The organism is Bacillus ndiopicus (assembly GCF_000612805.1).
In the GTDB taxonomy this organism is placed as follows: Bacteria; Bacillota; Bacilli; order Bacillales_A; family Planococcaceae; genus Metasolibacillus; species Metasolibacillus ndiopicus.
In genome coordinates, this window is sequence record NZ_HG964403.1 from 346,029 (window position 1) to 461,371 (window position 115,343).

Sequence of the window (115,343 nt, forward strand, 5' to 3'; positions counted from 1 at the left end):
AACCGATAGATGTGAAGTCTCCTTTACTCAAATTAGACCAGTTTATTTGCACACCGCATATGGCTTGGTATTCAGAGCAATCTGCCCAAGAATTAAAAAGAAAAGTTGCGGAAGAGGCTGTAAGATACTGTAAAGGTGAAAAACTTCATTATCCTGTTAATCATATTTAAAACATTAGGGGGAAGTAACATGAAAAAATCGTACAAACAACTATTTTTATTCACGATGATTATTTTTGGTTTGTCAATTTTAGCAGCATGTGGCAATAAAGATGGAGGGGCATCTAATAGCTCAGAAAAATCTAAGGATACTCAATTACTCAAAGTAGCATTTAATCAACCAGAAAGTCATCCTCAATATAAGGCGATGGTTGAATTTGGAGAAAAAATAAAAGAGCGTACAAATGGCGCATATGAAATAGAAGTATCACCTAATGAACTGTTAGGTGCACAACGCGAAACGATTGAATTAGTACAGACAGGTACAATTGCAATGTCTTTAGTCGCAGGTGGGTTATTAGAAAACTTTAATCAAGATTTTGCTGTTTTCAATTTACCATATGTATTTGAATCAGCTGAACACCAAATGTCCGTGTTAAATGACCAAAAAGTAGTAGGCGATTTATATTCCTCATTAAAGGATCAAGGAATCTATGTTGCAGGTGCATTCCATTCAGGTGTACGTAATGTTTATAACAGTAAGCATCCAATTAATACACCAGAAGACTTAAAAGGTTTAAAAATTCGTATTATCGAATCTGATACGAATGTACAAATGATGAAAAACATGGGGGGAACAGGTACTCCTATGGGACAAGGTGAAGTATACACAGCAATTCAATCTGGTGTCATTGATGGTGGAGAAAATAATGAATTAATCTACTCTAGCCTGAAGCATGCTGAGATTGCACCTTACTATTCTTATACAAAGCACTTAATGTTCCCAGACTACTTAATTGTAAACTCAAAGTTATTTGATGGTATGAGTGAAGAACATCAACAAATTTTCCAAGAGGAATTATTAGCAGCAATTAATCATGAAGTTAAAATGTGGGACGAGGATGTCAATAAGGCAATTGAAGAAGCAAAAGCAGCAGGTGCAAAATTTAACGAGGTAGATACTGAAGTGTTCCGTAAAGCAACTGAGTCTTTAATTCAAGAAAAATTGACTTCTGATAATGCACGAAAATTATATGATCAAGTACGTGAAGCAGCGAAATAAGTGGCGGTGAGTTTAAATTGGAAACTTTAAAAAAAACACTAGACAAGATTTTATCAACTATATGCGTCGGGTTATTCGGCGCATTAGTTGTACTCGTAACTTGGCAAGTTTTCACTCGTTTTATACTAAATAACCCAAGCACTATCACGGAAGAGCTAGCAAAATATTGTTTTGTTTGGTTAGTACTCTTTGGGGCAGCCTTTGTTTTTGGCGAAAATGGTCATATGCGTATTGAATTTATTCAAGAGGCATTTCCGATGAAGTTGAAAATAATAGCTCAAATTTTCATAGAACTAAGCATTATCATGTTTTCAGTATTAGTAATAGTGATAGGTGGTTTAACGATTACAAAGCTAGCTTGGACACAAATGTCGGCAGCATTAATGATACCAGTGGGTTATTTATATGCAGTCGTACCTATAAGTGGCTTATTTATTGTTTTCTATTGTATTTATAACATCTATACGATTATTAAAACGAAAAAGCCTTTAGAAATTGTATAAAGTTTGAAAAGAGGTGATATAAAAATGGTATCAGCAGGAGTAGCTGGATTAATTTTATTAGCAGGGATTGTATTTTTTCTAGTAATTGGTGCACCTATTAGTATTAGTGTAGGCATAGCGTCTATGCTTGCAATGTTTTCAATTTTAGATTTTGGCAATGCACTTCAAGCGTCTGCACAGCGAATGTTTACTGGGATGAATTCGTTTACGTTATTAGCGATTCCATTCTTTATTCTAGCTGGGGTAATTATGAATAACGGTGGAATTGCTAGACGTTTAGTTAATTGTGCAAAGGTTTTAGCAGGAAGAATGCCTGGCTCATTAGCGCAAACGAATGTATTAGCAAATATGATGTTTGGATCAATTTCTGGATCAGCAGTTGCAGCTGCTGCGGCAGTAGGTTCAACGATGGCCCCAATGCAAGAAAAAGAGGGCTATAATCGCAATTTTAGTGCAGCAGTTAATATTGCCTCTGCGCCAACAGGAATGCTTATTCCACCAAGTAATACACTTATTGTGTTTTCATTAGTAAGCGGTGGAACATCTATTGCAGCATTGTTTATGGCTGGATATATTCCAGGAGTTTTATGGGGTATTGGTTGTATGATTATGGCCTTTATTATTGCTAAACGAAAAGGATATAAAAGTGATGAACGCGTACCTTTTAAATTAGCTGTAAAAGTATTTATCGATGCAATTCCAAGCTTGCTATTAATTGTTATTGTAATTGGTGGGATTATTAAAGGCGTCTTTACACCTACAGAAGGCTCAGCTATTGCAGTAGTTTATGCGCTGCTACTTTCATTTTTATATCGAACGATTAAAATACGTGATTTACCAAAAATCTTTATGGAATCTACACGTACAACAGCGATTGTAATTTTTTTAATAGGTGTTTCCACAATCATGTCTTGGGTAATGTCCTTTACAGGTATTCCAAAATTAATTGCTAATAGTTTACTAGGATTTACAGATAATTTAATAGTAATATTACTTATTATTAATATCGTTCTTTTAATTGTTGGGACTTTTATGGACCCAACACCAGCTATCTTAATTTTCACACCTATTTTCTTACCAATTGTTATGGCATTTGGTATGGATCCAGTTCACTTTGGAATTATCGTTGTATTTAATTTAAGTTTAGGCACAATTACGCCTCCAGTAGGACCAGTATTGTTTGTTGGAGCACGTGTTGCTAAGCTGAAAATTGAACAAGTTGTTAAACCTTTAATACCGTTTTTTGTAATAACAGTTGGCATACTTTTATTAGTAACATATATTCCTGAACTATCATTATGGCTACCAAAGTTACTAGGCCTAGTTAAATAAGTAAGAGCAGGGCGCCTAAAAGTATGAGTAAAAGTACTTTTAGCTGCCTTTTAATATTCTATTGAACAGTACATTAAATTAAAAGAGAGCGTGGAATAAATATGAAAGCAATTGTCTATACAGCCCCTAACACTGTTGAGTGCAGAGAAATAGAGAAGCCTAGTGTACCAGAAGGTTATGTTTTATTGAAAAATGCATATGCAGGCATCTGTGGAACAGATTTAAATATATTTGCAGGGACACATCCTAGAGCCCAAGCTCCTCTTGTATTAGGCCATGAATTTTCAGCAACTATAGAAAGTGAACATCCTCTTTATCCAGTTGGCACAAGGGTAACAGTGAATCCCTTACTTAGCTGTGGAACTTGTATTCCGTGCCGTACAGGTCAATCACATGTATGCAATAATTTAAAATTAGTCGGCATTGATACTGACGGAGGAATGGCACAATTTGTAGCTGTGGCAGCAGATAAAATTATTCCATTACCTGAAGGAGTGTCACTAGAGCAAGGGGCACTTGCAGAGCCGATTGCAGTAGCCGTACATGCGATTAGAAAGGCGCGATTTTTAGTAGGAGATCGAGCGGTTGTTTATGGTGCAGGTACAATTGGTTTATGTGTTGCCTTGGCACTACGAGCATATGGGGCATCTGAGGTTATTGTGATAGAGGCCAATGAATTACGACTTGAAAAGGCCCGTAAGCTAGGGTTTATAACATACAATTCTATGCAAGATGATATAGTTGGAGAATTAAATATTTTGACAGGAAATTCAGGAGTTGATTATGTATTTGACTGCGCTGGGCATCCAGCAGTAATGGCTCAAGTAACTGAGATTGTTAAGGTGCAAGGTACGATTGTTACTGTTGCAGCATATAAAAAGCCTGCAGAGGTCAATTTGATTCAAGGAATGTTTAAGGAATTAACAATTCAATTTGTTCGTGTTTATACAAATAAAGATATTGAATTGGCGTTAGATTTATTAACTAAAGAGCCTAAATTTGCTGAAATCATTACACATGTTTTGCAGCCCGAGCAAGCAATGGAGGGGTTTGAGCTACTAACAACACCAACAGATGCAATTAAAGTACTTTATGCATTTTAGGAGGAATTTTTATGCATTCACTATTTGATTTAACAAATAAAAATGCCGTAGTAACAGGCGGAAGCCGAGGATTAGGAAAAGAAATTGCGCTAGGCTTAGCACAGGTTGGAGCAAATATCGCAATTATTTCAAGGCAGGAAAGCCCAGAAGTAGTGGAGGAATTAGAAAAATTCGGCGTTAAAGCGGTGTCAATTGCCTTTGATATTGGAGAAATTTCCGAGCATAAGCAGCTACTTAAAATGGTTGAAGAAAAGCTAGGTCATGTGGATATTTTAGTTAATAATGCTGGTGTCCAAAAAAGACATCCTGCTGTGGAATTTCCTCAGCAAGATTGGGATTATGTCATGAATATAAATGCTAATGCTGTTTTTAGTTTATGCCAAGTTTTTGGGCAGCAAATGTTACAGCGTGGTTATGGAAAAATTATTAATCTCGCATCGTTACTATCGTTTCAAGGTGGTTTAACAGTGCCTGCATATGCAGCGAGCAAAGGTGCTGTAATGCAATTTACAAAATCATTAGCAAATGAATGGGCAGCTAAAGGTGTAAATGTAAACTGCGTAGCTCCAGGTTATATGGCCACAGATATGAACGAAGCGTTAATGAATGATGATGTAAGAAGTAAACAGATTTTGGAGCGTATTCCAGCGGGGCGTTGGGGTACAGGACAAGATATGCAAGGAGCAGTTATTTTCTTAGCTTCACAAGCATCTGATTATGTACATGGCTTTACAATTGCTATTGATGGAGGATGGCTAGGAAGATAGTGGTGATTGAAAGAATTTTTTAAAGTAGAAACATTGAACGATGTCTTAGCAGCATATTGAATTTAAAGAAGTGAGGGTTGAGGTATGGATATTATTACAATTGGAGATGGCATGATTACATTCGATCCATCAGTTAAAGGACCACTTCGATATGTTGGAGAGTTTAAGCGTAAAATCGGTGGGGCAGAGTTGAATGTGATGATAGGTTGTGCACGCTTAGGATTACAAGCTGGCTGGATTAGTCGACTTGGAAAGGATGAATTTGGGAGACATATTGTTAATACCGTTCGTGGAGAAGGAATTGATGTGTCTGAAGTTAAATTAATAGAAAATTACCCAACATCGTTAAATTTTAAAGAGGTACAAGCTTCAGGAGATGGAAAAACATTTTATTATCGACATAAATCACCTACTGAAACATTTACAGTGGATCAATTGCCTGTTGAATATATTAAAAAAGCAAAAATATTACATGTAACAGGAGTGTTTCCGTCTATACTTAAACAAAATCGCCAACTTATTTTGCAAGCAATAAAAATTGCTAAACAACATGGCGTAAAAGTATCCTTAGATCCGAATATACGCTTAAAGCTTTGGAGTAAGGAAGAAGCGCGAGAAACATTATTAGCGTTTTTACCGTATGTTGATTATTTACTAACAGGTCGAGAAGAATTGGAGCTACTATTTGAAACAGCAGATGAGGTAGAGCTTATTAAAATACTGCAAACATATCAATTTGAATATGTTGTCGTGAAGAACGGATCTGAAGGAGCAGCTTATTTAGAAAATAATAAATTTGTACATGTACCAGGATTTCCAGTAAAAAAAGTAGTTGATACTGTTGGAGCTGGAGATGGATTTGATGCTGCTTTCCTGTATGGTATTATTCAAAATTGGTCTATAGAAAAGATGATTACACTAGCCAATGCGGTAGGGGCAATGGTTGTACAAGTTCAAGGTGATAATGAAGGGTTACCTTATTTGGAGGAAGTTGAAGTATTTTTAGGAGCTCGTGAAAATATAGAAAGATAAGAGGGTGAAAAAGTGTACGATAAACTTCAACAATTCAAATTGATTCCTGTTTTAAGAAAAGTCCCATATTCTGTTTGCGAAGAACTAGTGAAGTCTTTAAAAAAGGGCGGGATACAAGCAGTTGAAATTACAATGGATTCTGATAGAGCGGCAGATATGATAAAGATAGTTAAGAAACAAAATGAAGGGCAGCTATTAGTTGGAGCAGGCACCGTATTGACGCTAGAATCATGTGAAGAGGCTATAGCAGCAGGAGCAGAATTTATAGTTTCTCCCTCATTAAATCTAGATGTTGTGAGAAAGTGTTTGGAAAAAAATATTCCTGTTATACCAGGAGTATTTACACCGACAGAAATGCAGTTGGCGTATAGTGAAGGAGCGGAGATAGTTAAGCTTTTTCCAGCATCCTCTTTAGGACCAAAATTTATTAAAGATGTAAAGGGCCCGTTATCGCATATACGAATTATGACGACGGGTGGTATTTCTTTAAATACCGCAAAATCCTATATTGAAGCAGGGGCAGAAATTATTGGTGTAGGCAGTGAACTAATAAGAAAAGAATGGCTGCTATCAAAAGATTGGGAAGCAATTATGAATGAGGCAATCAAGTGGAACAATAGCTTAACGTAGTTTACATAGAAGCATAAGTTAAGTGTCTTTATATTGTAAAAAGAGGTTATCAGAAAAGCAGGCTAGCTCGCCGCTTTCTGACAACCTCTTTTATTTTGTCTACAAGTAAACTTCTAGAATAAATTTCATCCAAAAGGAGACTGCATTTCATCCTCTTCCTCATCATCCACTGCAAGCATTTCATCATAAGAAAGCTTGATGGCTTCGTAGATGAAAAGTGCAGCTAATAAATGCGGCGTCACAATGCGTGCACCAAGCTTTGTAGGATGTGGTAAAATTGCGCCACGTAAATTTAGCGATACATATGTGTAAGCAAGCTCGCTTAGCTTATTATCATCATCCGCACGTTCACTAGCAACTGCTGCAAAAGGAATAAACTCATCGTAAAGCTGCTCAGCTAATGCAAGTGCTTCTGAATCGCTTGCATGGCGAGTAAAAATGCATACTCGGTCGCTTTCAGTGAGGATAGTGTCAGCCGTCCATAGAGCAACTTTAGTCATTGGCTCGGCTGAGAGAATGGCATTTTGAGCGACTCCTTGCATTTCACCAAAGCATGCAAAATAGACAATACCTTGCCCAACAGCAGCTTGTGCTAATAAACGAGCAGTTTCCTCAATTGCATCTTCTTCGTTTTGTTGAATCTTTTGTAGTACACCAGTTAATTGTGTTAATAATATTTTTGACATAAATACACCTCGTTAATATTAAAATATAATATAATACAAACATATTTGTTATAATAATATGAAAAATAGATAGATTAGGGGAATATGATGATATTTACAATTTCAAAAAACATTAAATTCTACAGAAAAAAAATGGGCTATACGCAAGCTGAATTAGCAAAAGGAATATGTACGCAAGCAATGATTAGTAACTTTGAAAAAGGTGGTAGCTCACCATCAAGTGTTGTCATGCACCAAATTGCTGAAAAATTAGGCGTACCAATCGAAAATTTCTTTCGTGATGTATATTCTACACCAGTTCAACAAAATACAGAAGTTGAAAAGCTTATTAGAAAACTGATACATCAACTAGACTATGAATCTGTATCTTACATTATTATGAGTGAGTTAAAGAAAAGAAATGCTCATTCACCGAAAGAGAAAAAATTTTTAAAATGGAATGAAGGTATTTGTGTATATCATTTAGAAAAGGATAGCGTAAAATCCATAGAAATTTTAAAATCTCTTTTACCACCAGAGGATAAAGTGGAAGAGGCATTAGATATTGAAATTTTAAGTAGCTTAGCCATTATTTATTTTGAAACGAAAGATTACGATACTTCGCTATATTATTATGAACTTTGTACTACAAATTTTGAGTATAATCATGTAGATGATCGTTTAAAAATAAAAATTTTATATGGAAAATCAAGGACGCTAGCATACAAAGAGGATTTCAAAGACGCGCTACTATACTGTAAACAGGCGATTAAGCTTTGTTTAGAAAATGAAACATTGTATTTATTAGGAGAATTGTTATTTCAAGCAGCTCGTTTATCTATTTTTGAAAAAGCATTTACTAATGCGGAAATTTATATTGGACAAGCGACAAGCATTTTTGAACTTCAAAGTGAAATTGATTTTCTAAGAATTGTAGAGCAATTGAAAGAGGAATTACAATAATGTTTATAAAATAAATTATGAATTTTAAAAAAATATTGATTTATTGTTCGATATGTAATAAATTACTAATAAAAGGGGGTGCTACCATGAAAAAGTTTTTCGCTAACTTATTTGTATGTTTTGCAATTTTAGTATCTGTTAGTGGTTACCAAGTGCCGACAGAAACAGCAGCAAATGATGTATTACCAAAAGGTGAATTCCAAATTTTCTCAAAGAGTCTTCCTGATTTACCAAGCAGACATTAAAAAGCAAGTAACTATTAATAATAATTATTTTAAATGCTACTGGTGATTCATCTATTTTTATTTAGCAACTGTTTTGCGAATAAGATGGTAGTATAAATAATAACTGGCAGTATTCAATCGCTCATTGAAAGAACAAGCCTTTGAATCTAAATTTATCCCAATACAATGAATATTTATAAAATTATTTATAAATTTTCTAATTGATTAATAGCTGGGATTAATTGGTGTGAGCCAGTAGCAGCCAAAATAAGCCGTATTTAAAAGGGGGAGGACTACAATGAAAAAGTTTTTCGCTAGTTTACTGGTGTGTTTTGCAGTTTTAGTATCTGTTAGTGGTTACCAAGCGCCGACAGAAACAGCAGCAAATGATATATTACTAAAAGTTGAATTCCAAGCTTTCTCGAAAGAACTTCCTGATTTACCAAGTATACATTAAGAAAAGTATGTAACTATTTATAATTATTTTTAAAAATGCTACTGGAGATTCATCTATCTATATTTAGCAACTGCTTGTATATGATAGCTAGTATTTCAGCATTCATTGAATAGAGACAAGGCCTATCTACTTAATTTTATGGAGATTACCATAAAAAAGTTTTTTGCTAGCTTATTTGTATATTTTGCAATTTTAATACCTGTTAGTGGTTACCAAGCGCCGACAGAAACAGCAGCAAATGATATATTAACAAAAGGGGAATTCCAAACTTTCTCAAAAATGCTTTCTGATTTGCCAAGCTCACATGATTGACCACTGTGCTATTGGTGCAGGTTTTATAAACGAGCTATAATATGGGAGTGTTCCTTAAAGGTTTATAAAAATATTAATGAAAATTAATTTAGCAATGAGAATTTTACCGTAATAAAGTAGCCAGCAGCCCAAATAAGCTTCGTCTCCTTATATCAGGCGAGTTTTTTTATTTACATACATCATGAATCAATATTCATAAGTTTCTTTTTCACTTAATTCAAAGAATGTAGGAGATGTCCAAAGATGATAAAAATATTAATTGTCGATGATCAACAGGGTATTCGATTATTATTAAATGAAGTTTTTAAAAAAGAGGGCTATGAAACATATTTGGCGTCAAATGGAATAGAAGCATTAGGTATATTTAAAAATGAAGAAATCGATTGCATTTTGCTCGATATGAAAATTCCAGGAATGAATGGTATTGAAATATTGCGCGAATTACGCAAGCTGAGCGACAAAATAAATGTTGTGATGATGACAGCCTATGGTGAGCAGGCGCTTATTGATGAAGCGTTTCAGCTAGGGGCAACAAAGTATTTTACAAAACCGTTTAATATTTTTGAAGTGCGAGATGCAGTCAATGAAATACTTAGTATCAGTAAAAATGAAGGTGTTTGAAATAACTTTTCAGACCCCTTCATTTTTGTTATGATAAAGGTATGCGTTTATCTTGATTCAATGGATGTCACGGGATGTGACGCTTTAAAGTTCACTTCCACTCATCAGCTCGGAAAATCTGGACACAATTTAATTAATCTGGATATAGCGAAGACGCATTCAGAGTCAAAATAAAGGTTTTTAATGTAGGTCATACATTTTTTGAATGAACTAAAAAAATATGGACATAGTAGCAGAGCCATATTTTGATAAACAATAACCGATCAACTATCCGAGGAGGATCTAAATCATGGCATTAGTTTCAATGAAAGAGATGTTAATTAAAGCAAAAGCGGAAGGTTACGCAGTAGGACAGTTTAATATTAATAACTTGGAGTTTACACAAGCAATTTTGCAAGCTGCACAAGAAGAAAATTCACCTGTAATTTTAGGTGTATCAGAAGGTGCAGGTAAATACATGGGTGGCTTTATTGCAGTTGTTCATATGGTAAAAGGTTTAATCGAATCATATAAAATTACAGTACCTGTAGCGATTCATTTAGACCACGGCTCAAGCTTTGAAAAATGTAAAGAAGCAATCGATGCAGGCTTTACATCTGTTATGATTGATGCTTCTCACCACCCGTTCGATGAAAACGTAAGCACAACAAAAGCAGTTGTGGAATATGCGCATGCAAAAGGCGTGTCTGTTGAAGCGGAGTTAGGTACAGTTGGTGGAGAAGAAGATGGTGTAATCGGTGGTATTATGTATGCAGACCCAGCGGAATGCAAACGCTTAGTAGAAGCGACGAATATTGACTGCTTAGCGCCAGCATTAGGATCAGTACATGGTCCATATCAAGGCGAACCAAACTTAGGCTTTGCTGAAATGGAGGAAATCTCTAAATTAGCAGATCTTCCATTAGTGTTACATGGTGGAACTGGTATTCCAACGAAGGATATTCAACGCTCTATTTCATTAGGTACAGCGAAAATTAACGTTAATACAGAAAATCAAATTGCTGCAACAAAAGTAATTCGTGAAGTATTAGCAAACGATACAAAAGTATATGATCCACGTAAATATTTAACACCTGCACGTGAAGCAATTAAAGAAACTGTTATTGGGAAAATGCGCGAATTTGGCAGCTCTCAAAAAGCATAGGATGAAATATCGATCAGTGGGTGGGTCCTCACCCTCCACTGATTATTAGTTTTTATCAATCATTCATTTAAACTTCATGGTTTTGAAAAAGGGGCGCATTACACCAACCGTTTTTTGGTACAGGTGAATTGCCACTGTATAGACGAGATAAGTCATTCAATAAAAATTTTGATGCAAGAAATTATTTGTAGGGGAAGTGTCAGATTGTCGAGATTGGCCTCCTCTTTATTTTTTGATTAAAGTGAAATCGCAATTTAGGAGGATATATTAACATGAAATTTTTTATCGATACAGCAAACTTTACAGAAATTAAAGAAGCATACTCTTGGGGAATTTTATCTGGAGTTACAACAAACCCATCGCTAGTAGCAAAAGAACCAGGTGTAAACTTCCATGATCGCTTAAAGGAAATCGCGGAGCTAGTTGATGGCTCAGTTTCTGGTGAGGTTATTTCTTTAGATGCGGAAGGCATGATTAAAGAAGGCGAAGAGTTAGCTGCAATTCATCCAAATATTACAGTGAAGCTACCAATGACACCAGAAGGTTTAAAAGCATGTAAGCATTTCTCTGAAAAAGGTATTAAAACAAACGTTACACTTATCTTCAGTGCCAACCAAGCTTTAATGGCAGCTCGTGCAGGTGCAACTTACGTTTCTCCATTCCTTGGTCGTTTAGATGATATCGGACATAATGGTATAGAGCTAATTTCTACAATTGCTGATATTTTCACAATTCATGATATTAAAACAGAAATTATTGCTGCATCAATCCGTCACCCACAACATATTACAGACGCAGCTCTAGCTGGTGCTCATATTTCAACAACACCATTTAAAGTATTACAACAATTATTTAATCATCCATTAACAGATAAAGGAATTGAAGGGTTTTTAGCGGACTGGTCAAAGCGCCAAGGACAATAAAAAACACTTTCACTTTGAGGGAGAATCGTTATGGATGTTTATAAAATCACAGGACAACGACGTTTAAAAGGTACAGTGAAAGTTAGTGGAGCCAAAAATAGTGCGGTTGCTTTAATTCCGGCATCAATCCTGGCGAATTCTTCCGTCACAATTGAAGGAATCCCTGCAATTTCAGATGCATGGACATTAAAAGCTTTATTAGAGGAAATCGGTGGAGACGTGTCGTTTGAAGATGGACAAATGACAATTGACCCAAGCAAAATGACAGCGATGCCGCTACCTAATGGCAATGTGAAAAAGTTACGTGCCTCATATTATATGATGGGGGCAATGCTAGGTCGCTTTAAAAAAGCAGTTATCGGTTTACCTGGAGGCTGTTTTTTAGGACCGCGCCCAATTGACCAGCATATTAAAGGTTTTGAAGCGTTGGGGGCGACTGTGACAAACGAACATGGTGCAATTTATTTACGTGCTGATGAACTAATTGGTGCGAAAATTTATTTAGATGTAGCAAGCGTCGGTGCGACAATTAATATTATGCTGGCTGCAGTTCGAGCAAAAGGACGCACAGTCATTGAAAATGCAGCAAAAGAGCCAGAAATTATTGATGTTGCGACATTATTAACAAATATGGGTGCAAAAATTAAAGGTGCAGGTACGAGCGTTATTCGTATTGATGGTGTTGAGGAATTACATGGTACAAATCACACGATTATTCCCGACCGTATTGAGGCATCTACATTTATGATTATGGCCGCTGCAATCGGAGAGGGTGTTACAATTGACAATGTAATACCGTTGCATTTAGAGTCATTAGTAGCTAAATTAAGAGAAATGGGCGTTAAAATAGAAACAGGAGAAGAAAGCATTTTTATACCTAAGCAAACAACAGACCTTACAGCTGTCGATATAAAAACGCTTGTTTATCCTGGTATCGCTACGGATATTCAGCAGCCCTTGTCAGTCTTGTTAACTCAAGCAAATGGTTCTTCGAAAGTAACGGATACGATTTATTCAGCAAGATTTAAGCATATTGACGAGCTTCGTAGAATGAATGCGAATGCGAGAGTAGAAGGTAATACAGCTATTATTCAAGGTCCTACACAATTGCAAGGTTCGACTGTAACTGCTACAGATTTACGTGCAGGTGCAGCATTAGTATTAGCTGGCTTACTTGCCGAAGGTGAAACAGAAATTCACGAAATTTATCATATTGAGCGCGGTTACGGTGGATTGATTGAAAAACTTTGTGCACTTGGAGCGGAAATTCGCCGTGAAACAATTGTACATACAAGCAAATAATTGAATGTTTACAATCGATGACAAAAAGCCATAAAGGTATGATAGCAGGAGGAAAAGGAAACATGGAACGCAGTTTATCAATGGAAGTAGTACGAGTAACAGAAGCAGCAGCGATTGCATCTGCAAAATGGATGGGACGAGGCGAAAAAATTGCGGCAGATGATGCAGCTACAACGGCGATGCGTACAATGTTCGATACGATTCCAATGCATGCAACAGTAGTAATTGGGGAAGGTGAAATGGACGAAGCTCCAATGCTTTATATTGGTGAAGAGCTTGGATTACGCAATGGCGGTCCGGAAGTTGATATCGCCGTAGACCCATTAGAAGGTACGAATATTGTTGCTAAAGGTGCAAACGGTGCAATGACGGTATTAGCGATTGCAGACCGTGGCAATTTACTAAACGCGCCAGATATGTATATGGATAAAATTGCTGTTGGTCCAGAGGCAGCAGGTAAAATTGATATTAATGCTTCTGTAACATATAACTTATTACAGGTTGCAAAAGCAAAAAATAAGGATGTTTCAGATGTTGTTGCAACATTATTAGATCGACCACGCCATCAAGCGATTATAGATGAAATTCGTGAAGCAGGTGCACGAATTAAATTTATTCAAGATGGAGATGTGGGTGCAGCAATTAATACAGCGTTTGATGAGACGGGTATCGATATTATGTTTGGTATCGGCGGTGCACCTGAAGGTGTAATCTCAGCGGTTGCTTTAAAATGCTTAGGTGGCGATTTCCAAGCGAAGCTCGTACCTGAAAATGAAGAACAGCTAGAACGTTGTAATAAAATGGGGATTGACGTGAATAAAGTATTGTATATGGACGATTTAGTAAAAGGTGATGATGCTATTTTTGCAGCAACTGCTGTAACAGATTGCGAGCTTTTACGAGGTGTTCAATACAAAGGTGCATACGCACTAACGCATTCAGTTGTAATGCGTGCTAAATCGGGAACTGTACGATTTATTGAAGGTCGCCATAGCATCGAGAAAAAACCAACGTATTAAACTTCTATACAGTAGGGCTGAAACGATTGCTCAGTCCTACTCTTCTTAAGAAAATGAACTAATCAAAAATGAAACGATGATTAGCTTCAACAATTCTCCGACAAGTAAAATTTAAAAAGACTGGGGTCATCATATGACAGCTTTTACAATTGCGCAATTAGAAAACATGACACTAAAAGAGCTTTATGCTCTCGCGCGAGATTACAAAATTTCGTATTACAGTAAATTAACAAAAAAAGAATTGATTTTTGCGATTTTAAAATCACGTTCTGAACAAGAAGGCTTCTTCTTTATGGAAGGAGTGCTTGAAATTGTGTCGCAAGAAGGCTTTGGTTTTTTACGTCCAATCAACTATTCTCCTTCTAAAGAAGACATTTATATTTCTGCCTCTCAAATTCGCCGTTTTGATTTACGTAATGGCGACAAAGTTTCAGGTAAGGTACGTCCTCCAAAAGAAAATGAACGCTACTATGGTTTATTACAAGTTGATGCAGTAAACGGAGAGGATCCTGAAGTTGCAAAAGAGCGAGTGCATTTCCCTGCACTAACACCACTTTATCCAGATCGCCATATTAAACTTGAAACAACTTCTAAAAAATTATCTACACGTATTATGGATTTAATCGCACCAGTAGGGTTTGGTCAACGCGGTTTAATTGTAGCACCACCTAAAGCAGGGAAAACATCTTTGCTGAAGGAAATCGCCAATGCCATTACGACAAATTATCCAGAGGCAGAGTTAATCGTCTTATTGATTGATGAGCGCCCAGAAGAAGTAACGGATATTGAGCGTTCTGTAAATGCAGATGTTGTTTCTTCAACATTCGATGAAGTGCCTGAAAACCATGTAAAGGTAGCAGAAATTGTGCTAGAGCGTGCACGTCGCTTAGTTGAGCATAAACGCGATGTCATTATTTTAATGGACTCTATTACTCGTTTAGCGCGCGCTTATAACTTAGTTATCCCACCAAGCGGTCGTACGCTATCAGGTGGTATTGATCCAGCTGCGTTCCATCGTCCTAAACGTTTCTTCGGTTCAGCACGTAACATTGAAGAAGGCGGTAGTTTAACAATTTTAGCAACAGCTTTAGTTGACACAGGAAGCCGTATGGATGAAGTAATTTATGAAGAATTTAAAGGAACAGGGAATTTAGAGCTGCATTTAGACCGCGGTTTAGCAGAGCGACGAGTTTTCCCTGCATTGGATATTCGCCGTTCAGGTACGCGTAAGGAAGAGTTGCTAATTCCAAAAGAGCAGCTAGATAAGCTGTGGGCAATCCGCAAAACATTCAGCGACGCACCAGACTTCGCTGAAAAGTTTTTACGCAAGATACGCACAACAGAATCAAACGAAGAATTTTTCGATAAACTAAATGAGGATATGAAAAAAGCAACGAATGGTAAAGGCTTATTGTAAATTATCTAATAGGGTTGATTTACCAAAAATATGTTGTTTAGCCACTCTCTGATAGATAGCTGAAAACACCTGGGTTCTTAGCTTTTTATAGAAAATCCAAACACACTAAAATATTTTCGCTTGAAAACTCTAAAATGATTATGTTATAATCTCAAAGTATGCAACGTGTACATATGTAGCCGACATATTCGGGCTATGTAAGGTGCAGTTCGATAATACTCTGTTCCAGATGGTTCAGGGCGAGAGGAGAAAACGAATATGAAACAAGGAATTCACCCAGATTACAAAACTGCAACAGTAACTTGCTCTTGCGGTAACTCATTCCAAACTGGTTCTGTAAAAGAATCAATCGTTGTCGAGTTCTGTAACGAATGTCACCCATTCTACACAGGTCGTCAAAAATTCGCGTCTGCTGATGGACGTGTGGATCGTTTCAACAAAAAATACGGTCTTAATAAATAATAACTTTAAAGTGCCTGCCAGGTTTCCGACTGGCAGGCATTTTTTGAGAGATAAAGTATTTCATATACGGAGGACAAAATGGCGCAATTATTTTTTAAACATGGTGCGATGAACAGCGGTAAATCAATTGAAATTTTAAAAGTAGCCCACAACTATGAAGAGCAAAAAAAGCCAGTCCTTATTTTTACTTCTGGCATTGATACGCGCGATGAAGTAGGTATTGTATCAAGTCGTATCGGTCTCCGTCGCCCAGCAATAGCTGTGTTTGATGATACAAATATTTTTGAATGCGTAAAAAATCAAGATGAAAAGCCATATTGTATATTAATTGACGAAGTACAGTTTTTATCAAAGGAGCATGTACTACAGTTAACTAAAATTGTTGATGAATTAAATATACCTGTTATGGGCTTTGGCTTAAAAAATGATTTCCAAAATGAGTTGTTTGAAGGTAGTCGTTATATGTTGATTTACGCAGATAAAATCGAAGAAATGAAAACGATTTGTTGGTTCTGCCATAAAAAAGCGACGATGAACTTACGTGTTGATGATAACGGCAAACCTGTTTATACAGGTGACCAAATTCAAATCGGTGGCAACGATTCATACTATCCAGTATGTAGAAAGTGTCATAGCAACCCACCACTTTAAAGTGTAGCAACCGTTTAAGAATTTCTTTATACTAATAAGAATAAGTAATCGCATTAGAATTAATTTTATACAGAGGTGAAAGTATTATGTTTGATCGTTTACAAGCTGTTGAAGATCGTTACGAAAGATTAAATGAATTATTAAGTGATCCAGATGTAGTAAGTGATAGTAAGAAATTACGTGAATACTCGAAGGAACAATCAGATATTCAAGAGATGGTTGAAGTATATCGCGAATATAAAGCTGTTAAGGAACAGCTTGCAGATACTCGTGAAATGCTGGAAATGGAAAAAGACCCTGATATGTTAGAAATGGTGAAGGAAGAGTTCCATGAATTAAATGATCAAATTCCTGATTTAGAAGAGCGACTCCGCATCTTATTAATCCCGAAAGATCCGAACGATTCGAAAAACGTTATTATGGAAATTCGTGGAGCTGCTGGTGGAGACGAAGCGAATATTTTTGCGGGTGATTTATTCCGTATGTATTCCCGTTACGCGGAGGTACAAGGCTGGAAAATTGATATTATGGAAGCGACACCAAACGCAATGGGTGGTTATAAAGAAGTAATCTTTATGATTAACGGTCAAGGCGCATACTCTAAATTTAAGTTTGAAAACGGTGCACACCGTGTTCAACGTGTACCTGCTACAGAATCGCAAGGGCGTATTCATACATCGACTGCAACTGTTGCATGTTTACCAGAAGTAGAAGAGGTAGATGTAGAAATCCATGAAAAAGATATTCGTGTTGATACATTCGCATCATCTGGTGCTGGTGGGCAATCAGTTAACACGACAATGTCTGCTGTTCGTATGACCCATCTTCCAACAGGTGTTGTTGTATCGATGCAGGATGAGCGTTCACAAATTAAAAACCGCGAAAAGGCGATGAAAATTTTACGTGCTCGTGTAGCTGATATGTATATGCAAGAAGCGCAAGCGGAAGTAGATGCAACACGTAAATCGGCAGTAGGTACAGGGGATCGCTCAGAGCGCATTCGTACTTATAACTATCCACAAAACCGCGTGACAGACCACCGCATCGGTCTAACAATTCAAAAACTCGACCAAATCATTGAAGGAAAATTAGACGAAGTGATTGACGCGCTTATTTTAGAAGAGCAAGCATCGAAATTAGCAAGATTAAATGAAGATGCCTAATACAGTATTTGAAGTCCTGCAACGGGCTTCTTCTTTTTTAAGCGCAAATGGTCGAGAGGAAACGGCAGCACGTTTGCTAATACAAAATGTGCTGCAAACAAATTATTCAGGTTTAATGATGCGAATGCAGGAGCAAATGCCCAATGAACAAATTGCTGTACTTGAAGAGATGCTACAAATGCATGCTAGAGGAGTACCCGTTCAATATATTATAGGTGTAGAGGAATTTTATGGGCGTGAGTTTCAAGTAGATCAATCTGTTCTTATCCCACGTCCAGAGACCGAGGAATTAATTGTTGGTGCAATGGAGCGTATGAAAAAGCTATTTGGCAAAGAGTCCTCTCTTAAATTAGCAGATATCGGTACTGGAAGTGGTGCTATTGCTGTAACGATGAAGCTTGAATGGCCTGATGCGGCTGTTACTGCCACAGATATTTCGCAAGCAGCACTAGCAACGGCTGGCAAGAATGCAGAGCAACTGCAGGCGACAATTGACTTTCGTTTAGGGGATTTAACTGAGCCAATTGCGCAGCAAAAATGGGATGTTGTTTTAAGTAATCCTCCATATATTGCATTTCAAGAGGCAGCAGAAATGTCTGATGTTGTTCTTGAACATGAACCGCACACAGCACTTTTTGCAGAAGAAGATGGACTTATTTTATATCGCAAGCTAGCGGAGCAGTTGCCAGCTTTAATGAATCGACCAGCGTTAATTGGCGTAGAAATTGGCTATACACAAGGGCGAGCTGTAGCTGGTTTTTTTCAACAGTATTTCCCGAACGCGTTGATTGAAATAGTGAAAGATATTAATGGAAAAGATAGAATAGTTTTTTGTGAAATTAGTGAATAAAAAAAGTCTCCGTTGTCCATGATGATAGACAAGGAGGGATTTTCATGTTAGAAGATTATAATATTGCTAGAAAGCCATTTTCCATTTTTGTTATTTTTCGTTATGTTTGTTACGCCTTAATTAGTTATATGCTGCTATTAGCAGTACCTCATTTCGTAGAGTTTGGTGAAAGCTGGCATGAACAAAAAGAGGCGAGTCCAGTATTATTTAGAGTTGTAGCAAATAGTAACTTACAGCAGGATCAATTATTGAAACAGGAAATTGTCCAAGCAGTGCAACCAATGTTTGAACAAATTGCTAGCACTCAAGAAACAGAAGTAGCGCTAGCCGATGTAAAACGAGTTCTTGCGAAAAATTATCAACAGTATGATGTGAATATCGTAGTTGGGGATAACTTGATCCCACCTAAATATGAATTTAATACTTTTTATCCACAAAATTTCTATCAGTCTGTTGTATTAACAATCGGACAGGCACGAGGTGACAACTGGTTTTGCTCTGCTTTTCCAAAAACATGTGAAAAACCTCAGGAGCAAAAGGACGAAAAGCGTAAATTTGTTATTTATGAATGGTTAAAAAGAAAATTTTCATAGATTTACCCACAGTTTTTTAATAACTTATGCACAATAACGTGATAAGTTATCAACAGTATGTGAATAACTGTGGAAAAATAGCGAAATAAAAGGCGATGATTATGTGGAAACTAAATATTTGATTGTGGATAATGGTGTGAATAGTAATAAAAATTATGCACAAGCTGTGGATTTTTTAAATAAAAGCGAAGTGGTCGCATTTCCGACAGAAACGGTATATGGGCTTGGAGCTGTTGCGACAGATGAAGTAGCGGTGCAAAAAATATTTGCTGCAAAAGGCCGCCCGTCAGATAATCCGCTTATTGTCCATATTAGTAGTAAAGAGCAAGCGAAAGATTATGCCCAGCATATAACTGAAGTAGCACAAAAATGTATGGATGCATTTTGGCCAGGTCCGCTGACGCTTATTTTACAAACGAAGCCTAATGTCTTTGCATCCGGTGTGACTGCGGGCTTACCTACAGTTGGCTTACGAATGCCAGATCACCCTGTTGCATTACGTTTATTAAGAGAAATCAATAAACCATTAGCAGCTCCAAGTGCTAATCGAAGTGGTAAGCCATCACCAACGAAGGCAGAGCATGTGGCGGAAGATATGACAAATGTGATTTCGTGTATTTTAGATGGCGGGGTAACAGGCGTTGGTTTAGAATCGACGGTGCTAGATGTTACAGTAACTCCTCCAGTTATATTACGTCCAGGTGGTGTAACAAAGGAGATGTTAGAGGAAGTAATTGGCACGGTTATTCAGCCAACTGAGAAAGAGCAAGAAAGCTCAGATACACCAAAAGCACCAGGCATGAAATATACTCATTATGCACCTGAGGCTCCTGTCTTATTAATTGAGCCAGAAATGGAAAGTGTGCAACGAGCAATTGAGCAACTACAAGCTACTGGGCAACGTGTTGCATTATTGGCATCAGAAAGCTTTGTAAGTAGCAAGGCTAATTATTTCTTTACATATGGTAAGGATGGCGACGTTGATGATATGAGTAGCAGGCTTTATGATGCGCTACGTGCATGTGATAAAACGGACGCGACGCTTATTTTAGCGACAACGACTGCGCGAATTGGTGTAGGAGTTGCGATTATGAATCGCCTAGAAAAAGCGGCTGGAGGACGATGGTATAAATAAGGATGGGCTGTTGGGAAAGCAGGTTAACACCTGTTTTTCTCGACAGCTTTTTCTATTTGCCGTTTAGAAAAATCGAATGCCTTAAAAAAGCCCTAATTACTTCTAAGCAACACTTCTAAAAAAGCAAGTGGCTATCTGCGGCGAGTAACCTCCAAACAGCCTCTACTAACTAAGGTTTTCAATAGTTTCTGCTAGCATTTTTTTCTTTAAGTTCTCTCTGCCCATGTACCCACATAAAATAAAAGCAATGCTTAGGAGGTATGTTCTTGCAGGAAGTGATACTTGGAATTATTTTAGCGTTAGATGTAGTCGCATTATATATACTTTTACCTAGTGTTTCACAACGCTTTTTATTATCAATTTGGACCGCTTTTTGGCATATGCTTTTTCCGTTGCTCGGGTTCAAATTAGGGAACTGGGTTAGCATATTTATGGAGGACTGGGCGTCATATCTCTCTGCAATTTTATTATTTGGCATTGCGCTTCAATTACTTTTATCATCAAAAAATCAGCACGTTCCACAAAAAGCTTTGCCAATTTTAGCGATTATGGTGAGCATTGATAGCTTTTCAGCAAGCGTTTCTTTTGGTATGCTAAATCTACAAAAGTATTTATTTATACTTAGTGTTGGAGTTGGTACCTTTTTACTATCTTATACGGCGTTAATCATAGCTAAAACATCAATTTTCAACAGTCAAATTTTTAAAGTAATAGCGGGAGTATTACTGTTAGCTATTAGCATCGCTATACTTTTCAATTAAGCATTTTTGGAAGAGTGGGAGAAAAAATGAATATTTATTTTGTTTGTACGGGAAATACTTGTAGAAGCCCAATGGCAGAGGCGATTTTGAAGGCTAAGCAGCTTCCGAATGTTGCAGTTCGCTCAGCAGGTATTTATGCTCTTGAAGGAGGAGAAATGTCTGAAAATGCTCAGCGTGTTTTAGACAGTGAAAATATTCCACATAGCCATGTTTCTCGTCAAGTAACAGTGGAGGATATTGAATGGGCAGATTTAATTTTAACGATGACGACAGCACATAAAGAGCTGTTAGTTCGTAGCTCGGAACTTGCTGCGCCCAAGACCTTCACATTGAAAGAATATGTAACTCCATATACAGCACTAGACGTATCAGATCCATATGGAGGAGATTTGCATACGTATAAGCAAACATTTTATGAATTGCAGCATTTGATTGAAGAATTAGCGCAAAAACAAGGGGGAGGAACGAATAGTGAATAATAATCAAAAACGATTTAATCTGCGCAAAAAGCTAGTATTATTTGTAGGTGTTTTAGCTCTTGTTACATATTCTACCAGCTTTGTATTTATCGAATTTATACATCCGATGTTTTTTGAGACAATAGACAGCAAAGTCTTTCAAATAAGTACATACATAGCGGGAATTACTTGGTCCTGTATTTTAGCTGCGGTGTTCAGTATCATTTTAGTTCGCCCACTACAAGCTTTGGAGCAGGCTGCTTCACGTGTAGCGGAAGGGAAAATTGGACAAGACTTAATAATGCCTAAAACAAATGATGAAATTCGCTCTGTGGCAGAGGCATTTCAGCATATGTTAGTCAATTTGCGTGGCATGGTTGATGGTATCGAAAATAATTATCGCATTACAAATTCAACAATTAACGAATTATCGGATTTAACAAAAGCATCCTCGCACAAAGCGCATGATGTCGCAAAAACAGTAGGACATATTTCAGATGGCGCACAAACTTCGGCTGTTTCTGTTCAAGAAATGGCGGAGGCACTTGTTGATATTCGTCAATTGGCGCTAGATGTCAACGTGAACGCAACAAATTCTGCTGATGGGTCAAAGCAAATGCTTAATCATTTAGAAGCGACAAAAGGGGCAATTCAAAGCCTTGTAATGAGCATTCAGCAAATTGCTCAAAGCAATGAGGAAGCTTTAGCAAACATTCAAGGGTTAGAAAAAAATGCGGAGCAAATTGAGCAAATAATCGGACTAGTTGGGGATATCGCAGCGCAAACAAACTTGCTTGCGTTAAATGCTTCAATTGAAGCGGCACGAGCAGGAGAACATGGTAAAGGATTTGCCGTTGTGGCTGAAGAAGTTCGTATTTTAGCTGATGAAAGCGCGAAAGCAGTACAAGGCATTACAACAATTATTCAATCAATGCAACAAAATGTAGAGCTTGTTGTAAAGCAAATGAACGGTCAAGTTGCATTTGCCACACAAGAATCTGCTCGTGTATCTGAAACGACAGCAACAGTTGACGGCATGGTACGCAATGTGGAAGAAGTAGCGCATGCAGTTGTGGATATTTCTTCTTTAACTAAGCAACAACTTGGGGGTATCGAGTTAACGGCACATCAATCTCAGGAAGTCGCTGCGATTGCAGAGGAAACTTCTGCAGGTGCACAGGAAGTACGTGTTATTACTGAAGAGCAAGCATTTGAAATTGAACAAGCACAAAATCTATGTGAAAGCCTTCAACAGCAATCTAATGAGCTATATAATGTGATTGCCCAATTTGATCGTTCAAAATAAAAGAAATGTATAAAAGGCTTGGTCAATAAATTTGAATTACGTTGGAAAAGAAGAAAATCGGATATGTTGGCAAGAAGAGAGAATATTTTAAGCCTTTCCATTAAACAACTATAGCTGTCTAGAAAGTAAGTAAGTGCACTGCTTTCTAGATAGTTTTTATTTTACTTTGACACTGTGTTGTCGTTCTTTAGTAAGCACCCTATTTCTCTAATTAAATTAGTTGGTAGTAAAATGGAATATTATATCGATAAAAGTATTTGTTGTTGAAAAAAACTCACAACATTCATTACATATATTCAAGAAGATTCTGTAAATAAAACGAAAGACGAATATAAATTGGTGAATTGCTTGAAAAAGTAAAGGAAAGATGAACTTTAATTTAGAATTAATCTGTAATATTCGTGTTTTCATTTGAAAGTTTTTTTGTTATGCTTGAAAGGAATGTTTTTCTCATTCAATAAATGGTACACTATTTATGAATATATCGTGAAAAGAGGGAGCTTCGTTGAAAATTGCAATTTCTTCTGACCATGGTGGAAATAATCTACGCCGTGAGATTATGTCTTTGTTAGGTGACTTAGGTATTAGCTATGAAGACTTCGGTCCGCAATCTGACGAATCGGTTGATTATCCAGACTACGCGAAACCTGTATCTGAAGGTGTTGCCTCTGGAGAATTTGATCGAGGTATTTTAATTTGTGGTACGGGGATTGGCATGTCGATTGCAGCAAACAAAGTAAAAGGAATCAGATGCGCTTTAGTGCATGATGTATTTTCAGCAAAAGCAACACGCTGTCATAATGATTCCAATGTATTAGCAATGGGCGAGCGTGTTATTGGGCCAGGGCTAGCACGTGAAATCGTATCAACTTGGTTAAGTACTGAATTTGAAGGTGGACGCCATACGCGCCGCGTAGAAAAGATTTCAGAGTTGGAAGTGTAATAAATGACAAATTTAAATCATTTGCATAAATCTCTATCAACATTGTTAAGTGAATTAGAGCAGCAGGCAGTGTTCCAACCGCAGCAATTATTTGTTGTGGGATGCTCGACATCTGAAGTTATAGGTGAGCGCATTGGAACAGCGGGAGCAATAGATGTAGCAACAGTTATTTATGAAGAGCTACAAAAATTTGCTGAACGCCATAATTTATATTTAGCTTTTCAAGGCTGTGAACATATTAACCGTGCTTTAACAATGGAGTACACAGCCGCTGAAAAATATCGTTTAGAACCTGTACATGTCGTTCCAGTAAAAACAGCAGGTGGCTCTATGTCAGCCTATGCGTATACACAAATGGAACAGCCAGTTGTTGTGGAAAATGTACAAGCACATGCAGGCATTGATATCGGTCAAACATTGATTGGTATGCATTTAAAAGCAGTAGCAGTTCCAATACGTACATCAGTGAAAACACTTGGTGAAGCTGTAGTGACGGTAGCAACGACGCGCCCAAAATTAATTGGTGGCGTGCGTGCACAATATGAATAATTTACTTTTGGGAGGAAAATTACATGGCATTTGAAAAATTAGCAGCACAAGATAAAGCAGTATTAGATGGTATTTTAGCAGAGAAAAAGCGTCAGCAAGCCAATATCGAGTTAATCGCATCTGAAAACTTTGTATCTGAAGCAGTAATGGAAGCACAAGGTTCTGTATTAACGAACAAATATGCAGAAGGCTACCCAGGCAAGCGTTATTATGGTGGCTGTGAGCATGTTGACGTAGTAGAAGATATTGCTCGCGATCGTGTAAAAGAAATTTTTGGTGCTGAATACGCAAACGTACAGCCACACTCTGGTGCGCAAGCAAATATGGCTGTGTATCATACAATTTTAGAACCAGGCGATACAGTACTTGGTATGAATCTTTCTCATGGTGGTCATTTAACACACGGTTCACCAGTTAACTTCTCTGGTATTTTATATAATTTCGTAGAGTATGGTGTAACAAAAGATACACATGTAATCGACTACGAGGATGTTCGTCAAAAAGCATTGGAGCACAAGCCAAAACTAATCGTTGCTGGTGCATCTGCATACCCACGCGAAATTGACTTCAAGAAATTTCGTGAAATTGCAGATGAGGTTGGCGCATACTTCATGGTAGATATGGCACATATCGCCGGTTTAGTAGCAGCAGGTGAGCATCAGTCGCCAGTGCCATATGCTGATTTTGTAACATCAACAACACATAAAACTTTACGCGGTCCACGTGGTGGGATAATTTTAGCCTCTAAAGAATGGGAGCAAAAATTAAATAAATCTGTATTCCCAGGTATCCAAGGTGGTCCATTAATGCATGTAATTGCTGCTAAAGCTGTTGCATTTGGTGAAGCTTTACAACCAGAATTTAAAGAATATGCGAAGCAAGTGAAAGCAAACGCACGTGTATTAGCAGAAACTTTAATGGCTGAAGGTGTGGAAATCGTATCTGGTGGTACAGACAACCATATCGTATTATTAAATGTAAAATCTTTAGATTTAACAGGTAAAGTGGCTGAGCATGCGTTAGATGCAGTTGGAATTACAACAAACAAAAACACAATCCCTTATGATACTGAGTCACCATTCGTGACTTCAGGTATTCGTATCGGTACACCAGCTGTTACATCTCGTGGCTTCAAAGAAGAAGACATGAAAGAAGTTGGCTCAATTATCGCAACTGTATTAAAAAATATCGATGATGAAGCAGTAAAAGAGCAAGCAAGCGCACGTGTAAAAGCTCTAACAGATAAATTCCCATTATATGCATAAATAAAAAAGAGTAGTGGTTTCCATGCCACTACTCTTTTTTTATTTTGAAAACCGCTGATATATTGTTTACTAAAGTTTTTAAGATAAAATCTAGCTCATCAGACTATGTTGTACAACACAGCTTGGACTTTTTTTGATATACTTATTCAGATAAACAACAGTTAGGAGAGAGCCGCATGAGCAAAGTATATGTATTCGACCATCCATTAATTCAACACAAGTTAACTTATATTCGTGACAAGAACACTGGAACTAAAGAATTTCGTGAGCTTGTAGATGAAGTCGCAACATTAATGGCATTTGAAATTACAAGAGATATGCCTTTAGAAGAAATCGAGGTTGAAACACCTGTAACGACTGCAAAATCAAAAGTGTTATCAGGTAAAAAGCTTGCAATCGTTCCAATTTTACGAGCGGGAATCGGCATGGTAGATGGTGTTTTAAATTTAATTCCGGCTGCAAAAGTGGGGCATATCGGTTTATATCGTGATCCAGAAACATTAAAGCCTGTTGAATACTATGCAAAATTACCAGCTGATGTAGAAGAGCGTGATTTTATTATTGTAGACCCAATGTTAGCAACAGGAGGTTCAGCTGTTGAGGCGATAAACTCTTTGAAAAAGCGCGGGGCTAAACATATTAAATTTATGTGCTTAATTGCTGCGCCAGAAGGTGTCGAGGCAATCCAAAAAGAACATGATGATGTAGATATTTATATTGCAGCATTAGATGAAAAATTAAATGATCATGGCTATATTATACCTGGTTTGGGAGATGCAGGCGATCGTTTATTCGGTACGAAGTAATATAGTGAAAAAATGAAATAGTATATTTAGAAAGGAGATTTCTAAATATACTATTTTACTATACCAATTATATTTTGTAGACTGGAGAGTTCATGATGACGAAGTTTAAAGTAATGACGATTTTCGGTACGCGTCCAGAGGCAATTAAAATGGCGCCGCTTGTATTGGAGCTGGAGAAACATCCACAAATTGAGTCGATTGTGACAGTGACAGCTCAGCATCGTCAAATGCTTGATCAAGTACTTGAAACTTTTAAAATTAACCCGAATTATGACTTGAATATTATGAAGGATCGCCAAACGCTTGTGGATGTTGCAACAAATGCACTACAAGGGTTAGATGCAGTAATGAAAGAAGCGAAGCCTGATATTGTGCTTGTACATGGTGATACAGCAACTACATTTATCGGTAGTTTAGCGGCATTTTATAATCAAATTGCAATTGGGCATGTTGAAGCAGGGCTTCGTACAGGCCAAAAATATTCTCCTTACCCAGAGGAAATGAACCGTCAGTTAACAGGTGTTATGGCGGATTTACATTTTGCACCAACAAGGCAGTCAGAAGAAAATTTACTGCGCGAAAATAAACCGGCTGAAGCAATTTTCGTTACAGGGAATACAGCAATTGACGCATTGAAAACGACTGTAAATGAAACATATAGCCACCCTGTACTAGAAAAAATGGGCACGGACCGTATGATTTTGTTAACAGCGCATCGCCGTGAAAACTTAGGTGAGCCAATGCGTAATATGTTCCGTGCAATCAAGCGCTTATTAGCAGAACATAATGACATCCAGGTTGTTTATCCTGTACATATGAATCCTGTTGTGCGGGAAATTGCTAATGATGTGTTAGGTAACGATGAGCGTATTCACTTAATTGAACCATTAGAAGTTTTTGATTTCCATAATATCGCAGCACGTTCATATATGATTTTAACGGATTCTGGTGGTGTGCAGGAGGAGGCTCCTTCACTTGGTAAGCCAGTGCTTGTGTTGCGTGATACAACAGAGAGACCAGAAGGCATTGCAGCAGGAACACTGAAGCTTGCTGGCACAGATGAGGACGTAATTTATCAATTAGCAAACGAGCTATTAGTTGATCAGGCAGCATATGAAGCAATGGCACAGGCATCTAATCCTTATGGCGATGGTTATGCTTCAGAGCGAATTGTAAAGGCGCTAGTAGAATTTTTAGAAAAGCATTAAAAATGAGCATATATAATTTTGTAAAATAGTATAGGAAGAAAAAGATTTTTTGGAACAAGGAATTTTGACAAACTTCACAATTTAAAAATCCCTCTTCACAAATTTGTCGACAATTTGACAACATTGGGGGGATTGTGAAGTTTTTCACCAATACTAATTGACATCAAATATCGCCTATTGTATGCTAACAAAGGGTAAGAATGATAGGGGTTTCATAGTGTATACATACTTTGGAGCACTTATTTATATCAAGTTTCTACTGAATTGACAGTTGAGTTCCAATTGTCGATTATGCTCCTGCGATTATTCGTCGCAGAAGAAAACTTTGCAACGGTTTGATGCGTCTGGATACATGTCCATAAAGGTTAAAGCTTTCGTATGTAGAAATTTACTCCAAGTCAAATCTTGCTACATATTTTTTAACCTCTTACTGTAGTGCATTCACTACGCTTTGAATTCACTTGCTGGTCAGCATCAATTCTTTACTCGAAAAAAATTCAGGAGACTTATTGCCAATGGAAGATTTGCATTACATTTTCGCTAAGCAAAAGAAAGTGTTATTTTTTTTGCTTGCTCTCTGTGTACTAGGATGGGCTTTTACGCCATATGCTAGCATCTTCGCAGGAATTGGTTTAGGTGCATTCTTCGGTACATACAACTTTTGGATTTTAGTTCGACGAATGGACAAGTTTGACCACTCTATTAGTGAAGGAAGAAAGGCATCATCTTTAGGCACAGCCTTACGCTTTGGCTCGGGTGTTGCGGCAGTCGCAATCGCCATGTCGTTGCCAGAACATTTTCATCTGATTAGCACAGTTATTGGGCTAATGCTTCCGTACATTTTTCTCGTAATTGAGCGAATTGTACATCTTGCTAAACAACACTAAAGTGTACTTAATGAAAGAGAGGTGAATGCAAAAATGGGTCATAAAAATCCAGAATTCGATCTACCACTATTTGGAGATTATGTATTAACATTTAACAAGTCAACTGTTTTAATGCTAGTGATTACAGCTTTAGTCGTATTTTTGATTGCGTTTATTTCAACACGCAGCCTAAAATTAAAGCCAACTGGTATGCAAAATTTCATGGAGTGGGTTATGGACTTCGTGAAAGGTATCATTAAGAGCAATATGGATTGGAAAACAGGTGGTCGCTTCCACATATTAGGGCTTACTCTAATTATGTTTATTGCTGTAGCGAACTTACTAGGTTTACCATTCTCTATCGTCTATAAAGACTATTTATGGTGGAAATCACCGACAGCCGATCCAACTGTAACATTAACATTAGCTGTTATGGTTACGCTTTTAGCTCACTATTATGGTATCAAAATGCATGGAACTGGCGGTTATGCGAAAACAACTTATTTAAAGCCAATGTGGTGGATGTTCCCATTAAAAGTTATTGAGGAGTTTGCCAATACGTTAACACTTGGTTTGCGTCTTTACGGTAACATTTATGCAGGGGAAATTTTAATCGGCTTAATTGCTGGTATCGCAGGTACAGGCTTGTTAGGTTGGGTAAGTATGGTTATTCCAGCTCTAGCATGGCAAGGGTTCTCGATTTTCATCGGGTTTATCCAAGCTTTCATTTTCACTATGTTAACAATGGTTTATTTGGCACACAAAGTGAGTCACGACCATTAATTATAAATTCCGTGAATTTCACGGTATTTGAACCACAATAAAAAACACATATTCCAAGGAGGAAATTTAACAATGACAGGTTCAATTGGTTTATTAGCAGCAGCAATCGCAATCGGTTTAGGTGCACTAGGTGCAGGTATTGGTAACGGTCTTATCGTATCAAAAACAGTAGAAGGTATCGCTCGTCAACCAGAATTACGTGGTGCTCTTCAAACAACAATGTTCATCGGGGTTGCATTAGTTGAGGCCCTTCCAATCATCGGTGTAGTAGTAGCATTCATCGTAATGAATCAATAATTACTACTTACGACGTCAATGGCGAAGAAAAGTTCTCCAGACTTACAACTTCGCCATTCCTTTTATGTAATATATGAAATTCACATGTAATGATGTGAAGCAAGCAACAATGAATTTGAAATTAAAGATTTACATGTTATAGATTTTGAACAAGCTCTTGAAGGGAGTGAACCAATCGTGTTAGTAAATGATCTTGTATTAGGTGCATCTGGCAATTTTAACGGTGGAGATGCTGTTGCAACATTAGCAACATTCATTATTTTAATGCTTCTTCTTAAAAAGTTTGCATGGGGTCCATTAATGGGCATTATGCAACAACGTGAGGAGTTAGTTGCAAGTGAAATCGAAGCGGCTGAAAAAGCTCGTAAAGAGACGCACCAATTATTAGAAGAACAAAAAAGCCTTCTTAAAGAAGCTCGTACAGAAGCACAAGCTATTGTAGAAGGTGCAAAAAAACAAGGCGATGTACAGCGTGATGAAATTATTTCAGCAGCTCGTGCAGAAGCAGCTCGTTTAAAAGAAGCTGCAGTGCGTGAAATCGAAAACGAAAAAGAAAAAGCAATCGCAGCTGTGCGTGAAGAAGTTGTATCATTATCAGTTCTGGCAGCATCTAAAGTTCTTGGTAAAGAGATTTCTGAAGAGGACAACAGTGCATTAATTAAAGAAACGATTGCGAAGGCAGGCGAAGCGAAATGAGTCAAGTAGCGAAGCGTTATGCTGAAGCATTGTTTCAATTAGCTAACAAGAATCAAAGTATTGCAGAAGTAAGTGCAGATTTAAAGGAATTAACAGCTGCAATCGAAAATACACCAGCTTTACTAGAGTTATTAAAAGCTCCAAAAATTTCTTCTGCAAAGAAAAAAGCAATGCTATCTGAAATTTTAGCGAACGCTAATTCAGCAGTATTAAACATAGTTCAATTATTAGTTGATAAACAACGCATTAGCGATATCGTTGCTGTAGCTGAAGCATTCCAAGTTCTTGCAACTGCAGCCGCGGGCGCAGCAGAAGCAACAGTTTATTCAACACGCTCTTTAACTGAAGCAGAAAATGCAGAGATTTCAGCAGCATTTGCAAAGCTAGTAGGTAAAAGCAAACTAGAAATTAAAAACATTATTGAGCCATCAATTCTTGGTGGAGTTCGTGTACAAATCGGCAACTATATTTATGACAGCACAATCGCTTCTAAGCTAGAAGGTTTAAAGCGTACATTAGTTGTTTAATTTTAAGAAATGTGAGAGGTGAACATACATGGGCATCAAAGCTGAAGAAATCAGCAGTCTGATTAAACAACAGATTGAAAACTACCAATCTGAATTACAAGTAAGCGAAGTAGGTACAGTTATCCGCGTTGGTGACGGTATCGCTCTTGCTCATGGCCTCGACAACGTCATGGCTGGAGAGCTTTTAGAGTTCTCTAACGGTGTTATGGGTATGGCACAAAACCTAGAAGAAGGTAACGTAGGTATTATTATTTTAGGTGAGTACCTTGACATTAAAGAAGGCGATGAAGTTCGTCGTACAGGTCGTATTATGAGCGTTCCAGTTGGTGAAGAACTGATTGGTCGTGTTGTAAACCCATTAGGTCAACCAGTGGATGGCTTAGGTCCAATCAACACAACAAAAACTCGTCCAATCGAAAGCCCAGCTTTCGGTGTAATGGCACGTAAATCAGTACATGAGCCATTACAAACAGGTATTAAAGCGATTGACGCATTAGTACCAATCGGTCGTGGTCAACGTGAGTTAATTATCGGTGACCGTCAAACAGGTAAAACAACTGTAGCAATTGATACAATCTTAAACCAAGCTGGTGAAAACATGATTTGTATCTATGTTGCAATCGGTCAAAAAGAATCAACAGTACGTGGCGTAGTTGAAACACTTCGTAAAAACGGTGCTTTAGATTACACAATCGTAGTAACAGCTTCTTCTTCTCAACCATCACCATTACTATTCTTAGCACCATTTGCGGGTGTATCGATGGCAGAAGAATTCATGTTACAAGGTAAACACGTATTAGTAGTATATGATGACTTATCTAAGCAAGCTTCTGCTTACCGTGAGCTGTCATTATTATTACGTCGTCCTCCAGGTCGTGAAGCTTACCCTGGTGACGTGTTCTACTTACACAGCCGTCTATTAGAGCGTGCTGCGAAATTAAACGAAACTTACCAAAATGGTTCAATCACTGCATTACCATTCGTAGAAACACAAGCAGGGGATATCTCAGCTTACATTCCTACAAACGTAATTTCGATTACAGACGGTCAAATTTTCTTACAATCTGACCTATTCAACTCAGGTGTACGTCCAGCGATCAACGCAGGTTTATCTGTATCACGTGTAGGTGGTTCAGCTCAAATTAAAGCGATGAAAAAAGTAGCTGGTACATTACGTCTTGACTTAGCTGCTTTCCGTGAGCTAGAGTCATTTGCACAGTTCGGTTCTGATTTAGATAAAATTACTTTAGCTAAATTAGAGCGTGGTAAACGTACAGTTGAAGTTTTAAAACAAGATTTAAACAAACCACTAAAAGTTGAAAAGCAAGTTGTTGCTTTATATGCACTAACTCGCGGCTTCTTAGATGATATTCCAGTAGCAGACATCACTCGTTTCGAGGGTGAGTTACTAAGCTGGTTAGATACAAACCACACAAATGTATTAGATCATATCCGTACAACAAAAGATCTTCCAGCTGATGCTGATCTTGCTGAAGCTATCAATGCTTTCAAAAAGACTTTTGCTAAATCAGAGTAATCTTAGTTGAACCATTCGTCACGGACTCCGCAGGCAGCAGCTTGCGGATGCTGTGAGAATAATGGATTGTGATTAAATAACAGAAGGTGGTGAAATACCAGTGGTAAACTTACGCGAAATTAAAGGTCGTATTAACTCTACAAAGAGCACGCAAAAAATAACAAAGGCGATGCAAATGGTTTCGTCTTCTAAATTACGTCGTGCAGAACAAAACGCAAAAGCATACGTTCCTTACATGGAAAAAATCCAAGACGTAGTAGGCGCTATCGCAGCAGGTACAAAAGACAGTGGACATCCAATGCTAACTGCTCGTCCTGTTAAGAAAACAGCTTATTTAGTCATCGGTTCTGACCGTGGTTTAGCAGGTGCTTATAACTCAAGCATCCTACGCCAAGTTCAACGTACAATTAATGAGCGTCATAAATCAAAAGACGAATACGTTATTCTTGCGCTAGGTCGTGTTGCGCGTGATTACTTTGTTAAACGTGATCATAATGTTATCAGTAGTGTTGTTGCTCTTCCTGACCAACCGACATTTGCTGATATTAAAGAAATCGCTCGTAATGCTGTTGGTATGTTCATTGATGGCGCATATGATGAACTTTATATGTACTATAACCACTTCGAAAGTGCTATTTCTCAAGTAGTAACGGAGAAAAAGGTTCTTCCGTTAACTGATATTGCAACTTCAACAACAAGCGCTGCATATGAATTCGAGCCATCTGGTGAAGCAATTCTAGAAGTATTACTTCCACAATATGCAGAAAGCTTAATTTATGGTGCTCTATTAGACGGAAAAGCAAGTGAACATGCTTCACGTATGACGGCAATGCGTAATGCAACAGATAATGCATCTGAATTAATTGATGGTCTATCATTGCAATACAACCGTGCGCGTCAAGCAGCTATTACACAAGAAATTACAGAAATCGTTGGTGGAGCTGCAGCCCTAGAGTAGGCTGCAATTTCACTGACTTCGTATAAGAATACGATAGGAGGGTACACAACATGAACAAAGGACAAGTTCTACAAGTAATGGGTCCGGTAGTAGACGTTAAATTCGAAAACGGCCATTTACCAGCAATCTATAACAACATAACTGTTAAGATTGAACGTCCAAATGAAGAGCCAACTACTTTAGCTCTTGAAGTTGCAATCCACTTAGGTGATGATGTTGTTCGTACAATTGCGATGTCATCTACTGACGGTTTACAACGTGGAGCAGAAGTAACTGACTCAGGAAAAGCTATTTCAGTACCAGTTGGTGAAGTTACACTAGGTCGTGTATTCAACGTACTTGGTGAAGTAATCGACTTAGGTGAAGAAATTCCAGAATCAGCTCGCCGTGACTCAATCCACCGCGAAGCGCCAAAATTTGATGAATTATCTACAACAGTTGAAATCCTTGAAACAGGTATCAAAGTAGTAGATTTACTAGCACCATATATTAAAGGTGGTAAAATCGGTTTATTCGGTGGTGCCGGTGTAGGTAAAACTGTATTAATCCAAGAATTAATCAACAACATCGCACAAGAGCATAGCGGTATTTCTGTATTCGCGGGTGTAGGTGAGCGTACACGTGAAGGTAATGACTTATTCCACGAGATGACAGACTCTGGCGTTATTAAGCAAACTGCGATGGTATTTGGTCAAATGAACGAGCCACCTGGTGCACGTATGCGTGTAGCATTAACTGGTTTAACAATGGCTGAATACTTCCGTGATGAACAAGGTCAAGACGTACTTTTATTCATCGATAATATCTTCCGTTTCACACAAGCAGGTTCTGAGGTTTCTGCCCTATTAGGTCGTATGCCTTCTGCGGTAGGTTACCAACCAACGCTTGCTACAGAAATGGGTAAATTACAAGAGCGTATTACATCGACTACAAAAGGTTCTGTAACTTCGATTCAAGCGATTTATGTACCAGCCGATGACTATACTGACCCAGCACCAGCAACAACTTTCGCTCACTTAGATGCAACAACTAACTTAGAGCGTAAATTATCTGAAATGGGTATTTACCCAGCCGTTGACCCATTAGCATCAACATCTCGTGCATTATCACCAGATATCGTTGGTGAAGAGCACTATACAGTGGCTACTAAAGTTCAACGTACAATCCAACGTTACCGTGAGTTACAAGATATCATCGCCATCTTAGGTATGGACGAGTTATCTGATGAAGATAAGCAAACAGTAGAGCGCGCTCGCCGCATTCAATTCTTCTTATCTCAAAACTTCCACGTAGCGGAACAATTCACTGGTCAAGCAGGTTCTTATGTACCTGTTAAAGAAACTGTTCGCTCATTCAAGGAAATTCTTGATGGCAAATGGGATCACTTACCAGAAGATGCTTTCCGTTTAGTTGGTAGTATTGACGAAGTAGTAGAAAAAGCAAAAGGCATGGGCGTAGAGGTTTAATTCTAACGGCGAGGAGGAAAATAATATGAAGACAGTAACAGTCAGTATTGTCACTCCCGACGGCCCAGTATACGATTCTGAAGTAACAATGGTAGTCGCTAAAACAGTTTCAGGGGAAATGGGTGTACTTCCAGGCCATATTCCTATGGTTGCACCTCTTGCGATTAGTGCTGTAAAGCTTAAAAAACAAGATGGTTCAACTGATTATGTAGCTGTTAGCGGCGGCTTCATCGAAATTCGTCCTGAAAAAGTATCAATTTTAGCTCCTTCAGCTGAGGCTGCAGCTTCAATTGATTTAGCTCGTGCAAAAGAAGCATTAAAACGAGCAGAAGGTCGTTTAGAAGGTAAAAAAGATGACATTGATTTCAAACGTGCTGAGTTAGCGCTAAAACGTGCGTTGAATCGTATCAACGTTCAAGAGGGTAATATCTAAATCAAGTGAGAACTGTTTGAAAAGCATGCTAATGCATCTCTTTTCAAACAGTTCTTTTAATGACCTAAATGATGACAGAAAAAAGCGCCAATAAAATTTTGGAAATGCCAATAAATAGAAGAAATCCACCGATAAACAAAAATTTTTCTGTCAATTAGCGCAAAACAACAACTTTTTTCATAAAGGAGCGTAATGAAAGATGGATTTTTATACGGAAATAGGACAACAGGCACTTTTCGGTCTAGCCTCGCATATTTTCTTCATTGCTGTGGCATTCTATGCATTACAAGCATTTCGTTTTGATCAACTATTTAAAAAAGGTAAAACATTCCAAATCCAACTCGTTTATATTTTATTCAGCATCGTAATCGGTTCATCAGTTTCCAACTTTTTCATTACTTTTTCGCAATGGTCAAGGAGCTTAGTTTATATTTTCCAATAAAATGCATTATATAGCTTGTAGGGGAAAGCAAATGGTTGTTTTTCGCTACAAAGTATATATTTCCTGGGCAATCGACTGAAAAAATGTTTAATACATTGACTTTTGGTGTATAGTTTTTCAACTTTTTAAAAAATACTTACATGTTTCTAAATGGCTAAAATTTCATTAAAACAGTAACTAAGAGGTGCATCAGTTTGCTTTTTGGACAACCCAATTAGCGTAAAAAGTATCCATGAACTGATTCACCAACTGTACATACAATGCGTAATATGTAGTATGAACAATAAAGTCAAAATTCGACACAAAATAGTGAATTAGATGCTTGATAAAGTTGGGTTATAGCTGTATTATTAGCAGTGTTTGGATAAAAGAGATTAATGAACTTTTAAATAAAATAGCAAGTTTATGAGAATGGGATTCGGAGGGACGAATTGTGGAGAAAATTATCGTTATGGGTGGTCAGACTTTACAAGGTAGCGTAAAAGTTGAAGGCGCAAAAAACGCTGTATTACCTATTTTAGCAGCATCTTTATTAGCTTCTGAAGGAAAAAATATCATTAGAGACGTTCCAGCTTTAGCTGATGTATATACAATTGGTGAAGTATTAAAAAGCTTAAATGCAGATGTACAGTATGATGTGCATAACAATGAATTTGTAATTGATGCTGCTCAGGAGTTGTCTAGTGAAGCACAATTTGAATTTGTTAGTAAAATGCGTGCATCTATTTTAGTAATGGGCTCTTTGCTTGCGCGTAATCGCTTTGCACGTGTTGCATTACCAGGCGGCTGTGCAATTGGCTCTCGTCCAATTGAGTTACACTTAAAGGGCTTTGAGGCAATGGGTGCAGAGATTTCTTTTGGACATGGCTATGTTGAGGCACGTGCTGAAAAATTAAAGGGTGCCGAAATTTATTTAGATTTCCCAAGTGTTGGTGCGACAGAAAACATTATGACAGCAGCAGCTTTAGCAGAAGGCACGACAATTATCGAAAATGCTGCAAAAGAGCCTGAGATTGTCGATTTAGCTAATTTTATAAATGCGATGGGTGGTCGTGTGACGGGCGCAGGAACAGCGACAATCCGCATTGAAGGTGTAGAGAAGCTAAAAGGTATTACACACTATGTAATTCCTGATCGTATCGAAGCAGGTACATTTATGGTAGCAGCAGCTATTACACGTGGTGATGTAATTATTGAAAATGCGATTCCAGAGCATATGACAGCTTTAATTGCAAAAATGCGTGAAATGGGCGTAGAAATTATAGAGCAGGAAAATGGGCTACGTATACGTGCAACTGGTGAATTAAAAGCAGTAGATATTAAAACAATGCCGCATCCTGGGTTCCCAACAGATATGCAGTCACAAATGATGGCATTAATGTTATCAGCGGAAGGCACAAGCATTATTACAGAAACAGTATTTGAGAACCGCTTTATGCATGTTGAAGAATTCCGTCGAATGAATGCGATTGCTAAAATTGAGGGGCGTTCTGTCTTTATCGAAGGAAATAATGCACTACAAGGTGCAGAAGTAGCGGCAACTGATTTGCGCGCTGCGGCATCACTTATTTTAGCAGGTTTAGTATCAGAAGGTGTAACACGTGTAACAGCTTTACACCATTTAGATCGCGGCTATGTAAAATTCCATGAAAAACTAGCAGCATTAGGTGCAAATATTGAGCGCGTAACAGAAGGCGAAGTAATCGCGGTACAACAAGACAGCACTGAACAAGTAACAGCATAATATAAAAGCATTGCCATTCTGAACTGCCCCGTAAAAGTTAGACACCAATCTAATTTTTATGAGGCAGATCATTCTCGGCAATGCTTTTTTTGTAAATCAAATTTGCCTCTGTTAACTGACCGTATTTTTTCCGAGTTAATTGTGTCAGTAGGTTGTTGGCTATTTAAATGTATTATATACAGTGTCATTAGATTAAATCTGGAATGGGAGTTAACCTAAGGAAGATACCTACTATGTTGTCGTCGATGCTTCATTTTCGTACATACCCTTCAGCTCCGTTTTCATGTAAAAAAACATTTGCTAGTTGTAGATAAATTATCTATAAGCTACATACAATGGCGTATGAAAAAAAACATTATAATTATTACTTTCATCATCTGTTTCCTTTTTACTGTGCCACTCCTATATTACAAAAAACAAAAGCAAGCACCAGAGCCTTGTGAAATTTTCATTACAATTGAAGGTGAGGCACAAAGTGTCTCATTAGAGCAATATTTAATAGGTGTTGTTGCTGCAGAAATGCCTGCTAGCTTTCACTCTACTGCGCTACAGGCTCAAGCTATTGCTGCACGCACGTATGTCATACGTAACACCAATTACGGTCAAAAACCAATTAAGCCAACAACAATGCATCAGGTTTTTATCAATGAAAAAGCACGAAAGCAAAAGTGGCTAACTGCTTTTGCACAGTACGAACAAAAGATAACCGATGCCGTACAAGCAACAGCAGGTCAAATGATACTATATGATGGAGAACCGATTTCTGCGATGTTCCATGCTTCATCAAACGGTGTTACAGAATCAGCGAAAAATTATAGTGGACATGACCTACCTTATTTACAGTCCGTTACATCCCCAGAGGAAAGTAGCCAAACAATTACAATGACTGTTGCAGAACTTAATAACAAGCTACAAACAAATTGGACACAAGGGGATTTTTTAGCGCTCAAACTTGAGCGAAATAGCTCAGGTCGTGTTCAAACTGTGATTGGGAAAAAACAATTTAGCGGTCGTGATTTCAGAGAGCAACTGCAATTGCGCTCAACAGATTTTACCTTAATGAAAGATGGCAATGATATCGCTATTATAACGAAAGGCTATGGGCATGGTGTAGGAATGAGTCAATATGGGGCAAATGAATTAGCGCAAAGTAGTGCAACAACAGAGCAAATAATCACTCATTACTATCCACAAACAACAATTGGCAATGTTTGTACAAAAAAGTAATCAGGAGTGTTTAAAATTTGTATAGTTTGTTCACACTAGCTTCAGAGGTGATGAACATGCGAGAGGAAAAAAATTTAAAACCTTCTCCGAAAAACTTACAAAAAAAGCCATGGTTTTGGCCAGCTATTTATGCAGGTATTGCACTTGCGGTATTAGCACTTATGTTTAGCTATAATGCGCTTGTTACAAAACAGGAAGAGCGCCTACTAACAGAAAGCGTTGCGAAGGAAGAATCTCCACAACAGCAGCCAGTTATTGAAACAAATGCAGTGCAAGAAAATTTGAAATATCCATTTGATGAAGCGTTAATAAATCAACTGACAGTACTTCAGGATTTTTATGATTTATCTGCAGATGCAAAAACGCGCGAAAATGCCTTGCTTGTATTTAAGCAAACATTTTCAACATCATCTGGTATGTCACTCGCTATTAATAGTGAGCCTTTTGAAGTGCTTGCTGCGATGAGTGGTGTTGTGACAAAAGTAAAGATGGATGCATTTACAGGAAATAGCATAACTGTAGAGCATGCAAATGGTTTAGAAACACGCTATAGCTCAATTACTGATATCGTTGTTAAAGAAGGCGATGAAGTTATACAAGGGCAAGCATTAGCAACAACAACAGAAAATGATTGGAATCCGTCAGCAGGTATTCATTTACATTTTGAGGTGCTGGAAAACGGTGAAGCAATCAATCCGCGAAAATTGCTTGCATTCTAAGTTCTAAATAGTGGCGGACGACTCATAAGGTGAAGAAACATACTACTAAGCTATGGCACATTCTTACATCCTAAGTAGAAAGGAAGGGAACGTGCACGAACATATTAGGCGTCGCTGTGTTCAGCTGGGTGAGTTGCTAATCGAAACCAAAGAAACAGTCCGCACTTTAGCTAAAATGACAGGTTATTCTAAAAGTACTGTGCACAAGGATTTAACAGAAAGGCTTATACTTATTAACGAGCCTCTTGCACAGGAAGTAAAAAAAATTTTAGCCTATCATAAATCCATCCGTCACTTGCGCGGTGGAGAAGCAACGAAGAAAAAATGGCAATCGAAGCAACACGAACAAAGCACCTAGATGATACTAATGTTCATCTAAGTGCTTTTTCTCTATTTTGATTACATTTTTAGGGAATACATTACCATAAAAGAGGATGTAATTACTTGCTTATTGTGATAAAATAGTCTAGATAACTAAATATAAAATAGGGACTGTTAGAAAGTAAAATATTCATTAACATTTTCTAATAACTGTCTGTAATTCTTAGGGTCATTCATTATTTGTGATTAGTTACCTAGTAATTGAAAAAATCGAGAGTACTGAGATTGGCTTAAGAATAACAATAAAAAATTTTTTTGGCTTTTAGAGCTAATGGAATTGCTTCAATAGCTCCTAAAAATATAATGGCGTACGTAAAGATTTGAATTGGCGGAAGGAGAAACTAAGGGAATGTTTTCGAAAGATATTGGTATTGATTTAGGAACGGCAAATGTTCTAATCCATGTAAAAGGCAAAGGTATTGTATTAAATGAGCCATCTGTTGTAGCGATGGACAAAAAGACGGGTAAAGTATTAGCAGTCGGTGAAGAGGCTAGACAAATGGTTGGGCGTACGCCAGGCAATATTGTAGCAATTCGTCCTTTAAAAGATGGAGTTATTGCAGATTTTGATGTGACAGAGGCAATGCTACGACATTTCATCAATAAATTAAATGTACGAGGATTTTTATCAAAGCCACGTATTTTAATTTGCTGTCCTACAAACATTACAAGTGTAGAGCAAAAAGCAATTCGTGAGGCCGCTGAAAAATCTGGTGGTAAGAAAATATATTTAGAAGAAGAGCCGAAAGTGGCGGCAATTGGCGCAGGAATGGATATTTTCCAACCGAGTGGTAATATGGTAGTTGACATCGGTGGAGGCACGACAGACGTTGCTGTATTATCAATGGGTGACATCGTAACAAGCGAATCCATAAAAGTAGCAGGCGATGTATTTGACAATGACATTTTGCAATACATAAAAAAAGAATATAAACTACTAATTGGAGAGCGTACAGCAGAAGCTGTAAAAATGACAATCGGTACAGTATTTCCAGGTAACCGTGATGAATCAATGGAAATCCGCGGGCGTGACATGGTAACAGGTTTACCACAAACAATTACAATTCATTCTTCAGAGATAGAACGAGCATTACATGAATCAGTATCAATGATTGTACAATCAGCTAAAAATGTATTAGAAAAAACACCACCAGAGTTATCTGCAGATATTATTGATCGAGGAGTTATTTTAACGGGTGGTGGTGCATTGCTTCATGGTATAGATCAGTTATTAATTGAAGAGCTAAAAGTACCTGTATTTATAGCAGAAAACCCGATGGATTGTGTTGCAATCGGTACAGGTATTATGTTAAATAACATTGACCGTTCAGCAGGTGCAACAACGGAATAACGAATAGCAAATGAGGTGTGCTTTATGTTTAAAGGATTTTATACGGTAGCTTCAGGCATGCTTGCACAGCAACGCCGCACAGAAATATTGACAAACAATATGGCAAATGCAAATACGCCAGGCTTCAAAGCAGATCAATCAACAATTCGCTCATTCCCAGATATGCTATTATCAGCAAAGGGAGCAACAAATATACCAACAGAAAAAGGTTTAGCTTTAAAGCAACTAAACCCGATTGGCGCATTAACAACGGGAGTATACTTGCAGGAAACAATTGCTAACAATGCACAAGGCTCTTTATTAGCAACAGACATACCAACAGACGTAGCGTTAGTAGATATTACGTTACCGATTGACGAAGCATCTGGCAATCAAGGGGCTATTTACTTCCGTCTTCAGCATCCGACAGGTGGAGAAGCTTATACACGTAATGGCAACTTTACATTAGATGGACAAGGTAACCTGGTAAACGGACAAGGACTTTATGTGCTATCTGATACTGGCGAGCGTATTCAGCTAGCAAATGATAATATTACAATTACAAATACAGGTGCGATTTTAGATGAGAACGGCACACAAGTTGCAATAATTGGTGTTGCGTTTTCTGAAAATCCAGATGTTTTAATGAAACAGGATAATGGCTTATATCGAATGCTTGATGAAGGTGTATTACCATCAGCATATGGACAAGCAGGTGTATCATTTACAACAAGCCATAAATTTTTAGAAGCATCTAACGTAGATTCTGCACGTTCAATGACAGATTTATTAACGGCATATCGTGCATTTGAAGCAAATCAAAAAGTTCTTCAAGCATATGATCGCAGCATGGAAAAAGCAGTTAATGAAATTGGGAAAGTGTAATGGAGGGATGATTGTATGCTACGTACAATGGTAACAGCAACAAACACATTAACACAGCTACAAACGAAGTTAGATACAATTAGTAACAACCTTGCCAACAGTAACACACATGGCTATAAAGCAAAAGATGCGCAATTTTCAGAGCTACTTTACCAGCAATACAATAACGATAAATTGGATAAAACATTACGCCAATCTCCAGTAGGTATTCGCTACGGTGTTGGAGCACATGTTTCATTAATCCAATCAAATCAAAAGCAAGGCTCATTACAGCAAACTGGACGCGATCTTGACTTTGCATTTACAGAGGAAAATCAATATTTCAACATTATAATGCCTGATGGCAACGGTCAGCGTACAGTATATACACGTCAAGGAGATTTTTATGTAACGCCGATGGAAAACGGGCAGATGATGTTAGTGAATGGTGATGGACATGCGGTCGCAGATAGCGATGGGAATGCTATCTACTTCCCAGATTTCGCAACAGGCTTTACGTTATCTCCAAATGGTCGTTTAAATGTGAACTATCCAGATGGTGATGTAATGACAGTAGATTTAGCAGTAACAAGATTACAAAAGCCTCAAGTAATGGAGCAGATTAGTGGTACATATATCGGTTTACCTACTAATGTAGCAGCACTTGGCTATACGCAAGCAGATATTTTAACGGATTTACAAGGAGCAGATCGCGCAAGAATAGGTTTGAACATCCAAGCATTAGAAATGTCAAATGTGGATATTTCAAAGGAAATGACAGACTTAATTGCAACACAGCGCTCATATCAATTCAATTCACGTGCAGTAACACTTGCAGACCAAATGCTAGGGCTCATTAACGGTATTCGATAAGCATAAGGGAGAGCAATAAATGACGAACGAATTCAATGAACAAGATGTAGCCCCCAAAAAAAGAAGTAGACGTAATGGAGAAGTGGAGAAAAAAGAAACTTCTAGAAGAATACGTTGGGTACAAATACGCTTAATTCCAATTTGGTTGCGAATTGTACTGATATTAGCACTATTAGCTGGTGCGGCAATAGGCGGTGTTATGATTGGCTATGGCTTACTTGGAGGCGGCGAAGCAAGCGATGCATTAAAGTGGAGCACTTGGCAACATATACTTGACATTATTGAAGGAAAAGAATAGGGCATTGCGCATACTACGCGCATGCCGCTTTCTTTTATAGAATATAGCACAAGCCTTATGAAAATAGAGGAACAGCATTAGACAGGTTTGTTAAGGGTTAGCTGAAGTGTAATAAATACATAATAGTAAAGACGAGTGGAGGAATTTTTTATGTTAAATGCAGAACAAATTCAAGCAATTTTACCGCACCGTTACCCATTTTTATTAGTTGACCGCATTTTAGAAGTCGAAGTTGGAAAGAGTGCGGTAGGTATTAAAAACGTAACGGTTAATGAAGACTTTTTTAACGGTCATTTCCCAGGCTACCCAGTAATGCCAGGCGTTCTTATTGTAGAGGCACTTGCGCAAGTAGGTGGCGTTGCGCTTTTAAGCTCAGATGAGTTTAAGGGGCGTATTGTCTTTTTAACAGGCATAGATAATTGTCGCTTTAAACGCCAAGTAGTGCCAGGAGATCAATTAAAAATGGAAGTTGAATTTGTTAAACTTCGCGGTCAAATGGGCAAAGGTCATGCTGTTGCCACTGTGGATGGCGAGCTAGTTTGTGAGACTGACATTTTATTCGCAATCGGGCCAGTACAGCCTAAATAATTAGGCAAATGCAGATAATCTAGTACTATTTGCATTTATAACGAAAACGTTATAAGATGTATAAGTTGATTTATTTTAGTTCAGTAATATTTTTTGCTGTGAAAACGAAGCATCAATAACATATCTTTTTGTATAAAAGCGAAGTTATAGGCGGAATACAAATATTTATATTGCATTTTCTTAGGTAGGTGTTCAAACTCCTGCTGAATCAAGATGAAGCCTCTGGCAGAGGTTATGGTTTTTTAGAGTTTTCATGCACAAGCTCTAAAAAAATCTGGACTTGGGTTAGCTGGAGTGTAATTGATTGAAAGGGTTGGCTTTTAGACGTAGGAGGTTTAAATTTTTATGTATAAGGAACTGTCTTCAGGTGTAAAAATAAGTATTACACGATCAATTTCCACATCATTTGAGCTTTATTTAGCGAGCATTGATTGGGATGAAGATAAATTTTCAATGGAAGATTTCATGGCAAGCTGGCAACAATATTTCACAGAAAACGCTGCTTGGTTCGATAAAGTACCTCACGAAGTATTAGTAAGCGAAGAATTTCATAATGAAATTGCAAAAAAAGTGGATGAAGTAATTACAAAAATTTTAGGAGAAGAGCCAACAAAGAAGCAAATCGACTCCATTGACAAAATGCAAAAAAAATTAGGCACAAATTACACATACGACTGTAAAGCAGAGGCGGCGTATGTTGAGCAATTATTAAAAGAAAAATTAAAATAGAACTATAAAATTTTCGGATAGTTCCCTCCATTCTCGGGTACTCTAATAAACGATCAAGTATTGATCAGATGAGTCCATGGAAAGGAGGGAATTTTTTATGTGGAAGGGTTTGTTTGTAGCATCTTTACTTGCAACAGCATTATTAGCTGGGTGTAACACAGGTGATCGTAATGCGATGAATTACGATACACCAGCCAAGGAAATTCGTCGTGGGGTGAACGATGTTATCGATAATAATCATGTACCTCGCTACAATAATGACATCAATAATGCAACACCGAACACTACAGTGCCTCCAGCACTACGCAACGATCGAAATGGCGTAGAGGTTGATCGTGTTGCACCAAATGATGGTGTAATCAATGACGACCGTGTAATTGAACGTCGTGTAGATGAGGAAGAAGTCATCGAAGAACCAACACGTCGAAACGTTCGCTAAATGAAAAACCAAAAGTGTTTCTGACACTTTTGGTTTTTTTCTGTTGCTAATATCTGTGACAGATGTTGAAGGGAGGCCTGCACGACATAGGTCAGTTAACTGTTGTCACATGACGTGACGGTTTTAGGTTAGCTTTCACTTGGCTCGAAAAAATCTGGACAAGAGTTAGGCGAGGCGTTATTAATTATTACTCCACGATTACTGTTGTCTACTTAGTTTAGGCCGTTCCTTCATACCATGCTGAAAACGTTGCAACAACTCGTCATTGGACAAGTTTTCTTCTAATAATTGTTGCAATAATAGTTCAGCATACTTTTGGCGTCGTGCCTTAATCGTCCCCTTTAATAATACAGATAATCGATCGCCAATTTCAGAAATCGCGCTGACAATTAAAGAAAAAGGCGCTGGTTCATTATCTGGAAAGGAGATAACAGCATGTGCGTCAAACACGGTATTATTTTCTTGCAGTGTTTTAAAAATTGAATAGTACTCATTGGGGATAAACAGCTCAAGTACCCATGATTGATGGCTATCCTCTAAGTTAATCGTCAATCCATCAATTATATGAATCGGTTGTATAGTGTCTTCATTTAGTAAATTAAATGCCATTAATTTAAAAGTTTTCAAACGCACATCCTCCTTCAAAAAAGTAAATCCTGTCTTAACAGGTAGTAATGTAAGATACAAAAGAAAAGCCCTGCTTCAAAGCATAAGGGGAATTTTTATATGGGACAAATTGTTAGTATAAATTTGATGGGGACAACTAACAATCAGTATGGTTTCACTTGATTTTAGTATAACATACAAAAAATGCGAAACTTATTATTTGTGCATATTTCTTCAAATGCTTGTACAGGCAAGGGTCGGCACATGTAAAAATAGCCAAAACAATTGAAAAAAAGAGTCAAAAAATTAAATTTGGATGCCAAAACTACAATAAATATCAATTTTCAGATTTTGCCAAATTAAATGACGATAGAGTATATTAGTGCTAACAAAGGAGGTGAACAAATGAATCAAATCGGACTTGTTGGACGTTTAACAAAAGATCCACAGCTACGGCAGCTATCTGATACAAAAGCTCAAACAAGCTTTGTTTTAGCAATTAATCGCAATTACCGCAATAACGAAGGCAGTGTAGATGCAGATTATGTTTTGTGTGTCGCATGGGGAAGGCTAGCAGAACATATTGTGAAATATTGCGGTAAAGGTTCTTTAATTGGTATTAATGGGCGCTTACATACACGCTCTTACATTAACAAAGAAAATAACCGTGTCTTTGCGATGAATGTTGTTGCTGAAAACGTCCGATTTTATGCTTTAAAACAAAGCGTGCCAGCAACAGATGTGACTGAGGAGTCCACAAATAAAATGCAGCACGTGACAGAGCATTTCGTGTTACCAGAAGACTCACTGCCAATAAATATTTAGAAACAACTTCCACAAAACTAACTTCTATCTTAAAACAAATGTAAAGGAGTGAAAAATTACCTCTTATCCGCATAGCAATTTCTTTGGAAAATACAACTGAATAATGTAGAGAACTTAAAAAGCGTCCTATCTTTTGGCGCAAAGATAGGACGCTATTAAAAATTATTTCACTACATCCAGAGAGAAAAGTTCGCGCAAGTCCTCATCTTGGAGCTCAGTAAGCCACTTGCTCGATTGAATTAGCTCCTCTGATAAGGCTAATTTTACAGTTAGCATTTTATCGATTTTTTCTTCAATTGTACCAATGGTTATAAATTTATGAACTTGTACAAATTGAGTTTGCCCGATTCGATATGCGCGGTCTGTCGCTTGGTTTTCCACTGCTGGATTCCACCAGCGATCGGCATGTAGTACATGGCTGGCAGCTGTTAAATTTAACCCTGTTCCCCCTGCTTTTAACGACAAAATAAAAATTGGAAATTCCCTCGCTTGAAAAGCTTCAACTAAACGATCGCGCTGTTGCTTTGGCATGCTGCCAGTTAAAAATGGCACATCAATATCGTACAGTTCAGCAAAGCAATGTTGTAAAATATTACCCATGCCAATATACTGCGTGAAGATTAGGCATTGTTCTCCGTTGCCAACAATTTTAGCTGTTAAATCTACAATGCGTTTTAGCTTTACAGAACGGCTAAGCATTGTCTCAGCATCATCAAAAGGCTCCTTTAAATAAAGAGCAGGGTGATTACATAGCTGCTTTAATTTATTTAGCATTTTTAAAATGCGACCTCTTTTTTCAAAGCCCGTTAACTGCTCAAGCTGTGCTGCAGTATCCTCAATATAGCTTTCATATAATGCGGCCTGCTCAGCTGTTAATGGGCAAAATTCTTGCATTTCCTGTTTATCAGGTAAATTTAGCATTAAATCTGAATCGCGTTTTGTGCGACGTAGTAAAAATGGTTGAATTTTCGCACGTAGTTGCTCCTTATGTTGCTCAGAGTCATCACGCTCAATTGGCAAAATAAACTGCTCCTGGAATTTCGTAAAGCTACCGAGATAGCCTTTATGAATAAAGTCAAAAATTGCCCATAGCTCAGATAAACGATTTTCTACGGGAGTTCCTGTCAATGCAATGTGATGCTCACCACGTAGCTTACGAATAGCACGTGATTGCATTGTTTGCATATTTTTAATATTTTGTGCTTCATCTAATATGATGCTTGACCAGTTTAAGTATTGTAGGAATTCTGCATCCTGCGAAATAGTTCCATAGGTTGACAGCACAATTTGTGGTTTCGAGCGCTTAATCTCATCACGGAGTGAGCTATCTTTTAAACGATTTACTCCGTAATGAGTATAGATGCTTAAAGAAGGGGCAAAACGCGCAAGTTCTTTTTGCCAATTACCTAGTACAGAAGTAGGGCAAATAATAATGGCAGGTTCATTAGCGTCTAATGTATTCATTGTATATAAAAGATAACTAATTGTTTGAATCGTTTTACCAAGCCCCATATCATCAGCTAAGCAGGCACCAAATTTTTGTTCACGCATAAAGACAAGCCATTCAAAGCCTTGCTGCTGATATGGACGTAGCTCGGCCTCTAACTGCATAGGGACAGGGACACTAGGTAGGCCCTGTTTTTCCTGTAGTTGCTGCAAATATTGCTGTAATGAATTTTGTATTTCGAATGCAAGTATTGGGTCATCGCGCTCTGCATCATCTTCATCAAGCTCCTCTAATGGTGCTGTTAAAGTTTCAGGTAACTCTCTAAACAATAGCTCCTTAACTGTCCATTGCTCATGGGTAGCTTTATCCATGAGTTCACGCATTTCCTGCATCCAATTTGCATCGATGCGGAACCATTCTGTACCAATGCGCATAAATTCGCGCTTTTCTTCTACAAGTTTTTGAAACTGCTCAGCAGAAATATTTTCACCATTCATTGAAAACTGCCATTTGAACGTTAGAATATCATCAAGGCTTGCAACAGAACGTGTAGATATTTGATTTGCGCTCACTTGCACACGCATTTTCGATTGCTTTAGCTCTTTTAGCCAAGCAGGTAAAACAACTTCGTAGCCGAGCGTCTGTAAAATTGCAATATCATTACGTAAAAAAAGCTTTACTTGTGTATCTGTTAATTCACGATAAATAAAACTTTCATGTGTTAAATTTTCCAATGACAGCAATGAAGCAATTTGCTGTTGGATTGTGGCGATATCAGTTGAAGAAGCTCTCCATTTATCAGGTAAAGCATCCTCAATTGGCAGCCAACGTTTCCGTATGGCAGGTGTCCAATGCTTTTCTGTTGGTGTAATTAAAATGGACTCTAAAAGCCAATGCTCGTTTATTTCATTTGGCTCACTTAATCGTAAGGCGACCTTTAAGCCATTTACATCATGCTCACTTTGTAGCGGCCAGCCACCATTCGCAAAAAATGGAGCAAGCTCTTGTACTTGCTCAAGTTGCAGTCCACTATTTAGAAGCTTCTGCGTAGCAGCAGTAGCTAAAATTTGTTCTTTATCCTGCTCAAACTGTAACGTTTGTTCACCGAAGGACGCAGTTTGCCAAAGTTCATTACTCGTCCATTGTGGAACAAGCTTTTGGAAAGTTTCAAGCAAAGCTTTAGATGAAGCATCCGCCCCAATAATGTTGAGTAAAGGGTGTTTGAAGGAAGGGGATAACACATCTAATAGCTCAGCTGCTGAGAGTGTAATATCGCGTTCATCTAGCGGTACAGCAAGCCCATAAAAATTCGCTTCATATTTATAAAATATTTGTGATACCCAACTTGCAGGAGGGGAAATTAAACCATCCTCATGTAAAGCCATTACAGAATAATAGCCATTTTGAAGCTGGCTAATTTTTAGGCGTAGTGACTTTACAAAAGGTGATGTAAGAGTGTAGGTCATATAAAAACTCCTTAAATGAGATTGCTTTTATCCAGTTCTTCCTGTAATGCGCGTAAACGTTTATATTGTTTTTGCACAGTTTGCATGTAATTGGTCCAATACGTCATTTTACCAGCTTTTTTAGCAACAGTTTTCATTGATTTCCAAATACGAATAGCTTGTTTATAGTTCAGACGTGATTTTTGGCGCAGTTCCTCTAACGCATAGTAATGATAAAGCGGTAGTGCGTCTGCGGGTGATTCATTAACAACGGTTTTTAAGCCGCGTGCTTCCAAATAGCTAATTGAAGAAGGAAATAATTGTTGAAGAGCTACCCATTCGTCATAACGCTCCTGTCTCAGTAAAAAGTCTGCATAAGGTTGTATACCGTAGCGACCAAACGCTTGGTAAAGAACAACGGCCTCCTGCTCAGAAATGGCAATACTTGAATATAGAGCATTAACCTCTTTGATAAATGATGGGCGATGTTGGGGTGCGAGTACATGGTGAATAAAGTCCTCCAAATATGGTAGCATCGCCTTTAATAATGATTGCAGCCCTTCCATATAATGCTTCGATGCTAACTGTGCAATAAGCATATAAAAATGAAGGTGTTGTGTATCTAAGTCAGACAGCTGTTCATCAAGCTTTTCACTATTTCTTAGAAGAACATAAAAAAGTGTCGGGCTAATAGCTATTGGGAAATCGCTATCCGTACGGAGTTTCTCTAATAGAAACAATTCTTTCTCATAGCGGTTTTTTTCATTAAAAACATCAGTCCAAATTATTAGATAAAGTTGAAAGCGTATTTGTGGCTGTCCACTTCTTTCAAAAAGAAGCTCTCGTACGCTATCCTGTATTGCATCATAAAATGGGTCTGTTGCAAATAGACGTGATTTTGCCCCTAGTTCAGACACTATTGTTTGTACAGTTTCAAGTCGACTGTTTATAGCTACTTCAAAATAGTGGTTATTGATTGACGAGTCTGTGCGATTCAAATGAGACCAAAGTTTATTTAAAACAGATAGCTCCATAAATAATTTGAATAGCGGCTGCCATTCCCGTTCAAGCGGTGTGTAGCGCTGTAATTTTGAATGTGTAGTTGTTAACAATGCAGAAATGGAATAGCTTTCAATTGCTTTAGCCCCATGCAACAAATGCTGCATTACTTCGTCCACCATACGTTGCCAGCTTTCAGGGCTACGCTCAGTAGCTAAAGATTTCAAGTGAACATTTTTTTGTGCTCGCCATTTACTAGTCCATTCTTGCACAGAGCCTAAATATTGATAAAGTCCAAGTATAACGCCAAGTTTATGGCGACAGCAATTTTGTTGAGGGCAGGTACATATAATAAGTTGTTGTTCAAAATCAACGGTCACTTCAGCAGGACGCACATCCTGTACAACAGTAAATAGCACATCTTTTTGTGGAAGAAAACGCTCAAAAAGCACAGATTTATTTCGTACAGAAAAGACAGCGCGGCGCACTAGCTCCTCATCTTCTACCGATGAAGGTTGCAATAAACGCTCCATTTCCTCCAATTGTTGACGAATAAACACCGAATGTCGACGTGCTACATCGGATATTGATAAAGCCATAATAGTATCTCCCCTAAAAAAGTCGTTCCTTCCATTATACCCCGAAAAATGAGTAAACGTAAGCCGTATGCCTCAATGTAAGTATGTTAAAATAACAGAAAGGTGAAACAAGTGAATAAAAAAGCGTTACGTCGTATTCCATTAGAAAAACTACTCGATTTAAAAATTGATTTCGCCTTTAAACAATTGTTTGGCAGCAAGCGTAATAAACAAATAACGGTTGTCTTTTTGAACGCTATTTTACAAAGGACAGGGCGAAATAATGTGCAAGAAATTCTCTTCATCAATAAAGAATTTGGTGGAGAATATGAGGAAGACAAACAATTACGAAGGCAGTGTCAATAAAAAATGTTTGAAATCGTTAATGGATGGAGAAAATAGACTGTAATGAAAGCGGAAAGATTTAAGGAGGTCGACTGTGATTCGCATCCAGTTTATGAAGCCATTGTATACGAGGGTGGCTGGAGCAAAGCTATGTCTTGTTTTTGCTTATCAACACCTTTCGATTATAAAGGAGGATGAATTGTTTCATTTTATTCCTCTAGATGGAAAGGAAATGGTAGTCAATTTAAAAACGTATAAGATAGAAAATGTTTCAGATGTTTTCGTATTTCAAAATGGTAGCCGTTTTATACGTATACCCCTTTATCAGCTTTTACTTATATCTAATATGTATGATTATTTATTACCAATTATTGAAGAAAAATTAGCAGGTACAGCAACGGAGGATATATCGCAGTCCGATAATGAAACTTCTTCTATTATTCGTGAACTAGAAGGGAAAAATGCGGAGCGCTTAATTGATTATGCATTATCTGAGCGCAATGAGGCAATGTTTTACAATTTAGTTTGGCATTTAGAGCAACGAGGTATGTTATAGCATCTTTCCGAGAAGTACGGAAAGATGCTTTTTACTTCTAAGTAGAAGTAAATTTAATTTCAACACCACCCCACATTTTCCCTTCCTAGTAAACATTCCGGAAAACAACCCGATATAAATAAAAACTAAGGAGGAGGGCGACGGATGTTAGGTCAATGGAGTTCACTCGGGTACTCAATTTTAAATAATATGAATCGTCACTATGCAGCTTCGAGCAAAGCGTTATTGCGTATTTCGTCAGGATACAGGATTAATAGTGCCGCAGATGATGCAGCAGGCTTAGCCATTTCTGAAAAAATGCGTGCCCAAATTCGCGGTTTAAATATGGCTGGTAAAAATATTCAAGATGGTATTTCACTCGTGCAAACTGCAGAGGGAGCTCTTAACGAGACACATGCAATGGTTCAGCGCATGCGTGAGCTAGCTGTGCAAGCGGCAAGCGATACGCTGACAGATAAAGATAGAGAGTTAATTAATCAAGAATTCCAACAGCTGAAAGAGGAAATTACTCGCTCAGCACAACAAACGGAATTCAATACAAAAAAATTGTTAAATGGTGATCATGAAGATAAGCCAATTAAAATTCAAGCAGGTGCTAATTCGGGACAAACAATTGATTTATATATAGGTGGCATGAGCTCAACAAAACTTGGTCTTGATGACTCTGACATTCTAACTCGTGAAAATGCAGATAAAGCGATTGGGGAGCTTGATGATGCATTGCATAAAGTATCGATGGAGCGTTCACGTATGGGAGCGTATCAAAATCGAATGGAGCATGCATACAATAATGTGATGAATACGGCAGAAAATTTAACAGACGCGGAGTCACGTATCCGTGATGCCGATATTGCCAAAGAGATGATGAACTTTGTGAAGGCGAATATTTTGCTGCAGGCGAGCCAATATGTGTTGCGTTTACATATGCAGCAAGCACAATCAGTTTTAATGTTGTTAGATACGAGACGTAAATAATAAGAGGATCGACTAAAATCTTAAGATTTTAGTCGGTTTTCTTTTTTGCCATTTTTACATGCGCATCTACACAATTTATGTAATAATATTTCACAAGATGAGCTAAAAAGTTGTATACTGTTAAACAGTAGGTTTTCGAACCATTTTGCTAGCAAAAGCGTCTATTATAATATATATACTCGCTCTTTGATAATGAAAGGAAGTAACGAGCATGACAAAATCAATTTGTGTTGTTGGTTTAGGATATATTGGTTTGCCAACAGCAGTAATGTTTGCAAACCATGGAGTAAAAGTACATGGAGTAGATTTAAATCCAGCTGCGGTAAAAAGCATACAGGAAAAGCAGCTACATATTGAGGAAGAAGGCTTACAAGAGCGCCTAAATAAAGCTGTAGATAACGGGCTATTGACAGCATCAACTATGCCACAAGAGGCGGATGTGTTTATTGTTGCAGTACCTTCTCCAATTAACCCAGATAATACAGCAAACTTAGAATATGTGCGCCAAGCAACTGCTTCTATTGTACCTTATATTAAGGAAGGTAATTTAGTTATTTTAGAATCAACGGTACCTCCAAAAACAGTGGAACACATCATGTTGCCAGAACTAGTGAAATCAGGATTAGAAATCGGTACACAAATTTATGTAGCGCATTCACCAGAGCGAGTAATTCCTGGTCGCATTTTTGAGGAGCTTGTGAACAATGATCGCATTGTTGGTGGTATTAATGAAAAGTCAGCAGAACTAACGAAGGAATTGTATGAAACATTTGTTGAAGGAACAATCCATTTAACAGATGCGACGACAGCAGAACTTGTAAAAGTAATGGAAAACACGTACCGTGATGTTAATATTGCGTTTGCTAACGAACTGGCGAAAATGGCAGAAAAGTTAGATGTGAATATTTGGGAAGCAATCAAATTTGCCAACTACCACCCACGTGTCAATGTTCACTTCCCTGGACCTGGTGTTGGTGGCCACTGTATCGCAGTAGACCCATGGTTTTTAGTGGAAATCGGTGGTGGACAAGCAGAAATTATTCATTTATCACGTAATACGAACGATAGCATGCCAAGCTATACAGCGCAAAAAACGCAGGCGATTTTAAATCAAAACAAAATTGCAGGCGCAACTGTTGGTGTGTTAGGCTTAGCATTTAAAGGAAATGTAGACGATATGCGCGAAAGCCCATCAACAATTGTGATTGATGAATTGCAAAGCTTAGGCTTAAACGTCGTATCATTTGACCCACATATTAAAGAAAACAAACATGCAACACAGACGCAAAATTTTGAGGAAGTTGTAGCTGCTGCGGATATTTTATTATGTCTAACGGATCACAATGAATTCAAAGCATTAGATCCACAAACATTTGCGTCACGTAATAAAATTGTATTCGATACGAAAAACTGTTTAAACCGTGCAAATTGGGAGCAAGCAGGTTACCAATTCCATTTACTTGGGGATGCAAAAAACTAACAGTGTGCTAAATGCACACTGTTTTTTCAATGTAACACAAATGTTATAATTGCTAAAAATGAAAGGACGAAATGCAATGAAAGAAACAGTACTTGGCATACAGGTCAATACAGAAGGCTACGATGAGTTGTTGCCAATTGTATTTGAACAAATCGAATTAAAGAAAAAATCTTTAATCGTAGCGATTAACCCAGAGAAGATTATTAAAGCAAAGGAAGATCCAGCATTAAAAGAGTTGCTTAACAATGCAGAGTTCCAAATTCCAGATGGCATCGGCGTTATTCTTGCCTCAAAAATTCAAAAAGGGCAAATTACATCACGTGTGACAGGTGTCGATATGATGATGCGTCTATGTGAGGAAGCAGCAAAGCGCAGCAAGCCAATCTTCTTATATGGTGGAAAACCAGGAGTTGCAGATAAAGCAGCAGAAAAGCTTCAACAAATGTATTCGAACATTAATATAGTAGGAACTCAAGATGGCTACGAAAAGGACAACGCTAAAGTGTTAGCAAAAATAAATGAAGCAAAGCCGGATTTATTGTTTGTCGCAATGGGTTCGCCAAAGCAAGAAAATTGGATTAATGCTAATCGTGACCAGCTCCATCCAACGATTTATCAAGGAGTTGGTGGCTCTTTCGATGTACTAGCAGGCAATGTCAAGCGTGCTCCTGAAGTATTCCAAAAAGTGGGGATGGAGTGGTTTTATCGCCTAATGAAGGAACCTCACCGCATAAAACGACAAATTTCGCTACCGCTCTTTTTACTAGAAGTAGCAAGGGGTAAAAAGAAAAAATAAGCACGCTCTAAAAAAATATTGTGTAATCTTTGTAATAATAGATTGTTAAATTGTAATGTTAGTGTTACACTGTATCCATAGTAAGATTTCCTCTTATGATAATAAAGAGTTTAAAATTTTCCCTGCAAGGAAAAAAACGGTTGGTAGCCCAAGAAGAAGGTTTAAGCAGCAAATGCTTAAACCTTCTTCTTTGTTGTGCCGTAAAAATTTTTGGAAAATACATTGCATAAATTCCAACACAGGAAAATATATTATCACTGTACGTTAAAAAATCCACTTGGAAAATAAAATTCATAAACACTTCAATTATGCCTTAGTGATATTTTTGTGTCGATTTTATAAAAAATACCCCCTTGAAGTCATAAAAATACTAAAAATTCGAATATTCTAATAGGCGAATATAGCATTCTAAATATATTTAACAAGAAAATGTTGTTTTCTGTGGTAGTTTTATGTCATAATATAAGGAATTCTAAGTTACCTTTTTAACTAGTCACATATAACGCTATTAGGCATGCAAAGAATGTTTAAAAACTTTTGTTTGAAAAAAGGATTGACATTGTAATTGTATACTACTAGAATTTATGTGTAGTTAGTTTATCCGTGCTATTTTTTAAAATAGTTGGTAACTAAGAGATTACTTGAAATATGAGGAGGAAATTTTTCAATGGCTAACCAACCAAAGAAATACAAAAAATTCGTAGCAACAGCTGCGACAGCTACATTAGTAGCATCTGCAATCGTACCAGTTGCTTCTGCTGCAGGCTTAAGCGATATCGCTGGTAACACACACGAAAAGGCTATCAACGCATTAGTTGATGCTAAAGTTATCTCTGGATACCCAGACGGTACATTCAAACCTAACAAAGAATTAACTCGTTCTGACGTAGTTAAATTATTAGGTAAATACTTAGAAACTCAAGGTTTTGAAATTCCAGCTGATGCTGTTTCAAACCCACGTTTTGCAGATTTAAACTCTAAATCTAACGAAGAATTATTAAAATATGCAGCAGTAGTTGCTGACGCTGGTGTATTCTCTGGCTCTAACGGTAAATTATTAGCTGGTGATCCAATCACTCGTGAAAACATGGCTATCGTACTTGTGCGTATGGTAAACACTTTAAATGATGTAAATCTTGAAGCTTATGTTGCTTCTCAAGATTTCGCTCGTGAAGTAAAAGACATCAACGCTGCTAAAGCAGAAGCTCGTTCAGCTATCGATGTATTAGACTTCTACGACATCACTACAGTTGCTAACTTCTTACCAAAGAACACAGTAACTCGTGGTCAATTCGCAACATTCTTAAACAACGTAATCAACGCTGACTTCACAGGTGCTGAAGCTACAACTGGCGCAATCAAAGTAATCAACAACACAACTGTTGAAGTTACTTTAGATGAAACAATCGGCAACATTGAAGACTACAAATTCACAATTGCTGGTTTAGACGTGAAAAACGTTGTTAAAAAGCAAGCTTCTGACAAAACAGTTGTATTAACAACTGCTGCTCAAGAAGGCGGTAAAGAATACGTAGTATCTTTAAACGGTAAAGAAATCGGTAAATTCACTGGTGTTTCTGCTGTATTACCAACTAAAGTTGAATTAGTATCATCTTCAGTACAAGGTAAACTTGGTCAACAAGTAGCTGTACAAGCAAAAGTAACAGTAGCTGATGGTCAATCAAAAGCTGGTATCCCTGTAACTTTCTCTGTACCAAACCAAAACAATGACGGTGTATACCCAACTGTAACTGGTGAAGCAGTAACTAACGAAGAAGGTATTGCAACATTCACTTATACTCGTTACGGTCATGTAAATGATACAGTAACTGCTTATGCAACAGGTGACCGTTCTAAATTCGCTATCGGTTATGTATTCTGGGGTGTAGATACAATTCTTGCTATCACAGAAGTAACTGAAGGCGCAACAATTAACAATGGTGCTAACAAAACTTACAAAATCACTTACAAACACCCAGAAACAGGTTTACCTGTATCAAATCAAACATTCAATGTTGGCTTCTTAGAAAACATGAATGTTACATCTGATAAAGTAGCAAACGCTACAGTTAACGGTGTTAAAGCATTACAATTAAGCAACGGTACTTCTTTATCTGCTGCACAAATTACTACAGATTCAAAAGGTGAAGCAACATTCACAGTTTCTGGCGTAAACGCAGCTGTAACTCCAGTTGTATATGCTTTAAACAACGCTACTGGCGAATCAAACCAAAAATATAAAGCATCTGCTTTACAAGCTTCTACAGCTAAAGTAACATTTGGCGCAGTTCAAGCTGAATACAAAATCGAGTTAACTCGTGAAGGTGGCGAAGTTGCTGCACGTTATGCTGCAAACGGTCGCGAATATAAAATCGTTGTAAAAGACAAAGACGGTAAAGTAGCGAAAAACGAAATCGTTAACGTTGCATTCAACGAAGATTTAGATCGCGTAATCTCAACAAATACTCAAGCTAAATTTGTTGATGCAGATAATGATGCATATTACCCAACTACACCTGTAAATGGTATGTCAAGCAAACAAATTTCAGTTAAAACAAACGATAAAGGTGAAGCAACATTTGTTATTTCTTCTGACTTAGTAAATGATTACGCAACACCAATCGCTTGGATTGATATTAATACTTCTGATGCTAAACAAGGTAGCTTAGATGAAGGTGAACCAAAAGCAATCGCACCAATTTCTTACTTCCAAGATGCATACCTTGATGGTTCAGCAATTAAAGCTTACAAATCTACAGATACTACTTTCTCTAAAGCAGTAACTAAGTTTGATGGTACTGACGTTGCAGTATTCGCTGCTGAATTAGTAAACCAAAGTGGTAAAAAAATCGCTGGTATTCCTGTGAAGAAAGTAACTTACACAATCTTCAATACAGGTGCTAACGATATCAAAATTGGTGATGAAATTGTTTCACCGAACCGTAGCCTAACAGTAACTTATGAAGCTACTATTTCTTCAACTGGCACTGTTGTTACTCCAGCTAAAAACTTAGAAGTTGTATCAGTTGATGGTAAAACTACTTCTGTAAAAGTAATTGCTACAGGTGTTGCTGTTAATACTGATGGTAAAGACTATGCATTTACAGCTAAAGATGCAGAAGCTACATTTACTTCAACTACTGAAGTACCAAACAACTACACTGGTGTTATTGCAGCAATTAACACTTCTAAACAAGAATTAACATTTGCTGGTAAAAAAGCTGTATCTGTTAAAGATGCTAAATTCTTTGGTCAAAACGGTGCAGAACTTGCAAACTTCGATGCATTTGTTAATGAATTAAAAGTAGCTGCAGCTGCTAACCAAGGTGTTGTTGCAACTTACTTAAAAGATTCAGAAGGTAAAGTAACAGTTAAGATTGTTCGTACTTCTGGAGATGATCCTGTTAAATTTGATGAAAAATCATCTACATTAACAGCTGCTGCAATCACTAAACAACCAGTTGCTGGAACAGCTTCAACTGCTGCAACTGCAACTGTAACTTACTCTACTATCAATACTGTAGGTAATGAAATTAAAGTTAACGATACAACTTATAAATTTGCTACAGTAGCTGGACCAACAGAAACTGCTTACTACCAAAACGCAGCAGATTTAGCAGCTAAAATCAATGCAGCTAATGGTGATGTAACTGCAACAGTAAATCCTGCTGGCGATGTTGTCTTAACTGGTAAAGCTAATGGTACTGCATTCGTTTATGCTGTAAATGGTGCTGCTGATACTACTGTTAACAACGGTGTTGTTGGTGTAGAAGGTAACGAACAACAACTTACATTAACATTCTCAAGTGCTCTTAACGTGGCAGTTGGTGATGTTGTAACTGTTAACGGCACAACAGCAACTGTTAAATCATTTAACACTGCTAAAACTTCAGTTGTAATCGAGCTTGATGCTGGTCAACCTGTATTTGTATCTGGAACTGTAGTAACTACTATTACACTTGGTACAAATAACGCTATCAAAAATCCTGCTGATGCAACTACAGTAACAATTACAAATAACTTCTAATCAATATTTATTTAAAATAAATTTAGAAGTAACTTTAAAAGGCTTTGCGAGAAATCGCAAAGCCTTTTCTTATTAATATTTATGGACTATTCACAGATAGATAAATATAAACAGTGTAGAACTATTTTGGAGAATACTTGACCAGCCCCATTTGATAAAGAGCAATTTTAAAGCTTCTGCTGAAAATGACCTAATATGAAAACTAATTAAAATAGGCATCCAAAGAAGTTAATTACTAACACTTGAGCACTAGAAATTATTCTATAAATCTTCCTTACACAGAGCAAATGCCACAAGTGAATTACTGTTTTATAAAATTGATAAAATTTAACATACACTAGAATTTCCAATAGTCTAGAATCGGCTTGAAATGTTACACGTTAATAACTTCCTGTTACTATTCCGAACAGGGCATATGCCACTAGATTAACTCTAGAGTCTTTGTATAGAGCTTTTTGGTGGTGATAGTCTCTGTGAGATGGGAAGTTGTAAAAGGACAACAACTAATGAGTAATAATGATTTCGTCGATTAACATTAAATGATAAACACTACATATACAGATTAATTCCCCCTTGTATAGAGTTCTTATTTAGTAAAGTATCACTTCCTTGTAATTTATACTCATTCCGAAATTAGAAAGATTTTATCTGACATATGTCAAAAAATCAACTTCAAATGTTAGATAACTTCCATAAAACTTCTATCATTGTAAGGAAAATTCATAGATTTTAGTGTATAATAAGACTGTTATTTAAAAATAAATAAAGGATTGTGGACGATGCAACTTAAAGAATCGACAAGAAGATATATATTATTAGGAATGGTTTTATTTATAGTGATTGGACTTATTTCCGCTAAAGTAATGGCGAAAAAGCAAGATAATGAATTTTTAGCAGAGGATGCTTTGTATCAGCAAGCAAGTCAATTATATGGTCAAGGTAGCTATGCTGAGGCATCTGAAGTGATAAATGAATTATTAAAAAGAAAACCAAAATCAGAAATAGTCAATTACTTAGGCGGGTTAATTGCTGCTAATAATGATGACTATACTCAAGCTGCAATATTATTACAAAAAACATTGGATATAAATCCGCATAATGTAGAGGACCCAATGTTTATGCTGCAATTTGCTGAAGTGCTATTTTTTACTGAACGTTATGAGGATGCGAAAATTGTTTTAGAGAAGTGTCGTGAATGGGGATGGGCACCAGAATCCTATCCAACATATCAAGAGCGTGTAACAGAACTATTAACTCAAATCGAGAATAAGCAATAAGGAAGGTAAGTTTACATGGCTTCATTTTATGAAAATTTACATAAGTCAAATGCAATGAATGACGAAAAGGAAAATGCACAATCGCGTGCCAGTGTGGATAAATGGATTTTTAGATTACTCTTATTACTAATTGGTTTTATGCCATTGATTGTTATGGCAAATGTGGAAGAAGTCATTAGTCCATTGATTTCTAAAGTAGATATCTTATCTTCTGGTACAAAAGGAGATTTATTTACACATTACAAAGCATTACTTTTAGTGTTTATTACAGTGATTGCTAGTGTTTTATTATTTGCAAAATTATTTTTTATGGGTGGAACAATCCGTAAAACAAAATTAAACTATGCGCTAGGCTTATTTGCAGTAACGATTATTATTTCAACAATTGCCTCACCAACGATGACAGTTGCTTTAAACGGTCTGTACAATCGTTCTGACGGTGCAATCAGTTGGTTATGTTATGTAATACTGATGTTTATTGCGATGAATATTGAGTATCCCAAAAAGGTTTTAAACTATATTTTATATTCGCTATACCCATTTGTCTTAATTAACTTATTTATTATTACAATGAACTTTTATGGGAAAGATTTATTACAAAAATCGGGGATGCAGAAATTTGTAAGTTTATTTTTACCCGAAGGAGCAAACATTAGCGAAGGATCTACTCTTGTTGGGACATTAAACCAATGGAACTATATGAGTGGGATGTTTGCTATTATGACTGTGATGTATTTGATGGCAGCGGTCTTAGAAAAAGGTAAAGTGAAATATGGTTATTTGTTTTTTGCCATTATGTCAATATCAGTTTTGTTAATGTCAGTTTCTACAACGGGATTCTTGACTTTTGTAATACTACTCTTTTTTATAATATTAGCGGCTTTTAGAACTCAAAATAAAATAAAAAGTTTAGTAGTGATTGCTGTTTTTTTAACTGTCAGTGCATTAGTGTTTCATGTTCTTGCAAGTAAGAATTCCCTTATTTGGACGGAATCAGTAGGGGTTATTTTTGAATCCAATCCATACGTTGAAGAGAATAAAGATATTTCATTCAAAAACCAAGAGTATAATATTAACTGGATATCAAGAGCATATGCAACAGATAACTTTGAATTGCCAAAATTACCAGAGAGGCACACATCCCTAGGAAATGGACGTGTTTATATTTGGGGAAAAACAATGAACTTAATAGCACAACGTCCTTTAGTAGGATATGGACTGGATACTTTAGTGTATAATTTCCCGCATTACAACATAGATTCTCGTGCAGGTATAGGGTATGAATTTGTTATCACTGATAAGCCACACAGTATTTATATGGGGTTATTTTATGGAGTAGGAACTATAGGCTTTCTTGCTGTGTTGATAATTATTGTGTCAACATTAGTTATTTCAATTAAGGTAATAATCAAAAAACATAGGGAGCTAGGAATTATATATATTGCATGGAGTGCTTATTTATTACAAGCTTTATTAAACGATAGTTTACCAAGTATCTCAGCACCTATGTGGATTCTAGCTGGTATAATGATGGCACTTACATTTACCCATAAGGAGAGTATAAATGGAAGAAACAATTGAATTGCGAGAATTGATTAAGCTTATTTGGAATGGAAGGATTATACTTTCCATAAGTGTTATTTTTTGTATGTTGGTAGCACTGATTTTGAATTGGTTCATACTTGAAGAAAAGTATGAATCAAATGCATTAGTTCAAGTAGTTAGTGGAATTCAAGATACGGGAGCTATCTCTAATTATATAGCAGCCGAATTTAAGCCTAATATTTATGCAGAGCGTATTCAAAACAAGTCACTTATGCAGCAAGCGTTTGATGATGCAGGAATTAAAAAGAAATTTTTACCAAGTAATTTAACTTTAAATATTGAAATGGATACACTTAAAAGTAATGTAGCATTAATATATACAAGTAGTAATGCACAGATGGCTCAAAATGAATTGCAAGTACTAATAGATGCAACAAAAAAGCATATGAATGAGGCTATTCAATTATCATTAAAAGATATTGAAGAGTTGCATAAGAATGAAATCGAAAATTTATCAAATAATATTACAGAAGTAGTAGAAAAATATAATAATATAATTCATAATAATGATTTGCCAGAAATATTGATTTTACAAACAATCATGGATACCGAGAGCGAGATATTAATAAATGCTTCGGAGCAACAAAAAACTGCTTTATCCGCAATTAATGGAGATACTCAAAGCCAATTATTACAACTCCAAGCAGAGATTCAAACAAAATCGACTGAATATAAAAAAGCACTGACAAATTATCAATCAGTGAAAATGAGTTTAGATAACTTTAAGCCTGATCCATTTATTCGTGTGATTACGGAACCAACATTAGCTGATTATCCTACAACACCAAATAAAATGTTGAATTTAGCACTAGGAGTAATTATCGGTTTCGTACTGGGTTTAGGAATTATATTTTTCCGTAATTATTGGAAAAACAGTGCTCCAATAAATTGAAATTAGAAAGGTTTGCTTAATATGAATTATCGAATGCGTTATATGCTGTTTTTCATAATCGATTCATGTATTGTGATATCAGCAATATTTATGAGTTATTGGCTATTACATCCCACGCTCAAAGTGTATTCTGATAAAATGATTATTTTAAGTGCAATTACGTTACTTATTAGTCATCATATTGCGGCATATTTTTTTCATCTATACAATCGTATGTGGAGCGTGGCATCCGTACGAGAATTATTAACGATTAGCTATGCCGTTACGATCTCAGTCGCAACGGCTAGTTTTATTCAATATATAATTAAAGATGATGTATATGTTAGGATTATGGCAGTTACATGGATGCTGCATATTATTATGATTGGCGGTTCTCGGTTTTTATTACGTGTACTAAATGATAGAGAATCTTTTCGAAATACAACCAATTTAAAAAGAGTATTAATTGTTGGGGCAGGGCAAGGGGGTTCTATGCTTGCACGTAATTTAATACATGCTCCCAAACCAGATAGGGTACCGATTGTTTTTGTAGACGATGATTTAGCGAAGCAGCAGTTGAAAATTATGAATGTCACTGTTTTAGGTACTACGAAAGATATTCCTTTACTTGTAGCTAAATATGGAATTGATGAAATCATTATAGCTATTCCATCTTTGGGGAAAGTAGGTATAAAAAGTATATATAAAGATTGTGTTGATACGAATTTGCCAGTAAAGATTATGCCGAGTATTGAGGATGTAATGACAGGTAAAGTATCTGTGAATGAAATGAAAGAGGTTCATACAAAAGAGTTATTAGGTCGAGATGAAGTTAAACTAGACATGGTTGCTATATCTCGAAAGTTGACAGATAAAGTTATTTTAGTGACAGGTGCTGGTGGATCAATAGGCTCAGAAATTTGCAGACAAGTAATGAATTTTCAGCCTAAGCAATTGATTTTATTAGGTCATGGGGAAAATTCGATTTATACAATTCATATGGAGTTGCAACTTAGAACATCACAAAAAACACAATTAGTACCAATTATAGCAGATGTACAAGATAGACAACGTATTTTCGAGGTAGTTGAGCAATTTCAGCCAGATGTAATCTATCATGCAGCAGCACATAAGCACGTCCCTCTTATGGAGTACAATCCGAGAGAGGCAGTTAAAAACAATATATTTGGAACGAAAAATGTCGCAGAGGCCGCAAATCATTATAATGTAAAAAATTTCGTCATGGTGTCTACAGATAAAGCAGTCAATCCTCCAAACGTGATGGGAGCTACAAAGCGAGTAGCTGAAATGATTGTACAAAATTTGGCGAAAACAAGTGAAACAAAGTATGCAGCTGTACGTTTTGGTAATGTATTAGGTTCAAGGGGCTCTGTTATCCCATTATTTAAAAAACAAATTGAAGCAGGTGGACCAGTGACAGTGACACATCCTGAGATGACACGTTATTTTATGACAATCCCTGAAGCATCAAGGCTAGTACTTCAAGCTGGAACACTTGGAGGAAAAGGTGAAATTTTTGTTTTAGATATGGGAGAGCCTGTTAGAATTATTGATTTAGCACGAAATTTAATACAGCTATCGGGTTTTGCTGAGCAGGAAATTCCAATTGAATTTTCTGGCTTGCGTCCAGGAGAGAAAATGTATGAAGAGTTATTAAACGAAGAGGAAATTCAGCAGGAGCATGTTTTCCCAGGAATCCATATTGGGAGAGCGTTACCATTAAGCACTATGGAATTAACAGAGGTACTTGATTCGATAACAAAACTAAACGACGAAGAAATGAAATCATTGCTTATTAACGTAGCAAATAATAAAATTGAAACTAAAAAATAATAAAGAAGGTTTGACAATGAATTTTGCAATTGTGGGATGTGGCTTTATAGCTAAAAAGCATGCAGAGGCGATAAAAAATATAAAGGGAGCAAAACTTTATGCTGTTTGTGATAAAGAACCAGAGCTTATGCAGCCATACGTTGTAGAACATGAAGCGGAACCGTATACAGACTTTGAAGAAATGCTTCAAAACCCAAATATTGATATTGTTAATATATGCACACCTAGTGGTAGCCATGCGATTTTAGCTGAACTTGCCGCAAAATATAAAAAACATATTATTGTTGAAAAACCTATAGCTATGACAATTGAAGATACAGATAGAATTATTAAAGCTGCTACGGAAAATAACATAAAGCTAGCAGTTGTACATCCGAACCGTTTTCGTCCAGTAGCATTAAAGTTAAAAGAAATTATGGATAGCGGAAAACTTGGGGAAATTAGTCATGCTTTATGTGTTGTCAATTGGAATCGTGGACAACATTATTATGACCAATCTCCGTGGCGAGGGACAAAGGCATTTGATGGTGGGGTTCTAATGAACCAAGCTATTCATAATTTAGATTTGCTACTTTGGTATTTGGGCAACCCCATGGAGGTAATGAGTATGGATGCCACACGCCTCCGTAAAATTGAGGTGGAGGATGTATCTACGGGAATTATTCGTTTTGAATCAGGTGCTATTGCTACAGTGCAAGCATCTACAACAGTGTATCCTAGAAATTATGAGGAATCGATTACTATTTTTGGTGAAAAAGGTACAGTGAAAATTGGTGGAACAAATGCCTTATATTTTAAAGATATAATAATAGAAGGTATGTCAGAGGTAGAAGCACTTGAAATTAAAGAATCTATAGAAAAAAATCCATGGGGAACACCAGGACACCAAATTATACTATCAGATATGATGGAGTCGATACGACAGGACAGACCACCTATCGTAACAGGGGAAGATGGAAAAACTGCATTATCGGTTGTATTAAACTTTTACAAATCTTCAAAGGAAAAAAGATTACTCACTTTATAATAAAAAGGAATGAATCAAATGGAGCAACAAGCATTAGAATTACAAAGCAAGCTTGAAAATAAAACTGCTACGATTGGCGTTGTAGGTTTAGGCTATGTTGGTTTACCATTAGCTGTAGAAAAAGCAAAGGCAGGCTTTACAGTAATCGGTTTTGATGTACAAAAAGAAAAAGTCGATAAAGTAAATGCTGGTGAAAATTATATTGGTGATGTTATTCCAGCTGATTTAGAGCAGCTTGTCAAATCAGGGCAGCTTACAGCAACGGCAGATTATTCGTTTATTAAAGAAGTAGATGCAGTAGCTATTTGTGTTCCTACACCTTTAGATATTTATAAGCAGCCGAATATGGACTATGTAAAAAGTTCAGCAAAGGCAATCGCTGACCATTTAACCAAGGGTACGTTGATTGTATTAGAAAGCACTACTTATCCTGGTACAACAGAAGAATTAATCAAACCTATTTTAGAAGCAAAGGGCTTTAAAATAGGAGAAGATGTTTTCTTAGCTTATTCACCAGAGCGTGTAGATCCAGGTAATAAGCATTTTAATACAAAAAATACTCCGAAAGTTGTAGGCGGAGTAACAGAAAACTGCACAAAAATAGCTGCAACAATGTATAGAACTGTGTTAGATGGTGATGTACACGAAGTTTCTAGCCCAGCAGTAGCTGAAATGGAAAAATTACTTGAAAATACTTTCCGAAATATTAATATTGCATTGGCTAATGAAATGGCTATATTATGTAATAAAATGGGGATTGATGTGTGGGAAGTAATTGATGCAGCTGCAACAAAGCCATATGGGTTTATGCCTTTTTATCCAGGACCAGGATTAGGTGGTCATTGTATTCCAATCGATCCTTGGTACTTAACTTGGAAGGCTCGTGAATATAACTATCATACAAAATTAATCGAAGCAGCTGGAGAAATTAATGATAGCATGCCAAGCTTTGTCGTACAGCGTTGTATGGAAATTTTAAATGAGCAAGGCAAAGCATTAAAAGGATCAAAAGTTGTAATATTAGGCGTAGCTTATAAAAAGGATATTGACGATTATCGTGAATCTCCAATCATTCCTATTTTGAAAGAATTAAGGAATTTTGGTGTGCAATTTGAGGTGGCTGATACACAAATAGATGAGTTCAAATTAGATAATCAACTAATAAAAACTATTGAGTTAAATGAAGCTTGCATAGCTAATGCAGATTTAATTATTATCGCTACAGATCATTCAGATTTTGATTATGAGTTAATCAATAAAAATGCGAAGGTTATTTTAGATACAAGAAATGTTAAGTTTGATTTTATAAATAAAAGATATAAGCTATAGGACTATTGAGAGATGAATATTTTAAAACAATTATTCTCGTATTCAATAGGAAGTGTGTTAGTCATGGTAATAGGTATAGTTTCTGTACCTATTATCACTCGACTAATTTCTCCTGAAGAGTTTGGGGAAGCGAACTTAATAATAAGCATTGGAATTATTATAGTTTCAGTAGCAATGTTTGGTTTAGACCAAGCGTTTGTCCGATTTTATTTTGATACAAATCCGAAAATCTTATTTTTCAAGTGTTTGGGAAGCTCTTTGCTATTATCTTGTTTATTAAGTTTAATGATAATAGTTTTTAAAGATAGCTTAGTAATACAATTTGGATTTACCAGTAGTCAAGCAATTTATTCGCTTATTCTTTATATTAATAGTTATATAGTATTCAGATTTAATTTGCTTGTATTAAGAATGCTTCAATTTGGTTATAGATATTCACTAGTTCAAGTGTTACAAAAGGTTTTAGATTTACTTTTCCTAATTCTTTTCTTGTATTCTTTAATTAAAGAAAGCACCGCATTTGTACTTAGTGCTAGTATGACGATGTTACTGTTAACAATAGTAATTTTCTTTATGACAATTGGCTTTTGGAAAGGCAATAGTGAGAAGCAACCAACATTACCTCATGCAAAGTTATTAAAATATTCAATTCCTATAATGATTAGCTCACTAATAATGGTGTTATTCCAGTCCATAGATAAACTTTTATTAGGTAAATATGGGAGTAAAATGGATTTGGGGATTTATGTCGGGCTTTATAAAATCATTGGTATTTTGGGGCTTTTCCAAATTTCATTCTCTATGTTTTGGGCTACTGCAAGCTTGAAGATGTATAAAGAAAATCCGGATAATAAGTTTTTTTTCACGAATATAACAAATGCAGTAATATTTTTCATGTTATCAGTGGGAATCTGTGTTGTTTTATTAAGAGATTATATCATTTTAATATTGGGAAAAGAATATAGAAATTACGTTGAAATCATTTTAATACTCACAAATATTCCTATATTGATGACAATTTCAGAAGCTACCGTACAAGGAATTAATTTTAAACTAAAGACCAAATTACACATTTATATTTCAAGTTGTGTTTTAGTAATAACCACTGTTATAGGTATTATTTTGACAAAACAATTTTCAGTTTTGGGTATTAGTTTTGCAATGGTAATAGGATATGTTTTATTTTTTTTATTACGGACTTACTATGGATTGAAAAACTTTCCTTTCAAAGTTAAATTGAAAGAATTAAGCGTTATGTTGTTTTTGTATAATATATGGATTGCACTCGCTTTTTTTGTTACAAATACAATTGTCGTTAATGTGATTGGAGCATTCACATTAACTTGTTTCAATATTATGTTTTTTTATAGAGAGATTTCGCTTTTTATCAAATTTATTAAAGTGAATTTAATTAGAAAATAAAATTCCATTTATAAGAAAAATAGATGCTGGATGATTGCAAATATGAAGAAATGGTAATATTTAGAATTGACCTAAAGACATTTCATATTTCGCTTGTGATGATAAGGGGTTTTTGATATATAAGCTTCTATATTAATAATCTAATAATTTAGAGAGGGAAATATATTTGAAAATTATCATAATACCTTCTTGGTATGTAACTGAAGATAATCCAAATAGTGGTATATTTTTTAAGGAGCAAGCACATGCACTTAAAAAGCATATACCGAATTCACATGTCACTGTTTTATATGTTGAAATGCAGAGTTCTATTAAGGCGTTTTATCAATTACCTAAAATTAAATTTACTGAGGAAGAGAATGTCTACACATATAGATATACCTCCCCTCACTATTTCCCTAAATTAAATAAATTCAGGATAAGTTACTTGATTCAACTATATAAAAAACTATATAGGATTTATGTGGAGAAAAATGGTGTTCCGGATGTCATACATGCACATTCAGCACTTGAAGGAGGGCTAGTAGCCTTAGCTATAGCTAAAGAAAATGATGTAAAGGTAATTATTACTGAACATTCTTCGGTATATGTGAGAGGTAATATTTGTAAATGGCAGAGAGAAATAGCATGTAAAGTATTTGACGAAGCAAATCAAGTTATAGCTGTTAGTAATGCTATGAAAAGGGAAATTGAAAAGTACTCTAAAAGGAAAATATATGTTATACCAAATATAGTAGATTTATCATTATTTCAATATACACCTATCAGAAATAAAAATGAAGAATTCACTTTCTTTTCTTTAGCATTTTTAAATAAAAATAAAAGAATGGATTTGGTAATAAATGCATTTGATACTGCTTTTCATGGTAAAAAGGAAGTAAAGTTGAAAATAGGTGGAAGTGGTTCGGAAATAATAAGGTTAAAAGAGCTAGTTTACTCTAAAAAAATTCAAACTCAGGTAACTTTTCTAGGTGAGCTTAAACGATCAGAAGTTGTTAAAGAAATGAGAGAATGTAATGCCTTTGTTTTAGCAAGCGAATATGAAACATTTGGTGTTGTATTAATAGAGGCTTTGGCAACTGGTAGACCAGTAATTAGTACAAAATCTGGAGGTCCTGAGGATATTATAAATGAAAATAATGGTTTGCTAGTTGAAGGGAATATTGAGAATTTACGAGATGCTATGGTTAAAATGTATAAGAACCCAATAGAAATTAATCCAGAGGAAGTAATGAATAATTATTCATCTCAGTATATTGTTGAACAATTAAAAAAAATTTATGAGAATTAAGTAATAAAACTCAGTAAGTTTAAATTGAGAAATTATAGGAAGGATACATACTGATGAAAATTCCAATGTTAAATTTAGCAGAGCAATATCAAACAATTAAAGAAGATGTATTAACGGAGCTTGATAAAGTCATGTCATCTTCTCAATTTATTTTAGGTAGTAATGTAAAGCAATTAGAGGCGGAAGTTGCTAAATTAAGCAATGTAGCCCATGGTATTGGTGTTGCAAATGGCTCTGATGCGATTCATATTGCGCTACAAGCTGCTGGTGTCGGCGAGGGTGATGAAGTGATTACAACTGCGTTTACTTTCTTTGCAACAGGTGGTGCAGTTGCACGTGCAAATGCTAAGCCTGTATATGTAGATATTGATCCAGTTACATTCAATATCGATCCAGCCAAAATTGAAGAAGCAATCACGGAAAAAACAAAGGCGATTATTGCTGTTCATTTATATGGACAAATGGCAGATATGGAGAGTCTACGTACAATTGCTGACAAACATAGTTTAGTTTTAATTGAAGATGCTGCTCAGGCTATTGGAGCAAAGCAAAATGGGAAAACAGTTGGAGAATTAGGCACAGCAGCTACATATAGCTTCTTCCCAACGAAAAACTTAGGAGCATACGGTGATGCAGGTATGCTTGTGACAAATAATGATGAGCTTGCTGACAATGCACGCATAATTCGTGTACATGGAAGCAAACCAAAATATTATCACCAAGTGTTAGGTTATAATAGCCGTTTAGACGAACTACAAGCAGCAATTCTAAATGTAAAGCTGCCTTATTTAGCAAAATGGACTGAACAAAGAAGAACACACGCGGCTTACTACACGCAGCAGTTGCAAACGAAAGTTGGACAATATGTAACAACGCCAACAGAGGTTGAAGGCTACTATCATGTATATCATCAATATACTTTACGTGTAGAGCGACGTAATGAGCTTCAAGTATATTTACAAGAACAGGGTATTGCTACGATGATTTACTATCCTGTACCATTGCATTTACAGCCTGTATTTACTTATTTAGGATATAAAGAAGGCGATTTACCAGTAACTGAAAAAGCAACGAAAGAAGCTCTATCTTTACCTATGTTCCCGGAGATGAAACAGGAACAACAAGATTTTATAATTGCTAAAATTGTGGAGTTTTATCAATAAATTTGGAACTAGAAGAGCATATTTCATTAGCAAAAGAGTAATGATTATAATTACAAATATTTCAAAGTGTTTTAACAAGAAGCTTGGGCTGTCCGAAATTTTGGACAGCCCCTTTATGAAGGAGCGTTATGTATGTTGACAAAAGGGCAAAATGTAGTCATTAATGAGAATGTGAGCTTTGGTGAAAATATTATAATTGGAAATAATGTTGTGATTTACGAAGGTACTGTAATAGGGAGTAATGTTATTATTCAAGACAATGCGGTAATTGGTAAGCAGCCAACACGTGCAAAAGCGTCTATATTACCAGAGGTGAAAAAATTACCACCTACACAAATTGGTAACGGTGTGACAGTGGGTACATCGACTATTATTTATGCGAATGCGACGATTGCAGATGATGTATTTATCGCTGATTTAGCAACGGTACGTGAGCGTGTAACAATTGGTGAAAAAACAATTGTAGGTCGTGGTGTAGCTGTTGAGAATGATTGTACAGTAGGAAGCTATTGTAAACTAGAAACAAATTGCTATATTACAGCTTATTCAGAGTTAGGTGATTATGTATTTATTGCACCATGTGTAGTCACAACGAACGATAACTATATGGCGCGCGGTAAGGAACGCTTTGATAAATTTAAAGGTATTACAGTTGAAAAAGGTGGAAGAATCGGTGCAAATTCAACAATTCTGCCAGGAAAAACTATTCATGAAGAAGGGGCAGTTGCTGCTGGAAGCTTAGTTTCAAAAGATGTAGAAAGTGAAAGTCTTGTAATGGGTAGTCCTGCGAAGAAATATAAAGAAGTAGATGAAGCGCAATTATTAAAGAATCAATAAATAGGATGATCTTAATGAAAAAAAAATTACATTTTATTTTCTATAGCGAATTATATAGGCATGGTGGGGGAATTGAAACATGGGCAAGCTACTTTTTCCCTAAATTATCTATAAAAATACAAGGTTATGATGAAATTATTATTTATTCCTTAAAATCGAAAAATGAAAAGGAAACGTTAGTAGGAGAATTATTGGAATATAATAATGTTAAAATTGTATATTTGAATATAGGTGATGTAGTAAGCCAAAATACATTTTTAAATTATTACCGATTCTTGAAGGAAGTAAAAAAAGCATTAAAAGCTAATGTTGTTAAACAGGATATTATAATAAGTATAGGATTGCTGAACAGCGGATTTTTGCTCTTAAATAACTATTTTATTAAAAATAATAAATTTATTACATGGATTAGAAGTAAGTCAGTAGGAGAAGTTAGCACTTATAAAGGAAAGATATATGTATACTTCGCTAAAATATTGGAGAAATTGTCCATAAAAAAATCTGACTATATTATTACCAATGGTGACGATACATTACATTATTATCAAGAGCTATTTCCAAAAGATAAGAGTAAAATGAGTAGGATTTTTAATGCAATTGATTTAGATACTATTCCTCCATGTGAACAGAATAGAGAATTTAATATTTCGCAAGTCCGAATCGCGTACACGGGGAGGCTTTCTATAGCGAAAGGATTTACAGATTATATAGAAGTCTCCCGAAAGATTGCTACTCAAAATAACAATGTTATTTTTAATGTATATGGAGACGATACCAAATTAAATAAAAATACACTAGAACATATTAATTTCAAAGGAAAATACCAACCTAATGATGTAAATAAAATTTTAAGTGAAAATGATGTAGTAATATTTTTAAATAGAGAAAGTCAAGCAGGGGGGGTTTCACACAGCTTATTAGAAGCTATGGCAAATGGTAAATTAATAATTGCTTGGGATAACTATACGCACAATCAAGTCTTAAATAGTAGTAACTCGATTTTAGTCAATGAAGGAGATTTGAAGGGCTTAGAAAGAGTTTTACAAAATCTTTTAAATGGATTTTATGATGTTCAGCAACTATGCCAAAATGTATGCAATGATGTTAAGCTATACTCTGTTAACCAACATATAAAGGCTTTTGATAATATTTTAAAGCAGCTAGAAAGGGAGTGATTGCCGATGGAGAAGAAACGTTATAAAAGTTTATTTGTTTACTTTGTAGCTTATTATACATTATTACTTTTCACGTCAAAAATTATCCCCTTATTTACTTTAATCAACTTAATATTTATACTCCATTTTTCTGCAATCTTTTTTAAAATGACATCTAGGCAAGTACTCCCGACAATGATTTTGTTATTAATTATTAGTACGCCACTTTCGTTTACAAGTATATTAGGATTACCATATGGACAATTGCCTATTTCGTGGTTTAATTTATCAATTTTACTGATAATACTGTATGTTTTAGCTAGAGGATTAGTAAAAAGAAATATCGTTTTTAATTCCGTAAGTACTATATCTTTATTAATTTTGTTGTATTTATTAGTACCTATGTTAAATAGTTCTAATGTCATAGAAGGAGTAAAACAAGTTCTAAATTATTATTTATTCTTTCTAGTAATAATTATATGGCCAAATATTAAGTTAGGAATAACGGAAATCAAAGCCTCAAAAAGAGTTTATATAGCAAGTGTAGTCGCTGTAGCTTGTGTAGTTATTTTACAGGCTGGTTTGTTTAGATTAGGCTTTTCTACAGGTAATACGTTGCTTTTAGGTGGAAACAGATTTGCTACAGGCTATTTATTTAGCGATTATAGCTTCTTATCATTGTATTTACTAACACCTGTATTCTTTATTTATTTTGAAAAAATGAGGGTTGTATTAAAAATTCCCCTATTATTGTTATTAGCCATTGCTAGTTTTATGACTACTGCTAGAACGGGGATAACTGCTCTAGGGATATGTATTATACTATTTTTATTTGTTTACACATTAAAAAATATAATTAAACGAACACCGTTAATAGTAGTATTTTGGTCAGGATTAATCACAATTGGAAGTGTAATTTTATTTTTAGTAGGCAAAGTGAGAAGTGGGGATTTATTATCGGGCTCTGGTAGAATGGAAGGTTATACAATTGCTATATCTGAATGGTTAAAAAGCCCCTTATTAGGCATTGGGTTTGATATGAGAACTTATAAAGAAAACGTTGGCACAGCAATGCCCCATAATATAGTGATTCAAACTCTTTTACAAGGTGGAATCGTATATTTATTTTTATTTGTAATTTTATTTTTAATAATTTATCTCTCTATATACAAAGTAAATAAGCATGAAATATGGGGATTTATTTTAGTAATCTTAGGTGCACAATTTATACCTGATATTTTGGATTCACGGTTTTTCTTAGTAATAATTTTATTATTATTAATAAAAAATAAAGAAAATGTATCACAAAATAATAGAAAGAGTTTAAGTTTATGAGAGTGTTACATGTTATTCCGACATTGGGAAGCGGTGGCGCAGAAAAAATGTTGGTTGATATCATTAGAGAAATGCAAGAACAAAATATTTATTGTGAAGTCGTTGTCTTAACTAAAAAAGATAATTTTTTTGGGGTAGAAATGGAAAGGTTGAATATCCCTTTATATTATAGTGATAGCCCCAAGGTGTATTCATTGAAAAATATACAATTTTTAAGGCAAATCATTAAAGCTAAAGAATACGATTGTATCCATACACATCTCTTTGCTGCTCAATTTTTCACGCCAATAGCTAAAATTTTAACAAAAAATACATCTATTTTAGTTACTACAGAGCATAGTACCCATAATAAACGTAGGGATAAAAAGGTATTTTATACATTAGATAAATGGATGTATAAGCAATATCAAGGCATTATTGCTATAACAGAAGGTACTAAAGAAAATTTAACTAAATATTTACCAGATACTGAATGTAAGACTAAGGTTATTACAAATGGTATAGACATTAATATTTATGAAAATGCTAGTGCAATTAAAAAGGAAGATATAGATAATAGTATTAAAGAGAATGATAAAATCATTCTAATGGTAGCGGCTATGCGAGAGCAGAAAGATCATGAAACATTAATTCGAGCTAGCAAACTATTACCAGCAGATTATCGTGTAGTATTTGTTGGTGACGGTGAAAGAAGTAATGAAGTGAAAAAATATGCAAAGAATTTTGGAAGTAGTTCGATAGTTTTTTTAGGTAGAAGAAGCGATATTCCAAATATAATGAAAGCATCAGACGTATTTGTTTTATCTTCAAAATGGGAAGGATTTGGTTTGGTCATTGTAGAGGCGGCAGCAACAGGATTACCAACAGTTGCTTCTAATGTTGAGGGATTGCGTGAAGTAACTCTTTCAGTAGGAGGACAAGTGTTCACCTCTTTTGATGAGTATGATCTAGCAGAAAAAATTAGCGTGGCTGTTAATGTAAAGAATAAAGAAATTGATGTTTCAAAATATACAATACAAAAAACAGTAGAGGAATATCTAAAACTATATAACGAACAAAATAAAAAATGGAAAAGCTGAACATTGTACCTGTTAGCTTATTGTATAGTTTTCACACATTGTGACTTCAACATTTTGAAAAAGATGGATATTAATAATTATATTGGTTTTTCTAATTGTATAAATATATATTGGTTAATAATGGGTGTGTGATAAGGGAATTACTATGGATAGGGCACTCATCAATTGATTGAAATAAAGTAAGTGACTCCATCAAGCTAATGTGAGTTGAAAGTTCAATTATTGTGCCCTGTGGAAATCATTTCGCAAGGAAAAACAATTGATTTTCAGAGATTTCTATGAAATGAAGGTTAATCGATACTCTTGTAATTATATGTAGGAAGAAAAAAAGAATAGAAGTATAATGTTAAAAATTCAATTTTTTGCAAGAATGACACATGTAGAAAGATTACCGATCATTCCTGAAATTTTCTAAGATATAAATAGAATAATATAATCAGTGATATTTTTCAGACAGTTGAAATTGATGAAACGTTATAGTTTGGACATAATAGTCTAGGTATTATAGTTCACCCTAAAACAAAAATAGGTCTTAATTTATTAGTTATGTAGAATGTAACTTTAGAAGGGAATTATACAAAAAGAAAATGTATAATAATCTTGAAATTCCTTATCTAATAACAGGAAAAAATGCTTTAGTTGGACCTATTGCTGAAATTTTAGGACCAGTTATTGTTGAAGATAAAACTCTGATAAGAGCTAATTCAGTTGTATTAAAAGATGTACCCAAAATGGTGTATTAGCAAATTTCCCAATAAAACACTTAAAATATTAAATGAATCAGAGATACAGAATATTAATCCAAATGTAAAATATATATCGGAAAACGGGGATTTTATAATTTAATTAAGTAGTAAAAACTTGAAGCATGCGAATGCTAAAACCTTAATAAATAAAAAAGACTAGTTAAGATAGTTTGCTAAATGTTTTTTATAAAATTATTGTTAAAAGCAAAATTTTATATGAATTAAAAGTAATTTGTGAAGGGACGCATAAGATGAAAGTGCTTTTTATAGCTTCTGTTTACCGCCATTTAACAGCATTCCATATCCCATATATACAGTATTTCCAAAATCGCGGTTGTAAGGTATACGCGGCAGGGACAGGAGAAGAAGATAAAAAGAATCTAGAAAAAATAAATGTAACATGCATCGATATTCCTTTTTCAAGAAGCCCGTTAAATTTACAAAACATTGCAGCTTATAAACAGCTACAGCAATTATTTGTGAAAGAACGCTTTGAGTTAGTACATGTACATACACCTGTTGCAGCATTATTAACAAGAGCTGCCTTTCGTAAAAGCAATTATGGAAAAATGGTTTATACTGCTCATGGCTTTCATTTTTTTTCAGGTGCACCAAAGCAAAATTGGCTTATTTATTATCCAGCAGAAAAATTGGCTGCGAAGTGGACAGATCATTTAATTACGATTAATGAGGAAGATTTTAAAAACGCGCAAAGCTTGTTGCCTAGAGATAAAATTTCTTTTGTACATGGTGTTGGTGTCGAATTTGCTGAAAATGATTTTTCGCAGCAGGAAAAGCACCAGTTGCGGGTACAGTTAGGGCTAGCAGATGATGCGATAACAATTGCCTACGTTGCAGAGCTTAATGATAATAAAAATCATCAGTTTTTGCTGAATAATTGGAGAAAAATTAAAGAAAGCACACCACAATTTGAGCTGTTGATTATTGGTACAGGTGACAAAGAGCGACAACTAAAGGAATATGTGATAGATGAGCAGCTTGCCGGAGTACATTTTTTAGGTTATCGGCGGGATGTACCGAAATTGTTAAAAATAACGGATATTGTTGCATTGCTTTCACATAGAGAAGGTTTGCCAAAAAGCATTATGGAAGCAATGGCTGCAGAGATTCCATGTGTTGTAACAAATACACGTGGTTTAAGAGATTTAGTAAAATCAAATGAAAATGGTTTTGTCGTTAATCATGGTGCAGATGCCGAATTAATCGCAGCCTTTTACGCCCTTAGAGAGAAACGGCAGAGAGATAAAATGGGGCAATGTGCAAAGCTTCTAGTTGATCCATTTTTGTTAAATAACGTAATAGAGGAATACGCAGCAATTTACGATCAATTAATAGAGCAGGTGAAGGAATGACGATTTTAGTAACTGGTGGCTTAGGATTTATCGGAAGTCATACAGTAGTTGAGTTAATGGAGCAGGGGCGTGATTGCGTCATTATTGATAATTTATCGAAATCAACACTTAATGTAGTAGATCGAATTGAAGCAGTTGTGCAAAAAAAGGTTCCTTTTCTAAAAGTAGAAATGCTAGATAAAATTGCATTAAGAGAAGTATTTAAAGCATATAATATTTCCTCGGTCATACATTTTGCAGGTTATAAGTCAGTTGGGGAATCAGTAAAGCAGCCTTTATTGTATTATCAAAATAACCTTATTAGCACAATAAACTTATTAGAGATTATGCAGGAATTCGATGTGAAAAAACTTGTTTTCAGCTCCTCTGCTACTGTTTATGGAGACGCACATTTACCACCATTGAAGGAAGGTTTAGCGCTGTCAGCACCGAACCCCTATGGTCGTACAAAGCTAATGCTTGAAGAGATATTAAGGGATTTTGTTGCAGCAAACACTGAATGGAGCATAGCATTAATGCGCTATTTTAATCCAATTGGTGCGCATAAAAGTGGCCTATTGGGAGAGATGCCGTATGGTACACCAAACAATTTAATGCCTCATTTGCTCAATGCTGCTAGCGGTGAAACGGAGAAACTACAAATATTTGGTGGCGATTACAATACGGAAGATGGTAGCTGTATTCGAGACTTTATTCATATTATGGATTTAGCAGATGGGCATGTGAAGGCGCTTCAGTATGTTGAAGAGGATTTTGGTTGCGAAGCGTTTAATCTTGGAACAGGCGTTGGATACTCAGTTCTAAATTTAATTCATACCTTTGAAGCTGTGACCGCTACGAAAATACCTTATGAAATTGTTGATCGCCGAGATGGGGACATCGTCATAAGTATTGCAGATGTAGAGAAAGCCACGACAGTTCTTGGGTGGAAGGCTAAGTATCGTTTGAAAGATATGTGCATAGATTCATGGCGATGGTATCAAACAGTAAAAGGATATACAATATAAATGAAAAGAATTTTTGATTTCGCTGTAAGCCTCATGATGATTATTATTTTAAGTTTAGTAATATTGATAACTTGGCTTTTGGTATGTATGAAATTGGGCTCACCTGCTATTTTTAAGCAGCCTCGTCCAGGCTTCAAAGGCAAAGTATTTTATGTATATAAGTTCCGCACAATGACGGACGAACGGGATGCTCATGGCGAGCTTTTGTCAGATGCTGAGCGTTTAACATCATTTGGCAAGCAATTACGAAGATTGAGCTTAGATGAATTACCACAACTATGGAATGTATTAAAAGGAGATATGAGTTTTGTTGGACCTCGCCCACTTTTAGAAGAATATTTACCTTTATATAATCAGCGACAAGCGAAGCGCCATAACGTACGTCCTGGAATTACTGGTTGGGCGCAGGTCAATGGTCGCAATGCGATTTCGTGGGAGCAGAAATTTGAATATGATGTTTGGTATGTGGAAAATCAATCATTATGGTTGGATTTGAAAATTTTATTACTAACTGTGAAAAAAGTGTTTGTGAGGGAAGGAATTTCACAGGAAGGGCAAGCGACTATGGAGAAATTTACAGGCTCTAAATAGATGGGAGACATGTAAATAATGAATTATATTTTAATAGGAGATAGTGGTCATGGCAAAGTAATAGAAGACTGTATCATGGCAAATGGCCATCAGGTGACTGCAAAGCTAGATGATAAATATGAAGAGCTTTTTAAAGAGGATGCCTATATAAAGGGACCAATTTCCGCAGTTCATAAATTATTAAATAAAGAAACGAAAATAATTATTTCCATTGGTCATAATGCAATTCGCCAAAAAATTGTAGAGCGATTACAAGTAGAGGAAAAGCAGTATGGCACTGTGATTCATCCAAGTGCAATTATTAGCCCCTCAGCTATTATTGGCTATGGTACAGTAATCATGCCAAATGTTGTTGTGAATGCTTATAGCACTGTAGAAAATCATGTTATTTTGAATACTGGATGCATTGTCGAGCATGATTGCTTAGTGTCCAATTTCGTACATATATCTCCAGGGGCCGTGCTAACAGGCGGTGTCTCAGTGTGGGAAGGGACCCAAATAGGTGCTAGGGCATCTATTAATCCAACATTGCAAGTTGGAAAATGGAGCATGGTTGGAGCAGGAAGTGCCGTTATTCGAAATATACCTGACAGTGTAACCGCGGTTGGAGTACCTACAAAGATAATTAAGGAAAGAAGGATTGTGAATGACTAATCGTATACTATTATCCTCTCCACATATGGGAGGAACTGAGCAAAAGTATATTCAAGAAGCGTTCGATACAAACTGGATTGCGCCACTTGGAACGAATGTGGATGGATTTGAGCAAGGGTTAGCTTCTTATGTGAAGGTAAAAGCGGCCTCAGCCACAAGCTCTGGGACAGGCGCAATTCATCTAGCTTTAGACTTATTAGGCGTTCAAGCTGGAGATATAGTATTTTGTTCTACTTTAACATTTATTGCAAGTGCTAACCCTATCCTTTATCTAGGTGCTACACCTGTTTTCATCGATTCAGAAGAAGCAACTTGGAATATGTCCCCACAAGCATTAGAGCGAGCATTGCGTGAAGCGAAAGCTGATAATGCATTACCTAAAGCTGTTCTAATTGTTAACCTATATGGTCAAAGTGCACGTATGGATGAATTAATGACCTTGTGCAACGAATATGGCGTTCCAGTAATTGAAGATGCAGCAGAATCGCTAGGTTCTTTGTATAAAGGGAAGCATAGTGGCACATTTGGTAAGTTAGGCATTTATTCGTTTAATGGCAATAAAATTATTACAACCTCTGGTGGCGGTATGCTAGTGTCAGAGGATGAGCAGCTAATTGCTCGTTCACGCTTTTTAGCAACTCAGGCTCGTGATGCAGCGAAGCATTATCAACATAGCGTTATTGGATACAATTACCGTATGAGTAACGTTGTCGCAGGAATTGGGCGTGGACAACTAGAAGTACTTGATGAGCGAATCGCACAAAAAAGAGCGATTTTTAATCGATATGAATCTGCATTTATAAATGTTGATGGGATTACAATGATGCCAGAACTAGAAGGGACATTCTCCAATCGCTGGTTATCAACAATGACATTAGATCCTAAAAAAATAAAAACTTCTCCGTATGAGCTTATTGATTTGTTAGATGCAGCAAATATAGAAGCACGTCCAGTGTGGAAGCCGCTCCATATGCAACCTTTATTGGAAGGATGTAAATTTTACCCTCATAGTGAGGAGCAGATTATAAGTGAAAAGCTTTTCGCTACAGGTATATGTTTACCATCAGATAGTAAAATGACAGCGGAAGAGCAGGAAAAAGTGATTGAGGTTATTTGGGAAGCTGTTAAAAGAAAATAAAATATTGGAAATATAAGGCGTTTTCTGTTTTGATGAAACAGAAAATGCCTTATTTTTCAAGATTCAGATTTACCACATGATGCTATTAAAATGATATTTTACGTGCAACATGCGGATACTTAGCAAATGATTCGTACTTATCCGAATAGCCACTTATGTCCAAAAAGAATACAGGGCTAGCAAGTGTGAATTCTTTCATTCATGGGATACATTATCATGTAACTATAGGGGCCTGTGGGGCAATATTATAGATTGCTGCTCTTAGTTGAGCCACTTAATGAACACAACCCTTACGTTATGAATGCTTGGAAACAAGTTAGGAAATAGTTTGGCTATAATCCCATGTATTCCACAGTGTGGATAACTCATCATTTAATAAGCGTGGATTTTCTTTGTTTTAGTACTAAAAACTTTTACTAACGTCCACCTATAATGTCCCAAACAGCAAAAAGAATTTCTACCATATAACTTTTTCCTCCTAAAAGTTTTGTATACTATTAATATATTGGGAATTTTCTAAATAAAGATTTTAGGTAAAGTATTGTTGACGTAAATTATTGAGAAGGGTGTGCTATGATGGAAAAGGTAGGAGTTATTATTAAAGAATTACGTACATCTAAGAAGATTAAATCAGAAACACTTTATAAAGGCCTTCTATCTCGTCAAGCGAGAAGTAATTTTGAAAAAGGCAATAATGATACGACGGTTAACAAGTTTTTTATTATGTTAGATCGCTTAAATATTTCACTAGAGGAATTTTATGTGGCATTTACACAAAATGAAGATGTTGAACTTCACTTATTCCACAACATTGCTCCAATTTTTTATAGTAAAGATAAAGAGGGATTAGATTCCTTGGTTGAAAAGTTAGGGAGAGAATATAAAAAAACAAATAATGTTAAGTATTTACATTATCGAATTATGGCTCAAAATCTCCTTAGTACATTGAATAATGAACCTAAATCTACTGAATTTGAGGTTTTGAGTAATTATTTAATTAATTGTGACTCATGGGGATATTACGAAATTATGTTATTTTCAAATTCCTTAAACTATTTTTCTCAACAATTAATTGATACAGTTTTTAAACGAGTACAACATACGCTTAAGAAATATTACATGATGCAACGGTATAAAAATGAATATTCAATGCTTCTCTTAAATATTATTTATAAGAATTTGCGTGATTTAAACATTTCACAAGTACAAAAATACTTTAAAGAATATGACCAACTTAATCAACATCTACAAAATGACATGTACTATCAATCTATGAGGAAATTCTTCTATGAAGTTATTTGTGCGTGTACAAATAAGGATCATTCTACTCACGAGCTAGAAAAAATTATATCGTATTTAGGTTATTTCAATATGAAAAATAAACAAAAGCAATGTATTGAGCTTTTAGGGGAATTGAATTTTCAAGTGAAGGAAATTAATGATGAAGAGCGAGGCATTTTCTTTAAAATTACTAAAAATTAATAACAGCGTTTCTTTGTAATTATGACAGCAAAGAAGCGCTGTTATTTTTTTTTGGAATTGCATGTTAATTATTGTGGACATTTTCTATTAGAATATAAAAAGAAATTTAAGGAGTATTAAACTCTTTAAAGAAAATTTACAAAATTTTAATTTAGCATTATTAAACTTTGCTATAATGTAGGATGTATGACGTCCTTCCTGGGATGATTTGATTAAAATCAAGGGGATAATTGGAAAGAAAAGGAGAACAAAGGGAATGAATAGAGGAAAACTGCGTAAATCATTTAGTATGTTAGCAGCTTCAGCACTTGTTGTGAGTGCAGTAGCTCCTGCAACACCGATTATCGCAAATGCTGCAGAACAGCAAACAATAACAGTAGCAACGGCAATTGCGAATAACAGTGGGATTGCAACAGTTCGAGGTTATATCGTTGGTTATGTAAAATCAGCAACAAGTGTTGTAACGACAGGTGTAGAAGATACTAGTATTGCAATTGCGGATAACCCAAATGAGACAGATATAACAAAAATGCTATTCGTACAATTAACGTCTAGCTATCGCTCAGAGTTTGGCTTGAAATCGAATCCAGCAGCTCTAGGTAAAGAAATTGATGTGACAGGTAGCCTTGAAGCTTACTTTACAAAAGCGGGCTTAAAGTCACCTAGTGCAATCCAATTTACAGGAGATGCAGGCACACCAACTGAGCCAACAACGCCACCACCATTTATTACAATTGCTGAAACACGAACAACAACAGCAGATGTAGTAACAGTTCAAGGTATTGTAACTGCAAAATTAAAAAATACAATTGCAATTCAAGATGGGACAGGGGGTATTTCTGTTCGCCCTACTTCACTTAACGTCCAAGAAGGAGATTTGGTAACCCTAACAGGTAAATTGGCTCATTATAAAGGCTTGCTACAACTAGATTCAGCGACACTTGTATCAAAAGATACGGCTACAATTATTACACCTGAACACATTACAGGTGACCAAGTAGGAGAGAGTCGTGAATCGCAATTAGTGAAGGTAGAAAATATAGCTTTAACAAAGGCTAGTGAAGGTAGTGGGTGGATTAATTATAAAGCCACAGATTCAAATAATAACACTTTCATTGTACGTGACGAAACAGGGCAACTAGGCTTGAGCGAAAATCGTTATGCTTCAATTACAGGTATTGTGCAACAGTTCGATCAAGACTATCAATTGATTCCGCGTTCAAGCGCAGATGCTGTGATTGACCCATCTCTTTTACTACCACCAGTTGCAACTCCAGCAGGTGGAACATTTATTGGGGGAACAACAGTTGAATTAACATCTACAACCGCAAATGCTGAGATTTTATTTACACTGGGTAATCTAGACCCTAAAGTAGGTGGCGCAACGTATGCGAGCCCAATTAATATTACAGAAGATACAACATTAAAAGCTGTTGTAAAGCGAATTGGCACATCAGAGTACAGTGATGTTGTGACAATGAACTACAAAATTGTAGATGCATTACGTATTCACGATATTCAAGGGGCAGGTCACACAACTGAGTTTAATAATCAGATGGTAGAAGGTGTGGAAGGTATTGTAACATCAAGCTATGAAGTTTCAGGAGCGAAGTATTATACAATTCAAACACCAGATGCAGAAATCGATAATGACCCACACACATCTGAAGGTATTGTTTTATATGCTGGTAAAACAAATTGGCCAATCACAGTTGGAGATTTAGTTTCAGTAACAGGTAAAGTGTCTGAATATGCGATTGAAGGCTATGCAGAGCGTCAAACAACAGATTTATTAACAACACAAATTAGTATACGTGATGATCAAGGTGGGAAAGTGAAAGTATTAGCAAATAACGTACCACTACCAGCACCAATCATTATCGATGAAAATAACTTACCAACAGGTGCAATCGATAGCGATAACTTAACGATGTTCAATCCTGAAACTGATGCAATTGATTTCTGGGAAAGCTTAGAAGGCATGCGTGTTCAAGTATCAAATGTAAAAGCTGTTGGTCCACAGGCAAATGGAGACCTTACAACAGTATTAGAAAGCAGAGCAACGAATACAAAGCATGGTGGCGTACTACTAGAGAAGGACAATAAAAATCCAGACATCATCCAATTCCGTTTGGATCCTAATGGCACTGCACGTAATTTTGAAGTGGCTACAGGCGATAAATTTGAAGGAGATATTATCGGTGTTGTTGGTTATTCTTATCAAAATTATAAAATCTATGCAAAGCTAACTGATATGCAAAATGCTTTTGTTAAAAGTTCGGTGAAGCCTGAGAAAACACATATTGTGAAAGATACGAACAAATTAACAATTGGTTCATACAATCTTGAAAACTTCTCAAATAATAAGAGCAAAACATCTGATGATAAAGCGCAAAAATTAGCACGTGCGTTTGTACAGGATTTAAACAGCCCTGATATCGTTGGTGTAACAGAAGTACAAGATAATAATGGTGATACGGATAATGGCAATGCAGCAGCAAATGAAAGTTATGCACGCCTAATCAATGAAATTGTAAAAGCAGGTGGCGTAGAGTATAAATATGCGAATATAGACCCAATTAACAACAAAGATGGTGGTGCACCAGGGGCGAATATTCGAGTTGGTTTCCTCTATAATCCAGATCGTGTAACTTTAGCTGATTTACCAGCAGGTGATGCAACGATAGCTGTTAGCTATGAAAATGGTAACTTAACTGTAAACCCTGGACGTATCGATCCACAAAATGAAGCATTTAATAGTAGCCGTAAGCCATTAGCAGCACAATTTGATTTCAATGGTGAGCAAGTAATTGTTGTTGTTAACCACTGGAACTCTAAAAATGGTGATACGCCACTATATGGTTCAAAACAACCACCATATTACGGTAGTGAGGTGCAACGTAAAAAAATTGCAACGATTGTAGAAGGCTTTATTCATGATGTGAAAACGAAAAACCCTAATGCAAACGTTGTAGCAGTAGGTGACTTTAATGACTTCCAATTCTCTGATGCACTAGGTATTTTAGAAAGCCGTCATATGACAAATATGATCAATAAGCTGTCTGAGGACGATCGTTACACATATGTGTTCCAAGGTAACTCACAGGTGCTTGACCATATTTTAGTGTCAAATAATTTAGCAGCAAAAACAGAGATTGATGCAATCCATATTAATGCAGACTTCACAGATATGGCAGGTCGTGCAAGTGATCATGACCCAGTTTTAGTGCAAATTGATGTGAAACCTACTGTTGTAGAACCAAAACCAGAGCCAAAACCAGAACCAAAGCCAGAGCCAAAGCCAGAGCCAAAGCCAGAGCCAAATCCAGGTAATCCTGGTGGCGGAAACACAGGTGGAGGTGGCACAACAGCACCTGAAACATCAAAACCAGAAGAGAAGCCAGAAACAGGTAAACCAGAAGAGAAACAAGAAACAGATAAACCAGAAACACCAAAACCTGATGAGCAAGAAAAACTAGCTCCATTCAAGCCAACAGACTTACCAGCAAATCATTGGGCAGCAAGCTATATCCAAAAAATGATTGACAAAGGTCTGTTAAAAGGTAATGAAAAAGGAGAAGTAAAACCAGATAATAATGTAACACGTGCACAATTCGCATCAATTTTAGCGCGTGCATTAGGCTTAAAAGCAGATGGAAAAGCACCATTTAGTGATGTAAGCAGCTATGCAGCAGCAACACAAGCTGAAATTACAGCGATTTTTGAGGCTGGAATTGCAAAAGGTATTGATGGTAAATACCAACCAACAGCTGAAGTAACACGTGCACAGCTAGCGTTAATGCTATACCGTGCATATGAGCACGTAACAGGCGAGAAATATGTACCAAAAGGTAAGCCATCATTTACTGATTTAGGTAAATATGATAAAGAAACAATTGCAGCGATTACAATGCTTGAAGAACTAGAGATTGCATTAGGTGATCAAGGTAAATTTAAGCCAACAGCACCAGCAACACGTGCACATACTGCAAAAATGGTTATCAACTTGTTAGAAGCGATTGAAAATCGATAGTTTATAAAAAACAGCTTGGGGTATTCTATCCCAAGCTGTCTTTTTTGTATTAGTAGGTTCATATTAAAAGGAAACTCAATTATTTAGCATATATATCGATTATAAATTAGCGCTTTATATGAAAAAAACGAAACTAAATTCATATTCTTTAATTTTAAAAGGTAGTACCAAATTAACATCCATATTAGGCACTCAGAACGAATTTAGCCAAAAGTAGCGCAAATTTACAATAAATTTAAAAAACTATCGAAAGCGCTTGCTATAATGTTAGATGTAAGACGTCTGTTTGTTGTTCTATTTAAGAGGACAAATACGTAAGGAATACTGTGAAAGTATTAAATCGAAAAGGAGACCTTCAATGAGAAAAGGTAAATGGCGCACTTCATTTAATGTACTAGCAGCTTCAGCACTTGTAGTGAGTGCAGTAGCACCTGTTATGCCAACTGCAGTATACGCAGAGGCTGGACAAGCACTATCTGTGGAGGAGGCAATTGCCAATAATAGTGGTATTGCTACAGTTCGAGGTTATATCGTTGGTTATGTAAAATCAGCAACAAGTGTTGTAACGACAGGTGTAGAGGATACGAATATTGCAATTGCGGACAATCCAAATGAAACGGATGTAACAAAAATGCTATTCGTACAATTAACGTCTAGCTATCGCTCAGAGTTTGGCTTGAAATCAAATCCGGCAGCACTTGGTAAACAAATTGATGTGACAGGTAGTCTTGAAGCTTACTTTACAAAAGCGGGCTTAAAGTCACCTAGCGCAATTCAGTTTACAGATGGTGTAACAGAGCCAGAGCTACCGATAGAGGGAGAAGCTATTAGCATTGCAGAGGCACGCTCTACAGCTACTGGTGCTGAAGTAACAGTTAAAGGTATTGTTACTGCCAAGCTGAAAAACACAATTGCTGTGCAGGATGCGACAGGCGGTATCGCAGTTCGACCTACTTCGCTTAATGTTGTGGAGGGGGATGTTGTTACATTAAAAGGTACGCTAGCAGATTATCGAGGTTTATTGCAGTTAGATAAAACGGCAGTTGTATCGAAAGAATCTGGTCAGCTAGTACAGCCAAAACTGATTGCAGGTGCAGAGGTTGATGAGCGCAATGAATCACAGTTAGTAAAGGTTCAAAATGTGACATTAACAAAAGATAGTGAAGGGGCAGGCTGGGCTAATTATAAAGCTACGGATTCAGAAGGTAATACATTTATTGTACGCGATGAAAAAGGAGATTTAGGCTTAACTGAAAATCCTTATGCGTCGATTGCAGGTATCGTACAGCAATTCGATAATGACTATCAAATTATTCCACGTTCAAGTGTGGATGTTGTCATTGATTCTTCATTAGTTTTACCTCCAGTTGCTACTCCAGCAGGTGGTACATTTATCGGAGGCACAACAGTTACATTAACATCGACAACAGCCAATGCAGAGATTTTATACACATTGGATGGTGTAGATCCTAAAATTGGTGGGGCGACATATGCAGAGCCTATTCAAATCGATAAAGACACAACGTTAAAAGCAGTCATAAAAACAGTAGATAATGTATATAGCGATGTTATTACAATGGATTACACAATTGTTGATGCATTGCGCATTCATGATATTCAAGGAGCAAGCCACACATCGACATACAATAATAAAGTAGTAGAAGGTGTGGAAGGCATTGTGACATCTAGCTATGAGGTTACTGGTTCAACATATTACACGATTCAAACGCCAGATGAGCTAGTTGATAATGATCCAAATACATCTGAAGGTATTTTATTATACTCAGGTCGCAATAAGTGGCCAATTGCAGTTGGAGATTTAGTTTCAGTAACAGGTAAAGTATCTGAATATGCAATTGAAGGCTATGCGGAGCGTCAAACAACAGATTTATTAACGACGCAAATTAATGTACGTGATGACCAAGGCGGCAAAGTGACGGTATTAAAGAAAAATGTAGCATTGCCAAAACCAATCGTTATCGATGCGAACAATTTACCAACTAGCGCAATTGATAGTGATCAGCTAACAGTTTTCAACCCAGAGACGGATGCAATTGATTTCTGGGAGAGCTTAGAAAGTATGCGTGTACAAGTATCAAATGTGAAAGCAGTTGGGCCACAGGCAAATGGTGATCTTGTTACAGTACTAGAGAGCAAAGCAACGAATACAAAGCATGGTGGAATGCTTTTAGAGAAGGATAATAAAAACCCTGATCTTATCCAATTCCGTTTAGATCCAAACGGTGAGGCACGCAGTTTTGAAGTAGCAACAGGCGATAAGTTTGTAGGGGATATTGTAGGCGTTGTCGGCTACTCTTACCAAAACTATAAAATTTACACAGCTCTTGCAACAATGCAAAACGCGCATGTAAAAGGCACAGTAACACCAGAACAAACACATATTATGAAGGATGGCAAAAAGCTAACAATTGCTTCATACAACTTAGAAAACTTCTCAAACAATACGAAGGAAACATCGGCTGATAAAGCAGGAAAATTAGCTCGTGCATTCGTAAAAGATTTACAAAGCCCTGATATTGTTGGTGTAACAGAAGTACAAGATAATAACGGTTCAAGTGCTGGTGATTCTGCAGCGAATGAAAGCTATGAGCGTTTAATCAATGAAATTGTTAAAGCTGGGGGCGTACAATATGCATACGCAAATATTGACCCTGTTAACAATGCGGATGGTGGGGCGCCAAATGCAAATATTCGCGTAGGTTTCTTATACAATCCAGAGCGAGTGACATTAGCTGATTTACCAGCAGGTGATGCAACAACAGCAGTTGGCTATGAAAATGGCAATTTAACGTTGAATCCAGGTCGTATTGATCCGCAAAACGATGCATTCCAAAGCAGTCGTAAGCCATTAGCAGCACAATTTGATTTCAATGGTGAGCAAGTAATTGTTGTTGTTAACCACTGGAATTCAAAAAATGGTGATACGCCACTATATGGTTCAAAACAACCACCATATTACGGTAGTGAAGTGCAACGTAAAAAAATTGCAACGATTGTAGAAGACTTTATTCATGATGTGAAAACGAAAAACCCTAATGCAAACATTGTAGCAGTGGGTGACTTTAATGACTTCCAATTCTCTGATGCCTTAGGTATTTTAGAAAGCCGTCATATGACAAATATGATCAATAAGCTACCTGAGAACGATCGTTACACATATGTGTTCCAAGGTAACTCACAGGTGCTTGACCATATATTAGTGTCGAATAATTTAGCAGCAAAAACAGAGGTTGATGCAATTCATATTAATGCAGACTTCACAGATATGGCAGGTCGTGCAAGTGACCATGATCCAGTATTAGTGCAAGTAGATGTTAAGCCTACTGTTGTAGAGCCTGAGCCAGAGAACCCAGGTAAGGATAAAGATACGAAGCCAAATGCGCCAATTAAGCATTTTACGTATCATAATGTGAATGACAAAAAGTTAAAAATTAACGGTCCAAACGTTGCAGTTGAAGTAACAGGTACAACGTTTATTAAAGAAGGCATCGAGTTTAAAGGTGCTTACGGCGAGTTTACAGGTGATGCGCTGAAAAATAATGTCGTACTTTTTGCACCAGCACATAAAAATGCTGTTCTTGACTTTAAAGGTGCAGAAGTGAAAAAATTAATTATCGATGGCACAAAAGCATATGAAGTACGCGGTGCGGATAATATTAAAGAAATCGTTTATACGAATGGAGCAAAAGCAGAGAATATTAAATTTTCTTATGTAGGCGGGTCAAAGCCTGTCGAAAATACAGCACCAATTGTAACGAAGTCTTTCGACAATGTAACAGTGAAATCTGGCGAAACAGTTACGATTGATGTAACAAAGCATTTCGCTGATTCAGAAAATGATAAATTAACTTTCACAGCAACATTAGGAGAATTAAATAATGGCGTGCTAACACTTCAATTAGCAGAAGGCACGCATATTGTTGCAGTAACAGCAAATGATGGTAAGCTTTCAACAACTGCGCGCTTTACAGTAACGGTTGAAAGCAAGGAGCAGCCAAATGATTACTACTCGGCTGCTTATGGCAAGGAAGGAGCTGCTTTAAAAGCAGCTCTTCACTCCATTATTTCTGAGCATAAAAAGCTTTCATACGACCAAGTATGGGATGCGTTGAAGCAAACAGATGAAGATCCAAACAACCCGAACAACGTTATTTTGTTATATTCAGGCGAATCACGTGCTAAAAACTTAAATGGTGGCAATGTTGGAAACTGGAACCGCGAACACGTATGGGCGAAATCACATGGTAATTTCGGTACATCAGTAGGACCAGGGACAGATATTCATCATCTTCGTGCAACAGATGTGCAAGTAAACAGCACACGTGGTAATTTAGATTTTGATAATGGCGGAAGCTCAGTAAAAGGCTGTGATGGTTGCTTTAAAACTAGCACATCATTTGAGCCGCCAAATCGCGTTAAAGGCGATGTAGCACGTATGTTATTTTACATGGCAACTCGCTATGAACAAGGGGATCGTGTTGACCTTGAGCTAAATGAGAAACTGAATAATGGCACATCACCATATCATGGTAAGCTATCAGTACTATTACAATGGCATTTACAAGATCCAGTAGATGAAATCGAGCGCCAACGCAATGAAAAAATCTACGAAATTCAAGGCAACCGTAATCCATTCATTGATCATCCAGAGTGGGTGCAATTGATTTGGCCAACAGCTACGGCTATGCCAAAAGCATCATAAAAGAAATTTAACTACAAAACCGTATGAAATCAAAACTATGTATTTGATTTTATGCGGTTTTTTAACTTGATTCAGCAAAAATCTTCTGCGACGAGTAACCGCAGGAGCAAAAGTTTTCTTCTGCGATGAGTAATCGCAGGAGCACATGTTTTTTGTACCGAAAGCGTAGCGGCAGGTATCGAAGTCCTCCACTTCTTTAAGTGGCAGGGAGGATGCGGGAAAAGTAACTAAAAATGAAAAAAATAGCTAATTTGTAGTATTTACATCAAATATATAGAGGTATTAATAATTATATGAAAATTCGGAAAATTGAGTAAGAAGTATATTGAAAATAGTATCATAGAATTGTATCTTTGAACATATGTTATATATTAGTAGGCTCGTAGATGGACAAGCATTCAGAAATGCTTGTAGGACGAGATACTATAAAAAATAATGGGAGGGATTTATTTGAAGCAAAAGGGGAGCAATAAGTTTTTAGCTATTGTAGTAGCATTTATGATGATGTTGGCAATGTTAGCGCCAATGAGTGTGTCAGCAAATACTGACTTCAATTCATGGAAAACATCATCAACTGACGAAGCAACAATGTTAGCAAAAGCAGCAATAGCTGAGCAGTTGCGTGTAGCGAATGGACCAGCAGTCTTACATCCAGATTTACAAGGGGTGTCGGGAAGTGATTCTGTTGCTGTTATCGTTCACTTATCTGAAAATCCAGTTGCACTGGAAAAAGGAATTCGCGATTTAACGCAAAGAAGTTTTAGTGCATTTGATGCACAACAAACAGAGCAAGCTGTTGAAGCGCAACAAGAAGAAGTAATTCAAGAAATGGAAGCTGAAAATATTTCCTTTGAGCAAGGTTATTCATTTAACACTGTATTGAATGGCTTTGCAGCGGAGATAAAAGCAGATGATTTAGAAAAACTACTTGAAATCGAGGGCGTTACACTTATTGAACCCGATGCTGAAGTGTATGCTTATGAAGATGCAGAGGTAGAGGCTGCAGGACAAGTAAGCACATATATGAATACGAGCAACTCGTTTTTAGGCATCGAGCAGCTATGGGCAAAAGGTTTAGAAGGCCAAGGTGTTAAAGTAGCTGTTTTAGATACAGGTATTGATCCAACACATCCTGAATTTGCAGGCATTTATAAAGGCGGAAAAGACTTTATTGTACACGATCCAAACATGTACAAGTTACCGCGTGCTGAGAACGACGCAACGGAAACAAAACCGTCAGAGCGTCCTTCGCATCAGCCTTTAGTTGATGTTAAAGGTAGATCTTACTCGACTTCTCACGGTACACATGTAGCAGGAACAATTGCTGCGATTGGTGCTAATCCATATGGTATTAAAGGCATTGCGCCAAAAGTAGATTTATATGCTTATCGCGTATTAGGGGCTTACGGAAGTGGCTCAACATCAGGTATTGTAAAGGCAATTGAATACGCTGTTGAGCAAAATATGGATGTTATTAATCTATCTTTAGGTGGAGGCTCAAACTCTGAAAATGATGCGAGCTCTTTTGCAATTAACAATGCAACACTAGCAGGTGTTATCGCAGTTATTGCAACAGGAAACGATGGACCAAATCGCGGTACAATGGGCACACCAGCTACATCACCATTAGGTATTGCTGTTGGAAACTCGACAAATCCTGAAACGGCATATAATGCAGTAGCTACTGTGTCAGCAGGTAATTTTGAGTGGTCGCAAAAATTAAACTTAATGGCAACGACATTTGGTGAGGATTTTACAGAGCAATTAAGCGGTGAATTTGAATTAGTTGCTGTTCCAGGAGTAGGTGTAGCGGCTGATTATGCCAATATTGATGTAGATGGAAAAATCGCGCTTATTTCGCGTGGAGATATTGCATTTGTAGACAAAATTGAGCAAGCTAAGAACGCAGGTGCAGTTGGTGCGATTATCCATAACTTTGCGGGAGGCACAAATGCGCCAGGGCCTTCAGAAACATTTTTAGGCGATTCGTTTGATTTCATTCCAACTTTTGATATGTCTGTAACTGATGGTCAGGCGATTCGCAGTGCATTAGCATCATCTGTAGGTACGATTAGCTTTGATGAATACGGCTCAATGACATCAGTTGGTGATGAGATTAATGATTCAAGTTCACGTGGTCCATCTATGCCAAACTTTGATATTAAGCCAGACGTAGTTGCACCAGGAACAAATATTATGTCAACTGTCCCAACGTATACACTTGATGAACATGGTACAGCGATTGATGCTGGGAAGGCATATGATCGAAAATCAGGTACATCGATGGCGACACCACATATAGCTGGTATTGCGGCTTTAATTAAGCAAGCAAATCCAAGCTGGACGCCATATGATGTAAAAGTTGCATTAGCAAATACGGCACAGCTTTTAGATACAGCAAAGTATGATGTGTTTGACCAAGGGGCTGGACGTGTTAATCCATATGCGGCAGCATTCCCAAGTGCGCTAGCATATGTACAAGATTCAGCAAAACGTGACGCTAATGGTGAGATAGTGGCACATGAAAAAGGCTCTGTGACGTTTGGTCCACAGCCAATTAAAGAACAAAATATTCAAGTAACAAAAGAAATTGTAGTAAAAGATATTAATGGTGTAGGTGGCACATATACAGTTTCTGTCGACATGTTACAAAGCCTTGGTGATGCTCAAGTAACGGTTGATAAATCATCATTTACATTAAATGGTGAAGAGCGCTTAACGGTAACATTAACAGCTTCACAAAATGCAGCAGCAAAATTCGGCGATGAAATTTTCGGATATATTCATCTAACACCAACTGGATCGGCTGCTACAGAAACTTCATTGTTGGTAGATAGAGCTGAATTAAATATGGCGATGGGTGAAACAATCCAATTAAATGTCGTTGAAAAAACAACGACTGAATCAGAGGCGTACACAACAATTTCACTGCCTTTCGCAGCTGATTTTGGTGGAGTAGCACCAACATCGATTGAAAACATGGCTATTTCTGCAACAGATTTATCATTTAATGGCGATGGTATTAAAGACAGCGCTGATTTAACATTTACGTTAACAGGCGATGTAGGTACTAACTACATTGAGCTTTGGGATTTACAGGATCCAGAGGGTGGAGCATATGGTGATGGCTATATTGGCTACTTACATGCGGCTCAATCATTAGGAGCAGGTTCTTGGCGCTTGACTATTAATGGTGGCTACACACCTTGGGGTGGCACTGGTGTGCAACTAATTCCAGATGGTGTGTATACAGTTGATTTTACTGGATCAACACAAGCGGGTGTTATCTCTGATTATGTTGGACCAGTCTTTGTGAAATCGACAGCAGCAGAGGTAACGAATGTAACAGTTACACCAAATGCTGAGGCGACAGAAGAACAAGAGACTGAAGTTATGGAAGAAACTCCACTAACAAATACATTTGTAACAACAACTTCAGCAGATAGTGCAAATATTACAATTGGTGGACAGGTAGAAGATAAGTATATTGACTACAAAGCTTTACTTGCATCATATGGCTTAAACTATGATGTAAACAGTAAACTTGCTGCATTGTATGCTGTAACACGCGATGGCGAAATCATTGCAGATAATCTCATCACATTACAGCAAGATGGTAAATTTGCGTTTGATGTAGAGCAAATTTTAGACACAGATTCGGTAACAGTGGTAATTTTAGATGCTGCAGGCAATATGAGTGAGCATACGGTTTACGGTGAAGCAGTTTCAGTTATTGGCAATGCAAGTGTAGCAAGTCAATTAGAAGCACTAGGGCAATCAAGCTTCACAGCCTTAAATATTTCAAATGACTTAGCTGAAACAGATATTTCAAATGAATTGCCAGATGTTTCAAATGAACTTACATTTGTTGCGCCAGTACATGTTGAGAACCCATATGTAAACAATAAAACTGAGAGCTCAGTTGATGCTCCAGCGCGCCCAACAATGTTTGAATCTGAAACAATCGTAGATGTAACAAATCAAGCAATTTATACAATTGGTAGTAAAAAAGTAGCTGATATTACAGCAGGGCTTGTAAAAGCAAAAACACCTGGTACAACAACAATCACTGTCACTTATGGTGGTAAAACAGTTGTGATTCCAATCACAGTGAAGCCTGCAAAAGGAAACCCACATATGGGTAATCCAAACAAAGGCAACCAAAACCCAGGTGGCCCGAATAAAGGCAATCCAAACAAAGGTAATCCAGGTAAAGGAAATAAATAACTGATAGGAGAGGCAACTCATAGCGAGTTGCCTTTTTTATTCGTTATAAATTAGGGGAATATTTGTTAAAACACTTCAATTGAAGCGCTAATAAAATCGAAAATTCGCTGATAAATCATCAATAACTCCAAAATCAAAAAAAACCTTACCAACCTTGTAACTTCTAACCAACCTATGCGTCTAATTCAATAACGCGACAATCTATTGAATTTGTCTGTGTATTAAACACAAAAACACTAAAAAAATGTTAAAATAGCAACAGATAGTGATTTTAGCATTTCCATAAAAGGAGGAAAAAAGAATGAAAAAATCATCTAAAAAAATGTTAGCCTCTGCGGCGGCAGTAGCGGTAGTAGCTTCAGCTGTTGTACCTGTTGCAAGCGCAGCATCTTTTAAAGATTTACAAGGTAATATGTATGCGAATGAAATTAGCGCTTTAGTTGAAGCGAAAGTTATTACGGGTTATCCTGACGGAACATTCCGACCAAATCAAACATTAACACGTTCAGATGTGGTGAAGCTTTTAGGAAAGTATTTAGTATCATTAGGTTACGAAATTCCAAACGACTATAAAACGAAAATGCGTTTCACAGATTTAACATCGCAATCACAAGACGAGTTGTTGCAATATGCAGCGCTTGTTAAAGATGTAGGTGTGTTCCAAGGAGATGCTGGGAAACTATTGCATCGCGATGAGCTTCGTCGTGATCAAATGGCGTCAGTACTTGTGCGTGCATTTACAGTTATCAATGATTTTGGTTATGTAAAGTATGTAAGGGATCAAGGATTCACAAGTACACTTTCTGATTTAAATCGCACAACACATCAAGATGCGATTACGGTACTAGATTACTATGATATCGTTAAAGGTTCATCGTACAATCCTAAGAATGCAACAAAACGAGGGGAGTTCGCATATTTCCTATATCATATTCTAAATGCAGAAATTCCGACAAAAGAGCCTGAAAAGCCAGTATTAACGCTGAAAAAGGTAGAAGTGACAGCGGCTGATAAACTATCAGTAACATTATCAGATGATAAAAAATACACTGTGACATTACCAAAGCCATTAGTGGAAAATATAGAAACAGATGTAACATTCAAAATTGATGAGGTCGAATATTCTGCGAAAGTAAAATATGAAGTACCAGATTTAAAAGTAGCTTCTGTTACAAATCCAAATGGCGGTCAAATTAAAATTGATTTCAACCAGCCAGTTGCACTTACGGCGACATTGAAAGAAGAGGAAATTAATAAACTAGTACAAGTAACAGGCGTTAATATCCCGGGCAAAGTAGAGCTTTCAAAGGGTGAATTAAGCGCAGACAAAAAATCTTTAACAGTTACAATTAAAGGCACAAAGCCACTTAGTGAAGGGCGTTATAACGTAGTTGTCAAAGACATTAAAACAGATAAAGGCTTAACGCTTGTAAAATATGATGATGTACCTTCTTTTGTAGCGGACAATACGGCACCTGCAATTGCTGCAATTGAAAATGTTGGTGCAACACGTATTAAAGTGAAGTTTACAGAGCCTGTTACACAAACAGTTGGTTCGACACAATTTAGACTAGCAAATGGCGTACAAATTTTTAACGTGAAAGGGCCTGGAATCACAGAACCTGCGGAGAAAAATGTAACAGAAGTCGTTTATGATTTAACAAATGCGACTGTAAACGGAGCCCTTCTATCACCAGGATCTGCAATAACTGTTACTTTTGGAGCGTTAGTAGATTTATCAAACAATACAGCGCCAGCTAATACGCTAACAACAACAGCAACTATAGGCAATAAAGATGGTGTTCCACCTTCGTTATTAAATATAGAACAAATGGGCGCTAGAAAGTTTAAGCTTACTTTTTCAGAAGAGCTTCGTGAATTAAAGCCAGAATATCTATCTATAACACAAAGGGTAGGTACATTTAGAGCGACAGATGTCCAAAAGGATGAGAAAAATCCAACGACATATGTAGTGACTTTAGATACATCTTTATATGATGGAGATGTGTGGGTTTCAACGAAGCCAGGTTATTATATGACAGATTTGTCTGGTGAAGTAGGTTCATTTTCAACATCATTTGTTTATAGAGCCAACACAACAGTAGTACCTCGCTATGTATCATCAGAGGTAGTTACCGAAAAAGGTGTTCAATACTTAGATTTAACGTTTGATAATAATATTTTAATAAAATCGGAGGCAAGGGGAGTAGCAATTAAGGGAAGATATGTGCAATCAGGTAAAGTTGAAAACCTAACACCGAAAAATGCTACTGCTACAAAGCATCCATCTAAAGATAATGTTTTACGTATAAAATTAAGTGATGCTTTATATGTTTATAATGACCACTATGGAGCAACTTATTTCTTTGAAATTGATTTATTAAGCAATGTTACAAGTGAGTATGGTGTATTGTCAGATAGCAGCCCATATGTAGATTTTGTTCGCGGTGGGGATTCAGTTCAAAATCAAAATGCTATCCGAGTATTAGGTGTTGAAACTGCCGCGTTCCAAATTGGCGGGTCTGCTATTAATAGTAATGAAATCGTTATTACTTTTTCTCAAGCAGTACAATTGGAAGATGCTTTCACTAAAGGTAACTACGAATTTAAAGAAGGCGGAACTGTTGCTAATATAGACTTTGTTCCTGAAGTTCTACCTGATAATCGTAAAGTAAAGTTGACATTGAAAAATGGTTTGAGAGAACAACAAACTGCGTTGACATTAACAATTAATAATATTAGAGCGCTTGGTTCAACAGCTAAAATGAGTCCTTATACACAAGATATTGTATTAAGCAAAAATGTTAGTCCAGACGTTACGAGTGCAAGGGTTACGATAGTTGATAGCAACTATCATAGTGCTTTATTAACATTTAAAACGCCAATAAGAATACCGAACAATAATAGTGGGTACGATTTAGCTAAAGTTAATATTAAAGGTTGGGATAGTAATGGTAATTGGAAAGAAGAAACGGCTGCGAGCACTACTTTTGTAGGAAATAGCAACTCATACCAAGCAGAAGCAAAATTTATTATTCCAACAATAAAGCAAATTGAGTCCATTCAATTGGAAATTTTACCAAATGTTTATATAACAGATATTTATAATAATCCATTAGAGAAAAAGAAATTTAATATTGATTTCAAGGGATATAATCAAGATAGCACTGTGTATTAATAATAAAATATCGGGTAATTTGTCTCAACAAAGTAACCAAATTGTAATAAAAGTTTGGCACATTTTAATATAGAATATAGGATGGTGTAGCTTGCTACACCATCTTTTTCAATTTTATTGATGTTAATTGTGTATAATAAAAAAGTTGAAGCAAAAAATAACAAAGAGCATGTAAAAAAAGGAGTTACAGCAAAATGAAGAAATTACTATCTACGTTACTAGCAGTATTGCTTGTTAGCTCTACACTAGCGCCAGTAGCTATTTATGCAGCAGAAGAACCGATTGTAGGCACTGTCGATGAGGCAGTAGAGACGCCAGCAGTTGAAGATAAGGAAGAAGCTACGGCGGTAACTGAAGAACAAGAGGTTACACCCGTTGAAAAAGAGCAAGAAGCAACTGAGCAGCTAACAGAAGAGGCAACTGTTCCTGTAAAAGAGCAGCCAACAGCAGAAACAGAGTTCGTAACAGTTCCGCAAAAGCTAGCAGATATCCCAAATAGCTTTTGGGCTAAAAATGAAGTAATGCAGCTTGTTGAAATAGGGGCAATTAACGGCTATCCGGATGGCGAGTTCCGTCCAGCGCTAACGATTTCAGTTGGACAGTCAACAAATTTGCTAAAAGGTGCCCTGCAATTACCAGAAGCATCATACCAGCCAATTTTTAAAGATGTGAGCAAACAATCAAGCTTTGCATCAGGGGTATTTTCTACATATAAAGCAGGTATTTTTAAAGGTAAAAAAGACGGCAGTTTCGGTGTAGCTGACCCGTTAACACGTGAAATGATGGCGTCAGCGCTAGTAAATGCCTTTCATTTAAAGGATACTGGCGAAGCGATTACATTTAAAGATTGGGATAAAATTAACCCAGAGCACCGTGAAAATGTCAAAATTTTAGCGCAGCATGGTATTACGACAGGACGCGAAGATGGCTCATATGATCCAAAAGCGGTTGTTAATCGTGTGACATTTGCAGTAATGATTCATCGTGCACTTATTATGAATAATGAAATCGCTCCAAAAGAATATACAATTGAGACAGCGCAGCAATCAAAATTTACATTATTCCGTAAAGAAGCGAATTTCGCACAGATTACGAAGGGGGATAGCCCGTTATTCGTACGTTCAGAATTGCCAATTAAATTAGCTAGTACAAAAACAGAAAATTTCGGTGTTGCAACAGACACGATTTACACATATAAAATTGGTACACATGCAACATTAAAAGTGACAGTACGCCGTTTAACAAATGGTGACGAGTTTGTCTTTTCAACATTGACAAATACAGGGGATGCAAAGATAAACGTTGATTTATTCCAAAAACAATTAAACGTAACAAATTTCCGCTTATATCGCTACGATCGCTTCCCAATCTCTAAAAACTCAAATGATGTGTTTGGCTACGATTCAACAAGCTATCCAACAGGGATAATGCGCTTTATGTCAAATGACAAGCTTGCAGGTGATCGTATGGTAGGACAGGCCTATCGCTCAAAGCAGTTAACGCAAAAATATGATAATGGTGGCGTTAGCTATATGCGTGATTTACGTGCAGAGTATGAAGCATTATCTTATACATGGTTAGGTTCAGATTTAATGTCAATTTATACATTGGCATCAAATGGCCAGGATATTATAGATACATGGTATATGGATTCGAATGAACGACTGTTTAAAACAGATGACAGTATGAATAATTGGATGGTTGAAACAGCAGCTAACTATAAAAAGCGCAATAATTGGTATACTGCGGAAGGTCCATTTAACAAAATGGCAACAACAACAGAGCCAATGCCGAAAAACTATCAAGGCTTCGGGCGTAATTTACTGTTAGTAAAAGAGGATCGCGCACTTGTATTGTATAAAGAGCAGGGCGATCGCTATTTCGCAAACTTGGTGAAAAACTCATTTGTGAGTTTACAAAAATTTAAAGGTACTAAAACGTATTGGGAAACTGAAGTGACGAGCACATATTTAAAAGGGCTGTATGGCATTCACGCGCCATTTATTGATACGCGCTTTAATGAGCAAATTGCGTTATTCTACTACAATTCTGGAGCAGAGTTTGGCATTCCAAATTATCGAACACCGCTAAAAAATTATGCAGATTTAATCGTTTCTCAAAGAACTAATAATAATGTAATTCGTGTAAACAAAGATGCTTTTTACATTCCAGATTACTTCCCGTTAAAGCAGGAGGTTACAACGCATACATCAATGAACCATTTACTTGGTGGTATGAATATTTTACTAATGGCATATAACGAATTTGGTGATGCAAAATATCTTGAAACAGCGACAGCAATCCAAAAAGCACTAGCCATTGAAAAGGATAAATGGATTCGTTCAAACGGCGATATTTGGTACCGCATGAACAAAGAAAGACAGTTTGCAGGTACAGATTATCAACATTTAACATTAGAGGATTTAATTCAATCATATCGTCTATGGAAGGATATCGATTCGACTTATTTATATGTGTTGGAAGAAATGATTGCCTCAAAAGCAGGCTATTTATCAGCAAATCAACTAGGCTACACAATGAAAATTAAAAATGGCTTAGAAGCAATTGGTATGTCTCACTATTTACCAGAAGGTTCGTTGCACACAGATGCATTATAAGCAAATAGATGCCTAGGAAGCAGATTTTTACCTGCTTCTTAGGCGCTTTTTTTTATAACATGGAATAAACTCTGAATTTCGTGGAATAAATTCGCAAAAACATGGAATAAACCTCGAATTTCATGGAATAAACTCTAAAATTCATGGAATAACCTGAAACGTAGAATAAATTCATATCCCAAGTATAAATGTATACCCAATTCCATTTTTAACTTGAAAAAATGCGAATTTTGCCGATAAATAGTCTAGGTAGATTTATGTATGAGAGGATGAACAAAATGAACAATAAAGTACGAATAGGAGTACTTGCAAGCTTGCTTTTAGTACCTGCAACATTAGTGCAGGCGAATGAGCAGATATCAGATATTCAACAGAATAAGCAGTTACCGTTTAATGTAGTGGCAAATGCAACTGATGAAGAGATTATTAATGCTTTAGAAGAGGAAAATGCTACTGATGAAACTGAAAATGCGGCGGAAGATTTTGTTATAAATTTTATAGAGGTACTATTAACTCCCGAACCTTATTTATTAGAGGACTACTCAAATAAGGTCGCAGAAGCACGAGGCGCTTATAATGCTTTATCTTTAGAAGTACAAGAGGTCGTAAAAGGCTATAGTGTTGAGGGGACAGAGTTAAAGGCACTTGCAGTATTGCAACAAGCAGAAACTAATATAGCAATAGTAAAAGACGTAGTGAAGGCTTACGAAACTATTGTTAATAATAAACCTACTACTAGTATCAATACATTGAGAGCTAGTATTGAAAATTTGAAAAAAGCAGATGAGAAAGTACCTGAAAACTATCGTCATTTTTTAGAGGACCAAAAAGAGGGTATTACAGCGCTTAGCGATGTTCTAAAAATAGTTGAAGCTATCAATATTTTAAAGCTAGATGAAAATGACGCATATCGCGTGCGAGTACTAGAGCTTAGAGACCAATATATAAATGTTAAGGAAGAATTCAAAAAATACATCATTAATGAAGGTAAGTTAAAGCAGGCAGAGCAGGATATTGAGGCTGCTGATGATGTAATCAAAGAAATTGCAGAGCTTGGTGAGAAGCCTAATTCAACGGCTATTAATAACGCAATGAGTTCTTACAATAAATTAACTATTAATCAAAGAAGCTTAGTAACTAACTACAATGTATTAAAAGCTTTTCAACAAGCTAATGTAGATGCAGCTTCTGTAGTAAAAAAGATTGCAGCTATTAAACCATTATTAGATACAGGGTTTGTATCGAAGGTTAATGAAGCGCTAGCATCTTATGAAAATTTAGATACTAGTGGAAAGGCATTAGTAACAAATTATCCAATACTTGAAGCATTAAAAGAATATAAAAATGTTGTGGAAAAGGTTGTAGGATTAAAGTTAAAATCTTCATCAAAGAGCGATGTTATAGATTATGAATCTGCAGTTGAAGAAGCAAAAAATGTATATAACGAAGTAGCAAAGCAGCCTTTACCAGAGTCCCTTACCGAACATAAGCCAGCAATAGATAGCTTGTTACAGGCAGCAGACCAAAAATTAAAAATTGTAGATTTCGATGTACAACAGGCTAAGAAAATTACAGGTGCAATTGAGGGCTTGAAAAATATAGAGCCTGCAAAGCTATTAAGCGAGCTAAGTAAAGCAAGAGCACTTTATGATGAAAAGTATGTACAAGATACATCAGGCACTTCAGCAAATGCTAAAAAATTAGTGTATAACTACATTGAGTTAACAAATTTGGAAAAGCAATATACTGCTGTTTTAAAGGTAACAAAAGGCATAGAAGGATTGCCAACTTATTATGGGAAAACATCTTTATTAAGCCGTATTCAAGCTATGCAAAAAGCTTATGCGAACTTAGGTAATATGAAGGATTATGTTTACAATAATGCTGAGCTAGAGAAGCTAAACTCTGTTGTGCAGTTTATGACAGGAGTTAATGCATTAAAAACTAAAGATGAGAAGTATGAGGAGAAAGTTACTCAGTTAAAAACAGATTTTAAAGCGATTGAAGAGAGCTTTAAAGGCGAAGAATACACACCAATGCTGAATATGCTCAAAGAGAAGTACGTTTCGAAATTGCAAACAGCAGAGGACAACCTCCATATGGCAAAAGGCGTTATTGATAAAATTGAGCAATTAAAAACAACTACTGATGATAAAGTAGGAGAAGCGATTGCGGATATTAAGGCAGAATATAAAAAAGTAAAGCAAAAAAAGCTCGTTACAAACTATAAAGACTTCCAAGCAATCGAGAAAAATTACAAGGCAGCTACTAAAGTAACTACACTTATTGTTAAGTTACCAGAGCCTTCAAAGGCTAATGCTAAGGATTATGCAAAAAAGGTAGAGGCAGCTCAAAAGGCATATGATAAATTAACAGCAGCTCAAAAAGTATTTGTAACAAATTATAATGAGCTAGCACCTGTTATTGAGGCAGCGAAAGTAATTGGTATGATTGCAGACTTAAAAACATCTAGCAAGGATTATTTAGTGAATCTTGAGGCAGCGAAGGCAGCCTATGCAAAGCTAGCAGATATAGATAAGGAAAAAGTAGTCAATGCTGATTTATTAGATGCAGGTGATACGACTAAGGTTTCTGTTGAAAAGGTAGAGACATTAATAAATGCGGCAATTCCAACAGCTACAGATTATATACAAAAGCTAATTGATGCTCGTCATGCATATGATTCTTTATCGAAGGATCAGCAGCGTATGGTAAGTAATTATAAAGACTTAACAACACGTGAAAAAGCTGTTAAGCCTGTATTGAAACTAACAGAAGACATTGCGGCACTTGACCCAGCAAATGCGACAAAATTTATTTCACAATATAAATCAGCGCTAAAGGCACATGAAAAACTAAGCTTTACAGACCGTAAGCTTGTGACGAATGAGCAGCGTTTAGTGACAGAGCTAGCGCCGATTTTTAAGGTGATGGAGCAGATTTCATTAATTAAAGAATCGAGTAAAACATTTGTAGAGGATGTAACAAGGGCGCGTGCAGCATACAATGCTTTATCAGCAGGCGACAAAGCGCAAATTTCCAACTATGCTCGTTTATTAGAGCAAGAGTTAAATGTGCAGGGTGGCGCTCGCGTTGATGAGATGATTCGTGCAATTAAAGGGAGTAACCCAAAGGATTATGTAGCGAATGTGAAGGCGGCTCGTGAAGCGTACAATGCATTAAGCTCTGCGAATAAACGAGGCGTAACATTAATAAACGATTTAAAGGCTGAAGAAAGCTACATTAAGCCAGTTGAAACTGCTATAAAATTAATCGAAGGACTATCAAACCCTCGTAATGATTTAGCTAAGCAAGTAACAGCAGTTCAAAAGGCTTTAGCCAAATTAAATAATGAACAGCAGTCCTTCATTACGAATATGTCTGATTACACAGATTTATCGAGCATTGTCCATGTATATGAGCTGATTCAAAAGCTGAACCCCTCAGACAAATATTACATGGGGAACTTGCAAGCAGCTCGAACAGCATATGAAAGATTGTCACCTGACGAAAAAATGCGCGTGACGAATTACCATAAGTTACAAGAAGCCATTACGAATGTTGAAGGTGTGGAAAATGTAATTAAAACAATTGCTGGTCTGTCTTCAACATCTAGCACTTATTTCGACGATGTTGCAAAAGCAGTAGATTTATATAAAACACTACCTTCCGCATTGAAAAAGCAAGTGCACAATTACGATATTTTGAAAAATGCTGAAAAGAATATTAAAAATGCACAAAAGGTCATCTCGATAATTGAACAAATTGACCCAACTGTGCGCAGTTTTGAATCAAAAGTAAAATCGGCTCGTAAAGCTTATGATAAATTAATACCAGAAGAAAAAATGCTAGTAACAAATTATACATTCCTAACACGTTATGAATTAGAGCTAGGGCTTGAATAAAGGTTTAAATTTTTGAAGTAGACGGGTATAGAAAAGTTAATGTAGGATTAATGTAAGGGGGCATCTAGAAAGTCAATCAAAGATGCCTCCTTTCTAGTATTGATTTAAAGGGGGGGAAGGATGAGAAACAAGTTAATTGTCACATTGCTGGCATTTATGGTCATTTGGCAAACACCCGCAAAAGCAGATGCTGGCTTTAAAGATTTACCTAGTACATATTGGGCGACACCAGCAATTATGGAGTTGGTGAATGCGGGATATATGGAAGGCTTTGAAGATGGCACATTTAGACCGAATGAAACTATTACGAGAGCAGAAGCAGCAGCTATTATCGCACGAACGACTGGCGAGGCATTTTCGTCAAATTTCCCTTTGCAGGCCGTCGATGTACTTCCAACACATCCTTATTATGCAGAAATTTGCAAACTAGCAGAGTTAGGAATTATTCAAAACAATGAATATGTTCGACCAGATGAGCCACTTCAACGTGCGCATCTTGCGAAAATGATTGCACTTGCCTTCAATATTACAACAGACGCCCAAAATAAAATGACCTTTAAAGATTTGCCAAAAGGATACTGGGCAAAAGATTACATTGAATCATTAGCGGATATTCAAATTATTACGGGAAAGACAGCTAACAAATTTGAACCAACAGCTTACGTAACACGTGCCCATTTAGCTGCGTTTGCAGTGCGAGGGATGGATTTTCAACAGAAGGTTAAAAATCATGAAATTGCCTATGATTACCTTATAAAAGGCTATATACCAACGCTTAATGAGAAAGCGAATTTCGCGGAAGAAGCAATTCGAAACGTAAATAAGATTAGACAGGATAACGGCTTAGCGCCTTTAAAGCATGATCCACTATTATCGCAATTAGCAGTTATTAAAGCACAGGACATGGTTCAACGTAATTATTTTGATCATAAATCACCGCATTATGGCGCGCCGTGGGACATGGCTGAATTGTTTGATTATACTTATACAAGCTTTGGAGAAAATATAGCACGCAACTTTAATACAGCACAGGCTGTTACGGATGCATGGATGGCTTCTGCTGCACATCGCGAAAATATTTTAAAATCGAGTTATACAAACATTGGTATAGGAATAAAACGTACTGTCAGTGGACAATATTATTGGGTGCAGCTATTTTCAAGTAAATAAAAAATGTTTATCTTTGTAAAAGAGCGGGTATGTAAAAAAATAGCGTGTAATATTACAATGTAGTTACGGAGTCGACACATTTATTACGAGAAAAATATACAAAAAGCGTGAAATTGCAGCGTTAATGCTGTTGTTTCGCGCTTTTTTTCATTTTGTAAACTGTTACATAAGTGAAAAATTACAGCGTGATATTCTATGGTAATCTTTTAATTGGGCTTGAAGCCAAGGCAATTTTGAAAGGGGAAGTAATAAGTTTTGAAAAAGCGAGTTTTAATACCTGTATTTGCTGCATTTATGATTTTTGCAGGAGCAAATTCACATGAGGCAGAGGCAGCATCAGTAGATCAGTTAACGTCATCGGCTTATAAATATATTGGAACACCATACGTATACGGAGGAACGACAACGAGCGGCTTTGATTGCTCAGGATTTACACGTCAAGTATTTAGCGATTTAGGTATTTCATTACCACGCACATCTGGCTCACAATACGGGCAAGGCCAAGCAGTTGCAAAAAGTAACTTACAAGAAGGCGATTTATTATTTTTCAATACATCTGGAGCAGGTGTGTCACATGTAGGAATTTACATAGGTGATCAAAAGTTTATCCACTCCCAAACAAGTAAAGGAGTAAGTGTAACAAATATTAATGAATCTTACTGGGCGAAACGTTATATCGGCGCAAAGCGTGTAGCAAATATCGATGTAGCCAAAGCTGAAGTAAAAAAAGCAGATATTGATTTCACTATCTATGCATCACGTGGAGAAGTAGCAATTCAATTAGCGAAGGCATTAAATATCGATACTTTTGATACAAATTCTCCATTCCCAGATGTAAAACAATCGGCGAAATATGCAGGAGCTGTAACAGCATTAAATAAAATTGGTGTATTCACAGGCGATGAAAAAGGTAAATTCAATCCAGCATCACCTGTAACACGTGCACAAATGGCAAAAATTTTAGTTCAAGCATTTGATTTACAACAGCAGGGTGATGCACCAGTGTTTAAGGATGTACCGAAATCACATTGGTCAAGTGATTATATTGCTATTTTAGCCTCTACAGGTATTACTGTAGGTAAAGGTGATGGCACATTCGCTATAAATGATTACGTAACATTAACCCATCTTGAAGCATTTATTAATCGAGCAATGCAACAATAAGTAGTGTATGGAGAGGCGATGAAAAAAACCTCTCCTATTTTTATAAAAAATGTAACTTTTTGCGATATTCATCCGTCAAATTATATGTCGAAATGAGGTTTTCACAAAAAAGGTGGAATAAAGTCGAAAACTGGATTTCGCAGCAGGTAAATTTTTGTTACAATTAAGATTGGTAAAGTAGAAGGGAGGAAGAGAGGCATTGTCTTTCAAAAAAGTCAGCCTGATGTTAATTGTCGTCATAATGTCAATGTTTAATATACATAATGTATATGCAAATGCGCGATTCGCCGATGTTCCTACTTCACATGGATCGTATGAAGAAATTAATTACTTAGTAGATTTGGGGGTAATTAAAGGATACACGGAAAATGGCAAAACAATATTTAAACCGAACGCACCTGTTACGCGGGGACAAGTTGCGAAAATGGTGGTTGAAGCTACGGGAAATAAACCATTAACTGTTAAAAAATCATCTTTCTCTGACGTTCAAGTGGGGACAGAATTATCTGGATATGTTGAGCGCGCTGTGGAATTAGGATATTTTTCAGCATACTCAGCAGGTAAATTTGGTCCTAATGTACCGTTAACGCGTGATGAGATGAGTAAAGTGCTTGTTAGTGCTTTCAAATTAAATGCAGAGGAATTTGGCAAGCTGACAGTACCATTCACAGATATTAAGCCAACACATGCTTATTATAAATATATTGCGGCTATTTATTACAGTGGAATTACTAAGGGTGATACAACAGGTACGAAATATAATGCAACAGAAGTTGTGAAGCGCTCGCAGTTTGCGTCATTTATTGCTCGTGCTAAAAATGAAAAATATCGTTTGGATTTACCTGTTAAAGGAGTAACGATTCCAAATGTTGCTGATGCGATTGGGCAAGTACGTGCGACTACTGATAATTTAAATGTACGTTCTTCAGCTAGTTCGGCAAATGCATCAAATATTTTAGGTAAAGTCAACACAGGTGCAACGTTCCATTTATATGAAGCTAGCACAAATGGTTGGTTAAAAATTGCTTACGAAGGACGCTATGCATACATTTCTAAAGATTATGCACAGCTAATAGCAGCTGATGGACAAGCTTTAGAAAAGGTAAGCAAGGAAGTAAAGGCATTTGGTGAGGTTAATTTATATAAAACACGCGATGTCAATAGTCCAACAATAGGGACATTTTCAGATGAAACAACAATTAAAGTTTATGGAACAACAGGTAACTGGTATTTAACAGAGCAAAACGGTGTGCCGGGCTATGTTCGAATTTCACAAACAAATGACATTACTGTTGAACCGCCAAAGGATAACAATGGTGTTGAAGAAAAGCCTGACAATAATGGTGAGGAAGAAAAACCGCCAGTTGTAACACCGGACCCAGAAACACCTACAACGCCTGAGGAACCAAATATTGAAGAACCAGAAACTGAGCAACCACCAACACTTAACACAAAAACGATTGGTAGTGTAACAGTAGACGCGTTACATATTCGCGAATCTGCATCAGGTTCATCTGCATCATTAGGAAAAATGAACAGAGGGACTCTTGTAGAAGTGCATTCGATTTCTGGTAATTGGGCAAAAATTACACATAATGGTGTAACGGGTTATGTTCATAAAACGTATTTACGCTTTATTAACCAAACAGGTTCTAAAATAGCAGGACGCATTATTGTCATTGATCCGGGTCATGGCGGTAAAGATCCAGGAACATCGTACGGTAAAACAGCTGCCGAAAAAGCGATTACGCTAAAAGTAGCAAGTTTAGTAAAATCGAAGCTTGAAGCAAGTGGCGCAGTTGTGAAAATGACGCGTGTAGGAGATACATATCCGTCGCTTCAGGACCGTGTAGATATTGCTAAAAATAATTACGCAGAAATGTTTGTTAGTATTCATGTAAACTCTGCTTCTAGTTCATCAGCTAAAGGGACAGAAACTTACTATAGCGTTTCTTCTAATGACAATGAAAAAGAGGATTTTGCTCTAGCGACAGCAATTAATAATCAAATTGTAAAACAGGCAAATATGAATAATCGCGGCGTAAAACGTGTTGATTACTACGTAGTAAAAGGTCTTGTATTACCTGCTGTATTAGTAGAATTAGGTTTCCTTACAAATGAAGAGGATCGCAATAAACTAACAAGCGATAAATATGTTGAAATTTTCGCTCAAGCAATCTATGACGGGATTGTAGAATACTATAGTAGATAATTAAAGATGAAGGACTGTAAGAGAAGTAGGTTAACACCTACATTCCTAGCAGTCCTTTTTTGTTGGGGAAATATCAAGACTTGAGAAATAGTAGATAGCTTGGGAGAATCGCAGATAAGCCATAGAAATTCGCAGATAACTCGAAGAAAGCGCCAGCAAAACAGGCAAAAGTGCAAATAAGCCATAAAAAAGCATTTACATTTTTCTAAATGGCTAATAACTCAATAAAACAGCAAAAAGTTGTCAGAAAAGCGGCACGTCAGCCTGCTTTTCCGACAACTTTTTTAAATTAGAATGGTTTTACTAAATCTGAACGAATCCAGACAAAATCAGCTGGCGGGTTTTCATCTGAATATACTTTGTACCAGATGTAGCCATCACTTCCTACTGTTTCTTCTACGATTGCTACAGGATAGCCGAAAGCGCCTGATTCACCAATCACTTTTGCCTTATATGTGAAAGCAATTGCTGATGAAGTTGAGGGCTCCATACGTGCATTTACGGAGTTGCCATCATTAATTACCATTGCTAAGCGACCTAGCTTGTAGTCCTTGCGACCAAAACGACTGTCTAAACGGTACATATGACCTGCGATTTTGCTACCCCAGAATGGGTCAGATGCGTAATGGACATTGATACCAGTTGTTTTATTGCCAAGTACAGCGCCTTTTGCATAGCCACCTGTTTGAGGTGCATAGTTTTTATTCACATATTGGTTAATGAAAGCAAGAACACTATCGTTTGGAGACGCATAGGTTGAACCTGCTGCTTCATTCGCATCGAAAACGCGGATACCAAAAATATTATTTTTTTGAAGCGAGTTAGCACTTATACCATAATCACTTTCATGTATTGCTGTTGCTAAAATAAATAGTGCATTGACATGATGTTCTTGTTCCACTTGTTTTAAGAATTTACCTAAACCAAGTAAGCGTGACTCAGTTAAAATATTCGCGTAGCGAGGACCAGCAGCACGGCGTTCTTCAAGAATAGCATTAATCATGTAATCTAGCTCTTCAGCCGTATAGTTCGTTGGCTGGCGTAAAGATGCAAATTGGAAATATTGAAAATGCTGGCCTACAAGTTGTTCATTTGCATTGTAGAAATGCACGCCATCAGTGCCGTAATATTGAACGCCAGGTGCCATAAAGCTTGGCGCTTCTCCCATGGAGTATTCTCCGAAATAGGCTTGTTTAATATGATTGTAAAGCTTGTGTAATAGCATGCCATTTGAGACATAATAATAGTCGCGTCCTTTAACAAGCGAAGTAGGTGTTAATGTAATTTCACTTATTTTTGCGTAGCCCTTTGTATCACCAGCTTGGACGATGGCATACTTATCATTGCTCCCGAAATATTTAAGCTCTGAGCCTTCAACAACGTATGTTAAGGCGTTAGTCAGCTCTTTATTACCATAGATAGTAACTGTATTTGCTGACACATCAGCAGCGGAGGCAATACCAGAGCTCATTTTAATAATTTTATCCCCTTGGAAAAGCAAATTATTGTTTTTAGAAGCTTGGTAAGCGCTCTCTGCCTGCTCGTATGTAGTATAGACAGTTGGCTGCTTTGTAATTGTTGTGCCAGAAACCGAGCCTATATAATAGTTGCTTTTACCTGACTCAACAGGTGGCGGCTCAGGCTTCGTTGTATTTTCTTCTTGTCCATATTGCTGTATTACAACGTTTGTACGGTATAAAAATGCCGCTGCATGTGCAATTGTTGCAGAGCCTTGTGGATTGAAAAATACACCTTTTTTCTCATGTGAGCCACGAATAATATTATAGTAAACAGATGTAGCAACAGCTTCATGAAATTGTTTGCTAATTTTATTATTATCATTAAATGTTAATGGTGCTGTATCAAGTGGAACATTTGAATAACGCAAAGCCTTAAATAACATGGCTGCCATATGCTGCCGCGTAATTTGGTCATTCGGTCTAAATGTTCCGTCTGGGAAACCTCCTAAAATACCAGAGCCCGCAGCTGCCTGTATTTCAAATGTTAAAGAATCACCGACTTTTAAATCTGAAAATTGATATTTGTCTGATGCAGGTAAATTAAATGCACGTGTAATGTAAGCAGCAAATTCGCCGCGTGTTACAGCACGGTTAGGATTAAAATTACCTTTGCTATCTGGCAAAATAACGCCTAGATTTGCCCAATGTGTTAACTCATTCACCATCTGATGCCCTTTAATATCATTCGCATACGATGAAGATGGCATGATTACAGTTAGTGCAAAAATCATGACAATCACGAGGGATGTTAATTTTTTGATCACAAAAAGATCCTCCTTTCAATCTATAATAGTTTAACAGCATTTTTAATAGATGAATAGAAGAGAAGTAGTTTGTAATAATATTGTAACCTCGAATGGTATAATGGTAATGAGGAATATAAAAAAGTACTATACTAAATTAAATGTATAGTACTTTAAAATCTATTTGAAGTTGAAATTATATTTTTGGCTAATTTATTCCTTGTTGTCTAAACTAAAAATAATCATTTCAACTTCATTTTAAAATTATTACCTATTTATATGGGATAAATTAACGCATCGTTCGCAATTCCGTTGTAATAATAGCGTAACCATATTATACTTAGAAACGTCTTATATTATAATAGTTAGTAATCGCAACCATATACATAGAAGGCGCGTTTCATTTAAGGAGAGAAAATGAAAGAGAGGGTTCATATCTATAATGAAAGATTTGTCGGTGAAAATTGGGAAGCAGGAGTGGCTTGAAATAGCGTTGACAATTGCCGTGTTAATTGCAGCAACGATTATCCCTTCCAAAATTGCATTAATTAGTACTGCGGTGTTTTTCACGCTATTCGCTTTTTTTAAGCCATTTCAAAGCTTAGTTGTTTTAATCCCATATGTTATTTTTAGGTCGTTCTTTATTGAATTGAACCCAGGGATGAAGTTAATAGGGGATTTAATTACGTTTGTTGTGCTAGTGAGATTGCTATTATTCAATATTAAAAATTTCAAAGCATTTTTCTATTTTAAAAAGTTTGAACTAGCATTTTTCCTATTTCTAATATTTGGCGCAGTGATTGGCTATGTCAATGGTGTTAGTTTAGGTGCTATTTTATTCCAAGTACGCACGTTTTTAATTATGTATTTACTGTATTATGTGTTAAGTCGCAGTAAATTACCTGAAAACTTCTTCGTGAAGCTGGCATGGATTACGCTCTTATCAGGTATTGTGCTATTTGTGCAAGGAATTGTTGAGAAATTATCAATGCGTATGTTGTGGATGCCTGAGGTGTGGACACAAAAAGTATTATCATCAACGAATTTCGTACGTATTTATGGTCTACTTAATAATCCGAATTCGCTAGCGTTAGTTATGTTCTTTGCCATTTGTGCAGCTGCCTTTTTACGTTTTGTATATAAGGACGGGCAATATAAATATTTATTAATAGTATCGCAAGTAGCGTTTACAGGTTTATTACTACTTACGTTATCACGAGGGGCATGGATTGCTTCAGTGACGTTTGTTATTTTCTTTATGTTGCTTGCGCGCAATTGGAAAATGCTAAAAAATATTGCGCTAACGCTTGTCGCAGCCATTGTGCTCGTGTATTTACCAACAAATTTTGGTTTGCAATATTTACAAAGCATTGGTGTGGAAAACGATGTAGCACCTGAAGACATAGGCGGGGGCATTAGCAATCGTTTTGTGGAAACAATTAATGAAGATAATTTAGCGTTAATGAACGAAAGTGGTCGTCTTTTCTACATTAAAAAAGGTTTTGAGGTATTGAAGGATTACCCAATTACAGGTGCTGGCTTCGGTACGTTTGGTGGTTCGGCAACACTGAGCTATGATTCGCCTATTTATGAAAAGTACAATATTCGCTCTGATATTTATGGTGGTAAAAACTTCTACTCGGATAATCAATATATTCAAGTTATTGCAGAAACAGGGGCGGTTGGCGTCATATTATTTGCAGGCTTCCTACTATTTATGCTTTGGATGTTTTGGAAGGAGCGTCGCGCTGCTTTCGGACAATATATGTTTGCTTTATGGTTTGCGACAGGTGTGTGCGGATTCTTCTATAATATTTGGGAGCTTAAAGTATACACAATGTTCTTCTTTATGATTTTCGCCATTTTCGCAAGTAACCGTCATTTATATCCAATGCTCGACTTGAACAAAGACGGAGAATAAAGTATTACAGGCATGCTACAAATAATGTTAGCATGCCTGTTGTTTTAACTTGATTTAATTTGTTGTAATAAAGACATATGTTTGTAATAGAATTTTATTGAAAAATTTGTTAATGTAATAGAGTATCAAATTTATAAAAAGAGAGGAAGTGACGTGCTTCGATTTTCATTGGAGCGGAAAAATGAAACGCATATTTTTAGGGTTACTAAGTGCAATGTTGATGTTTTCAATTGTTTTAGGGGGAGCAACTAGCGGATATGCATTCCAAACGACAAATGATTCGTATCCTCTGTCGCAAGGAGTGAAATATTCGAATTATACATATACGCAATCAAAAGTAAATCATCTACAGGTCGATTTATCTAATCCGTATACAAAATTAACTGTAGGTCTACCTTCACCAATTAACTCGGTACTGACGACGACAGATCATGCAAATCGCAATTCAAAGGAAGGAAATCGAGTAGTTGGTGCGATTAACTCAAACTTCTTTAATATGGGGGATGGCTACCCGCTTTATTTATTATCACAAAATAACTCAATTGTTACACCTAGTGTTATTTCTTCATCTAGCTCAAATTATGTGAGTCAACCGATTGCTTTTGGTATTACAGCGAATGGTAATGGGGAAATTGCATACTATAATAGTAATATCATTGTGAACTATAAAGGTGAAGATATTAAAGTAAATGGCTTAAACGTTAATCGTGGTACAGATCAAGCAGTTATTTATACACCACAAAACCATAGTTCACAAACGCCAAATGGTAGTAAAGGTATGGAATTTATTGTTGAAACGGGCAATACAATTGGCGCTACTCGCTTTGGTCAAACAATGACAGGGAAAGTAACAGCGATTCGTGGCTATGGTGATGAAAAGAAAGCAAGAATTCCTCGCAATGGCTTCGTTCTATCATTTAATGGCTCAAAATGGGGCGATAAATTCCGCAACATTAAAGTTGGTGAGGATATTTCAGTATCATTTACGATTGATGATCGTTGGATGGATGCACAATTTATGATGGCAAGTGGACCATTACTTGTGCTTGACGGTAAAGTAAGCCTAACAATGGATGCTAATAGTTCGCGTGCAAAAGAAATAGCGCCACGTACAGCTGTTGCTATTAGCAAAGACAAAAAAACTGTTCATCTGATTACAGTGGATGGACGTCAAGGCTCTAGTAGAGGAATGACATTAACACAGTTTGCTAATTATTTAGTACAACTAGGTGTAGACCGAGCGCTTAACCTTGATGGTGGCGGCTCTACAGCGATGGGTATCCGTAAATATGGCAGCAATACAGTTGTATTAGCGAACAGCCCGTCTGGCGGCTCGCAGCGTCGTGTATCAGGAATTTTACAGGCAGTGAGCACGGGGGCAACGGGTACGGCAACAACAATGAAAGTAACACGAGATCAAGTAGGCTCTTTATTAGTTGGAGCAAGTGTCAAACTAACGCCTGAATATGTGCTAGATGAACATTATAATCCACTGCCAGCTAATGCAAGTAATTTTGCTGTGACGGCACAAAATGACCATGTTTCGGTAAATGGTCTTAGCTTTACAGGGAAAAGCGCAGGTAGTGAACGTGTAACAGTGACATATGGTAACGCATCACAAGCAATGACATTT

The 115,343-nt window shown here is 36.6% G+C and carries 94 protein-coding genes and 1 pseudogene (2 of these 95 cut by a window edge); 90 read left to right on the forward strand and 5 right to left on the reverse strand.

The annotated features are described in order from the left end of the window. From TY13_RS01585 to TY13_RS01620, 8 genes are all read left to right on the forward strand, one after another. A protein-coding gene (locus tag TY13_RS01585) for a C-terminal binding protein (protein ID WP_042470802.1) crosses the window boundary here: on the forward strand, positions 1-170 show its end. 787 nt of this gene lie to the left of the window's left edge; the window shows 170 of its 957 coding nt (coding positions 788-957); the start codon falls outside the window, past its left edge; it ends in the stop codon at positions 168-170. 19 nt (positions 171-189) lie between these two features. Continuing rightward, complete coding sequence (locus TY13_RS01590; protein ID WP_042470806.1) at positions 190-1,221, forward strand: TRAP transporter substrate-binding protein; 1,032 nt, start codon at positions 190-192, stop codon at positions 1,219-1,221. A 17-nt stretch (positions 1,222-1,238) separates the two neighbouring features. Then, complete coding sequence (locus tag TY13_RS01595) at positions 1,239-1,724, forward strand: TRAP transporter small permease (protein WP_042470809.1); 486 nt, start codon at positions 1,239-1,241, stop codon at positions 1,722-1,724. A 24-nt stretch (positions 1,725-1,748) separates the two neighbouring features. Further along, positions 1,749-3,056: a TRAP transporter large permease gene (locus TY13_RS01600; protein ID WP_042470811.1), complete on the forward strand. Its 1,308-nt coding sequence runs from the start codon at positions 1,749-1,751 to the stop codon at positions 3,054-3,056. Between the two features lie 101 nt (positions 3,057-3,157). After that, entirely contained in the window at positions 3,158-4,159 is a 1,002-nt protein-coding gene (locus TY13_RS01605) for a zinc-dependent alcohol dehydrogenase (protein ID WP_042470814.1), read from the forward strand. An 11-nt stretch (positions 4,160-4,170) separates the two neighbouring features. Beyond that, positions 4,171-4,926 (forward strand): SDR family NAD(P)-dependent oxidoreductase, encoded by a 756-nt coding sequence (locus tag TY13_RS01610; protein ID WP_042470818.1) that lies wholly within the window; start codon positions 4,171-4,173, stop codon positions 4,924-4,926. 84 nt (positions 4,927-5,010) lie between these two features. Next, a complete protein-coding gene (locus TY13_RS01615; protein WP_042470821.1) occupies positions 5,011-5,958 on the forward strand; it encodes a sugar kinase in 948 nt (315 codons plus the stop codon). A 12-nt stretch (positions 5,959-5,970) separates the two neighbouring features. Next, positions 5,971-6,588, forward strand: a complete 618-nt coding sequence (locus TY13_RS01620) for a bifunctional 4-hydroxy-2-oxoglutarate aldolase/2-dehydro-3-deoxy-phosphogluconate aldolase (protein WP_042470823.1) — start codon at positions 5,971-5,973, stop codon at positions 6,586-6,588. 125 nt (positions 6,589-6,713) lie between these two features. Here the strand turns inward: TY13_RS01620 and TY13_RS01625 are convergent, their stop codons facing one another. Further along, positions 6,714-7,274 carry a DUF2529 family protein gene (locus tag TY13_RS01625; protein ID WP_042470827.1) on the reverse strand — a complete coding sequence of 187 codons (561 nt, stop codon included), beginning with the start codon at positions 7,272-7,274 and terminating at the stop codon, positions 6,714-6,716. 84 nt (positions 7,275-7,358) lie between these two features. Between TY13_RS01625 and TY13_RS01630 the strand changes: the two genes are divergently transcribed. The 45 genes and pseudogenes from TY13_RS01630 (at position 7,359) to TY13_RS01835 (ending at position 44,982) form a co-directional block, all read left to right on the forward strand. Continuing rightward, a complete protein-coding gene (locus TY13_RS01630; RefSeq protein WP_081796898.1) occupies positions 7,359-8,216 on the forward strand; it encodes a helix-turn-helix domain-containing protein in 858 nt (285 codons plus the stop codon). A gap of 86 nt (positions 8,217-8,302) precedes the next feature. Further along, positions 8,303-8,461, forward strand: a complete 159-nt coding sequence (locus TY13_RS20480; protein ID WP_154661491.1) for a hypothetical protein — start codon at positions 8,303-8,305, stop codon at positions 8,459-8,461. A 277-nt stretch (positions 8,462-8,738) separates the two neighbouring features. Further along, positions 8,739-8,897, forward strand: coding sequence for a hypothetical protein (locus TY13_RS20485; protein WP_154661492.1), 159 nt, complete (start codon positions 8,739-8,741; stop codon positions 8,895-8,897). 555 nt (positions 8,898-9,452) lie between these two features. Next, positions 9,453-9,830: a response regulator gene (locus TY13_RS01635; RefSeq protein WP_042470833.1), complete on the forward strand. Its 378-nt coding sequence runs from the start codon at positions 9,453-9,455 to the stop codon at positions 9,828-9,830. A 289-nt stretch (positions 9,831-10,119) separates the two neighbouring features. Continuing rightward, entirely contained in the window at positions 10,120-10,974 is an 855-nt protein-coding gene (locus TY13_RS01640) for a class II fructose-bisphosphate aldolase (protein WP_042470836.1), read from the forward strand. Positions 10,975-11,246: 272 nt separating this feature from the next. Continuing rightward, on the forward strand, positions 11,247-11,897 hold the full coding sequence (gene fsa, locus TY13_RS01645) for a fructose-6-phosphate aldolase (protein WP_042470838.1): 651 nt from the start codon (positions 11,247-11,249) through the stop codon (positions 11,895-11,897). A gap of 30 nt (positions 11,898-11,927) precedes the next feature. Continuing rightward, positions 11,928-13,199, forward strand: coding sequence for a UDP-N-acetylglucosamine 1-carboxyvinyltransferase (locus tag TY13_RS01650; RefSeq protein ID WP_042470841.1), 1,272 nt, complete (start codon positions 11,928-11,930; stop codon positions 13,197-13,199). A gap of 62 nt (positions 13,200-13,261) precedes the next feature. After that, entirely contained in the window at positions 13,262-14,218 is a 957-nt protein-coding gene (gene glpX / locus TY13_RS01655; protein WP_042470843.1) for a class II fructose-bisphosphatase, read from the forward strand. Positions 14,219-14,351: 133 nt separating this feature from the next. Continuing rightward, positions 14,352-15,635: a transcription termination factor Rho gene (gene rho / locus TY13_RS01660; protein ID WP_042470847.1), complete on the forward strand. Its 1,284-nt coding sequence runs from the start codon at positions 14,352-14,354 to the stop codon at positions 15,633-15,635. 258 nt (positions 15,636-15,893) lie between these two features. Beyond that, entirely contained in the window at positions 15,894-16,097 is a 204-nt protein-coding gene (rpmE, locus tag TY13_RS01665; protein ID WP_042470850.1) for a 50S ribosomal protein L31, read from the forward strand. A gap of 78 nt (positions 16,098-16,175) precedes the next feature. Next, complete coding sequence (locus TY13_RS01670) at positions 16,176-16,748, forward strand: thymidine kinase (RefSeq protein WP_042470853.1); 573 nt, start codon at positions 16,176-16,178, stop codon at positions 16,746-16,748. Positions 16,749-16,834: 86 nt separating this feature from the next. After that, the gene (prfA, locus tag TY13_RS01675; protein ID WP_042470856.1) at positions 16,835-17,911 is read left to right on the forward strand and encodes a peptide chain release factor 1; all 1,077 of its coding nucleotides are present in this window, start codon (positions 16,835-16,837) and stop codon (positions 17,909-17,911) included. Then, a complete protein-coding gene (prmC, locus tag TY13_RS01680; protein ID WP_042470859.1) occupies positions 17,898-18,761 on the forward strand; it encodes a peptide chain release factor N(5)-glutamine methyltransferase in 864 nt (287 codons plus the stop codon). The genes prfA and prmC overlap by 14 nt, the downstream gene beginning before the upstream one ends. A 44-nt stretch (positions 18,762-18,805) precedes the next feature. Further along, a complete protein-coding gene (locus TY13_RS01685; protein WP_042470861.1) occupies positions 18,806-19,354 on the forward strand; it encodes a stage II sporulation protein R in 549 nt (182 codons plus the stop codon). Positions 19,355-19,457: 103 nt separating this feature from the next. Further along, a complete protein-coding gene (locus tag TY13_RS01690; RefSeq protein ID WP_042470863.1) occupies positions 19,458-20,489 on the forward strand; it encodes an L-threonylcarbamoyladenylate synthase in 1,032 nt (343 codons plus the stop codon). A gap of 275 nt (positions 20,490-20,764) precedes the next feature. Continuing rightward, on the forward strand, positions 20,765-21,250 hold the full coding sequence (locus TY13_RS01695; RefSeq protein ID WP_230199375.1) for a manganese efflux pump MntP: 486 nt from the start codon (positions 20,765-20,767) through the stop codon (positions 21,248-21,250). A 26-nt stretch (positions 21,251-21,276) separates the two neighbouring features. Next, on the forward strand, positions 21,277-21,729 hold the full coding sequence (locus TY13_RS01700; RefSeq protein ID WP_042470869.1) for a low molecular weight protein arginine phosphatase: 453 nt from the start codon (positions 21,277-21,279) through the stop codon (positions 21,727-21,729). Positions 21,730-21,835: 106 nt separating this feature from the next. Continuing rightward, positions 21,836-22,066, forward strand: a pseudogene (locus tag TY13_RS21215) (HAMP domain-containing protein); the annotation flags it as partial. Between the two features lie 15 nt (positions 22,067-22,081). Continuing rightward, entirely contained in the window at positions 22,082-23,014 is a 933-nt protein-coding gene (locus TY13_RS21410; RefSeq protein WP_456061798.1) for a methyl-accepting chemotaxis protein, read from the forward strand. A gap of 505 nt (positions 23,015-23,519) precedes the next feature. Then, a complete protein-coding gene (gene rpiB, locus TY13_RS01710) occupies positions 23,520-23,957 on the forward strand; it encodes a ribose 5-phosphate isomerase B (protein WP_042470875.1) in 438 nt (145 codons plus the stop codon). Between the two features lie 3 nt (positions 23,958-23,960). Further along, complete coding sequence (locus TY13_RS01715; protein ID WP_042470878.1) at positions 23,961-24,506, forward strand: TIGR01440 family protein; 546 nt, start codon at positions 23,961-23,963, stop codon at positions 24,504-24,506. Between the two features lie 23 nt (positions 24,507-24,529). Then, positions 24,530-25,771: a serine hydroxymethyltransferase gene (glyA, locus tag TY13_RS01720; protein WP_042470881.1), complete on the forward strand. Its 1,242-nt coding sequence runs from the start codon at positions 24,530-24,532 to the stop codon at positions 25,769-25,771. A 176-nt stretch (positions 25,772-25,947) separates the two neighbouring features. Next, on the forward strand, positions 25,948-26,577 hold the full coding sequence (gene upp / locus TY13_RS01725) for a uracil phosphoribosyltransferase (protein ID WP_042470883.1): 630 nt from the start codon (positions 25,948-25,950) through the stop codon (positions 26,575-26,577). Between the two features lie 92 nt (positions 26,578-26,669). Beyond that, positions 26,670-27,785: a non-hydrolyzing UDP-N-acetylglucosamine 2-epimerase gene (wecB, locus tag TY13_RS01730; protein WP_042470885.1), complete on the forward strand. Its 1,116-nt coding sequence runs from the start codon at positions 26,670-26,672 to the stop codon at positions 27,783-27,785. A 515-nt stretch (positions 27,786-28,300) separates the two neighbouring features. Continuing rightward, entirely contained in the window at positions 28,301-28,672 is a 372-nt protein-coding gene (locus TY13_RS01735) for an ATP synthase subunit I (protein ID WP_042470889.1), read from the forward strand. Between the two features lie 33 nt (positions 28,673-28,705). After that, the gene (atpB, locus tag TY13_RS01740) at positions 28,706-29,434 is read left to right on the forward strand and encodes a F0F1 ATP synthase subunit A (protein WP_042470893.1); all 729 of its coding nucleotides are present in this window, start codon (positions 28,706-28,708) and stop codon (positions 29,432-29,434) included. Positions 29,435-29,518: 84 nt separating this feature from the next. After that, positions 29,519-29,731: a F0F1 ATP synthase subunit C gene (gene atpE, locus TY13_RS01745; RefSeq protein ID WP_195891658.1), complete on the forward strand. Its 213-nt coding sequence runs from the start codon at positions 29,519-29,521 to the stop codon at positions 29,729-29,731. A gap of 177 nt (positions 29,732-29,908) precedes the next feature. Continuing rightward, entirely contained in the window at positions 29,909-30,427 is a 519-nt protein-coding gene (gene atpF / locus TY13_RS01750) for a F0F1 ATP synthase subunit B (protein ID WP_042470898.1), read from the forward strand. Next, positions 30,424-30,954, forward strand: coding sequence for a F0F1 ATP synthase subunit delta (locus TY13_RS01755; protein ID WP_042470901.1), 531 nt, complete (start codon positions 30,424-30,426; stop codon positions 30,952-30,954). The genes atpF and TY13_RS01755 overlap by 4 nt, the downstream gene beginning before the upstream one ends. A 28-nt stretch (positions 30,955-30,982) precedes the next feature. Beyond that, complete coding sequence (atpA, locus tag TY13_RS01760; protein ID WP_042470905.1) at positions 30,983-32,491, forward strand: F0F1 ATP synthase subunit alpha; 1,509 nt, start codon at positions 30,983-30,985, stop codon at positions 32,489-32,491. A 100-nt stretch (positions 32,492-32,591) separates the two neighbouring features. Continuing rightward, entirely contained in the window at positions 32,592-33,449 is an 858-nt protein-coding gene (atpG, locus tag TY13_RS01765) for an ATP synthase F1 subunit gamma (protein ID WP_042470906.1), read from the forward strand. A gap of 50 nt (positions 33,450-33,499) precedes the next feature. After that, positions 33,500-34,915, forward strand: coding sequence for a F0F1 ATP synthase subunit beta (gene atpD, locus TY13_RS01770; protein WP_042470909.1), 1,416 nt, complete (start codon positions 33,500-33,502; stop codon positions 34,913-34,915). Positions 34,916-34,940: 25 nt separating this feature from the next. Then, positions 34,941-35,348 (forward strand): F0F1 ATP synthase subunit epsilon, encoded by a 408-nt coding sequence (locus TY13_RS01775; RefSeq protein ID WP_042470912.1) that lies wholly within the window; start codon positions 34,941-34,943, stop codon positions 35,346-35,348. Positions 35,349-35,547: 199 nt separating this feature from the next. Then, entirely contained in the window at positions 35,548-35,790 is a 243-nt protein-coding gene (locus tag TY13_RS01780) for a DUF1146 family protein (protein ID WP_042470915.1), read from the forward strand. A gap of 433 nt (positions 35,791-36,223) precedes the next feature. Continuing rightward, positions 36,224-37,534: a UDP-N-acetylglucosamine 1-carboxyvinyltransferase gene (gene murA / locus TY13_RS01785; protein WP_042470918.1), complete on the forward strand. Its 1,311-nt coding sequence runs from the start codon at positions 36,224-36,226 to the stop codon at positions 37,532-37,534. A 342-nt stretch (positions 37,535-37,876) separates the two neighbouring features. Further along, positions 37,877-38,761, forward strand: a complete 885-nt coding sequence (gene spoIID, locus TY13_RS01790; protein ID WP_042472317.1) for a stage II sporulation protein D — start codon at positions 37,877-37,879, stop codon at positions 38,759-38,761. A gap of 56 nt (positions 38,762-38,817) precedes the next feature. After that, positions 38,818-39,480, forward strand: coding sequence for a M23 family metallopeptidase (locus tag TY13_RS01795; protein WP_042472318.1), 663 nt, complete (start codon positions 38,818-38,820; stop codon positions 39,478-39,480). 91 nt (positions 39,481-39,571) lie between these two features. Further along, positions 39,572-39,838, forward strand: a complete 267-nt coding sequence (locus tag TY13_RS01800) for a sporulation transcriptional regulator SpoIIID (protein ID WP_042470922.1) — start codon at positions 39,572-39,574, stop codon at positions 39,836-39,838. A 372-nt stretch (positions 39,839-40,210) separates the two neighbouring features. Then, positions 40,211-41,212 (forward strand): rod shape-determining protein, encoded by a 1,002-nt coding sequence (mreB, locus tag TY13_RS01805; RefSeq protein ID WP_042470925.1) that lies wholly within the window; start codon positions 40,211-40,213, stop codon positions 41,210-41,212. 24 nt (positions 41,213-41,236) lie between these two features. Beyond that, complete coding sequence (locus TY13_RS01810; protein ID WP_042470927.1) at positions 41,237-42,076, forward strand: flagellar hook-basal body protein; 840 nt, start codon at positions 41,237-41,239, stop codon at positions 42,074-42,076. 15 nt (positions 42,077-42,091) lie between these two features. Beyond that, positions 42,092-42,928 carry a flagellar hook-basal body protein gene (locus tag TY13_RS01815; protein WP_042470929.1) on the forward strand — a complete coding sequence of 279 codons (837 nt, stop codon included), beginning with the start codon at positions 42,092-42,094 and terminating at the stop codon, positions 42,926-42,928. Positions 42,929-42,947: 19 nt separating this feature from the next. Continuing rightward, positions 42,948-43,226: a DNA-directed RNA polymerase subunit beta gene (locus TY13_RS01820; protein ID WP_042470931.1), complete on the forward strand. Its 279-nt coding sequence runs from the start codon at positions 42,948-42,950 to the stop codon at positions 43,224-43,226. Between the two features lie 150 nt (positions 43,227-43,376). Next, on the forward strand, positions 43,377-43,814 hold the full coding sequence (gene fabZ / locus TY13_RS01825; RefSeq protein WP_042470934.1) for a 3-hydroxyacyl-ACP dehydratase FabZ: 438 nt from the start codon (positions 43,377-43,379) through the stop codon (positions 43,812-43,814). Between the two features lie 345 nt (positions 43,815-44,159). After that, the gene (locus tag TY13_RS01830; protein ID WP_042470936.1) at positions 44,160-44,543 is read left to right on the forward strand and encodes a hypothetical protein; all 384 of its coding nucleotides are present in this window, start codon (positions 44,160-44,162) and stop codon (positions 44,541-44,543) included. A 97-nt stretch (positions 44,544-44,640) separates the two neighbouring features. Beyond that, a complete protein-coding gene (locus TY13_RS01835) occupies positions 44,641-44,982 on the forward strand; it encodes a hypothetical protein (protein ID WP_042470939.1) in 342 nt (113 codons plus the stop codon). Positions 44,983-45,180: 198 nt separating this feature from the next. On the opposite strand, the gene TY13_RS01840 is transcribed toward TY13_RS01835, so the two are convergent. Continuing rightward, on the reverse strand, positions 45,181-45,609 hold the full coding sequence (locus TY13_RS01840; protein ID WP_042470942.1) for a YwpF family protein: 429 nt from the start codon (positions 45,607-45,609) through the stop codon (positions 45,181-45,183). A gap of 384 nt (positions 45,610-45,993) precedes the next feature. Here TY13_RS01840 and TY13_RS01845 point away from each other — a divergent pair, with 384 nt between their 5' ends. Next, positions 45,994-46,413, forward strand: a complete 420-nt coding sequence (locus TY13_RS01845) for a single-stranded DNA-binding protein (protein WP_042470944.1) — start codon at positions 45,994-45,996, stop codon at positions 46,411-46,413. Positions 46,414-46,575: 162 nt separating this feature from the next. Here the strand turns inward: TY13_RS01845 and TY13_RS01850 are convergent, their stop codons facing one another. Beyond that, positions 46,576-49,326: a DEAD/DEAH box helicase gene (locus TY13_RS01850; RefSeq protein WP_042470947.1), complete on the reverse strand. Its 2,751-nt coding sequence runs from the start codon at positions 49,324-49,326 to the stop codon at positions 46,576-46,578. A gap of 11 nt (positions 49,327-49,337) precedes the next feature. After that, positions 49,338-50,903, reverse strand: coding sequence for a hypothetical protein (locus TY13_RS01855; RefSeq protein WP_042470950.1), 1,566 nt, complete (start codon positions 50,901-50,903; stop codon positions 49,338-49,340). A 111-nt stretch (positions 50,904-51,014) separates the two neighbouring features. Between TY13_RS01855 and TY13_RS01860 the strand changes: the two genes are divergently transcribed. The 34 genes from TY13_RS01860 to TY13_RS02025 all read left to right on the forward strand — a co-directional run bounded on the left by TY13_RS01860 (position 51,015) and on the right by TY13_RS02025 (position 109,526). Next, complete coding sequence (locus tag TY13_RS01860) at positions 51,015-51,248, forward strand: PD-(D/E)XK nuclease family transposase (RefSeq protein WP_042470953.1); 234 nt, start codon at positions 51,015-51,017, stop codon at positions 51,246-51,248. A gap of 73 nt (positions 51,249-51,321) precedes the next feature. Then, complete coding sequence (locus tag TY13_RS01865) at positions 51,322-51,783, forward strand: hypothetical protein (protein ID WP_042470955.1); 462 nt, start codon at positions 51,322-51,324, stop codon at positions 51,781-51,783. 144 nt (positions 51,784-51,927) lie between these two features. After that, on the forward strand, positions 51,928-52,758 hold the full coding sequence (locus TY13_RS01870) for a flagellin N-terminal helical domain-containing protein (protein ID WP_042470957.1): 831 nt from the start codon (positions 51,928-51,930) through the stop codon (positions 52,756-52,758). A 211-nt stretch (positions 52,759-52,969) separates the two neighbouring features. Continuing rightward, a complete protein-coding gene (locus tag TY13_RS01875; protein WP_042470960.1) occupies positions 52,970-54,238 on the forward strand; it encodes a nucleotide sugar dehydrogenase in 1,269 nt (422 codons plus the stop codon). Between the two features lie 76 nt (positions 54,239-54,314). Beyond that, complete coding sequence (locus tag TY13_RS01880) at positions 54,315-55,034, forward strand: WecB/TagA/CpsF family glycosyltransferase (protein ID WP_042470961.1); 720 nt, start codon at positions 54,315-54,317, stop codon at positions 55,032-55,034. 667 nt (positions 55,035-55,701) lie between these two features. Beyond that, positions 55,702-59,061, forward strand: a complete 3,360-nt coding sequence (locus tag TY13_RS19645) for an S-layer homology domain-containing protein (RefSeq protein WP_052344199.1) — start codon at positions 55,702-55,704, stop codon at positions 59,059-59,061. A gap of 779 nt (positions 59,062-59,840) precedes the next feature. Further along, positions 59,841-60,338, forward strand: coding sequence for a tetratricopeptide repeat protein (locus tag TY13_RS01890; RefSeq protein ID WP_042470963.1), 498 nt, complete (start codon positions 59,841-59,843; stop codon positions 60,336-60,338). Between the two features lie 15 nt (positions 60,339-60,353). Next, positions 60,354-61,919, forward strand: coding sequence for an O-antigen ligase family protein (locus TY13_RS01895; protein ID WP_042470965.1), 1,566 nt, complete (start codon positions 60,354-60,356; stop codon positions 61,917-61,919). Further along, on the forward strand, positions 61,903-62,835 hold the full coding sequence (locus TY13_RS01900; protein WP_042470966.1) for a Wzz/FepE/Etk N-terminal domain-containing protein: 933 nt from the start codon (positions 61,903-61,905) through the stop codon (positions 62,833-62,835). Before TY13_RS01895 ends, TY13_RS01900 begins: the two co-directional genes overlap by 17 nt. 21 nt (positions 62,836-62,856) lie before the next feature. Next, positions 62,857-64,668 (forward strand): polysaccharide biosynthesis protein, encoded by a 1,812-nt coding sequence (locus TY13_RS01905; protein WP_042470968.1) that lies wholly within the window; start codon positions 62,857-62,859, stop codon positions 64,666-64,668. Between the two features lie 16 nt (positions 64,669-64,684). Then, on the forward strand, positions 64,685-65,695 hold the full coding sequence (locus TY13_RS01910; protein WP_042470971.1) for a Gfo/Idh/MocA family protein: 1,011 nt from the start codon (positions 64,685-64,687) through the stop codon (positions 65,693-65,695). Positions 65,696-65,704: 9 nt separating this feature from the next. After that, entirely contained in the window at positions 65,705-67,024 is a 1,320-nt protein-coding gene (locus TY13_RS01915; RefSeq protein ID WP_042470974.1) for a nucleotide sugar dehydrogenase, read from the forward strand. A gap of 12 nt (positions 67,025-67,036) precedes the next feature. Then, entirely contained in the window at positions 67,037-68,446 is a 1,410-nt protein-coding gene (locus TY13_RS01920; RefSeq protein WP_074432913.1) for a lipopolysaccharide biosynthesis protein, read from the forward strand. Between the two features lie 166 nt (positions 68,447-68,612). Beyond that, complete coding sequence (locus TY13_RS01925) at positions 68,613-69,737, forward strand: glycosyltransferase (RefSeq protein WP_042470979.1); 1,125 nt, start codon at positions 68,613-68,615, stop codon at positions 69,735-69,737. 53 nt (positions 69,738-69,790) lie between these two features. Further along, positions 69,791-70,900 carry a DegT/DnrJ/EryC1/StrS family aminotransferase gene (locus tag TY13_RS01930; RefSeq protein ID WP_042470981.1) on the forward strand — a complete coding sequence of 370 codons (1,110 nt, stop codon included), beginning with the start codon at positions 69,791-69,793 and terminating at the stop codon, positions 70,898-70,900. Positions 70,901-71,032: 132 nt separating this feature from the next. After that, a complete protein-coding gene (locus TY13_RS01935) occupies positions 71,033-71,737 on the forward strand; it encodes an N-acetyltransferase (RefSeq protein WP_042470983.1) in 705 nt (234 codons plus the stop codon). Between the two features lie 14 nt (positions 71,738-71,751). After that, complete coding sequence (locus TY13_RS01940) at positions 71,752-72,912, forward strand: glycosyltransferase family 4 protein (RefSeq protein ID WP_042470986.1); 1,161 nt, start codon at positions 71,752-71,754, stop codon at positions 72,910-72,912. 6 nt (positions 72,913-72,918) lie between these two features. Further along, positions 72,919-74,226 (forward strand): O-antigen ligase family protein, encoded by a 1,308-nt coding sequence (locus tag TY13_RS01945; protein WP_042470988.1) that lies wholly within the window; start codon positions 72,919-72,921, stop codon positions 74,224-74,226. Next, complete coding sequence (locus TY13_RS01950) at positions 74,223-75,305, forward strand: glycosyltransferase (protein WP_052344200.1); 1,083 nt, start codon at positions 74,223-74,225, stop codon at positions 75,303-75,305. The genes TY13_RS01945 and TY13_RS01950 overlap by 4 nt, the downstream gene beginning before the upstream one ends. Positions 75,306-76,302: 997 nt before the next feature. Beyond that, on the forward strand, positions 76,303-77,424 hold the full coding sequence (locus TY13_RS01955) for a glycosyltransferase family 4 protein (protein ID WP_042470990.1): 1,122 nt from the start codon (positions 76,303-76,305) through the stop codon (positions 77,422-77,424). Further along, positions 77,421-78,431: a UDP-glucose 4-epimerase GalE gene (galE, locus tag TY13_RS01960; protein WP_042470992.1), complete on the forward strand. Its 1,011-nt coding sequence runs from the start codon at positions 77,421-77,423 to the stop codon at positions 78,429-78,431. The genes TY13_RS01955 and galE overlap by 4 nt, the downstream gene beginning before the upstream one ends. Then, a complete protein-coding gene (locus TY13_RS01965) occupies positions 78,432-79,022 on the forward strand; it encodes a sugar transferase (RefSeq protein ID WP_042470995.1) in 591 nt (196 codons plus the stop codon). Between the two features lie 18 nt (positions 79,023-79,040). Continuing rightward, a complete protein-coding gene (locus tag TY13_RS01970) occupies positions 79,041-79,676 on the forward strand; it encodes an acetyltransferase (protein ID WP_042470999.1) in 636 nt (211 codons plus the stop codon). Next, entirely contained in the window at positions 79,669-80,814 is a 1,146-nt protein-coding gene (locus TY13_RS01975) for an aminotransferase class I/II-fold pyridoxal phosphate-dependent enzyme (RefSeq protein ID WP_042471001.1), read from the forward strand. Before TY13_RS01970 ends, TY13_RS01975 begins: the two co-directional genes overlap by 8 nt. A gap of 573 nt (positions 80,815-81,387) precedes the next feature. Continuing rightward, a complete protein-coding gene (locus TY13_RS01980; protein WP_042471004.1) occupies positions 81,388-82,296 on the forward strand; it encodes an Rgg family transcriptional regulator in 909 nt (302 codons plus the stop codon). Between the two features lie 256 nt (positions 82,297-82,552). Then, positions 82,553-86,329: an S-layer homology domain-containing protein gene (locus TY13_RS01985; RefSeq protein ID WP_052344201.1), complete on the forward strand. Its 3,777-nt coding sequence runs from the start codon at positions 82,553-82,555 to the stop codon at positions 86,327-86,329. Between the two features lie 358 nt (positions 86,330-86,687). Next, entirely contained in the window at positions 86,688-91,052 is a 4,365-nt protein-coding gene (locus TY13_RS01990; RefSeq protein ID WP_042471006.1) for an endonuclease, read from the forward strand. Between the two features lie 450 nt (positions 91,053-91,502). Next, the gene (locus TY13_RS01995; RefSeq protein WP_042471008.1) at positions 91,503-95,279 is read left to right on the forward strand and encodes a S8 family serine peptidase; all 3,777 of its coding nucleotides are present in this window, start codon (positions 91,503-91,505) and stop codon (positions 95,277-95,279) included. Between the two features lie 301 nt (positions 95,280-95,580). After that, positions 95,581-98,457 (forward strand): S-layer homology domain-containing protein, encoded by a 2,877-nt coding sequence (locus TY13_RS02000; RefSeq protein ID WP_052344202.1) that lies wholly within the window; start codon positions 95,581-95,583, stop codon positions 98,455-98,457. Between the two features lie 194 nt (positions 98,458-98,651). Then, positions 98,652-101,075, forward strand: coding sequence for an S-layer homology domain-containing protein (locus tag TY13_RS02005; protein WP_042471011.1), 2,424 nt, complete (start codon positions 98,652-98,654; stop codon positions 101,073-101,075). 278 nt (positions 101,076-101,353) lie between these two features. Beyond that, positions 101,354-104,980 carry a hypothetical protein gene (locus TY13_RS02010; RefSeq protein ID WP_042471014.1) on the forward strand — a complete coding sequence of 1,209 codons (3,627 nt, stop codon included), beginning with the start codon at positions 101,354-101,356 and terminating at the stop codon, positions 104,978-104,980. 120 nt (positions 104,981-105,100) lie between these two features. Next, positions 105,101-106,150 carry a CAP and S-layer homology domain-containing protein gene (locus tag TY13_RS02015; RefSeq protein WP_042471017.1) on the forward strand — a complete coding sequence of 350 codons (1,050 nt, stop codon included), beginning with the start codon at positions 105,101-105,103 and terminating at the stop codon, positions 106,148-106,150. Between the two features lie 255 nt (positions 106,151-106,405). Continuing rightward, entirely contained in the window at positions 106,406-107,314 is a 909-nt protein-coding gene (locus tag TY13_RS02020; protein ID WP_042471020.1) for a C40 family peptidase, read from the forward strand. 199 nt (positions 107,315-107,513) lie between these two features. Continuing rightward, positions 107,514-109,526, forward strand: coding sequence for an N-acetylmuramoyl-L-alanine amidase (locus TY13_RS02025; protein ID WP_042471023.1), 2,013 nt, complete (start codon positions 107,514-107,516; stop codon positions 109,524-109,526). A gap of 289 nt (positions 109,527-109,815) precedes the next feature. Here the strand turns inward: TY13_RS02025 and TY13_RS02030 are convergent, their stop codons facing one another. After that, positions 109,816-111,810, reverse strand: a complete 1,995-nt coding sequence (locus TY13_RS02030) for an S-layer homology domain-containing protein (RefSeq protein WP_042471026.1) — start codon at positions 111,808-111,810, stop codon at positions 109,816-109,818. A gap of 421 nt (positions 111,811-112,231) precedes the next feature. Here TY13_RS02030 and TY13_RS02035 point away from each other — a divergent pair, with 421 nt between their 5' ends. Beyond that, on the forward strand, positions 112,232-113,710 hold the full coding sequence (locus TY13_RS02035; RefSeq protein WP_042471029.1) for an O-antigen ligase family protein: 1,479 nt from the start codon (positions 112,232-112,234) through the stop codon (positions 113,708-113,710). 181 nt (positions 113,711-113,891) lie between these two features. Continuing rightward, positions 113,892-115,343: the 5' portion of an S-layer homology domain-containing protein gene (locus TY13_RS20940; protein WP_052344203.1), read on the forward strand. The gene runs 1,299 nt beyond the window's last position; only the first 1,452 of its 2,751 coding nucleotides appear in the window; its start codon is at positions 113,892-113,894; its stop codon lies off the right edge, out of view.

Bases quoted from the DNA above. Each gene is read 5' to 3' on its own strand.
- TY13_RS01590 (WP_042470806.1), top strand. From the start codon at position 190: ATGAAAAAATCGTACAAACAACTATTTTTATTCACGATGATTATTTTT.
- TY13_RS01600 (WP_042470811.1), top strand. From the start codon at position 1,749: ATGGTATCAGCAGGAGTAGCTGGATTAATTTTATTAGCAGGGATTGTA.
- TY13_RS01605 (WP_042470814.1), top strand. From the start codon at position 3,158: ATGAAAGCAATTGTCTATACAGCCCCTAACACTGTTGAGTGCAGAGAA.
- TY13_RS01610 (WP_042470818.1), top strand. From the start codon at position 4,171: ATGCATTCACTATTTGATTTAACAAATAAAAATGCCGTAGTAACAGGC.
- TY13_RS01615 (WP_042470821.1), top strand. From the start codon at position 5,011: ATGGATATTATTACAATTGGAGATGGCATGATTACATTCGATCCATCA.
- TY13_RS01625 (WP_042470827.1), bottom strand. From the start codon at position 7,274: ATGTCAAAAATATTATTAACACAATTAACTGGTGTACTACAAAAGATT.
- TY13_RS01630 (WP_081796898.1), top strand. From the start codon at position 7,359: ATGATGATATTTACAATTTCAAAAAACATTAAATTCTACAGAAAAAAA.
- TY13_RS20480 (WP_154661491.1), top strand. From the start codon at position 8,303: ATGAAAAAGTTTTTCGCTAACTTATTTGTATGTTTTGCAATTTTAGTA.
- TY13_RS20485 (WP_154661492.1), top strand. From the start codon at position 8,739: ATGAAAAAGTTTTTCGCTAGTTTACTGGTGTGTTTTGCAGTTTTAGTA.
- TY13_RS01635 (WP_042470833.1), top strand. From the start codon at position 9,453: ATGATAAAAATATTAATTGTCGATGATCAACAGGGTATTCGATTATTA.
- TY13_RS01640 (WP_042470836.1), top strand. From the start codon at position 10,120: ATGGCATTAGTTTCAATGAAAGAGATGTTAATTAAAGCAAAAGCGGAA.
- fsa (WP_042470838.1), top strand. From the start codon at position 11,247: ATGAAATTTTTTATCGATACAGCAAACTTTACAGAAATTAAAGAAGCA.
- TY13_RS01650 (WP_042470841.1), top strand. From the start codon at position 11,928: ATGGATGTTTATAAAATCACAGGACAACGACGTTTAAAAGGTACAGTG.
- glpX (WP_042470843.1), top strand. From the start codon at position 13,262: ATGGAACGCAGTTTATCAATGGAAGTAGTACGAGTAACAGAAGCAGCA.
- rho (WP_042470847.1), top strand. From the start codon at position 14,352: ATGACAGCTTTTACAATTGCGCAATTAGAAAACATGACACTAAAAGAG.
- rpmE (WP_042470850.1), top strand. From the start codon at position 15,894: ATGAAACAAGGAATTCACCCAGATTACAAAACTGCAACAGTAACTTGC.
- TY13_RS01670 (WP_042470853.1), top strand. From the start codon at position 16,176: ATGGCGCAATTATTTTTTAAACATGGTGCGATGAACAGCGGTAAATCA.
- prfA (WP_042470856.1), top strand. From the start codon at position 16,835: ATGTTTGATCGTTTACAAGCTGTTGAAGATCGTTACGAAAGATTAAAT.
- prmC (WP_042470859.1), top strand. From the start codon at position 17,898: ATGAAGATGCCTAATACAGTATTTGAAGTCCTGCAACGGGCTTCTTCT.
- TY13_RS01685 (WP_042470861.1), top strand. From the start codon at position 18,806: ATGTTAGAAGATTATAATATTGCTAGAAAGCCATTTTCCATTTTTGTT.
- TY13_RS01700 (WP_042470869.1), top strand. From the start codon at position 21,277: ATGAATATTTATTTTGTTTGTACGGGAAATACTTGTAGAAGCCCAATG.
- TY13_RS21410 (WP_456061798.1), top strand. From the start codon at position 22,082: ATGGTTGATGGTATCGAAAATAATTATCGCATTACAAATTCAACAATT.
- TY13_RS01715 (WP_042470878.1), top strand. From the start codon at position 23,961: ATGACAAATTTAAATCATTTGCATAAATCTCTATCAACATTGTTAAGT.
- glyA (WP_042470881.1), top strand. From the start codon at position 24,530: ATGGCATTTGAAAAATTAGCAGCACAAGATAAAGCAGTATTAGATGGT.
- upp (WP_042470883.1), top strand. From the start codon at position 25,948: ATGAGCAAAGTATATGTATTCGACCATCCATTAATTCAACACAAGTTA.
- wecB (WP_042470885.1), top strand. From the start codon at position 26,670: ATGATGACGAAGTTTAAAGTAATGACGATTTTCGGTACGCGTCCAGAG.
- TY13_RS01735 (WP_042470889.1), top strand. From the start codon at position 28,301: ATGGAAGATTTGCATTACATTTTCGCTAAGCAAAAGAAAGTGTTATTT.
- atpB (WP_042470893.1), top strand. From the start codon at position 28,706: ATGGGTCATAAAAATCCAGAATTCGATCTACCACTATTTGGAGATTAT.
- TY13_RS01755 (WP_042470901.1), top strand. From the start codon at position 30,424: ATGAGTCAAGTAGCGAAGCGTTATGCTGAAGCATTGTTTCAATTAGCT.
- atpA (WP_042470905.1), top strand. From the start codon at position 30,983: ATGGGCATCAAAGCTGAAGAAATCAGCAGTCTGATTAAACAACAGATT.
- atpD (WP_042470909.1), top strand. From the start codon at position 33,500: ATGAACAAAGGACAAGTTCTACAAGTAATGGGTCCGGTAGTAGACGTT.
- TY13_RS01775 (WP_042470912.1), top strand. From the start codon at position 34,941: ATGAAGACAGTAACAGTCAGTATTGTCACTCCCGACGGCCCAGTATAC.
- TY13_RS01780 (WP_042470915.1), top strand. From the start codon at position 35,548: ATGGATTTTTATACGGAAATAGGACAACAGGCACTTTTCGGTCTAGCC.
- spoIID (WP_042472317.1), top strand. From the start codon at position 37,877: ATGAAAAAAAACATTATAATTATTACTTTCATCATCTGTTTCCTTTTT.
- TY13_RS01795 (WP_042472318.1), top strand. From the start codon at position 38,818: ATGCGAGAGGAAAAAAATTTAAAACCTTCTCCGAAAAACTTACAAAAA.
- mreB (WP_042470925.1), top strand. From the start codon at position 40,211: ATGTTTTCGAAAGATATTGGTATTGATTTAGGAACGGCAAATGTTCTA.
- TY13_RS01810 (WP_042470927.1), top strand. From the start codon at position 41,237: ATGTTTAAAGGATTTTATACGGTAGCTTCAGGCATGCTTGCACAGCAA.
- TY13_RS01815 (WP_042470929.1), top strand. From the start codon at position 42,092: ATGCTACGTACAATGGTAACAGCAACAAACACATTAACACAGCTACAA.
- TY13_RS01820 (WP_042470931.1), top strand. From the start codon at position 42,948: ATGACGAACGAATTCAATGAACAAGATGTAGCCCCCAAAAAAAGAAGT.
- fabZ (WP_042470934.1), top strand. From the start codon at position 43,377: ATGTTAAATGCAGAACAAATTCAAGCAATTTTACCGCACCGTTACCCA.
- TY13_RS01830 (WP_042470936.1), top strand. From the start codon at position 44,160: ATGTATAAGGAACTGTCTTCAGGTGTAAAAATAAGTATTACACGATCA.
- TY13_RS01835 (WP_042470939.1), top strand. From the start codon at position 44,641: ATGTGGAAGGGTTTGTTTGTAGCATCTTTACTTGCAACAGCATTATTA.
- TY13_RS01845 (WP_042470944.1), top strand. From the start codon at position 45,994: ATGAATCAAATCGGACTTGTTGGACGTTTAACAAAAGATCCACAGCTA.
- TY13_RS01850 (WP_042470947.1), bottom strand. From the start codon at position 49,326: ATGACCTACACTCTTACATCACCTTTTGTAAAGTCACTACGCCTAAAA.
- TY13_RS01855 (WP_042470950.1), bottom strand. From the start codon at position 50,903: ATGGCTTTATCAATATCCGATGTAGCACGTCGACATTCGGTGTTTATT.
- TY13_RS01870 (WP_042470957.1), top strand. From the start codon at position 51,928: ATGTTAGGTCAATGGAGTTCACTCGGGTACTCAATTTTAAATAATATG.
- TY13_RS01875 (WP_042470960.1), top strand. From the start codon at position 52,970: ATGACAAAATCAATTTGTGTTGTTGGTTTAGGATATATTGGTTTGCCA.
- TY13_RS01880 (WP_042470961.1), top strand. From the start codon at position 54,315: ATGAAAGAAACAGTACTTGGCATACAGGTCAATACAGAAGGCTACGAT.
- TY13_RS19645 (WP_052344199.1), top strand. From the start codon at position 55,702: ATGGCTAACCAACCAAAGAAATACAAAAAATTCGTAGCAACAGCTGCG.
- TY13_RS01890 (WP_042470963.1), top strand. From the start codon at position 59,841: ATGCAACTTAAAGAATCGACAAGAAGATATATATTATTAGGAATGGTT.
- TY13_RS01895 (WP_042470965.1), top strand. From the start codon at position 60,354: ATGGCTTCATTTTATGAAAATTTACATAAGTCAAATGCAATGAATGAC.
- TY13_RS01900 (WP_042470966.1), top strand. From the start codon at position 61,903: ATGGAAGAAACAATTGAATTGCGAGAATTGATTAAGCTTATTTGGAAT.
- TY13_RS01905 (WP_042470968.1), top strand. From the start codon at position 62,857: ATGAATTATCGAATGCGTTATATGCTGTTTTTCATAATCGATTCATGT.
- TY13_RS01910 (WP_042470971.1), top strand. From the start codon at position 64,685: ATGAATTTTGCAATTGTGGGATGTGGCTTTATAGCTAAAAAGCATGCA.
- TY13_RS01915 (WP_042470974.1), top strand. From the start codon at position 65,705: ATGAATCAAATGGAGCAACAAGCATTAGAATTACAAAGCAAGCTTGAA.
- TY13_RS01920 (WP_074432913.1), top strand. From the start codon at position 67,037: ATGAATATTTTAAAACAATTATTCTCGTATTCAATAGGAAGTGTGTTA.
- TY13_RS01930 (WP_042470981.1), top strand. From the start codon at position 69,791: ATGAAAATTCCAATGTTAAATTTAGCAGAGCAATATCAAACAATTAAA.
- TY13_RS01935 (WP_042470983.1), top strand. From the start codon at position 71,033: ATGTTGACAAAAGGGCAAAATGTAGTCATTAATGAGAATGTGAGCTTT.
- TY13_RS01940 (WP_042470986.1), top strand. From the start codon at position 71,752: ATGAAAAAAAAATTACATTTTATTTTCTATAGCGAATTATATAGGCAT.
- TY13_RS01945 (WP_042470988.1), top strand. From the start codon at position 72,919: ATGGAGAAGAAACGTTATAAAAGTTTATTTGTTTACTTTGTAGCTTAT.
- TY13_RS01950 (WP_052344200.1), top strand. From the start codon at position 74,223: ATGAGAGTGTTACATGTTATTCCGACATTGGGAAGCGGTGGCGCAGAA.
- TY13_RS01955 (WP_042470990.1), top strand. From the start codon at position 76,303: ATGAAAGTGCTTTTTATAGCTTCTGTTTACCGCCATTTAACAGCATTC.
- galE (WP_042470992.1), top strand. From the start codon at position 77,421: ATGACGATTTTAGTAACTGGTGGCTTAGGATTTATCGGAAGTCATACA.
- TY13_RS01965 (WP_042470995.1), top strand. From the start codon at position 78,432: ATGAAAAGAATTTTTGATTTCGCTGTAAGCCTCATGATGATTATTATT.
- TY13_RS01970 (WP_042470999.1), top strand. From the start codon at position 79,041: ATGAATTATATTTTAATAGGAGATAGTGGTCATGGCAAAGTAATAGAA.
- TY13_RS01975 (WP_042471001.1), top strand. From the start codon at position 79,669: ATGACTAATCGTATACTATTATCCTCTCCACATATGGGAGGAACTGAG.
- TY13_RS01980 (WP_042471004.1), top strand. From the start codon at position 81,388: ATGATGGAAAAGGTAGGAGTTATTATTAAAGAATTACGTACATCTAAG.
- TY13_RS01985 (WP_052344201.1), top strand. From the start codon at position 82,553: ATGAATAGAGGAAAACTGCGTAAATCATTTAGTATGTTAGCAGCTTCA.
- TY13_RS01990 (WP_042471006.1), top strand. From the start codon at position 86,688: ATGAGAAAAGGTAAATGGCGCACTTCATTTAATGTACTAGCAGCTTCA.
- TY13_RS02000 (WP_052344202.1), top strand. From the start codon at position 95,581: ATGAAAAAATCATCTAAAAAAATGTTAGCCTCTGCGGCGGCAGTAGCG.
- TY13_RS02005 (WP_042471011.1), top strand. From the start codon at position 98,652: ATGAAGAAATTACTATCTACGTTACTAGCAGTATTGCTTGTTAGCTCT.
- TY13_RS02010 (WP_042471014.1), top strand. From the start codon at position 101,354: ATGAACAATAAAGTACGAATAGGAGTACTTGCAAGCTTGCTTTTAGTA.
- TY13_RS02015 (WP_042471017.1), top strand. From the start codon at position 105,101: ATGAGAAACAAGTTAATTGTCACATTGCTGGCATTTATGGTCATTTGG.
- TY13_RS02035 (WP_042471029.1), top strand. From the start codon at position 112,232: ATGAAAGATTTGTCGGTGAAAATTGGGAAGCAGGAGTGGCTTGAAATA.